The 84733-nt window shown below is 54.1% G+C and carries 55 protein-coding genes and 1 pseudogene (1 of these 56 only partly in view); 25 read left to right on the top strand and 31 right to left on the bottom strand.

Annotated elements, in window-relative coordinates:
- Window positions 1–349, top strand: a 349-nt coding sequence (locus OSO_RS51295) for an integrase core domain-containing protein (RefSeq protein WP_010582123.1), incomplete at its 5' end; no start/stop codon positions are given.
- Window positions 350–498: 149 nt separating this feature from the next.
- On the opposite strand, the gene rnk is transcribed toward OSO_RS51295, so the two are convergent.
- From rnk to OSO_RS52480, 6 genes and pseudogenes are all read right to left on the bottom strand, one after another.
- Window positions 499–915 (bottom strand): nucleoside diphosphate kinase regulator, encoded by a 417-nt coding sequence (gene rnk / locus OSO_RS0103315; RefSeq protein ID WP_010582122.1) that lies wholly within the window; start codon window positions 913–915, stop codon window positions 499–501.
- 546 nt (window positions 916–1461) lie between these two features.
- Window positions 1462–1830, bottom strand: a complete 369-nt coding sequence (locus tag OSO_RS0103310; protein ID WP_010582121.1) for a hypothetical protein — start codon at window positions 1828–1830, stop codon at window positions 1462–1464.
- A gap of 120 nt (window positions 1831–1950) precedes the next feature.
- Window positions 1951–3351, bottom strand: a complete 1401-nt coding sequence (locus OSO_RS0103300; protein ID WP_010582120.1) for a sigma-54-dependent transcriptional regulator — start codon at window positions 3349–3351, stop codon at window positions 1951–1953.
- Window positions 3344–4660, bottom strand: a complete 1317-nt coding sequence (locus OSO_RS0103295) for a two-component system sensor histidine kinase NtrB (RefSeq protein ID WP_237729251.1) — start codon at window positions 4658–4660, stop codon at window positions 3344–3346. Before OSO_RS0103295 ends, OSO_RS0103300 begins: the two co-directional genes overlap by 8 nt.
- Before the next feature lie 288 nt (window positions 4661–4948).
- Window positions 4949–5491, bottom strand: a complete 543-nt coding sequence (locus OSO_RS49635) for an IS5 family transposase (RefSeq protein ID WP_237729250.1) — start codon at window positions 5489–5491, stop codon at window positions 4949–4951.
- Between the two features lie 59 nt (window positions 5492–5550).
- Window positions 5551–5757 (bottom strand): annotated as a pseudogene (locus OSO_RS52480) (transposase); the annotation flags it as partial.
- Window positions 5758–6167: 410 nt separating this feature from the next.
- Here OSO_RS52480 and OSO_RS41960 point away from each other — a divergent pair.
- Both OSO_RS41960 and OSO_RS52475 read left to right on the top strand, forming a co-directional pair.
- On the top strand, window positions 6168–6410 hold the full coding sequence (locus OSO_RS41960; RefSeq protein ID WP_010582116.1) for a YegP family protein: 243 nt from the start codon (window positions 6168–6170) through the stop codon (window positions 6408–6410).
- A gap of 125 nt (window positions 6411–6535) precedes the next feature.
- Window positions 6536–7144 (top strand): universal stress protein, encoded by a 609-nt coding sequence (locus OSO_RS52475; RefSeq protein WP_010582115.1) that lies wholly within the window; start codon window positions 6536–6538, stop codon window positions 7142–7144.
- Window positions 7145–7428: 284 nt separating this feature from the next.
- Here OSO_RS52475 and OSO_RS41950 read toward each other — a convergent pair whose 3' ends face one another.
- The 10 genes from OSO_RS41950 to OSO_RS41940 all read right to left on the bottom strand — a co-directional run bounded on the left by OSO_RS41950 (window position 7429) and on the right by OSO_RS41940 (window position 24691).
- The gene (locus OSO_RS41950) at window positions 7429–8766 is read right to left on the bottom strand and encodes a carbohydrate porin (protein WP_010582114.1); all 1338 of its coding nucleotides are present in this window, start codon (window positions 8764–8766) and stop codon (window positions 7429–7431) included.
- Between the two features lie 313 nt (window positions 8767–9079).
- Window positions 9080–11545, bottom strand: a complete 2466-nt coding sequence (locus tag OSO_RS0103260) for a glycogen/starch/alpha-glucan phosphorylase (protein WP_010582113.1) — start codon at window positions 11543–11545, stop codon at window positions 9080–9082.
- Window positions 11546–11687: 142 nt separating this feature from the next.
- Window positions 11688–12416 (bottom strand): LOG family protein, encoded by a 729-nt coding sequence (locus OSO_RS0103255; RefSeq protein WP_010582112.1) that lies wholly within the window; start codon window positions 12414–12416, stop codon window positions 11688–11690.
- 139 nt (window positions 12417–12555) lie between these two features.
- Window positions 12556–13155: a histidine phosphatase family protein gene (locus OSO_RS0103250; RefSeq protein ID WP_010582111.1), complete on the bottom strand. Its 600-nt coding sequence runs from the start codon at window positions 13153–13155 to the stop codon at window positions 12556–12558.
- 75 nt (window positions 13156–13230) lie between these two features.
- Complete coding sequence (locus OSO_RS41945; protein ID WP_010582110.1) at window positions 13231–15696, bottom strand: phosphoketolase family protein; 2466 nt, start codon at window positions 15694–15696, stop codon at window positions 13231–13233.
- Between the two features lie 734 nt (window positions 15697–16430).
- Complete coding sequence (locus OSO_RS0103235) at window positions 16431–17555, bottom strand: ABC transporter permease (RefSeq protein WP_010582108.1); 1125 nt, start codon at window positions 17553–17555, stop codon at window positions 16431–16433.
- Window positions 17556–17557: 2 nt separating this feature from the next.
- Window positions 17558–20356 (bottom strand): ribosome-associated ATPase/putative transporter RbbA, encoded by a 2799-nt coding sequence (gene rbbA / locus OSO_RS0103230; protein ID WP_050985984.1) that lies wholly within the window; start codon window positions 20354–20356, stop codon window positions 17558–17560.
- A gap of 25 nt (window positions 20357–20381) precedes the next feature.
- Entirely contained in the window at window positions 20382–21473 is a 1092-nt protein-coding gene (locus OSO_RS0103225) for an HlyD family secretion protein (protein WP_010582106.1), read from the bottom strand.
- A 190-nt stretch (window positions 21474–21663) separates the two neighbouring features.
- On the bottom strand, window positions 21664–23589 hold the full coding sequence (locus OSO_RS52240) for a tetratricopeptide repeat protein (RefSeq protein ID WP_040591582.1): 1926 nt from the start codon (window positions 23587–23589) through the stop codon (window positions 21664–21666).
- A 151-nt stretch (window positions 23590–23740) separates the two neighbouring features.
- Window positions 23741–24691 (bottom strand): SgcJ/EcaC family oxidoreductase, encoded by a 951-nt coding sequence (locus tag OSO_RS41940; protein ID WP_010582103.1) that lies wholly within the window; start codon window positions 24689–24691, stop codon window positions 23741–23743.
- 1279 nt (window positions 24692–25970) lie between these two features.
- On the opposite strand from OSO_RS41940, the gene glgX reads away from it, so the two are divergent.
- The 4 genes from glgX (at window position 25971) to OSO_RS0103175 (ending at window position 33950) form a co-directional block, all read left to right on the top strand.
- Entirely contained in the window at window positions 25971–28034 is a 2064-nt protein-coding gene (gene glgX / locus OSO_RS0103195) for a glycogen debranching protein GlgX (RefSeq protein ID WP_010582101.1), read from the top strand.
- Between the two features lie 632 nt (window positions 28035–28666).
- Window positions 28667–29302: a sigma-70 family RNA polymerase sigma factor gene (locus OSO_RS47385; protein ID WP_157604989.1), complete on the top strand. Its 636-nt coding sequence runs from the start codon at window positions 28667–28669 to the stop codon at window positions 29300–29302.
- Window positions 29286–32627, top strand: a complete 3342-nt coding sequence (locus OSO_RS47380) for a WD40 repeat domain-containing serine/threonine-protein kinase (RefSeq protein ID WP_050985982.1) — start codon at window positions 29286–29288, stop codon at window positions 32625–32627. Before OSO_RS47385 ends, OSO_RS47380 begins: the two co-directional genes overlap by 17 nt.
- Window positions 32628–32717: 90 nt before the next feature.
- Window positions 32718–33950, top strand: a complete 1233-nt coding sequence (locus OSO_RS0103175; protein WP_010582098.1) for a DUF1559 family PulG-like putative transporter — start codon at window positions 32718–32720, stop codon at window positions 33948–33950.
- A 221-nt stretch (window positions 33951–34171) separates the two neighbouring features.
- Here OSO_RS0103175 and OSO_RS47375 read toward each other — a convergent pair whose 3' ends face one another.
- Entirely contained in the window at window positions 34172–35029 is an 858-nt protein-coding gene (locus tag OSO_RS47375; protein WP_010582097.1) for an NHL repeat-containing protein, read from the bottom strand.
- 975 nt (window positions 35030–36004) lie between these two features.
- On the opposite strand from OSO_RS47375, the gene OSO_RS0103160 reads away from it, so the two are divergent.
- The 6 genes from OSO_RS0103160 (at window position 36005) to OSO_RS0103130 (ending at window position 47737) form a co-directional block, all read left to right on the top strand.
- Window positions 36005–37630: a multiheme c-type cytochrome gene (locus OSO_RS0103160; protein ID WP_157604986.1), complete on the top strand. Its 1626-nt coding sequence runs from the start codon at window positions 36005–36007 to the stop codon at window positions 37628–37630.
- A 1328-nt stretch (window positions 37631–38958) separates the two neighbouring features.
- On the top strand, window positions 38959–40104 hold the full coding sequence (locus OSO_RS0103150; RefSeq protein WP_010582094.1) for a DUF1559 domain-containing protein: 1146 nt from the start codon (window positions 38959–38961) through the stop codon (window positions 40102–40104).
- 125 nt (window positions 40105–40229) lie between these two features.
- The gene (locus OSO_RS0103145) at window positions 40230–43166 is read left to right on the top strand and encodes an FG-GAP-like repeat-containing protein (RefSeq protein ID WP_010582093.1); all 2937 of its coding nucleotides are present in this window, start codon (window positions 40230–40232) and stop codon (window positions 43164–43166) included.
- Window positions 43167–43255: 89 nt separating this feature from the next.
- On the top strand, window positions 43256–43942 hold the full coding sequence (locus OSO_RS0103140; RefSeq protein WP_010582092.1) for a hypothetical protein: 687 nt from the start codon (window positions 43256–43258) through the stop codon (window positions 43940–43942).
- 74 nt (window positions 43943–44016) lie between these two features.
- Window positions 44017–46368: a DUF1592 domain-containing protein gene (locus OSO_RS0103135; RefSeq protein ID WP_010582091.1), complete on the top strand. Its 2352-nt coding sequence runs from the start codon at window positions 44017–44019 to the stop codon at window positions 46366–46368.
- Between the two features lie 52 nt (window positions 46369–46420).
- Complete coding sequence (locus tag OSO_RS0103130) at window positions 46421–47737, top strand: DUF1552 domain-containing protein (protein WP_029246585.1); 1317 nt, start codon at window positions 46421–46423, stop codon at window positions 47735–47737.
- A gap of 232 nt (window positions 47738–47969) precedes the next feature.
- Here the strand turns inward: OSO_RS0103130 and OSO_RS0103120 are convergent, their stop codons facing one another.
- Window positions 47970–48833, bottom strand: a complete 864-nt coding sequence (locus tag OSO_RS0103120) for a polysaccharide deacetylase family protein (protein ID WP_010582088.1) — start codon at window positions 48831–48833, stop codon at window positions 47970–47972.
- Between the two features lie 223 nt (window positions 48834–49056).
- Between OSO_RS0103120 and OSO_RS0103115 the strand changes: the two genes are divergently transcribed.
- From OSO_RS0103115 to OSO_RS0103100, 3 genes are all read left to right on the top strand, one after another.
- Window positions 49057–50277: an FG-GAP repeat domain-containing protein gene (locus OSO_RS0103115; protein ID WP_010582087.1), complete on the top strand. Its 1221-nt coding sequence runs from the start codon at window positions 49057–49059 to the stop codon at window positions 50275–50277.
- 303 nt (window positions 50278–50580) lie between these two features.
- Entirely contained in the window at window positions 50581–52035 is a 1455-nt protein-coding gene (locus OSO_RS47370) for a serine/threonine protein kinase (protein WP_010582086.1), read from the top strand.
- Window positions 52036–52055: 20 nt separating this feature from the next.
- Window positions 52056–52781: a 3-keto-disaccharide hydrolase gene (locus OSO_RS0103100; RefSeq protein WP_157604983.1), complete on the top strand. Its 726-nt coding sequence runs from the start codon at window positions 52056–52058 to the stop codon at window positions 52779–52781.
- A gap of 15 nt (window positions 52782–52796) precedes the next feature.
- Here the strand turns inward: OSO_RS0103100 and ligA are convergent, their stop codons facing one another.
- Entirely contained in the window at window positions 52797–54878 is a 2082-nt protein-coding gene (ligA, locus tag OSO_RS0103095) for an NAD-dependent DNA ligase LigA (RefSeq protein WP_010582084.1), read from the bottom strand.
- Between the two features lie 352 nt (window positions 54879–55230).
- Here ligA and OSO_RS0103080 point away from each other — a divergent pair, with 352 nt between their 5' ends.
- Complete coding sequence (locus OSO_RS0103080; RefSeq protein WP_010582082.1) at window positions 55231–57495, top strand: hypothetical protein; 2265 nt, start codon at window positions 55231–55233, stop codon at window positions 57493–57495.
- Between the two features lie 48 nt (window positions 57496–57543).
- On the opposite strand, the gene OSO_RS0103075 is transcribed toward OSO_RS0103080, so the two are convergent.
- A complete protein-coding gene (locus tag OSO_RS0103075; protein ID WP_010582081.1) occupies window positions 57544–59283 on the bottom strand; it encodes an amidohydrolase in 1740 nt (579 codons plus the stop codon).
- A 167-nt stretch (window positions 59284–59450) separates the two neighbouring features.
- On the opposite strand from OSO_RS0103075, the gene OSO_RS0103070 reads away from it, so the two are divergent.
- Window positions 59451–60836, top strand: a complete 1386-nt coding sequence (locus tag OSO_RS0103070; protein ID WP_010582080.1) for a neutral/alkaline non-lysosomal ceramidase N-terminal domain-containing protein — start codon at window positions 59451–59453, stop codon at window positions 60834–60836.
- A 63-nt stretch (window positions 60837–60899) separates the two neighbouring features.
- Complete coding sequence (locus OSO_RS0103065; RefSeq protein WP_010582079.1) at window positions 60900–61601, top strand: DUF72 domain-containing protein; 702 nt, start codon at window positions 60900–60902, stop codon at window positions 61599–61601.
- Between the two features lie 16 nt (window positions 61602–61617).
- Here OSO_RS0103065 and OSO_RS0103060 read toward each other — a convergent pair whose 3' ends face one another.
- Window positions 61618–62931, bottom strand: coding sequence for a PHP domain-containing protein (locus OSO_RS0103060; RefSeq protein ID WP_010582078.1), 1314 nt, complete (start codon window positions 62929–62931; stop codon window positions 61618–61620).
- A 506-nt stretch (window positions 62932–63437) separates the two neighbouring features.
- Here OSO_RS0103060 and ftsH point away from each other — a divergent pair.
- Complete coding sequence (gene ftsH / locus OSO_RS0103045; RefSeq protein WP_010582076.1) at window positions 63438–65456, top strand: ATP-dependent zinc metalloprotease FtsH; 2019 nt, start codon at window positions 63438–63440, stop codon at window positions 65454–65456.
- Window positions 65457–65579: 123 nt separating this feature from the next.
- Here ftsH and OSO_RS0103040 read toward each other — a convergent pair whose 3' ends face one another.
- The 10 genes from OSO_RS0103040 to OSO_RS0102985 all read right to left on the bottom strand — a co-directional run bounded on the left by OSO_RS0103040 (window position 65580) and on the right by OSO_RS0102985 (window position 77939).
- Complete coding sequence (locus OSO_RS0103040) at window positions 65580–65948, bottom strand: hypothetical protein (RefSeq protein ID WP_010582075.1); 369 nt, start codon at window positions 65946–65948, stop codon at window positions 65580–65582.
- Window positions 65949–65992: 44 nt separating this feature from the next.
- Window positions 65993–66781 carry an MBL fold metallo-hydrolase gene (locus tag OSO_RS0103035; protein WP_010582074.1) on the bottom strand — a complete coding sequence of 263 codons (789 nt, stop codon included), beginning with the start codon at window positions 66779–66781 and terminating at the stop codon, window positions 65993–65995.
- A gap of 146 nt (window positions 66782–66927) precedes the next feature.
- The gene (locus tag OSO_RS0103030; RefSeq protein ID WP_010582073.1) at window positions 66928–67539 is read right to left on the bottom strand and encodes a thioredoxin family protein; all 612 of its coding nucleotides are present in this window, start codon (window positions 67537–67539) and stop codon (window positions 66928–66930) included.
- A 127-nt stretch (window positions 67540–67666) separates the two neighbouring features.
- Window positions 67667–69367 (bottom strand): glutamine--tRNA ligase/YqeY domain fusion protein, encoded by a 1701-nt coding sequence (locus tag OSO_RS0103020; protein WP_010582072.1) that lies wholly within the window; start codon window positions 69365–69367, stop codon window positions 67667–67669.
- Window positions 69368–69489: 122 nt separating this feature from the next.
- Window positions 69490–70587, bottom strand: a complete 1098-nt coding sequence (locus OSO_RS0103015; protein WP_010582071.1) for an endonuclease/exonuclease/phosphatase family protein — start codon at window positions 70585–70587, stop codon at window positions 69490–69492.
- A gap of 256 nt (window positions 70588–70843) precedes the next feature.
- Window positions 70844–72331, bottom strand: coding sequence for an APC family permease (locus OSO_RS0103010; protein WP_010582070.1), 1488 nt, complete (start codon window positions 72329–72331; stop codon window positions 70844–70846).
- A gap of 511 nt (window positions 72332–72842) precedes the next feature.
- Complete coding sequence (locus tag OSO_RS0103000) at window positions 72843–74078, bottom strand: cytochrome-c peroxidase (RefSeq protein ID WP_010582068.1); 1236 nt, start codon at window positions 74076–74078, stop codon at window positions 72843–72845.
- Between the two features lie 175 nt (window positions 74079–74253).
- The gene (locus OSO_RS0102995) at window positions 74254–75777 is read right to left on the bottom strand and encodes a lipopolysaccharide biosynthesis protein (protein WP_083842766.1); all 1524 of its coding nucleotides are present in this window, start codon (window positions 75775–75777) and stop codon (window positions 74254–74256) included.
- 462 nt (window positions 75778–76239) lie between these two features.
- Window positions 76240–76491 (bottom strand): hypothetical protein, encoded by a 252-nt coding sequence (locus OSO_RS50575; RefSeq protein ID WP_157604980.1) that lies wholly within the window; start codon window positions 76489–76491, stop codon window positions 76240–76242.
- A 284-nt stretch (window positions 76492–76775) separates the two neighbouring features.
- Window positions 76776–77939 carry a lactate 2-monooxygenase gene (locus OSO_RS0102985; protein WP_010582065.1) on the bottom strand — a complete coding sequence of 388 codons (1164 nt, stop codon included), beginning with the start codon at window positions 77937–77939 and terminating at the stop codon, window positions 76776–76778.
- Between the two features lie 739 nt (window positions 77940–78678).
- On the opposite strand from OSO_RS0102985, the gene OSO_RS0102975 reads away from it, so the two are divergent.
- The 5 genes from OSO_RS0102975 to OSO_RS0102950 all read left to right on the top strand — a co-directional run.
- The gene (locus tag OSO_RS0102975) at window positions 78679–79821 is read left to right on the top strand and encodes a DUF5009 domain-containing protein (protein WP_010582064.1); all 1143 of its coding nucleotides are present in this window, start codon (window positions 78679–78681) and stop codon (window positions 79819–79821) included.
- A gap of 269 nt (window positions 79822–80090) precedes the next feature.
- Window positions 80091–81227 (top strand): DUF1559 domain-containing protein, encoded by a 1137-nt coding sequence (locus OSO_RS0102965; protein ID WP_010582063.1) that lies wholly within the window; start codon window positions 80091–80093, stop codon window positions 81225–81227.
- A 78-nt stretch (window positions 81228–81305) separates the two neighbouring features.
- On the top strand, window positions 81306–83903 hold the full coding sequence (locus OSO_RS47365) for a hypothetical protein (RefSeq protein ID WP_157604977.1): 2598 nt from the start codon (window positions 81306–81308) through the stop codon (window positions 83901–83903).
- 219 nt (window positions 83904–84122) lie between these two features.
- Window positions 84123–84248 (top strand): hypothetical protein, encoded by a 126-nt coding sequence (locus OSO_RS52235; RefSeq protein ID WP_261340372.1) that lies wholly within the window; start codon window positions 84123–84125, stop codon window positions 84246–84248.
- Window positions 84220–84733: the 5' portion of an AAA family ATPase gene (locus OSO_RS0102950; RefSeq protein WP_010582061.1), read on the top strand. It continues 503 nt past the right edge of the window; the window shows 514 of its 1017 coding nt (coding positions 1–514); its start codon is at window positions 84220–84222; its stop codon lies off the right edge, out of view. Before OSO_RS52235 ends, OSO_RS0102950 begins: the two co-directional genes overlap by 29 nt.

Here is an 84733-nt window from a genome sequence, read left to right as displayed (position 1 = left end):
TTGCGTTGAGGCCCTGGAGGAAGCGTTACAGCATGGCCGACCTGAGATCTTCAACACGGATCAGGGGTCTCAATTCACCAGCCAGATCTTCACCAAGCGACTGGAACAAGAATCGATCGCCATCAGCATGGACGGCAAAGGACGAGCGATTGACAACGTCATGATCGAACGTCTGTGGCGAACCGTGAAATATGAGAACATCTACCTCAAGGAATACACGACGGGAGCCGATTGTCATGAAGGATTGAAGGCGTACTTCCAGTACTATCGCCACGAGCGACCTCACCAGGGATTGGCCAACCGCACGCCCTGGCAAGCCTATCAAATCCCTCGCCCCAGGGCCCGGTGAAGACCATCTAAGAAATGGCTCCCGGTGGTCCGAAAAACGGGGTCCACTTCAATACAGCCTTCAACATCAGCTCTACGATTGTCGATCGACAGGTCTTGGAAGCGCTCGTTCCAAATTCGTTGCGTCACCGCAACGCACGAAAATGCGGGCTACACAAACACACCAGTCCGCTCAGGCTGAAACACCACTTCTTCGATTCGAAATCGAGTCAGCCCACTCGGTACCTGCCATTGAACGAGGTCGCCCTGCCGGTAGCCAAGTATGGCCGTTCCAATCGGAGCCAGGACCGAAAGTTTACCGATGGCAATATCCGCATCCCGTGGATACACGAGTGTGTACGTATTGAGTTCTTCGCTGTGAACGTCTCGAATTCGCACCGTCGAATTCATGGTCACGACGTCTGGAGGGATTTCATCAGGATTCAAAATAAGCGCTCCGTTCAACTCTTGGCGAAGTGACTGCAGATACGGTTTGTCACCGAATGCCATTGCGAGTTCGCTGAAGAAGAGGCTTTCCAAATGGTTGTGATCGGCTTTGGTAATGATGATCTGTCGTTTCGCAGACACGATGTAACTCCTAGTTGATTGGATGTCGTATAGCCGGCAGTCGTGACCATTCAATACGCTGACGCTGGCACGAAGTTCTGCAGATATCAACCTCAGCGGTTGACTACGAAAACACGATTTCGCAGTCGTTCACATCCCGAAGAGAGAGAGGGCAGGTACATTTTTCCGGTGAAATCGGAAGCGACTGTGAATCGACTAGAGCACTATTCTCTTTGTGCAGGAAAATGAGCCAGTCCCCGGGCTGTGAACCGTTACCATGATTTCTCAACGAATTCGGAAAGCCTGCTCCGTTAACAGCCTGTTGAAGCAATGGGGGACAGGCACCTTGGCGTCTACGGTGTCATGGCGGTGTTAAATCTGGCCGGAGCCAGTCCCCGTTACTTCAACAGGCTGTTAACTGATCATTCTGCGAGATATTCATGTTTCCGGTTGTTAAGTGTTTCAACATGCTTTACGGGATTGCTGAGGACTAAATCACGTACAACGCAACTAGTGGGCCAATGAATCCAAACGTGCGAATTCGAAATAAAAAAGCTGATAATCGTCCTAACCGCTTCCGTCTAACGTTCCGAGTTGGCAGCGATCGTCAACCATAGGTGACGATCGACAATCTGCGTTGACAATAGTTGGGCTGTCGTGTTCGGTATGGACGATCGAGAATTCAAGACGCTTATCGCCAATCCGCAGCGACAATCGAGTTTTCGGAAAGTATCGATGTTTATTCCCAAACTGTTTCGTTGCATGCAACGCCAGTTGGATGTCGTAATAGCTACGCGAGAGACCACAAACGAAGATGCTTCCATCGTCCATAAGATCAAATTCAAGGTTGCGAATGCGTCCGTGAGTTCCGCGGTGAATTGCTGCTCTGAATGCGTTGAGTGACGCGTTGCGTTCGCTCCATTGATCGAGAGTCATGACGTCCATCCCTGGGTTGGAAGTGATCGGTAAGAAGCACTTCGCGGCTCTTGGCAAACTGCGTGCCGTTGCTATGGCGTATCCCCTCGCGAAAGTGAGTCGCGGCTGTGTGTTATGATGTCATCGGCGAAAGTTCGCTGGATCGAGACCATGTCGACTCAGCAGTTTATGAAGACCCTGCCGCGAAAGGCCTGCTGCACGGGCAGCATGTGAAATATTGCCATCATGTTTTGTGAGTAGCGCAGAAAGATAGCTGAAATCTGCATTATCCAACGCTTCCTCACGCGAGATTTCCGCGATCGCAGAAACCAAGGGCGGCTTGGACCGTATTGATTCCTGAAGGGGCTTCGGCAGGTCTGAAAGCTGAACCGTTTCCGTCCGCGACAATGCGACTGCACGCTCGATGACGTTTCGCAATTCTCGAATGTTTCCCGGCCACTCATAGCTGCGAAAACAGTCGACTACTTCGTCGTTAAATCCCGTCACTCGGCCATTGCCGGATTGAAGTTGTTTTAAGAAATGATGAGCCAGTTGCAGCACATCATCTCCGCGGCTTCGCAATGGCGGCAGCTCAATATGGATTACACCCAGTCGGTAAAAAAGATCCTGCCGAAATCGTCCAGCACTGACTTCGTCCTGCAAATTGCGATTCGTCGCGCAGATGTAGCGCGTGTCAACTTGTCGAGGTTCGCTCTGTCCTACGGGTGTGAATGCCTGTTCCTGCACTGCGCGCAACAGCTTGGCCTGTGATGCAAGGGGGAGTTCTCCCAGTTCGTCAAAGAAGGCCGTGCCCCGATGACTTCGCGCCAACAAGCCTTCTTGATCTCTGACGGCGCCTGTGAACGAACCTTTAATATGTCCAAACAAGACGGATTCAAAAAGCGATTCGGGAACCGCCGTGCAATCGATCACCTGGAAATTGTGCTCCCTCCGGTGTCCGTGTTGATGAATTGCCTGCGCAATGACTTCTTTGCCTGTACCGCTCTCACCTGTAATTAAAACGTTGGTATCGGTTTGCGCGACTCGATCGACGACTTCCAGAAGTTCCATCATTGGTTGGCTCCGACCAATGATTGTAGAAAACTTCGACGACAGTCCATCGATATCTGCTTGAGTTGGAACGGATTCGGCTGGCGACTGCGCTGGTCGCTCCAGCACGCGTCGAACGCTGGCGAGAAGATCTTCGAACCTCACCGGTTTGAGCAAATAGTCCGCGATGCCCATGCGAACGCTTTCGATCGCTGAAGGCAACGTAGGCACACCGGTAACCACGATCAACGGGATATGCGGCCATTCGGTGCGGCCTTGTCGCAGCAATTCGAGTTGCAAATTGCCGGGCATATTCAGATCGGACAAGATCAAGTCGAACGACATGCATCGAAGTTTTGCGAGGGCGGTATCCCCGTCCGGAACGCATTCGCATTCATATCCTGCTTTGCGGAGCAATTGACCGGTTGTCCGCAAATAGAGCGGCTCGTCATCAGCGATAAGAATGCGCTTCGTTGTTCGTGAGTCATTCATTGCTGGAAATCCGGCGAGGAAGCGTCACTGTGAATTTTGTGCCTTCAGTATGAGTGCTTTCAACTGCGATTGCGCCTCCCATCGCTTCGGCCAAGCTTCTCGACACAGAAAGGCCAAGCCCCATGCCTTGGCGGGTGCCGGCCTTTGTGCTGAAGAAAGGCTCAAATATTTTCGCACGATTTTCCTGCGAAATACCTTCTCCGTGATCCGTCACTGAGATCGTGATCTGCTTATCAAATGTGGAAATGTCAATTGATACAACGCTCAACGGCCGTGATGCCTGTACTGCGTTGCGGACAATATTTAGCAGAATCTGTTTCAATTCGCCTTCCCGCAAGACGACTTCTGAGAATTCAGGACGGGCATTTCCCGCGCTGTTCGTACTGTTCACGATCACGCGCACGTTCGCCTTCGCGGCCAACGGATTCAGCAGCAAGACAACGTTCGCGACAGTTTGGTAAAGATCAAACGTCGTCGGAAGCTGTTGGCTGGGACGATACATCTGATACATCTGGTGTGTAATCGAGCTGATCCGTTCAATCTCACTATCAATCAGTTCGAGTAGCTCATGGTTTTCGTCGTCGCTGGACACATTCGATTTGAACAAGGCGAACGCGTTACGAATTCCCGCCAACGGATTGTTAATTTCATGGGCCACCCCCGCTGCCATTTGCCCCAGCGCGGCGAGCTTTTCCATCTTAAGTCGATGTTCTTCCAGCTGGGCGATCTTTGCCGTTCGTTCTTGAACCAGCTGTTCGAGATGCTGGTTGTGAAGCCGCAGTTCTTCACGCAGGAGGTGACGTTCTGTGATGTCGCGTATACTCGCTCGATATCCGAGGTACAGCAATGATTCGTCGTACATCGGCTGCCATGAGATGGCAGCCCAGTGTATTGATTCATCGCGATGAACAAGCTGAAATTCTACATCGTTGCCGCTTCCTTCTGCCTTCGCGTCGCGCAACAAATCAATCAGCTTGTGCCGGTCGCCAGAGGCGACCATCTGAAGCGGATAGTCAGCCATCTTCAGGCATTCATCGGGGCGGTAACCGGTCATCCGCTCGACCGCCGCGTTGACCCAAAGGACTTTGCCGGCTGGTGAATGCCAGCTTTCCCAATCATAAGTGTAATCAGCGATCAGCCGAAACACGTAGTTATCTATGTGATTAGCATCTTGTTGGTGTGTTTGCATTTCATTCATCATTGCGTTCATTTTCTCAATCGAGACTTTTATATCAATTGAAGCAGAATTACCAACAGACAGATTAGTATGACGATAATTTGGCCGAGCAATTGTTCTCTTGGAGTCCATCTTCCGCGACGATCATGATCGTCGCGTCGATCGCAATTATTCGAAACAAGATCATACCTCGACATGATATGTTCCTCCCAAATCGTGAAAATGGGGCCCAGTTGGATCTGACGAATCAACAACGCAATCGGCGTGCCGTGATCATTTTGAGCATTCCTAGCAAGTTTCTGCCCTTCACTCTGTTCCCGCATGGCGACGGTGTCAACCGCCGGCGACACAAGCGGGATGGCATCTAACGTTTGTTCTCACTTCTGGAGCTAATGAAGAAACGGCTCACTAGAGAGCATTTCATAACCGCCTCATTGTAATGAGCGCGCAGGCAAGATGAATCCATCCCGTAAATCGAGCCAGTGTGGTTTCGTAGCGGACGACAGTACGACGGAAATTATGGAACCAGCTATGGGTTCGCTCGACTACGAATCGTCGGCGATATCTGCGACAGGCACGCCCGTCTTGAGTGGGCGGCTTCTTACGGCTTTTACGATGCGGGCAAACCAACTCGATGCCGCGTTCGTTCAGTAATCGATTGCGAAGTGGATCACTATCCGCCGCACGGTCATAGATGAGATGTTCGGGGACTTGATGTGGAATCTGAAGCCGATCCAGCGTTGGCTCGATCAACTTCACTTCGTTGTGATTGGCACTGGTCAGATGGACGGCGAGAGGAGTTCCGTTCGAATCGACAACATCGACAATCTTGGTTCCCTTGCCACATTTCGTTTTGCCAACTCCGTCTCCCCCCTTTTGGCTCGTGCGAACCAAGCGTCCGCCGCAGCCTCCGACCAATCGATTTTGCCACGCTCCTGCAATTCGTGCAGGAGTTCGAACCAAAGTCCTTCGAAGATGCCCATTCGAGTCCATTCATCGAAGCGCCGCCAGCACGTGCTCGGGGATGGAAAGCACTTTGGTAACTTTGACCACTGGCAACCTGTAATAAGTACATACAAGATTCCCTCCAAACACGCGCGTGACGAGTGGAAAGGGCGCCCACCGCGAGGTTGCTCCTCGGGGGCGGGAATCAGGTGCGCGATGCGATCCCATTGTGCGTCAGTGAGATACGTATATCCGGCGAGATCAATCTTGCGTGTGACTGGCATGAGCGAAACTCCTTTCGCTCTGACTGGTACGCAGTTTCCTTGCCAATACGCGTTATGAAATGCTCTCTAGCCAGATTCTGGCGAGTCGAACAGCATTCATGGCTCTGAACATTCGTAGTTTCACAACGAGCAGTAACCGTTCGCAGCCTGAAGAGGCAGGGGGGCCAGGCACGTTTTCGCAATTCAATTTGAGCCCGTGGTATATCGACTAGGAGCATCCTTCCGTTTACCGCGGGAGAATGTGCCAGTCGCCGGCCTGTAAACGGTAACAAGCGAGTGACTCCACTGGTACGCGAATTGCAAATGATGCAAGTGTTCGACTGACTGAGACGCTTCGCAGCACCGAATGGTGTGGTCAAAGTGGCGATTCCCAATTCACGTGTCTCATCGTGTTCAAAGGAGAATCTGCAATGATGTTCTACGTTTATCGAGATGAAAACAGGCATTGGCGCTGGCGACTCATGACAGTGAGCAAGCAGGTGTTGGCCGAATCTCCAAAGGCATACCATCAGAAGGACGACTGCCGTGCGGCCATCCAGCTGATGAAGAACTGTGGTGTGGCGCGTGTCCATGAAATCCCGATCCAGATGTCTCTTGAGCAAGTTCTCGGATCTCATCTTGTGAAAGTTGTACCTTCAATGAACGATCTCTAGCACTGTTCGTGATTCGTGTTGTTGGAGGAGCACTTAGCACCGATGTATTGATCGCTCCATCCGTAAACTCCAGTGGCGGTGATCCAGGAGTGTGCAGGAATAGAAAGCCTTTGAGGGATAAAATTATGATTCATTTCCGAACCATCCTTCACCCGACCGATTTCTCAGAGTCAGCCATGTATGCGTTCGGGGTGGCTTGCGCCCTTGCGAGAGTTTCTGATGCCAACTTGCTGGTTGTCCACGTGGCACCCAGCCTATACCGTCCGAAACGACAGCTCCGTAGAGAAAATTACGAGGCACTATGTCGGCTCACGTGCGGTGACTCAACTGTGAAAATGCACCCGTTACTCCTTGAGGGTGATATTGCCCCGAATATCGTTAGCTCGGCGATCGAGCTCGACTGCGACCTGATCGTGATGGGAACGAGTGGGCGCACGGGCGCTAGGCGGCTGCTTCTGGGGAGTGTGGCTGTGGAAGTTAGAAAAGACGCGCCTTGTCCAGTTGTCGCCGTCCAGTTGCCGAATCGGGCGGGCTGGGAGTTGCCAGACTTTGCGGATGCACATGGCATGGCCTATCCAAGCTCGACGTCGACAAAATCACCGCTCACTCACAGGCCGAAGGATCGGTCAAGTCATTCCATCGCAACGGCACCCTTCTCTGATTGCCGCGGGGATCGGAGTTCGTGGGAATCCTTCGATGCCGTTTGGTTTCGGCGGCCCGTCAACGATGACTGATTTGACAGTCTGTCCGATGTCGGTGGAGGTATCTATTCGAAGCCCATTTGCCGTGACGTGGTGGCCGTATACTGTCTTCGTACCTTAGAGGCTTGGCAGGGCGCGAAGTTGAGGCGAATCAGATCGTCCGCAGGCGGAATTCAAGGTCAATTCTTTGGCCGCTCGATGCGGCAATGGAACGAAGCCGGTATGCCAAGAATAACCGTCTCGATGTCAAATCCGACTGCTCGACAAGTATCATGTGTGTTTTTTTTGGAAAACTGTCCGTGACAGAACGTCACTCATTAGAAGTCGATCTTGGCACGCAGACCGACCAGCACCGATGTCTCTGCCCGGTTGCGAAACGGAGCAATCACTTGAAGATCGGGCGTAATTTGGCACCACGAAGTGACTGCCACGTTGTAGTACAACTCGGCACCATACTCATCACCAAGTGACACCAAGTTCGTGGCGCGAGTTTTCAGACTGTCACTCACCCCGATGTAGAAATAGGCGATGCCGAATGTGTCCGCTTTCCGTCCTGGGATCGAACTCGTACCGCTGATTCCGGTATTGGCAAACCATCGAACTGGACTGGGGTTCTTATCGGCGATTCCAAGATTGCCGAACACTCCCCACATCCGTTGAGGATCGTCGGGTGATACATAGACCGCCTGATCAACGTTGTAAGTCAGGCACCACGATCCCTGTACTGGTGTCGACAAGAACACCACGCCGACAACCGGATCGAGGTATGCGGTCGGCGTCAGGTCCGAGTAGGTCCCACTGCTGTACGTTCCCGAAATGCCCTGGTGTCCGGGCTTCTCGAAAAGTGTCGTCGGAACAGTCCCCTGTGCGTAGGCCGTTGCCCCGTTGTTGAAGAGCGTATTGAATCCACTTACCGTTGGTGAGTTGTTGGTGTCGTACACTGCAACCTCAAACACCCGTTCCGTGTTTTTCAGGTATGCGAAACCGGCTCCGATCGTCGAGTACGGAATCGTACGGGCAAAGACAGGGTTGTAGATCATTGCGGAGTTTTGAAAGCCATTCAGAGGACCGGCTCCAGTCAGTGGTTGCTTGAAGTCGTCGAGCGTATTGATCTTTCCGGCATAGACCAGTAGTTCCTCAGACAAGACCTGAGTGAACTTCACACCCGTCAATCCAGTCACGGTTCCCGTCGAGAGTGGCACAGACAACATCAGATTCACTGGCGACAGGGCTCCAGTCAGCGAATTGCCAGACTCACCATATCGTGTCTCGCCGTGCAGCATAAAAGATGCCCCGTTCCAGAGTCCGGCCTTCTCGCCATCCAGGTTCATTAAGTAATCATTGCGTCCCCCATATTGGAACTCTTGCTCCAATCCTCCATGGGTGGCTCCCTGATAGAATTGCGTGGTGCTGAAATCCAACGTCAACCCGCGACTGGCAATCACCGCTCGTGAACCGAACCAATCTCCGCTTAGGTTCGGCCACTCAGCAGGTGATTCACCCGATGACAACAACGTGTTCGACGTGACACCCGGTCTCTGAAGCGAGCTCTCGATCGGCAGTTCTTGGGCAAACGCCATTGCGGCCACGATGCTGACAGCAACGGCAAACAGAATTTGGGCCGCGGAATGGACGAATCGCGCGCTCGTTGGCATCGAACAGTTTTCGTTGCGGGAATTAACGAACCTTCAGGCGTACCGCCTCCTAAATTAAATCGAATCGCAGATATCGATTTAATGATGCGGTATTTATGAACAAGTCGACCCGGTTGCGCGCTGCTGGCCGATCGCAACGATTATGACGATGATGCCGCTTCTACAGTGGTTCGAGATGCGCGATGATGAACGCGATAGCCGCAAGATCTCGTCCAGGCTAGCTGACGGATCGCGAGCATTGTTACTACGCAACCGGCCGAAACACAAAGCAGAAAGCATCCTTACACGCGTGGAGACGTCCTGATTGTCGTAGTCACACCACGGGACCCGGCTTCACTTGCCAGATTTCAGAGGCGTATTCAGCGATTGTTCGGTCGCTGGAAAACTTTCCGGAGCAAGCGACGTTTAGAATGGCCTTCTGGGCCCATGCATTCGGATCAGCGTACAGTTCACCGACTCGCTGCTGTGCAACTGTGTAGGAGGTCAAGTCAGCCAAGTGCATGTAATAGTCGCCCCGCTCTAGAAGCATTTCACGAATCGGCGCGAAGATTCCCGGCTCATCAGGGCTGAAGTAGTCATCGAAGATCAGATCGAGAGCCTGTCGAGTCTCGACGTCGTTCTCATAGTGCCACTTTGGGTTGTACCAGTCGCGGCTATTGAGAACCTGTTCGGTCGTGAGTCCAAAAATGAAAGCATTCTCCTCGCCCACCTCTTCGACAATTTCAATGTTAGCTCCGTCCTGAGTCCCCACAGTCAGCGCTCCGTTCATCATGAGCTTCATATTGCTCGTACCGCTGGCCTCGAAGCCAGCGGTCGAGATTTGCTCTGAAACATCGGCCGCGGGAATCAAGGATTCTGCGAGCGTGCAAGAATAGTTCGGCAGGAACTCGACCCGAAGCTTGCCGTGGACAGCTGGATCAGCGTTCACAACTCGGCCGATGCTGGTTATGAGCTTGATGATGACCTTGGCGAGATGGTACGCAGGTGCGGCTTTTCCCGCGAAAAGGATTGTTCGCGGCGGTATATCCAGTTTCGGATTCGACAACAGGCGGTTGTACCAGATGATCACCTGAATGGCATTCAAGAGTTGCCGCTTGTATTCGTGAATTCGTTTGATTTGCACATCGAAGAGCGTATCAGGATCGAGGCTGATGCCGTCTGTGGCCTTGATCCAATCTACGAAGCGAACCTTGGCCGCGCGTTTGGCCGCAAGGAACTTGTTTCGGAACCCGGTGTCCTGTCCCAGAGGGGCAATTTTATGAAGAAGAGATAAGTTCGTTTCCCAACCGTTGCCCACTGCACTGGTCAAGAGTTTCGCCAAATTGGGATTGGCAAGCAGTAGCCAACGACGTGGTGTCACACCATTCGTTTTGTTGTTGAACCGTTTGGGAAACAGTTCGGCAAAATCAGGTACCGTCTTGGCGCGGAGCAATTTCGAGTGAATTGCCGCGACGCCATTCGTACTGTGGGTACCGACAATGGCCAGACTCGCCATTCGGACCTTAGGATCCGGCCCTTCCTCGATCAAATTGACTCGGGACAACTTCGCGTCATCCCCGGGGCACTTCGACTGAACATCGCCAAGAAAGCGTCGATTGATCTCGTAAATAATTTCCAGATGTCGTGGAAGTAGGGCTTCAAATAAGTGCACCGACCACTTTTCCAAGGCTTCGGGTAGCAGCGTGTGATTCGTATATGCGAGGGTGCGAACGGTCAGATCCCACGCTTCATCCCAGCCCAGCTTGGCGTCGTCGAGTAGGATTCGCATCAACTCTGGGACCGCCATCGCCGGATGCGTGTCATTGAGTTGAATGGCGACTTTATCTGGAAGCGAGGACCATTTGTTGCCTCGTCGGCGGAATCGAGACACGATGTCGGCCAGCGAACAGCAAACAAGGAAGTACTCTTGAAGGAACCGCAGTGATCGGCCATGTGAGGTTGAATCATCGGGGTAGAGAACGCGTGTTACGGATTCTGCCAGAGTCTTGTCGGAAACTGCGCCGAAAAAGTCACCGCTACTGAATTCGCCGAAGTCAAAAACGGAGGGAGTCGTGGCCTTCCAAAGGCGCAGTGTGTTGATCGTCTTGCCCCCAAAACCAACAACGGGACGATCATAGGGGACACCAAGCAAATGTGTCGGGTGGCCTCGGCGGACAATAATTTGTCCACCTTGAACTTGAAATGACGAACCAAGTGGAACAGATGCGGTCTCATGTGGACGCGCCACTTCCCATGGGTCAGGTCGATTCAACCAAGGATCTGGCTGTTCGGACTGGTACCCGTTCGTGATTTCCTGCCGAAAGATCCCGTAGTCATAGCGAAGACCGTAACCAATTGCGGGAATTTTCATCGTTGCCAGCGATTCGATGAAGCACGCAGCCAGCCGCCCAAGCCCGCCGTTCCCGAGCCCCGCGTCGGGTTCCTGCTCGATCAATTCGGTGAGATCCACTCCCTTTGAATTTTGAAATTCTTCGACAATAGGCTCCAAAAACAGGTTCGTGATGTTGTTGGCCAGAGTTCTGCCGATGAGGAATTCCATCGAGAGATAGTAGACTTGCTTCGGATTGACTCGGTCGTAAGTTTGCGACGTCTTCAACCAGCGCTGGGCGAGCACATCGCGCACTGCCCCGGCGAACGCCTCAAACTGTTCGCGGGGGGGCGCCGCTTTGGGATCGATGACATGGTCCAAAACCAGCCGCCGCTCGAACAAAGCATCGCTCGTGCCGGTAAAAGTCACTGGTCCGCAACCGTAAAGTGCATGCAGGTCATTGTGTTGCATGATCAATTCTCGGGGTGAGTAGATGGAGCAAGTCCGACCACATAACAGCCGGTAGAAATAAGGGAGTGAAAGCACTCTTGGGCGTCAGAATGTTGTACTGCTCTTGGGCCAGAGTGCAGGTCATTCCTGCGAATTCAACAGGCTATGATCTCTGCCGTTGTTTCCACTGGACGTGGTGGTCGCGTATAGCCTGAACAATCGATGCTGCGTCGGGCAAAATCTGAGGGATCTTGAGGTCCGCTGGACTGACGAGCGGGTTATTGGGTTTCAGCATTTGGCCATTGGCCCATTCGAGCATGCCATCCCAAAAGTGCCCAGCTAGAATTAGCGGCGTATCGTGAAGATGCCGAACTTGGAGGAGCTGCCAGACCATCGTCATTTCCAGAATCGTGCCGACGCCCCCCGGGCAGATAATGAACGCGTCCGAGACGAGGACGAAATGATGCAACCGTGTGAAGAATGTCTTGTGCTCAAAAGCGTCGGTCACGAATGCATTCACGTCTTGTTCAAATGGCAACTCAACACGAATCCCAATCGACTTCTGGTGCTGACCATCCGGATCGGCGATTTTCGCTCCTTCATTTGCCGCCTGCATCAAGCCCGGACCACCTCCCGTGACGATGTCGCAACCGAGGCGAGTGAGTTCGGCGGCGACGTCTCGAACGGCTCCATAAATCCAATCGGAAGGATCAATTCGCGCAGACCCGAAGATCGTCACTCGGTAACGCTCCCTTTTCGTGGGACGTAGCCGAGTCAGGTTATCCACCGTTTCCCAAAGTCCCATAACCGATTTAGTGAGAATGTCGAGTGCGGCTGTTTCGTCCGAAAGCAGCACTTCTGCGCCGCCGGTCGATGGATGATCGATTGTCATTCCAGTTGCTCCGCTCAGGTACGTGGGCGTTCACGATAGTCATGGTGTTTTGAGTTGGGGCAGAGTCCGTCCACTTTCTTTCAGCAGACGACTGCCCTACGAAATCGCTCACCGGTTGGCACGCTGTGGGCATCAGGATTCACTCCCGCGGCTCGCTCACATAATTCCACAATCGGATGATCGGTTCATTTCGACTTTCATGCTCGAACCCGAGCACACCGATACTTGCAGGGCGGCAGAAGAAGGCACGTCCGGCCGCTGGCCATAACCCAAACCACCGGGCGGCGATCATTCGGATGATATGGCCGCTAGAAAATGCCAATACGTCGCCTGGGATACTTTGAACCTTGGCGATAAAACGGTCTGCCCGGGCAGCAACTTGTTGGGGCGATTCACCGTCTGGACAGCCGTCGCGAAATAGCTCCCACCCCGGCCGATTCTTCAAGATGTCGCTGGTGAGCATTCCTTCGTAGCGACCGTAATCCCATTCGATCAGATTGGGATCGAGTTCTGCGACCCTTCCAAATCCGGCCAACTCGCATGTCTTCGAGGCCCGTTGCAATGGGCTCGTGAAAACCTGGACAAAAACCAACCCCTGGAGCCGCACGCCCAATGCACGTGCGTTGTCCTCGCCCCGTTCATTCAATGCCAGATCGGTTCGCCCTGTGTGCTGGCGTGATTCCGTCCAAGCTGTGTCGCCGTGCCGTGCTAAATAGAGCTTGGGCAAAACGGCTTCCATCATGCGTCTCCTGAAGATGATTTCAAGTCGCCTTGCACCAAGCGAATCGTCACGCTGACCGCTCAGTGCGGTTGGCTAGACATTGTCTCCCTCGGTCGATGTGCCTCGAACTTTGGCGGGTTCCTTGGCACCCCACTTCCAACCGCTGATACTTGGCATGTCATCCCCGTGCTGAGCGATATATTCCTTGTGCTCGATCAGTTTCTCGTGGATAGCCTGCTTGAAATAGGCCGCGCGGGAGCCCAGCTGAGGCAATCGGTCAATGACATCTTCTGCAAGGTGGAATCGATCAAGATCGTTGAGTACCACCATATCGAATGGTGTCGTCGTCGTGCCTTCTTCCTTGTAGCCACGCACATGTAAGTTATTGTGATTCGTCCGCCGGTACGTCAGTCTGTGAATTAACCAAGGGTAACCGTGGAAGGCAAAAATGATTGGCTTATCCTTGGTGAATAGAGCATCAAAATCACGATCGGAAAGGCCATGTGGGTGTTCGCTTTGTGGTTGAAGCTTCATCAGATCGACAATGTTGATGACGCGAATTTTCAACTCTGGCAGGTTCTCGCGGAGAAGGTCGACGGCGGCCAACGTTTCAAGTGTCGGTACGTCGCCGCAGCATGCCATGACCACATCGGGTTCACATCCCTTGTCATTCGACGCCCATTCCCAAATCCCGAGCCCTTCAGTGCAATGCTTGATCGCTTGCTCCATTGTCAGCCATTGCGGGGCTGGCTGTTTGCCAGCGACGACAACGTTGACGTAGTTGCGACTTCGCAAGCAATGATCGGTCACCGATAACAGACAGTTTGCGTCAGGTGGAAGGTAAACGCGGACGACCTCGGCTTTCTTGTTGACGACGTGATCGATGAACCCTGGGTCCTGATGGCTTAGTCCGTTGTGATCCTGTCGCCAGACATGAGAACTGAGGAAATAGTTCAAAGATCCGATCGGCCGGCGCCACGAAATATGATTACACGTTTTCAGCCACTTGGCGTGCTGATTAAACATGGAATCGATGATGTGAATGAATGCTTCGTAACATGAGAAGAACCCGTGGCGTCCCGTCAACAGATAACCTTCGAGCCATCCCTGACACTGATGTTCGCTGAGAACTTCCATCACGCGGCCGTCAGGCGAGAGGTGATCATCTTCGGGATAGATTTCGGCCATGTAGCACCGATTCGTCACCTCCAGCACATCCTGCCAGCGATTCGAGTTGTTCTCGTCCGGGCTAAACAGCCTGAAGTTCTTATTGCCCAAGTTTAACTTCATGACGTCACGCAGGAATCTGCCCATCTCTCTCGCCGATTCTGCAACCGTGGCTCCGGGACTGGGCACTTGAACCGCATAGTCACGGAAATCCGGTATGATCAGATCCCGCATGAGGATGCCGCCATTGGCGTGTGGATTCTCGCTCATCCGGCGAGCGCCATCCGGAGCAAGTGCTTCAAGCTCGGTCTTAAACCGACCTTCATTGTCGAAGAGTTCCTCGGGCCGATAGCTCTTCATCCACTGTTCAAGAATACGAATGTGCTCCGGCTTGTCCATGTCACCCATTGGCACTTGATGACTGCGCCAATAATCTTCGCATTTCTTGCCATCGATTTCGGGCGGACAAGTCCAACCCTTTGGCGTACGGAAGACAATCATCGGCCACGCCGGGCGTTTGATGACCGCACCTTCAGCTCGAGATGCGGCCCAAATGCGTTTGATTTCCGCGACCGCGTCGTCGAGTACCCCAGCCAACTCTTGGTGAACTTTGGATGGGTCACTGCCTTCAACAAAGTAGGGTTTATAACCCATCCCTTCGAAGTATTTTTGCAGTTCGTCTTTCGGGATGCGTGCAAGGAAACAAGGATTTGCAATCTTGTATCCATTCAGATGCAGGATCGGGAGTACGCAGCCGTCGCGAGCTGGATTGAGGAACTTGTTTCCATGCCAGCCGGTCGCCAGTGGGCCCGTTTCTGCCTCACCATCGCCAACGATGCAGGCGACGATCAGGTCAGGATTGTCGAACGCGGCTCCATAGGCATGGCTCAAAGCATATCCGAGTTCGCCGCCTTCGTGAATTGACCCTGGAGTCTCTGGCGCGACGTGGCTGGGAATCCCACCCGGAAAGCTGAACTGTTTAAACAGCTTCTTCATTCCGGCCGAATCCTGGCCAATATTCGGATAAACTTCGCTGTATGTACCTTCGAGATAGGCGTGAGCGACCAGGGACGGGCCACCATGTCCGGGTCCAATGATGTAAATCATGTTCAGGTCATCTTTCTTGATGACCCGGTTCAGATGAACGTAAAGCATGTTCAAGCCCGGCGAGGTGCCCCAGTGCCCGAGCAGCCGTGGCTTGATATGTTCCCGTTTCAGTGGTTCACGCAGCAGTGGGTTATCCAGAAGGTAGATTTGTCCGACCGACAGATAGTTCGAAGCGCGCCAGTAGGCATCCATTCGGGCGAGTTCCTCGCCGGAAAGTGGACCGACCGCTGGGGCCTTGTGCTCAGTCTTCGTATTCTGTTTACCTTTGGTGCTCGTACCGGACATGTCTCGTTCCTTAATCAACGGGAAATCTTACGATGCGAAGTTCAAACGCGAATCGTATGCCAGGAATTGATCCGCTCCCGCAACTCGCGAAAGCACACCATTTAGTGCCCAAACAAGTAAAAGGCCTCGGTTGACGTGGCATTCGTTGGCCTCTTGCTGGCCAAATGATCAATTTCCTTCCATCGCTCGTTCAGAGTCCGTAACCGAGATTGATCGAGTGAGCCGTCAGTCGCACCATCCCTAGTCGTCAACGGACGACTGCGTTTGTTCTGTAACAGTCTGTTGAAGCAACGGGGACTGGCTCCGTCCTGATAAAAAAACGCCAAGACATCCTGGCGGCCAAGGTGCCTGTCCCCCTGACTTCAACAAGCTGATCGCTGAATCACGCCGATTTGTCGGTAAAAATCGAGTTAAATGATCGCGTTTGGGTCGACGCCAGAATCTTGAATGCAAGAAAACGACCGTCGAGTATCATGTGGGATTGTTCGGACGACTCCGCCTTCGTAAGAAACGTTGTCGTCGCCATGTCGTTCAGGGTGTCGTGAAAGTGATTGATCGCTTCATCCAGATGACTTCGTTCCCGACGGCGAAAACGCCGAATAGCATCACGATCGCCCTGCTGGATGACTCCACTCGACTTAATTGCGTTACGTACTGCTTATTCCAACATTGTTGAGTGCTGGATCAATTGTCGGTAAGAGCTGCCAAATTGGAAACGGCGTTCCGGCCAGTTCTTATTTTGTCACTGCAATCGATTTTCGGAAGAGAGCCAGGCTATAGATAAAGAAACCCAGTCCGATCCCGCCGACCATCAGAAATTCAAGCCATACTGCCCGAATGCCGCCACCACGATAAATAATGACCTGCGAAAAGCTGACGAAGTGTCGGGCCGGCAGAAGAAAGGTGAGGTACTGCAACCATTCCGGCATGCTCTCGACAGGTGTCGATCCACCAGAAAGCAGTTGCAACGCGACGACCACCAGAATGATCAAAAGCGCGAACTGAGCCATTGATCGCGAAATGGTTCCCAGGAAGATTCCGAGTGCCGTCGCGAAAAATAGATAGAGAACGACGCCAACGAACCACAGTGCGTACGAACCGGCGAAAGGGACTTTCAAAGTCATCTGTACCACCAGGACGAGCGAGGCCGCAGTCGCAACGAGAATCACCAGCCCGTTTGCCCAGACCTTCGCGACTGCGATCTCAAAAGAAGTCAGCGGCATGACCAGCAAGTGTTCGAGCGTGCCGTGCTCGCGTTCGCGGATGACCGCGGCGCCCGTCAGCACGATCGTCAGGAGCGTGATCTGATTGATAATTGCCACAACACTTTTGTACCACGAAGAATCTGCGTTCGGATTGAACAGCTTGCGAACGACAAGCTTGATAGAAGGCGCCGTCGTCTCATTCGTGCGTTTCAAAAAGTTTTGGATTCGATTGTTGGTGATGCTCTTCACGTAGTTGGCGCCAATGCTCGCCTGCTGCATGGCAGTTGCATCGATATTCAGCTGGATGTCCGGATTGCGCCCTGCTTTAAGGTCTGACTCGAAACGTGGTGGGACAGTGACAACGAACATAAAAAGTCCGTTGTCCATCGCATCTTGGATCTGACTGGCACTAATTGCTTGTGGTTCCTGAAAGCGCGGTGGATAAAACGCGTTGATCAATTCTTTGGACAACGCCGACCGATCCTCGTCGACGAATGCAATTGATGCGTTGTTGACTTCACTCGACGTGCCCGTCGCCTGGACATAGATTGCCAGGGAAAACGCATACCCAACGAAGATGACCATGACCACATCGCTTAAGAGACTCCGCATTTCTTTAAGCCCGAGCCACCAGATATTCAGGAGCGACGTCACAACTAGTTCTCCTGCTTTTTCAACCCGATGATACTGACCACCCAAAGGACCGGAATACAACAGCCCAGGAAAATGAGATCTTGCATCATCAGACGCGCTGCCAGCCCCTTGGTAAAAGCTCCAACGCTGGAATGCATGTAGTAGGTCGTCGGCCAAATCAAACCAACGATCCGAGCGTTTCCCTCCAGTGTTGAAACCGGCTGTAACAAGCCCGAGAACTGGATGGTTGGAACAATTGTCACGATGGCTGTGATAAACACGGCCGCAACCTGGCTGCTGGTGAAAGTCGAAATCACCATGCCGATCCCGGTCGTCGCCGTGACATAGAGCAACGTGCAAAGCGTCAGCATCGCGAAGTTCCCTTTGATCGGAACGCGAAAGAGAAAAACGGCCATGGCCGCCAGAATGAAAAAATTGAGCATGCTGATCGCGATATACGGTAGTTGTTTTCCCAGGAGATACTCCATTCTTCCGGTCGGCGTGACGTAAAAGTTGATGATCGATCCCAGCTCTTTCTCGCGCACAATGCTGACCGTCATCAGAATGGCCGGGATCAGGATGAGCAATAGGGCCGGCACACTCGGGACGATCGAGTACACGCTTTGAAATGTTGGATTGTACATATAGCGATCTTGAAAGACGGCCGTGTATTTCTCAGGACCGGTTTGCAGCCCACTGGCAGGATCTCTCAACATTCTGTTGTGAACACCTTCCGCATACTGACCGACCGTCTCACCTCGGAAGGTGTTGGCGCCGTCCACCTGTGCGAAGACCTCAGGTCCATACCCCTTACGGAAATCTCTGCCAAAGTTCGGCGGAATCTCAAGCACCATTGAGACGTCATCCGCCTGCAGTCGTGTGAGAGCCTCTTTGTCAGAACGAACGGGAGTGGTTGTCGTAAAGTAGCGGTTTGAACCGGCAAACTCTTCGAGATAAGTGCGGCTTTCATGCGATTGGTCGAGATCAAACGCGGCGTAACGAATGTGTTCGACATCGGTGGTAATTCCAAAGCCGAAAACAAGCATCATCAGCGCCGAACCGACGAAGGCGAAGGCGAGTCGAACGGGATCGCGCATGATCTGTACGGTTTCATTGCGCGTGTACGCGAAAATTCGGCCAAGGTGCAATTGCAAGCCCGAGGGCGTTGAACGGGGTGGTGGGGCCGTGGTCGGTCTCGGAGGTGACGCGCTAGATGCCGATTGATCCTTGTGTTTTCCTTGTTTCAATGCGGCATCAGCAATCGCATCTTCCATATAGCCGATAAACGCTTCCTCGAGATTTGTTGCCCTTCGCGCGTCAATTAATTTCTGAGGAGCATCGCAAGCCAGCACTTTGCCCGCATTCATGAGCGAAATTCGGTCGCAGCGCATCCCTTCGCTCATGAAATGGGTCGTGACAAAAATCGTCACCCCTTGTTTCCGCGAGAGATCAATCAACAGTTCCCAGAAGCTGTCCCGTGCCACGGGATCGACGCCGGAAGTGGGCTCATCCAGAATCAATATCTCTGGTTCGTGCAGAACTGCCACCGCCAACGAAAGGCGCTGACGTAGTCCCATCGGCAAATCGCCGGCCAGCGCATCGAGATGTGTCCCCAGACCGAATTTCTGAACGAGCTCGTTGATACGGGCTTTCGCCTTTTCTGGTGGAAGATGATACAGCCGCGCGTCCAGAACCAGATTTTGCCTGACGGTGAGCTCCCCGTAAAGCGAGAACGCTTGCGTCATGTAGCCAAGTCTTTTGCGGACTTCAATGCTGCCAGCTTCGACCGATTGCCCAAAAAGAGTCGCGGTCCCTTCCGTCGGAGGCAACAATCCGGTCAACATTTTCATGGTGGTTGACTTGCCGCAACCATTCGATCCAAGAAATCCGAATATTTCGCCGCGTTCGATCGACAGCGTGACATGATCGACGGCAGTGAAGTCGCCGAATCGGCGCGTGAGTCCCTTGGCATCAATGGCGATCTGTGACTCGCCCGCTTCCCGGGCCGGAATGACCAATTCGGTATGCCCCATCCGTTTTTCTTCCGGCAACAGTGCGATGAAGCATTTCTCCAGATCGCTCGTCCCCGTCTGTTGCATCAGCTCGGCTGGCGTTCCTGTGGCCAAGACGCGCCCCGCATCCATGGCCACGATCCAATCCCATTTTTGGGCCTCATCCATATATGCGGTCGAGATGACAACGCTCATGCTGGGGCGCCCGGCTCGGATGTCGTCGATGAGAGTCCAGAATTGCTGACGAGAGAGCGGATCAACCCCGGTGGTCGGTTCATCGAGAATCAAAAGATCAGGCTCGTGGACCAACGCCCCGCAAAGCCCGACCTTTTGCTTCATACCACCTGACAACTTGCCGGCGGGGCGATCGGCAAAAGGCCCCAGGCCCGTTGCCTCAAGGAGCTCTTTGACTTTCGCGGGACGCTCAGCGGGAGAAAGACCAAAGAGTTGAGCCATGAAATAGACATTGTCGTAAACACTGAGCTCCAAATAGAGGTTTTTCCCCAATCCTTGGGGCATATACGCAATCTGAGGACAGACCACGCGTCGATGGCGAACATCTCCGATGTCCCCATTCAGGACACTGATGTGACCCAGCTGCATTTTTTTTGACCCGGCGATCAGGGCCAAGAGTGTTGATTTGCCAACACCATCAGGACCGACAATGCCAACCATGAGTCCGCTTGGAATGTCCAGGGAGATGCCGTCGAGCGCGATCGTAGTACCATATCGGTGCGTGACCTCCTGAATGGAAATCACGGGCTTACCAATCGAGATGGCGGAAGATACGTGTGGCGCAGTAGTTGACATGAAATAGGTTTCCGCTGCGTTCTGGCTACGGTTTTACAGATGGCAACCTGTCGGTCTCATTTCCTGTCCCGGCAGACTGATTGGCAATAGGCTCTTGCGTTGAACTCGTGGACAGATCCTCTGGCTTCAGTGGAGGAGCCACGAGGTCTTGGAGCCAATTTGGCCAAACTGCATCAGCGTCGACTTTGACATAACCGATGCCGCGGACACCCGTCTTAATTCGCTCGATGTAAGCTGTGACAAGTTCGTCAGGCACCCGGATTTTGACACGGAACATCAACTTGTCCCGCTCACTCCGCGTTTCCACTTGTTTTGGTGTGAACTGTGCTTCCGGTGAAACGAAACTCACAAAGCCAGCAGCCGCTTTTCCAGGAGCATGATCCACTGTTATTCGCGCTTCGTCGCCAATCTTCAAACTGGATGCCTGACCAGCCGGAAGAAAGATTTCCATATAGACATCTTCCAAATTCACGAGTGTGAGCGCCTTGCCACCTGCAGCCAAGACCTCACCGTTTTCGGCCAATCGATAGAGGACTCGGCCTCGCACTGGCGACGTGAGTGTCGCGTCGTCAATCCTGGTTTGGATCGTTGCCACGTTGTTCTGCGCGACTTCAACCTGCTGCTGGGCGGTCCTTAAGGTGGCTTCGGCTTCTTCCAATGAAGCTTTTGTGACTTTGACCTCTTTGGTGCGACGATCAAGATCCGCCTGCGTATTGACCTTTTTCTCGAAGAGTGTGCGGGTACGTTCCAATTCGGTTTCGGCAAGTTCGAATTCACCCTGGCAGCGAATGATGGCAGATTTGCTAGCGGCCGTTCGCTCCTCCGTCGCCGCAACTGTCGCTTTAGCCTCGGCGAGTTGAGACTCGAGAGTGGAGGTGTCCATTCGCACCAGCACGTCGCCGGGCATGACAAGCTTTCCTTCGTCAACAAGGATCTCTTTCACTCTCAGTGGTTCTTTGGTGGAGACATCGACCAGCTTGGCTTCGATTCTACCGTTGCCGTATGCGATTCCCTTCGGGACCGCGTTCTGCATCGATCGCCAGCCTTGGATGCCGACGACTCCAGCCACGGTGAGAACAGCCACCAGCACAATCCAACCTAGCGATTTTTTCGACATCGAACTGCACCCCACAACAAAAGTGGCTCAGGGACGATCACGATCCCGATTAGAACTGATTGATTTTTTGTGTCACCATAAAATCATTTTTTATTTGCGCCCCTTATCGGGCGACTTGATTCGAGGCGTTGCCAAACATTCTATGCCTCTCGGCACCCCGCTGAGCGTGACCGAAATCGCGCTCCCTGATTCAACTTTTGTTGAATTGCAGCACGGGATCGTTGGCTTGGGCACCAATCATCTTGAAAAGAAACTGGGATGGGTTTGAGAGATCAATTTCCGCCAGCATCGTGCCGCCAGCATCGGGTTCGAGCGCGAGGTTGTTCTGATCGACCGCAAAGACACCTTTTACCGTCTCTTTGTCTTTGCCGCGTGTATATGTCCAGATGAAGCCACCCTCCTTCGCGAGATCGAGTTGGAACGACGCGCCCTGGCTCGATGCCTTCCACGTTCCAACCAACTTGTCGACGGTTGGGGCCCGTTCCGACGTCACGGGCGGTGGTGTGGGTGTTGGTGCGGACACGGGCACCTTCGATTGGTCCCGTGGAGTTGTCATCTCAACTAACTGTTTGAGCAGCGGGTCATTCGGTAGGCTTTCCAGTGCGAACGTGAACTGCTTCAGAGCAGCTTCCGAGTAGGTGCCCGTTAGGTAGTAGTATCCCAACAGAAAGTGAGCATCGGCCGAATTCGGGTTCGCTTTGGTGAAGTCCTCCAGCGCTCGAAGCTGCTGCGTGTAGATGTCCACACTAGGGTACAAGCTGCTCAATGTCGTCCAGTCCCAACCTGGGCCGGCAGAAAGAACGGCATAAATCGCGGCCGCCGATTCCGGATATCTCTTCAGTGAGAACAAAACAAGCCCACGAAACTCGTGAACGACAGTGTCTCGCGGCATTGACTTCAGTGTTGCCTCGAGCAGAGTAAGGGCCGTCGTCGAATCGCCCTGATAGAAAGCGGATCGAGCATCGTTAAACGCCTTCATTCCTGGGTCGACTTGCTGCGTCTGCTCTGAGAGTGGCGCTGCGGCGGCCTCTGCCGGTGCGGCTGACGTCCCGCTGTCCGCGTAACTCACAAGTGGTTGCGAGTAGTCATATCCACCACCACCGCTTCCGCCGTAATACGGATTCGAGTAGGCCGCGAGGCCGAAGCCGTAGGCGAGCCGATTAATTCCCCAACGAGTCACACCAAACGCAGCGGCGACCGGGTAGTTATCCCACATGTAGTTCCAGCCGGAACCGGGATGCCAACTGTCGTGATACCAGTCGCCGTGTTGATCATGATGTTGATCGGCGAAGTTCTGCCAGTCTTCACGATTTCCATCGCGCCAATCCTGGCGATTTCCTTGCATGTCCTCTCGGTGGTTTTGCCAGTCCTCGCGTCCCGACGACATGCGGTTACTCAAGTTACTCTGACGATCTTGGACGGACGCGGGGCGATTCGCCATTCGATCCTGCACGCCGACGCCCTGATTCGGTAGCCGTGACCCGGCGGTTCCTGTACCGAATCCCGGCAACCGAGCTGGTTGCTGGGAGATATTTGCACGATTCGCAAGCCCCTGACCGGCTCCGGCGGTCGGTCTGTTGGCAATCCCGGTCCCCGCCCCAATTCCAGCTCCAGACCCAATTCCTGGCGCTCCGGCTGGACGAGTACTCGGCAATGTCGAGGGCCGCGATCCGATTCCACCAGCGGATCCAATTCCAGGTCCGGCTCCCGGTTGGATTGGTGGACGATTTCCGATGCCGAGGTTGCTGCCTCCCGCGTTCGGCCTCGAGCCGGTTCCTGGATTGGGACGAGAACCACCAATCGTGTTCATTCCACCACCAGCGCCGCCGCCAGGACGACTATATGACGGCGAACTGCCAGTCGATGGCCGCGCACCGCCGTTCCCCCCCGCAACTCCTCCGCTCGGTCGTGCCCCGCCTCCACCCCCACCGGCGGGTCTCGCAGCACCTCCTCCTCCGCCCCCGCTAAATCCGCCTCCGCCGCCACGCCCCCCACCCCCACCGCCTCCAAATCCACCGCCTCCTCCACGGCCACCCCGGGCGAAGGCGATTTCGGTCGAAATCAATGCGACGGCGACAATCGCCATGATTGCCGTGATCAAGAGTCGTTTGTTCATCGGAAGATCTCCGGTCTATTGACGTTTCGTATTGAGGGTCGATCCGACTCGGTCGGTGCTCGATGTCAAAGTGGTGTTGCAACCTGAATTTGTTCGGCTTCCAACGTGGTTCGTTCGCGAGGAAAACCGCCAAGGACCTTGGTTGCACGCGCTACTTCGGTTGCGGCGCTTGTCGCACGACAGAGACCACAACTGGTGACAACTCTTGATCCCCCACAATCCGGTCTGCGGACCGGAACACATAGCGATCCATGCCATTCGGCTCGACGCGATTCGTTGACGATGCTGTCGAGCCATCCGCGTGCACGCTGGTCGCCTTAATGAGCCAGCCAGATTCGGTTGCGGTCCACAAGCTCTCGCCGTATCCACCTTCCGAATCAAACATCCATGCCTTGAATCGCTTCGTGAGCGGGTCCCAGCCGATCCGCTGACTGACTTTCATCACATCGCGCCCCGGTTGATGAACGGCAATTTCTTGAAGCAAAAAACTTCCGCTGTCTGACCAGCGGCATGAAGTCTTTACGATTCCTTCGCGACTCTCATCGATCCAATCACCCACAAGCCAAGCCAGAGCTTGGAGATGTTCACGGTGTGTGGGCTCCGCTGGCATATCGCGGACGACGGCCATCGACCATTTGCCATCCTTCAACGCGTGCAGCACGCTGTACCGTGCGTGTTCCGGACGCTCACCCGGCGCCGCGATCGACGTGGTCGACCCCGTTTCCAGGGCCAGTGACGTTCCAATGAAACGGATCGACTCGACCGCGACTTCAAGTTGGTTCTCCGGGCTTTCCTCGAAGATCGTTGCAAAAAGTGTCTCGATCTGGCTGCGTCCCTGGATTGTATTGTCATTCTCATCAATCACCTGGGCGTCAGGTAGATACAACTCCGCAATTCCCTTGGAATCATGTGCGTTGTAGGCCTTCACAAATGCCTCAACGACTTGACGGATTGCAGATTCCTGCGATTCCACACCTGACGTTTTCAATTCGTCCACTTTCTTGGACGTGACAGACTTCCCCGTCGGCTTGGGATCATCCGAAGCAACAGACATTGCCATGGCACTCACCAGTGCGCCCATTACGACAATCACTCGCCACATAAAGCCTCCTCTTTGTTCGATCAATACAGAGCCCCGTCGTCGCAGTATCGGGCCGACATCTCCGCATACATGCTTAGCAACTTGTTGAAGTAACGGCGACTGGCTCCGGCCAGATTGAAAACCGCCGTGACATCGTGCACGCCAAGGTGCCCGTCCTCCTTACTTCAACAGGCTGTTAGGCCTCGACCACTGGTGCCACGATCCCACTTGCAGACAGCCCCCCCATCAACGGTTCGTTGGGCATCTGGCACGCGACTCACGAAGCGGCTTCAAACCGCATTCCAGTTCACACTCTTCTGTAACGCTTTCAGGATAAGCGATCTGCACTGAGCGAAAGGCGTTCCTATTTCGGCGTACGCCACGTTGTCGGCGCTGTCGCGCAGGCGAGCATTCAAATCACAATTCGCTTGCGCGACGGTTTCAGCGAAATCACCGGCAGCCTGTACTGGCTGTGCCCGACAGGGCTGTTACAGCACAGGCATAAGATTTGCCTTTTGAACAGCCACATTCACAAAGCAACTTCGAATTATCTCAATACCATTCGGAGCCACGTCGGCGACGTGGACTAATTATTGAGCTGAAATAAACGCCAAAAAATGAATTCGCGATGAGGGGAGTCCGCTAAGGACGAACGATTCTTGGTCATTCTTGGGAGACAGGACGTGCGTCTCTTCGTTGACCGGTAATCCAAGCAATGGAACTTTGGAATTGCTGACTGGAATTCGCCGATCATCACACCAGAGTCAACCGGATAAATCAACTGCTGAGAGTAAGCACGATTTGGTTTTGCGACATTGCCAACAAGTGTCGGGTGCGCCGCTTGAGCTGTTGAAGTCTGTCACGCACCTGAAGCTCAAAGGCATTTTGGAAATTCGAGCTGGCACTCACCAAGTCAAAATCCCCTTAACCGTACGCCGACGGCTTGTCTGGCCAAAAACAAGCCAAGTGGTAAATGATCGCCGAAAATAAATGGCTTATCGATTCCCGCGCACGATGAATCCTTGAGACAGAGAGCGGCAATTCGCACCGACGCGGTCCTCTCGGAATGCCACCTGTTTGTGGCGACGCGTTCATCGTGAAATGTTACGGTGATAACAGGACGAGAATCGGCGCCAGGCGGCAGAGTGCCTCAACGAAGCGCGGATGATGCACTTGTTACAACCATGACTCCTGAAAATTCCCTGGAAGACGGGAAGATGGCATATTCAAAGGCGACGATGCATCGTCCAGTTGGCGCAATGGGTCATTCACCGAAGAAGGCGGTCGCTGAGGTGTCAAAATGAGCAATTCATTGAACGTCGGGCAAAGTACACCAATTGGTCCTACCGTGACAGAAAGTGGCGTCAACTTCAGCCTCTTTTCTCGTACCGCCACGGGTGTGGAGTTGCATTTATTCGACCGTGACAACTCAGCCAAGCCTTCCCGAGTGATACCTCTCGATCCCGTCGTGAATCGAACGTACCACTATTGGCACACGTTCGTTCCTGGCCTGCAGGCAGGTCAGATCTATGGATATCGCGTGCAGGGACCGAACGATCCCTCAAAAGGGTTGCGATTTGATCCTACGAAGTTGCTACTCGATCCTTATGGTCGTGGAATCGTCGTTCCCCAGAGCTACAGTCGAGAGACGATTGTCGCGAAGGGCGACTACACCTCCGATGCCATGAAAAGCGTTGTGGTTGATCCTGGTGCATACGACTGGGAGGGCGATGCTCCGTTGCGCCGGCCATCCTCTCGCACCATCATTTACGAGATGCACGTTCGCGGATTCACTCGACATCCCAGTTCCGGAGTTGGTGAAAAAACGCGCGGCACGTACGCGGGACTGATTGAAAGAATCCCCTACCTTCAGCAACTCGGCATCACAGCCGTCGAATTGCTACCCGTGTTCGCATTCGACGCCCAGGCCTGTCCACTTGGCCTGGTAAACTATTGGGGATATCAACCGGTTTCGTTTTTCTCTCCCCATCCGGCCTACAGCTCGCGGCAAGACGCACTCGGTCCAGTGACGGAATTCCGCGACATGGTGAAAGCCCTGCATCGGGCGGACATTGAGGTCATCCTTGATGTCGTCTTCAACCATACGGCCGAATGCGATCAATCGGGGCCCACAATCAGCTTCCGGGGAATTGACAACCCGACCTACTATCTGCTGGGTGAAGATCGATTCCATTACTCGGATTACACAGGTTGCGGCAACACGCTGAATGCCAACAATCCGATCGTCCGTCGAATGATCGTCGACAGCTTGCGATATTGGGTTCAGGAGATGCATATCGATGGCTTCCGCTTCGACCTCGCCTCGATCCTCGCGCGCGATTCGACCGGCAACGTGCTACCGAACCCCCCGGTTCTTTGGGACATCGAGTCGGATCCGGCTTTGGCTGGCACAAAGCTGATTGCAGAGGCATGGGATGCAGCCGGGCTCTATCAGGTCGGCAGCTTCGTCGGCGACACGTGGAAAGAATGGAACGGACGTTTCCGAGATGACGTTCGCGACTTCTTTCGCGGCGAACCCGGTTCGTTGCGGCGCGTCGCCGACCGGCTTGTAGGTAGCCCCGAGCTTTTTGGTCATGAAGCTCGCGACGTCGAGCAGAGTGTGAATTTCGTGAACTGTCACGACGGGTTTACCCTCAACGATTTGGTGTCTTACAACCAGAAACACAACGAGCAGAATGGTGAAGACAACCGAGATGGATCGAACGACAATAAGAGCTGGAATTGCGGTGTTGAGGGACCGAGCGACGACCCCGCTGTCGAGGAACTGCGGAACCGCCAGGTGAAGAACTTTCTGACGGTCACGATGCTCTCGCTCGGAGTGCCGATGTTCCTGATGGGAGACGAAGTCCGACGGACGCAAAACGGGAACAACAACGCCTACTGCCACGACGACGCATCGACCTGGTTTGATTGGAATCTCGTGAAGGCGCATGTCGATGTGCTCCGATTCGTCCAATTGCTCATCTCTCGCAGACTTCTTAGAGACGTGAAGCACGAGCAGCGACGAACCAGTCTCACACAGCTCATTCAAGACGCGCGAAAAACCTGGCATGGGGTGAAGCTGGGCCAGCCGGATTGGGGCGATCGTTCACAGAGCATCGTTTTCAACGCGGAACTTCAGATCGAGCACATAGAATTCATGCTGATCCTGAATGGGTATACAGAGTCGTTGGAATTCGAACTGCCGATGAAGGACGCCGACAAATCGTGGCGGCGTTGGATTGATACTGCACAGCCATCTCCGCAGGATATTACCGAATGGCAATTGGCTCCTTACGTCAGGGATCGAAGCTATCGGGCAGCACCTCGTTCGATTGTCGTGCTGTACTCAAGTCTCAGCTGACTTTCAGGCGATCACGATTCATTTCGTCCGTCTTCTTTTTCATGCTCACAAAAAACGACGGTGCTTTGGAACGGTGTGTCACACACGTCATCGCGATCCTGAGCCGACTTTGGATGGCATGGCTTGGTGCAAACGACTCCTTCGCTCCCTTTCCGACATGTGTTCTTCCGCTCCGGCTTCGGATGTTCCGGCCCCAGTGCACGGACTCCTACGCAGTGTCAGTTACTCCCCGGTCTGGTGGGCGAGTTTGGCACGTTTTGAACGTACGTAGCTTTCAAACCTGATCCTTCTACGCCGGATAAGAAGGGATGCGTGCAACATCGTCCTGGCCGCAGCCGGTCACAATCTTCGCAAGCTGTTCGAGCGGTCGTTTGACACCACGCTCTGATGGCGGCTCGCCGGTTCATATGGTGGAGAGTCTGCGTCCTGCGAGAAATTCAATCGATATTCATTTCAAACGGTTCTCGGATGAATCGACGATCCTTGGTCGATCCATTTCGAAATTTAATTGGTCAAATATTCAGGAAATTGCATGCAGTGACGTTGATCGGTACACTTCACGGTCCATTCACAAAGGTCGGGCCAATCTGGTCGAACATGCGCTCATGCCCTCTGTTTTAGGGGAGCCGTTGATGTCCTTACGTTTCGGTTCAGCTCAATTCCTCGAAGGATTTGATCAAACACTGGCGGCGGCTCGCAATGGCGAACAGTCGCAGTTGGGGGTGTTGCTGAATGTGTATCGCCGCTACCTGTTGTCCGTGGCATCGGAAAAACTTCCTCAGGAAGTGATCGCGAAGGCTGCCCCGTCCGATCTCGTGCAGGAGACATTATTTCAGGCTTGTCGTGCTTTCGAAGGGTTTCGAGGTTCGTCTGAGCGAGAATTGCGAGCCTGGTTGAATCGAATTCTCGCCCGGAAGATTATCGAGGTGCATCGCTACTATCGCGAATTTGCGAAGCGAGACATTTCACGGGAAATTCGTCTTTCCGACGCCGGGCGTGCAGGCGACGCGATGGCTAACGCGCCGGTCCATCTTGCCACTCCTGCGAGACTGGTCACGCAGAATGAAACGGCCCAGTCGTTCGACAAGGCGTTAGCGACACTATCAGCAGATCAACGACAGGCTATTCAGTTTCGTAGTATCGATCAGCTCTCATTCGAAGAGATCGGCATGCGGCTCGGAAAAACCGCCGACGCTGCGCAGAAATTGTGGGGTCGTGCCGTTCGAACCTTGAGTCGCGCGCTGAAGCCTCATGAGTCTGAAAGCTAATCGTATGGAGGAAGATCCACTAGACCGCTATGAAGAATTGATTATCGCTGAACTCAGTTCGTACCAATCCCAACTCGATTGCAAACAGGTTGGCCCCAGTCCGCCTGTTCATTCAGCAGAAATTCCAGTGGAATTGCAAAAGGATCTCGATGAATTCCGCGACTGCCTGGAATTGATTTCAATTCGAAGAAAGAGCCTGCAGGAAGGGGCTTCGGTCGATGAGTTTTCACCGCCTGATGTTGCCCCCGAGGGCGAGGCGCCAATGCACATTGGTCGCTTTGAGATTGCAGAACAGCTAGGCGTCGGTGGGTTCGGAATTGTCTTTCGCGGCGTCGACCCGGTCATGGGGCGGGAAGTGGCGATCAAGATTCCTCGCCCTGAGTTTTTGGGATCCCAAGATCTGACCGAACGGTTTGCGTCGGAAGCTGCGGCGGTCGCGCAGCTGGAGCATCCGAATATCGTTCCGGTATACGAGAGCGATTGCCTCGAGATCGTGCCTTACATTGTCATGCCATATATTCCCGGCAAGACTTTGGCCCAATGGCGAGCCATCGAAGTTGATGTTTTGCCTCGTACAGCGGCAGAGATTGTGCGTCAGCTCGCGAATGCGGTCGCTCATGCTCACGAGCGCGGCGTGCTCCATCGAGATCTGAAGCCAGGAAATGTCTTACTTGCACAACACGATGCCGCTCCTACGGGAGGCGGACTTGAGTTCGTGCCGAAGCTGACAGATTTTGGTTTGGCCAAGTGCGCCAATACGGATCGCCCCGATACGCGAACCGGTTCGATACTGGGGACGGCGAGTTACATGTCGCCCGAGCAGGTTGAGGGGCGAAGTCGCGATATCACGTCTCGGTCCGATATCTATGGGCTGGGAGTCATACTTTACGAACTATTGACGGGCGCTCCGCCGTTTCATGATGCGAATCAACTTCGAACGATTCAAAAAGTCTTGCGAGACGACCCGCCATCGCTGCGTACTTCCCGAGTGAAAGTCCCAATCGATTTGGAAGTCATCTGCTTAAAGTGTCTCGAGAAATCGCCTTCGAAACGCTATGCCTCGGCAGGCGCGTTGGCGGAAGACTTGCAATGTTTTTTGAACGGCGAACCGATTCACGCTCGCCCGCTTCCAATGCTCGCCCGAATTGGCAAGTGGAGTAAACGCAATCCGGCAACCGCAACATTGATCTCAGCCGGGATTTTATGTCTGTTTGCGATCGAAGGAATTTCTCTCAGGTACAACGGTCTGTTGAACTCACTTCATAATGTCGCCGAAGTTGAGCGCCGATCTCGACATGAAACCGCGATGATTGCCAAAAGGCGCGCGTATGTGTCGGACATGCGTAATGCGAAAGTGATTGGTGACCACAACAATATCGGCCAAATGCTTAAGCTGCTCGAACGCTATCGTTTGAAACCAGCCGAGCCTGACTTTCGCGATTTTGCCTGGTGGCATCTGTCGCGTGAGTACGAGGATTCATCGCGAGTCTTAGGGACACACGGCCGAACAGCCACTGCGGTGGCTCTGACGCACGACGGACTGCTTGCGGCTTCGGGCGGAATGGATAGCGTGATTCAGATCTGGTCGCTGCCAAAAGGCAAGCTGGTCGCAACGCTTTTGGGGCATGTCGGTGGCGCCGTTGAGTCCGTGAATTTCTCGCCCGATGGCACTCGGCTTGTTTCGGCTGGCGAGGATGGAACTGTTCGAATCTGGGATTTGGCATCGTTCAAACAGCTTTTTGTGTGCGAGGATCACAAGGCTCGCGTGTTCGATGTCATGTACTCGCCCCAAGGTGACGTCATTGCATCGAGCGGAGCCGATCAGCAGATACGTCTGTGGGATCCTGCAACCGGAGTGCAGGTCGGTGTGCTCAGCGGCCATACCAACACCGTCAACTGTTTGGCCTTTCATCCGAAGGATGGAACACTGGTCACCGGAGGGCGAGACTCAAAGATTTGTTTTTGGGATTGGAAGAATCGCTGTTTCGATCCAAGAATCGAAGGAGGAATGATTCAATTTCCCAGCCCGACGCAATACCCACGATCGTTCGTCTTCGAGCCAGAAGGAAAATCACTAGACGTCGGAGTCTCGAACGCGATGACGATTCGATTCAGCATGGAGGCCGGACAATTTGGCAAGGAAGTCCATCGACAAAGCTTAAACGGCTCGCCGAACAGTCTTGCGTGGCCGAAAAATGGTCCGCTCATTACGGCGTTGGGAAATTCCGAGATTCACATCGCGGATCGCTTCGATCCGAGCCTGCCTGGTGAATGGAAACGTGGGCATCAAGGGGCCGTCGTGTCAGTGGCCGTTTCCACCGATGGAATGTCGATGGTTTCGGCTTCGGCCGATGGCGAAGTTCGATATTGGCCTGATTTTCAGGATTACTCCCGCATCAACGTCGCGCGTGAAAAAGGGGCTGCCTGGATCGATGAGCGTCGTGTCTATGAAGTTCAGTGGCGTAATCAGTACCTTGCATCGGACTTTCAGCAACACGAAGTGGCACTGTATCGGATGCCTGAACGAAAATTGGAACGCGTATTTCCGAAATCGAACAACGACGGATTTGTGTTGTCGCCCAGTGGGAAACTTCTACTTGTTTTTCAGATGGATGGGTTACTCAGTTGTTATCGAACGGATTCCTCGCTTCCGATCTGGACCCAACAACTGCCCCCGCGTACGCAGCCGTTTTTTACGGACTTTGGTGCGATCGACAATGCGGACAATCTGGCTGCCGTCTCGTGGGGTGACGAGATGCTCATTCTTTCCATGCAAGCTCCGCAAATCTTGCGTCGTTTCAGCCATCCTGCCCGAGTTTGGCAAGTTGCTTTCACGGAGGACGAGTTCCGCCTTACGGTTCCCGTTTCCGCCTGTCACGACGGCGCCATTCGATTCTGGGATCTGGCCTACGCACGTCTGCATAACACGTTGCGTGCGAATATCGGTCCAACATATTCCGTGGCGATTTCAGCCGATCGAACCTTCCTCGCCACGGCTGGCGAGGACTATTCGGTACGGGTATGGCGCTTTAAGAATCTGGAGCCGGTCGCTGTGCTTCCCTCGAGCGAACGTCCGGGACCTTCCAGAATAGTTTTTTTGAATGGAATGAGCGGATCTGAAATTCTGGTTCGGCAAAATTTCCAGCTCAGTCTTTGGGGGATTCAAGATGATGCGGAACTGCTCGCTTTTCCTGATTGCGGTCAGTTCGGGGCATTATCCATCAGTCCAGATGGAAGACAACTTGCCGTTCCGCAGCATGGTTGGGTTCGGCTCATCGACGGAAGACGCAAGTTTCAGCTAACGAATGGGCCGATCCACTACTAAGAAGCCACAGACAATTTCAAATATTCTTCCATTAAGGCAACCTTCGATAATTGGTTCGGTACGAACTTTCTCTTTTGTGACGAGTTTTTCGTGAGATCGCCTTCGCACATTGTTCATCTGCCAATTGCTTCGCCGGTGTCTTCCAAGAAGTATCCATTGGGTTTACAGCGACGGCACGCATTCACACTGGTTGAGGCTCTGCTCGCAACTGCCATCAGTCTTGTGCTGCTGGCGGTGCTTCTCCCGGCGATTCAGTACTCGCGAGAGAGAGCGAGAACCTCGCAATGCCAGGACCATCTTCGACAACTCGGTTTCGCGATGTCGAACTATGCGCAGGCGTTTTCGGTGTTTCCCCCGGCGCAAGGAATGAGCTGCAATAACTATCCGAGTGGTGACTGCCAGATGACGATGAATTGGTGCATTTCATTATTGCCTTATCTCGACAATGCGGATACCTACAACTGTTACGATCAACTTGCGCCATTCACGGATCCATCGAATGCGAAGGCCATTGCCAGATCCATCCCAAGCTTGATTTGTCCCTCCACACCACGTTCATCGAATCTGACGTCAATGGAAATGACGTCCATGTCCATTTCGAATGTAGTGAATAGCGACCCTTATGAAGCGTCAGGCAATTTTATCCCGTATGGATTGCCCGCCAGCGCGACGGGTGGTTCCGCGGACTACGTCATTTCATCGGGAGTAAAAGCGAGTCTGATGAGATTGATGTTTTCGTCGGATAGTTCCGTAATCGCGCGTCTCACAATTGATGGGACGGTCCGGGATAGCTGGGGATTCGGCCGTCCGAGTGAATGGATGGAACTGACGAATTTAGGTTACTCTTCGGGTGGGACGACATCCATCGCGACGATCACAGACGGTACCTCTAATACGACAATGCTGTTCGAGCTCGCGGGCCGAAATACTGTGTACCACGCAGGATTCCGAAATCTACTCAATGGTCCGTCGAATGCACCGATGTTCGATCTATTGGAAATTGAGAATCAGCTTGCATTTGGCGGTGGAATGTGGGCTGATCCGGCAAACGGGGATTACTTCGTTGGCGGGCGGGTCAATCGTGACGGTTCTGGGCAGCATTGTGGCCCATATCTCGTTAATAAATCGAACATGCGTTCCAGCGCCGCTGGTGGCGGATCGTACTACTACGGATATGGTTGCGGCCCGTATGGCTTTCACCGGGGCGGTGCACAGGTGTTGATGTGCGACGGCAGCGTCCGAATGTTCAGCGAAAACATGGACGGAGTGACGCTGTGTACACTGGTTGGAGCGCAGGACGCGTTGGACCCTGGAGGATTGTAGATCGTACCCGAACGGCGAATTGATGAGTCCTTTCCTTCGGCCAAGCGATCGTCAGGCGTTTCGGAACGAATTGCAGGGTGCGTAAAGAATTTTGAGGGCACTGCGTTGTGGTTGATCATCAGAGGGCAATTCCGATTGCCCGATTGCCGCGGAATTCGCAACTGTGACCAGAGGCGTAAAGTCGATTCAGTAGAAGCAAATCCCCGTCGTGCTAGGCCGCATTATTGGCTCGGTTGATTGATCAAGAGGACGAGTTTTCCATCGGGTGTTCGCTTCAGTATCCCTTTGAGCTGTGGATCGGCGATCAATAAATCGCCGTTGTTCCAAGCAACCCCCACCGGATTCTTGAGCGGATCGCCTGCGATTTCTGCAACAGGCGAATTGTGTTCTTCGACCTTCCAGATTGTCTTGGCATATCCGTCTGCAATGAACAGTTCACCCTTTGATCCAATCGCCACATGATGCGAAAACTGGAACGGGCGGCCTTTGACCAGAATGGTTTTCTCTTTTCCGTCGGCGCTGATGCGAACGATTGAGTTCTCGCCATGGCACACCGCGATCAATCGTCCCTCTTTGTCGATCGCGAGACCACGTGTTGCTGCGAGCTCCGCCAGTTCAGACGGTTCCCCGCCCGTAGCTGCGACTTTCAGAATACGATGCGATTCCAGATCCGACACAAAAATTGTTCCATCATTCGCCACAGCCAATGCCATTGGAATGCCAACGCGGCCCTTGGTTAAGGGGCAGGGCTGGTTCGAATCATCGAAACGATAAATGTCTCGTGTCGCCGAGTCGCCTGCCAAGAGTTTTCCTTGGTGGTCGATCGCCAGACAACGGACGGCGTTCAGTGGTGTGCGAAACTTTTTTGACGCTTGGAAATAGACCGACCATCGGCCCTCGGCGAATTTCCAGATCCCGGGAAGATCGCGATCGGCGGCATAGACCGTTCCATCACCTCCAACGGCAACGGCCAAGGGGTACTTCATTTCCTCGGAGGCGATCATTGAGGACGTCAACATCAAGCTCACGACCAATAGTCGGGCTGGATATGCGAGGGTCACAACATGTGAGAACTGCATTCGGCACCACTCAAATCGTGGCCCATTAACCCATCGCACTCAGGGTTGTGAGCCTACTGTGGGGAGATGTTGAATGAATCGTACAACAGACAAACAGGCCTGTCATTGCACGGTTGGAGCCTGGCGAAACGTGCGATCCATTGGGCAATCTACGGCATTCGAAATAGCGGAAACGAGGGGACGCGTCAACGGGTGCACGGCGAAGCTCGCGTCGATGCGCTTTCGCAGTTGTGGGTTCGAGAGTTTCAACAGACGCTTGAAGGAAGAACGAAGTGTCGCCGTGGCAGTTGCGATGGAGGCTTCATCAACTCCAATCCTCATTGCTGTGGAAATAGCGGACGAAGCCGCCTATACCGAAAAGACACCAACGTAGAGCGTGCTCTATTTCCATTGCAGAGTGTCAGGGACGTGAGACAAATTGCAAATTGTGTTCAGGACAGCCTTCATCCGAGGCCGCCTTGTCTTGAACAGCTTGAAGTCCCGGTCTGATCTTCGTTAGCATCTTTTGACTTGATCGCGGACAGGATATTGCCCATCGGGGAATTGAGCGTCTCACAGCTTGTTGAAGTAAGGAGGACAGGCACCTTGGCCTTCACGATGGCATGGCGTTTTTAATCTGGCCGTAGCCAGTCCCCGTTACTTCAACAGGCTGCTAACGCAAATACCGCATGACTATCGCATTTGCACGGTGTTGCTTCGCATCGATTCATTGCGAGTCTTCTACAGATGTCAAGTCGATCTCCGTCCATAATTGCGGCAATTGTTCTTGGTGCAATCGTGTTCTTAGCGGGTGGCCTTGGGGCCTGGCATGTATGGCAGGCGGTTCGGCGCCCGGTCCAATTATTGAACACGGAACGTCAAGTTGAGCAAACGAAATTGCCCGCGACGTCGTCTTCTCCCTCGCAGAACTATGTCGGCGCCACTGCTTGCCGCGCATGTCATCAGTCAATCTGGGACCGATATCAATCTCATCCCATGGCCAACTCGTCGGCGATCGTGAGTCACGCGACGCCGCTCGAAGATTTTGATCACAATTCGTCATTTGTCGTTTCGACGCATGTCGGTGACGTCGAGTACCGTGTCGAGAAGACGCTGGAGGGTGTGTTTCACCATGAATCACTGACCGATGCCGAACTTGGCTCAATTTACGATCAGCGAGTGCGTGTTGACTATGTCATCGGATCGGGGCGGCATGGCAGATCGTATGTTTCTGAACAGGGCGACTGCCTTTTCATGTCGCCAATCACTTGGTACTCAGGCGAATCGAACTGGGGCTTGTCACCCAATTATCGCCCCGGAAACAATCCGCGATTCGAACGCCGTATCGTACTGGCCTGTCTCGTCTGTCACGCCGAACGCGTTTCCGTTGATCGTGACGCACCAAATCACTTTTCGTCTCCTGCGATTCAGGAAGGACGGATTGGATGCGAAAGCTGTCATGGTCCCGGTGCCGGGCACGTCGAATTCCATCAGCAGCGAGTTCAGACGCCACAACAGCTCACTGTGTCCGATTCGATTGTCAATCCGGCCAAGCTTGATCCCGTGCGGCGAGAAAGCGTTTGCTGGCAATGCCATTTCGCAGCAGAGGAGCGTATTCCTCGCTTCGAAAAACTAGATTCGGACTTTCGTGCAGGTGACCGATTCGATGACATTTGGGTCGCATTCGTGCGTGGATTGCGTCTGGGCGAAGATGGATCAATGCGCGTCGCAAGCCATGTTGAACAGACGCAGGTCAGCGTCTGTAGTCAGCGGAGTGGTGGTCGATTCGGTTGTCTGTCATGCCATGATCCGCATTCAGTGCCGTCCGAGACGGAGAGGGAGACATTTTATCGGGCGAAGTGCATGAACTGCCATAGCGATCGAGGTTGCACACTCAGCCTTTCAGAGCGGACTCGCCAAAATTCGGACTCGTGCATCGGATGCCACATGCCGTCGCACAAGCTCAGTCGAATTCCGCACACATCGAGCACAGATCACCGCATCCTGCGTCATCCGGAACCTGAGCTTCCACCAAAACACGATCAGCTACTGACAATATTTCGACCGGATGATCGGAAACTTCCACCCGTCGAAGAAGATCGTGCGTGGGGACTGGTTTTGGCAAAGTTCGCGTATCTTCAACAGGACGTCGAAATAGCACGTGTCGCAAAAGACAAACTCAGTGCCGTACAACCCCGCGTGCCCGGCGACAATCGCGTGCTGGAGTGGCTTGGAGTGTGTGAGGAGCTGCTGCATCGGCCAGAAGTGAGTCGCGACTACTGGCTTCAAATACTTAAAAGCGCCCCAAAGGACGAGGGGGCACTCCACCGGTTGGCGGAATTGTCGATCACACAGGGGCAACCGCTTCAGATTAAGCAGGCGCTTACAAGCTATCTCAATGTCAATCGTTGGCAGAGCAGCTATCAACTCCGATTGGCCGCAGCGAGTGGACATTTAGGACAATTGGACGAGGCCGCTCGATACGCGGTGGAAGCACTCCGAATCAATCCGACATTGGCAACCGCTCATCAGATTCTGGCTGAGGTGTATCGGCGGCAAGGAATGGCAGAGCACGCCCGGCGTCATCAGCAGGTCTCGAAACGTTTGGAGAGCGCCCCATAGGCATGCATGCAGAAGGCGAACGACCCAACCCTGCATCGATTTAGCAGCCGGTGGAAGTAACGGGGACTGGCTTCGGCCTGATCAAAAACTGCTATGACGTCGTGAACGCCAAGGTGGCTGTTCCCCTTACTTCAATAGGCTGTTAGGCCCCAATGGGGCCCAAAGCACTTAAATCGCTCGAATCAAAAAGTTGGCGAGACAAATTCACCGTTCTCTTGGTGTAACTCGTCTCGCCCAAATTTTTCTATTTCCGTTTTCCAGATTGGCCACCTCGTGGTGGCCCGTCACGCATTTTTGCTTCGTACGCTTCCCGCCTTTGCTTCGCGATTTCAGGATCGAGCTTGGGCGCCGCTGCGCCGCCGCATCCAAGGGCCGGCACCAACACCGAAGATGCGATCAATAGGACACACACAGTACATTTCATCGCGAAACACCTCCTCATGCCCGAAAGTATCAAGGATCGAGATGTGAGTCATCAGACGCGCGATAACATCACTCATAGGTTTCTTATACTACATGCCGTATGTTTATGATCGCAAGCTGAGTTCGTTGCTCCATACAAACAAAAAGACGTCAACAGTCTAGTATCTGTAATTGTCTATTACGGAACGCGAAATGCGGACCACAGAAACTGACTTTGTGTCGCTGTCGCAGTTGACGAGATTCAGAGTCCAAAACTTTCTTTGCGCGACTCATCACAACGGCCCGGGGCTCGGTGCGTATCGGCAAGAGATGCATGCACAGATATTCGCGCCCGAGTGCCCGAAAACTGCTTAAGGAAACGTTATGTTTCTGCGGGGGGCTCCCCAGTCGCCGCGTCATCATAACGGTTCGCCCGTCGTGAAGCTGCGCGATACATAAGTTGTGATCCTTCAGTGCATTAGCGAGTATTGCGAATGTTTTGATTCGTCGAGCATCCTTGAATTCCCCGACGCGAGAGTCGTTCTTTTCGAAATTCTTGCGAATTTGATGAATTTTTCTGTCGGATTCTGAATGAAGTCTCATCCTATTGACAGGTGGGGCGATCCGCGGCTGACCTCCACATCCATTCGGAATCGTTCTCACATCCATTCTATTTGCTAGGGTTGGCACGCAAGCATGAAAACGATTGCAGTTTCATGTATGCGCAATGTTTGTTTCGTTGAGTTTCTCAACTTAGTTTACGTTATCGATCTGTTGATGTGTTAGTGTTTCGGCGCATTCATTATAACATTTGGCGACTCGGATGTGACTGATGTGTGTTGCAATGTAAAGATTGTTGGCAATTCGCTTAGCAAGAATCGTGTCGTTTGTTGTGATCCGTTCTTTCTTTTGGTGGAGTACTACTCGTGATTGAAAATGTCGTGAGACGTCTGCGGCGAGCGGGGTTTACGCTCATTGAGTTGCTCGTCGTCATTGCGATTATCGCAGTTCTAATTGCGTTGCTGCTTCCGGCCGTTCAACAGGCCCGTGAGGCAGCACGCCGGACGCAGTGCAAAAATAATTTGAAGCAGTTGGGGCTCGCCCTGCATAACTATCATGATGCGAATCTGAAGTTCCCGTATTCTTCTGGAGGTACGGCCGCAGGCGCGAATAACAGCACCGACTGCAATTGGGATCGACAGAGCGGCCTAGTTCAATTGCTGCCGTACATGGATCAGGCGAATTTGTACATGCAAATCACCAGTGGTGGCACGATCAACGGTACCGGTCCGTGGCAGCCTGGCGGTCCATCGCCGTGGATCGCAGCCTATCCCCCGTATCAACAAAAGATCGCCATGTTTCGATGTCCCTCTGAAGCGGGGCAAGGTGGCTCTGGTATCAATGATGGATTCGACTTCAGTAAATTTGGTCGTACGAATTACGCGTTTTGCTTGGGTGATACTGGACAGAATGTAAATCAATGGGATGCCGGTCGGCAGGCTCGAGGGATGTTCTTTTTTCAGAGTAGCTTAGGGCTTCGTGATTGCACAGATGGTTCAAGCAATACGATCTTGATGGGCGAAATCGGCGTCTCGATTGGAGATGGCACTCGCACTGACATCGTGGGGCAAGTGGCTGATGGTGTGTATCAAGGCGACAAAGGTGTTCCCTGGGCGGTAACGAACCCTTCGGCATGCCTCGCGCAGGTTTCTGGACGAAGCTACCTTTCGACATCGAACGTTCACTCGTTGCGTGGAAATCGATGGGCCGATGGTTGCCCATCGAGCACAGGATTTCAGACGATTCTTCCTCCGAATGCCCCATCCTGCGATGAGAGCGGTTGGGATGGCGGTTCTGGAACGTATTCCGCAGGAAGTCGACATACGGGAGGCGTTCACATTCTCATGGGGGATGGGGCTGCTCGATTCATTGGCGAAAATATCAATACAGGAAACCTCAATTCGCCAGACGTGTACTCGGCCGGAACAACATCTGTTGGAGGGCAAAGTCCGTATGGTGTCTGGGGTGCATTGGGGACTCGGGCTGCTGGCGAAATTGCTGGTGAATTTTAGTGAGGGCGATCGAGTCTGAGGCTTGGAGCGTTCGGTGGCGAGAAATCTGCGAGATTCTCGCCACCGTCATTTGTTTCTCGTCCGTGGGAAGCAAATCGGAACGATCAAGGCGGCAATAAAGCAATATGAATCCTCCGGTGTACGTTCGGTATATGTTGATTAGTGTGCTCCTCGGCTTCGTCGTTGGAGTCATTGCGTCATGCTTCTGGTCTAAATCGCCTGAGTCGCTGCTGAAGGAAGCAAGGACGGCAGAATCAGTCGGCAAGTTGGAACTTGCGCTGGAGCTTGCGGATCGAGCGCTTCAACGAGATTCTCGATCGGTTGAAGGGCTGTTATTTGCAGGCTCGATCGCGAGCAAGCTGGATGATCCGGTCCTTGAACTGAAGTATTTTCGCCAACTTCCGCTGTCTGCGAGTGGTGCGGAGATCGCAGATCGGTTGAAGGACGCAGGAGAGCATGCGCTCAAGCGTGGTCGTGCCAGCGATGCGGAATTCCTATATCGGCGTGTCTTAACGCTGCTGCCAGATGATCTGATGATCCATCGGCGATTGGGTACCCTATTTCTTGGTGAGGGGCGGCGTTGGGAGGCGGCTCCTCATCTATACGAGTTGGTGAAAGGAAAGTCGTTCACGCTCGAAGAACTCGCTTATCTGGGGAGTCGTGACGAGATTTATGAAGCCGAGAAGTTGATTTCATTTTTTGAAGAATCGGCGCCCAATGACTATCTCCCGTTGATGGGGCGGGCTCGCTTAAAAATGTTTCAATTGTCGATGACGCAGGCTGAAGGAATCATCCAGCAGATTCTTCAGCAACAGGAGGATTTGATCGAAGCTCACGCGCAGCTTGGTGTAATACTGGTGACGGAAGCGCGAATGGAGGAATTGGAGCGTTGGCGGCGCCAACTTCCTCGGGCTGCTTACGAGCATCCAGAGACGTGGTGGGTATTGGGAAAACAAGCGCGTCAAAACGGCGACACGAAGGCCGCCATTCGATGCGCTTGGGAGACGCTTCGACGCGAACCAAATCATCTGGGCGCTACATATCAGCTTGGCCAACTTCTATTCTCGGAGGGGCGCAATGACGATGCTCGTGTGATGATTGAACGTGCCGCAAAGCTCGAGATCCTATCTTCCACGATTCACGAACTATTGTTCCATAGCCCGACATCCGAAAAAATGCTGCGCTGCGCGCAAGTCTGTGAAGAAATTGGACGGCACTGGGAGGCATGGGCATGGCACACAATGGTCGAGACACACCATCCTTCTGAGGCGATCCCCGCGGAAGGTGCACGCTTGCTCGCACAACTGACGCCTCAAATGCCACAGACGTTGCCAGCTCAGAATTTCTCCCTTCGATTTGATTTCTCGACCTATCCCGTGCCCAAAACAATGCTCTTCGCGACACAGAATCACTTGGGCGACGAACGAACGCCGCCCGACGTGCGATTTGAAGATGTCAGTGCCTCCGCGGGACTCGATTTTCGATATGAAAACGGTACCAAACGCGGTGTTCGAGGCTTCATGATCTATCAAAGTATCGGCGGTGGAGTTGCATCGCTCGACTTTGATGGCGACGGCGCCCCCGATCTCTTTTTTCCACAGGCCAGTCAATTGGCTCCGAAGCTTGCAGGAATCGACGCTACGGATCGACTCTATCGAAACGTGGGTGGCCAGTGCGTAGATGTCACGGAATCTGCGTTGCCGCCTGATTCAGGTTATGGATTCGGGGTTGCAGTCGGTGACTTTGATGCAGATGGTTTCCCGGACCTGTACGTCGCAAATGCCGGACGAAATCGATTGCTGCGAAACAATGGAGACGGCGTCTTTCAAGACGTGACCGAGACCTCAGGAATCCAGGGGGGCGAATGGACAACCAGTTGTCTGATGGCAGATATCAATGGCGACGGTCTGCCCGATCTCTTTGACGTGAACTATTGCGGAGGTGAACGTCCTTTCGAGCAAGTTTGCATCCACAAGACGCTCAAAGCACGTACGAGCTGCAGTCCAAACGAGTTCGCGGCCGCTGAAGATGATTTGTTGATCAACCTGGGTGATGGCCGATTTGAGAACGTCAGTCAAGCGGCAGGAATTCGCGAATTCGATGGTCGAGGGCTCGGAATTGTTGCTGCCAACTTCGACGATCAACCTGGATTGGATCTTTACATCGCGAACGACATGTCCGCAAATGTGCTGTTTCTCAATCGTACAAACGCCCCAGGTACTGTTCCAACATTTGACGAGCAAGGAGCGCTGACGGGGACGGCGTTTGATTCCGATAGACGGACTCCGGCATCTATGGGAATTGCTGTGGAGGACGTCGATGGTGATGAGTTGATTGATTTATTTGTCACAAATTCTTGTAACGAATCGAACACACTTTATCATCATCAAATCGGACATTTCTTTATCGATGCCACGCGTCAGTTTCAATTGAGGACTCCCAGCCTTTCGATGTACGGGTTCGGGACGCAATTCATGGACGCCGATCGAGATGGACGACCGGATCTCATCGTCGTCAACGGCCATGTCGATGACTATACGGAGATCGGCATTCCGTTCCGAATGCGTCATCAGTTCTTTTCCAATCGGGGCGACCGGTTTGTCGAAGTCCCCGCGAGCAAACTGGGTGCCTTCTTCGCCAAAAGCCAGTTGGGTCGAGGTTTAGCGAGGCTCGATTGGAATCGAGATGGACGAGATGATTTCGCGGTCTCTCAATTGATTGATCCCGCGGCACTCGTTTTGAATCGATCAACGAATGAAGGTCATTTTGTCTCCATTCGACTCGTTGGGCAAAAGTACCGCGATGCAATTGGTTCTGAAGTCCGAGTGACGTCAGATCATCAAACGTTCGTTAAGCAACTTATCGCTGGCGATGGCTTTGAATGCAGCAATGAGCGACGATTGCTGTTTGGGCTTGGTGAGACGAGTTCGATCGGTGAAATTCGCGTCCGTTGGCCCGGGGGGGCCGAGGAACGTTTTACGAACGCCGTCGTGGACTGCGACTTATTGCTTGTTGAAGGGACTCAAGTGGCAACGACGATTTCGAGAGAACACTCAGAATGAGCAACACACATCCCCAACAGCCTCACACCGTGAATTCGGCGAATCAAACCAACGCTCGAACTTCGTCACTAGAGTCGATAAGAAACGCAATGTCTTTGGGAGTTGTTGGCGCGATTGCCGCGATTCTTGCTGATGTTGCGATCCTGAAAATTGGGAGAGTTTTTGAGTTTTCAGAGGAACTGCTGATTGTCAAAGTCTCAGAAGGAAGGAATCAAAGTCCTGAAGTGATGCAGCGTTTTTATGAGGGACTTGCGATTCTCGATTACAAACATGCTGCACTTTGGATTGGAACGGCCGGTGCAATGAGCGGACTGTTATTCGGGCTTGCACTGGGATTGATGCGTCAATCACGGGGTTCTCTGGTGCGGGGTGCCATCGGCGGCATGGTTCTGGGCGGTGTTTTGTCTGCATGCGGGGGACTCGCCGGAAACGGCGTTGGCGAAAACATCGTCTCACGCATACGAATGGAAAAAATTGAGGTTCCTGTGCAGTACGCAATGCTCTTGCACGGAACGACGTGGTTGATTGTCGGATTGGGGATCGGACTGGGCACTGGCTTAGGGGCCCGGACAAATCGAGTTCGATTTGCGATTGGTTCCATGTTCCTGGGCGGAATTGCTGGAGCTGCAGCGGGGGCGTTCTACCCATTCCTTGCGAGCGTTGCGATGCCGTTTGCGGACCCATCGCTGACGATCCCCGAGGGAGATGCCAATCGGGTGATTTGGCTCGGATTGCCGCTGGTGTTTGTGGGCCTCACACTCGGTCGACGGGGTTGACGATTTCTGCCCGTGACTCGGTCGGTCCCTCATGCGGCGAATGGTATTCGATTTTGGGTAGGAATTCAGGCAGCATGACGATCTCTCGGCGAATTGGCTGTTTTCAAGCGACTATCGGTGCCGCCATCGTCCTGGCGATTGGTGCATTTCCACGAGATGCCGTTGGCGACGATCCGCTTTCGGGTGAGAAAATCTATCAGGCGAAATGTGCCTCATGCCATGGCGTCAATGGCCAAGGAAAAGCCGACAGTTATGCACAACCTCTCGTTGGCGACAAATCGATCGGTGAGTTGACGGAATACATCAGCAAGTCGATGCCAGAGGACAAACCGGGAACATGTGTTGGCGACGAGGCATGCCGAGTTTCCACATACATTCACGAATCGTTTTACTCTTCCACCGCACAAGAGAGGAACAAGCCTGTACGCGTGGAATTGTCTCGGCTGACTGTCCGGCAGTACCGAAATGTCATGGCGGATCTCGTGGGTGCGTTTCGCCCAGTCGCGCCGGACGGCAGTCGACGAGGCCTGGCGGCGAAATACTTCAAAACTCGCGAATTTGAAGCCAAAGATCTGGCGTTCGAACGGATCGATCCTGTGGTTGCGTTCGACTTTCTTGATAAAAGCCCCGATGGCGAAAAAATTCCTCCCCATGAATTTGCGATTCGATGGGAAGGCGGAATTGTGGCTCCTGATACGGGTGAATACGAATTTCATATTCGCACTGATCAATCATTTCGATTCTGGATCAACGATCTCAAGCGGCCGTTGATCGATGCCTACGTTCAGTCAAAGACGGAGAACGACGATCGTGCGTCGATTTTCTTAATTGGAGGGCGGACTTATCCGTTGCGTCTCGAGTTCTCGAAGGCAAAGCAAGGCGTTCAAGATGGAAAAGCCAAGGAACTGCCTCCGTCTCCGGCTTCCGTATTCCTCGAATGGACGCAGCCACACCGTGTTCGTGAAGTTGTCCCTGCACGATGTCTCTCATCGGGAGCCCCCCCAGAAGTTTGCATCGTTAACACCCCCTTTCCTCCAGACGACCGCAGCAGCGGATGGGAGAAGGCAACCTCCATCTCGAAGGAATGGGATCAGGCGACAACTGAGGCCGCGGTCGAAATCGCTGCATACATCGATAGGCATCTTGAAGAGCTATCGAGTACGAGTGCTGATGCTCCAGAGGGAACTTTGAGGCTGATGGAATTCTGCCACCAGTTTGCGACACGGGCATTTCGACGCCCACTCGATAATGAGCAGCGTCGGATTTACGTCGAACGCCAGTTTGAAAAGACAAACGATCCGAGGATTGCCGTCAATCGTGTCGTTTTACTCGTTCTGAAGTCACCGCGATTCTTGTACCGTGAGCTTGGTGCGAATCCCGAGAATGCGAACGATCCGTACGACGTGGCATCGCGGATTGCGTTTGCAGCATGGGATTCGTTACCAGATCAGGGACTTCGCGAATCAGCGGAATCCGGTCGTCTCGTCAAACGAGAAGAAATCGTCGCGCAAGCCCAGCGAATGGTTCAAGATTCCCGTACGCGGTCTAAACTCCGCGAGTTCATTTTGAGATGGCTGAGAGTCGAACGGGTTGTTGACCTGAGCAAGGACGCGGATCAGTTTCCCGATTTCGATTCGCTCATTGCGGACGATCTGCGAACGTCGCTTGAGTTATCCGTCGATGAGCTTCTGAGCAGCGAAGCAACAGATTTTCGGCAGTTGCTTCTTGCCGACGGCCTGTTCCTGAATGGTAGATTGGCAAAATTCTATGGGATTGATCTGCCGGTCGACTCCGAATTCCAGAAGGTGTCGCTCGACTCTGACGCGCGTGCGGGAGTGCTGACGCACCCCTATCTGATGTCAGGATTTGCCTATCGCGGCGCGAGTTCACCCATCCATCGAGGAGTTTTCATTGCGAGAAGTCTTCTGGGGCGAACATTGCGACCACCGCCGGAAGCTGTAACTCCGATCGCGTCCAAGTTGCAGCCAGACCTGACGACGCGAGAGCGAGTTGGACTGCAAACCCGGCAAGAGTCATGCCAGTCGTGCCATTCACTGATCAATCCCTTGGGATTCACTTTTGAACAGTTTGATGCCGTGGGGCGATTTCGAAAGGAGGAATCCGGCAAGCAGATCGTCTCGACGGGAACCTATCGAACGCGCGAGGGTGACATCGTTCACTTCAATGGAGCCCGCGAGGTTGCTGCTTTTCTGGCCGACAGCTCAGAGACGCACAGCGCCTTCGTTCAGCAATTGTTTCACTTCTCGATTAAGCAGCCGATCCAGGCTTACGGTTCGAAAACAAAAGAGACACTTCGACATGAGTTCGAACAAGAGAATTTCAGCATTCGCCGATTATTGGTCGAGATCATCGCCACGGCTGCATTGAATGAAGCGAGAAACGTTTCAGATTCCAATTCCGATTGAGTCACCAGCATCGGCGAAGTCGCAACGTCACCAATACAAAGAGGACATTCCCATGCCCCAAACGTCCCGACGCGAATTTCTTCGGAACCTTGGCGTGAGCGCGGCGACCCTGCCGTTCGTTATGAATTTGCCCAGCCTGGGATTTGCCAATCAAACCGCTCGCAAGCAGCGACTTGTGATCATGTTCAGTCCCAATGGTGTGGTTCCACCGACATTCTGGCCTGATGAAGAGGGGGCTGAGTTCATACTGAAAGAAAGCCTTTCACCGCTTGAGCCATTCAAGAATCGGCTGCTCACTCTGCACGGTGTCTGCGACAAGGTGCGTGGGGACGGCGATAGTCATATGCGGGGGATCGGGTGTTTGTTGACCGGCGTCGAATTGTTTCCCGGAAACATTCAAGGAGGTTCAGATACGCCGGCAGGCTGGTCGAGCGGGCTTTCGATCGATCAAGAGATCAAAAACCATCTACAAGCGAATGCCGCGACACAGACGCGTTTCGGGTCACTTGAATTTGGAGTGTTGGTTCCAGATCGTGCCGATACCTGGACACGAATGTCGTACGCAGGGCCTAACAAGCCAATCACTCCGATCTGCGATCCGTACCGAATGTTGTCAAAGCTTTACGGTCGCAGAAAAGATCAGGAGAATTTGAAAAGCGTGCTTGATGACCTTCAAGGCGATTTGAAAAAACTGGCGTCTCGTATCAATGCAGAAGATCGCCAATTGTTGGAGGAGCAAGCGACATTCGTTCGGGAAATGGAACGTGAGCTGAAAGCCACGTCAGGTCAGTCGGTCGAGCACAGGGTTCCAGAGCTTGAAGCGGGGGTTAAGGAAGAAGACGACAATCTGCCTCGACTTAGCAAGATGCAGATTGAATTAATGGTGAACAGTTTTGCCTCGGACTTCGCCCGCGTCGCGACGCTGCAGTACACGTTTTCAGTGAGTGATGCAAAGATGCGATTTATCGGCGTTAATGACGGGCATCATGGGCTATCTCATCACGACGACGACGACACGAAAGCGCAGGACAAACTGACTCGCATCAACAAATGGTATGCGGAACAAATGGCTTACCTGATCCAGCGACTCGCTGAGACACCGGAACCTGGCGAAGGTGGATCGTTGCTCGACAACACAACCATTGTCTGGACAAACGAATTAGGCAAAGGCAATACGCATCTGCTGGACAACATTCCCTTTGTGCTTGCCGGTAATGGCCTTGATTTTCGAATGGGGCGCGCCCTCAAGTTGGGGGAAGTGACTCACAATCGGCTGCTGATGTCACTCGCGCATGGTTTTGGACACCGAATTGAACGCTTTGGAAATCGCGATTTCTGTGATGGTGGACCGTTGACGAGTTTGACGTAGTTGATCATCGAAACTCGAATTGATCCTTGTCTTGTGACGTTGATCTCGACACGTTCAATCGCGGCGATTGCCAGAATTGGCTTCGCGAAGAATGTCATTGCGGCGGTTGATTTCCAGGTGCTAAAATCAATTCAGAAGATGGCTGGTCCGCAGACGAAGAATTCAGTGGGACAGCAGGAAGGCTGTACTTCTTAAAGGATGCTCGCAAGTCCAGTTGATCCAGCGGGTAATTCTACTTTGGGCCGTTGCGCCTTGCGACGGATTTGCGGCGGGCCTCGATCACGGTGCGATAGTCTTCAGGGACCACGGCGGGGTCGACGTACTTTTGAAGGTCTCGCAGGGCGATGACGTGAAAGCCTTCCTGCTTCAGATATTTCATGTACGCCGCGAAGTTCTGCTCGCTGCTGCTGACCCAGTCGTGAGCTGTGTCGGGTGCGCCGTGGAGCTGAAGAACCGCGATGCGACCCTCATCCGACTGTTGAACGGCTCGCACGAAGTCGGGCAGTGACCATTTGGGACGTGCGTCCCCCGCCGAGGGAACCATCAGGGGATGATCGAGGCCCGGTTCGTACGCGAATCCCTGTCCTTCGTCGTAGGGATACTCGGGAGCGCCGCCGCGCCGCGCGAACTGAATGCCGTGCGTTTTCAGAGTTTCAAATGCGGCGGGGGTCATCGAATTGCCGGGCCATGCAAACGTGACGGGGGCGGGAATGCCATGCGCCTTGCACTGCGTGGCAATGCCTTCGAGTTGTTCGGGAAGTTGTCCGACTGTTTTCTCAGAGATCCCGAGGTGGTCACGCGTGTGGTTGCCAATTTCAAAGCCGTCGTCGTGCAGTTCCTTGATCTGCTCCCACGTCATGTAGTCCTTCTTATTTTGTTTGAAATCGAATCCTTCTGTGATGAAAAAGGTCGCTCCAAAACCGTACTGCTTGAGTAGCGGCCGCACAGTGGTGTAGTGAGACAGTGACGAGTCGTCGAATGTGAGGACGACCAGTCGCGGGGGAATGGGCGTTCGCACCGCGCGTGTCACGGTCGCATCGTCCGCAACGAGGATGCTCGACAGCGTTAGCAGCATCATGAATAGCAGAGTGCGCATCGAAATAAGGCTCCTGATTGGTCAATGTTCCTCGTGATCCCCTCCCATGATTCTATCGAACGACGCGGGATTCCCGGTACTGACGTGACGTGAAGGCGATCGGGTGTCGTTGCTGCAGCCAGTGGTGACTCGGTTGACGAAAGTTTTCAGGAGCGTGACACTGGCGGACGCTGAATCTCTATGAATCCAGGCGAGTCATCCGTTTCGAATCAGGGCCGCATCTATGCTGCGTATTGGGATTTCTGTTTGTGTCTCGATCTTCGGACTCTCGGCAATCTGCCTTGCTGGCGAGGTTCCGTTTGAGCGAATTAAGCTCGACGACACGTTTCGCGCCGAGGGTGCTGCCGTCGGGGATTTTAATAAGGATGGCAAGCTGGATGTCGCCGCCGGAGACTACTGGTACGCTGCACCCGATTGGAAGATGTCACGGATTCGACAGCCTCTGACGCAGCAGGGCAAGCCAACCGACGCGTATGACGGTTCAAAGGGATACTCAAACTGCTTCGCCAGTTGGTCGCACGATATCAATCAAGACGGGTGGGATGACATCATCATCATCGGTTACCCAGGTGATCCCTGCTATTGGTACGAGAATCCTCGCAACCAACCTGGTGACTGGAAGCAGTATGAAATCTGGCACAGCGCTTGTAACGAGACCGTCCTGTTTACGGATTTGACGGGAGACGGTCGTCCGGAACTGATTCTGGGCTCACAGCCGGAACGCCAGATGGGTTACTTGACGCTGCCCTCGGTCGAAAAGTGTCACGAGAAATGGGCATTTACGCCGATCAGCGATCCCGGCGATCCCAATGAGAATGGGACGTTCAAATACTACCACGGCTTGGGGACGGGGGATCTGAATCAAGACGGACGGCTCGACGTGATCATTCCTCACGGTTGGTGGGAAGCGCCGGCCAAGCAGGAATCCAAGTCGTGGACATTCCATCCGTTGCCCCTGGCCAAAGATAATCAAGGCAAGCCGGTCGAAGCGTCGAATATTTTCGTGATGGACCTCGATCTGGATGGTGATAACGATCTGATTCTCAGTTCGGCGCATGCCTTCGGAATCTGGTGGTTTGAAAATCCTGGTGCCGGTTCCGGTGACATGTTCAAGTATCATTTGATTGACGAGTCCTTCTCGCAGACACACGCACTGGATCTGGTTGATTTCACGGGGAAGGGTAAGCCCGCGCTCGTCACTGGCAAACGTTACTTCGCGCACATGGGAAGCGATCCAGGCGAATTCCAACCCGTCGTGATGTACTGGTTTGACATTGAACGTGCCAAAGGCCAGCCGCCGAAATTCGTGAAGCATGAAATTACCGCCGGCAAAGATACGGGCGTTGGAACGCAAATGACGGTGGTTGACTTCAACAAAGACGGTCGGCTGGATCTGGTGCTCTCGAACAAAAAAGGTGTGAATCTTCTGATCCAACAGAAATGAAAGCATTTTCGGCTGGCGACGACGATCATTTCCCTTCACTCTTGTCGCCCAGTGGTTCAACATTGGTCGAGGCCATTTTTTGCTCGTTAAGCTCGTTGGGTTGGTTCACGGTGCGCGTCGGGAAAACTGCGCGATTGTGAACCGTCCCAACCTGTCGTCTCAGTCACAGCAAACAGCAAGCGGTCCCGCGACGATTCGGGGACTTTCATCGAAATCAGACTCCAATTCATTTCCATTCCGCATCACGGCTGAGGATCCGTTGGTCCTCAAGGCAAGTCGAACGTCTTTTGGTTGGATTGTCTCATGAATCCTGTGCGTATCGGCCCCTATTTGATCGATCGACGAATCGGAGCCGGTGGGATGGGGAACGTGTATCTGGCTCGGCACGAGAAAACCGATGACGTGGTTGCGGTGAAAGAACTGCCGGCGTCGCTGGCCCGCGAGACGGGCTTCGTTCATCGATTCAATCGTGAAATCGAAGCGATGCGCAAGTTGAAATCACCGAATATCGTCAAGCTGCTCGACAGCGGTTCGGACGACGAGACGTATTATTACGCGATGGAGTATATCGACGGTGAAACGATCACAGCTCGGTTGCGTCGAGAGAAGCGAATCCCCTGGCAGGAAGCGGTCGAGATTTCCCGTCAAATCTGTGTGGGTTTGAAGCACGCTCATGACGCGGGGGTGGTTCATCGAGACCTGAAGCCGTCCAATTTGATGCTGACCAAAGACGGTGTCGTCAAGATCGCCGATTTCGGGGTTGCTCAGGTCTTTGCCGCAGACCGGCTGACATCGACAGGCGGCGTCATCGGTACAGCCGAGTTTATGTCTCCAGAGCAGGTCACAGGTTCGCGTACCGACAAACGGAGTGATCTTTATTCGCTAGGCGCCGTGCTTTACACGATGCTGGTCGGGCAACCTCCCTTTTTAGGGCCGACCGCATCCGACATCATGCAAAAGCAGCGGTTCGGCCGATTCGATCCGCCAAGAAATTATGTTCCCGAGATTCCGTCGTGGCTGGACGATATCGTTTGTCAGTTGCTTGAGAAAGAGCCAGACAAACGTCCGCCAGATGCCTTCGTGACTTCGAAGCGGTTGCAGGAAGTCGTGAAGAAGATCGAGTTGCAAGAGTCGCATTTTCCCGCATCACCCAATGATTTGACGCGTGTTGACTCTAGTCGTCCACCGCAAGTTGGGGCGACATTCGTGCGGGATCTGTTCCGCTTCGAAGCGACGAGTGATTCGCAATCAGGGGTTTTCGCCAAGACGCTGAACAATACGTGGGTCCTTATCGCGTCATTGTTGTTGATTCTGGTTGCCACGATTTGGTTTGCGACCCGATCGCGAACGCTGTCGGACGCTGACGGTGATGGCGCAATGGCAAAAACAGAAATCGAACAGATTATTCAGCGTGCGCGCTGGCGATCGAAAGGGGGGGACCCCCATTCCGCGATGATGCAACTCGATGCACTCGAATCCGTCATTGCAAATGACCCCAGCCAGAAAGCGTTTCTCAAGACAATCGATCGATTGAGAAAAGGGATTCGCAATCAGGTCAATGCGCCGGATCAATTTAGTTTTGTTGAAACGGCACTCGACCGTGCCGACAAGTTGCCTGATGAAGAGCGCGACGAAGCGAGGCGAATTTATTCGGGGCTGATCACCCTTTATCAGTCGGATCGCCGGTTGGCTCCGTTTGTGGATCGCGCCCGTGAAAAACTGCGTGCGATTGATGAATCGACGAATTCAAAACCATGACGTCTTGCGAGAGTTTTTCGATGAATTCACGTTTTTTCCGTTTGGATGTGCTCGTCGCCGTAGCTCTGTTCTGCCTTGGCACGGTGGGCTGCCAGCAGGCTGTCGCGCCGCCGGCAACTCCGCCAGCCGCTGGAACGGCGGCAACGCCTCCTGCAGCGACGGTCGAGCCTGCGGTCGAAGACACACCCTTCGAGCTCGAAACGGATTTCGTGTCACTTTCACGCGATCAGTTCGAAGAGTTCGATGCGGGGCCAGAGACCTGGAAAGCGTCACCAGACGGACTGACGTGTACAGGGAAGCCGCGGGGTTACCTGTATTCGAAGTTGCCGTACGAGAACTTTACCTGGCGACTGGAATATCGTTTTCCACGTCCCGCCAATTTGAAGGACGAAGCAAAGTTTAAGGGGAATACGGGATTTCTGATCTACATTACGGGTGAGCACAAGTTGTGGCCGGATTGCCTCGAAATTCAAGGAAAGCACCTCCACGTCGCTGCCATCAAGGAAAATGGTGGCGCCGATGCCGTGACGGTCGACGACAACGAACCGGCGCGTCAAAAGGCACGCAAGCATGTGGGGCAATGGAATGCACTGGAGATCGTTTCGAAGGGGGGGGCCGTGACGGCCTCGTTGAACGGACTTCAAATCAGCAGTTCTCGCCCCGGGGCATTGACGTCGGGACTGATCGGCATCCAGTCGGAAGACCATCCATTTGAAGTTCGCCGGATGCGAATCCGTGCCGAATGAATGAGATGCCGCCACTCAGGGGAAATCTGGTGTTCCGCCGATGAGCTCGATGAACTGATCTTCCGACAGGACCGTGATTCCCAGATCCTGAGCCTTTGTCAGCTTGCTTCCCGCCTCGGTTCCTGCGACGACGTAGTCGGTTTTTTTGGAGACGCTGCTTGCCGTGCGTCCGCCGTGCTTTTGAATCAGCTCGTTGATCTCGTCACGTTTGAATCGCGTCAGCGTGCCCGTTACGACGAGCGTCTTGCCATTAAGCCGTCCAGCCGCACGTTCTTCCGCAAGTGCGGCGGCGAGCGCGGCGTCACCCATGTTCAGCCCCAACTCCTTCAGATCGCCAATGATTTTCTGGCCGATGTCGCTGGCAAAGTACGCCGCGACAGACTTTGCGATGACCGGTCCGACTTCGTCAACTTCACTCAGTTGTTCTTCGGTTTGAGTCTGCAGCATGTCCATTGTGCCGAAACGTGAGGCTAGCAATTGTGCGGTTCGGGTCCCGACGTGTCGCAAGTTGAGTGCCGTCAGCAGACGCCATAGCGGCTGTTTTTTGGACGCTTCGATTCCCGCGAGCAGATTATCGATCAGCTTCTCACCGACACGCTCGAGCTCCAACATCTCGGAACGGTGATCTTTCAGGCGATAGATATCGGCAAAGCTGCCCAACAGCTTCTCGCGAGGAGTCGAACCCGTCGACTTCTCGGCCTCGGTCAATTGTTCAATCAGCTTGATGCCAAGACCTTCAATATCCATGGCGGCACGCGAGGCGAAGAATCGCAGCCCTTCGCGGAGTTGAGCCGGGCAACTTGGATTTGGGCAACGGATGTAGACTCCTTCTTCGTCCTTCACGACAGGCGTCTGGCATTCCGGACATTCCGTCGGGAAATGGAAGGGAACTTGCGAATCGTCGCGCCGGTGAAGTTCGACCCGTACGACATGCGGAATGATCTTGCCTGCCTTTTCGACGATGAGCCAGTCGCCAATTTGCACTCCAAGACGTTCAATTTCGTCGCGATTGTGCAGGCTGGCGCGCGAGACCGTTGTACCGGCGATTTCCACGGGTGCCAGCAGGGCCACCGGGGTCAGCGTTCCCGTTTTTCCGACGCTGACCGTAATGTTTTCGACGCGTGTCTCGGCCTCATACTTTTCCCATTTGTAGGCAATCACCCATCGCGGGCTTTTGCTGGTCATCCCCAGTTGTTCGCGAATGCCCAGATCGTTGACTTTCAGCACGATCCCGTCGACTTCAAAATCCAGTTCGTGCAGACCTTCCATCAAGTGATGCGAGTGGGAAATCGCTGACGCGAAGTTGGGAACGACAGACGTTTTCGCGACCGAGGGAATTCCCATCGCCTGGATCGCTTGCAGGAATTGCCAGTGCGTCGTGTAAGTGGCGCCCTCCAGACTTCCCACGCTATGTGCGAAGAAACGCAGTCGTCGTTGATGACACTGCTTCGGGTCAAGCAGTTTGATGGCGCCCGCGGCCGCATTACGAGAATTCTTGAGAGGCTCTTCTCCCGCGGCGGTCATTTCGGCCTGGAGTGCGGCGAAGTCGCGGTTCCCGATGTAGGTTTCTCCGCGTACCTCTAGGACTTCGGGATAGTCGCCTTGAAGCCGTAGAGGTACGCCGCGCATCGTCCGGGCGTTGTGGGTGACATCGTCGCCTCGGCGTCCATCTCCCCGTGTGACAGCTCGCACGAGTTCGCCTCGTTCGTAGATCAGTGACAGTGCGACGCCATCAACTTTGTATTCGACGATCCATTCGACAGGTTCCGGTCCGATTTGCTTGACGACGCGGTTGCCAAACTCTTGAAGTTCTTCTTCGGTGTAAACATTGTCGATCGAAAGCATCGGCACGCGATGCTCGACGGTGACAAACCCATCAATCGGCGCTCCCCCCACCTTTTGAGTCGGGCTGTCGGATGATTGGAGCGCCGGATGCGCGTCTTCGAGTGCTTTCAACCTCTGGACGAGGCGATCATATTCTGTGTCGGTGATTTCCGTCATTGCCTGGCGATGATAAAGTTCATCATGGTGCCGAATTTCGGCTCGCAGGCGTTCAGCCTCATGGTGAGCAGCGACGACGTGAGCGTCTTCAGTCATTGGAAGATTTCTGGTAAATGATGGTACGAGGAAATAGTCGCTGCTCACGGGCCAGGCTCATTTTCATCGGCAGAGGGCTTCTCGGTTGCGAATACCTCCCGCAGTGTCCCGCGTTTTCTGCGATGAAAATGAGTCCGTCCGCAATCCGTGAACGGATGCAAGGAAATTTGAGCGTTTTTGTCATCAGAATCGAAGTGTCACCTTCGTTTGGTTAGATTCTTTATACAAATCGGCGCTTCCGCAAACCCCCGTTGTGGCGCCGAGTCGAAAAAAACGTGAGCGATACGTCCCGCCGCTGTGATGGCGGACCGATGAAACCATGAACCGCTGACTCCGAACGCATCGATCCCCCATGCAGTTTTTTGTCGAGCCGATATGGTCCTGGCCGCTGGTCGTCTTGATCAGTGCGGGCCTGTTCGCGCTTGTTCTGACGACATATCGGTCACAATTGGCGAGTCAGCCCGTGCGGACCGGGCGATGGCTTCTATCGCTGCGATTAACGTCGGTCGTTGTGCTGACGTTCGCCATGTTCCGGCCGGCCTTTCAAAAGTCCGATTCGGATGACACTCCTGTCCAACTTTTCATTCTGTCCGACGTCAGCCGCAGTATGAACACCGCGGATATGCCCGGTGGAGCCACACGATTTCAGGCGGTGCGTGCAGATCTGGAGAAGTATGAATCGCGATGGAAAGAACTGGGCAAGCAGGTGGAAGTTCGTCAATTTGGCTTTGCACGGGATCTTGAGCCGTATGATCCGAAGTTGACGGAAGGCACAGGAGATCAGACGGCCTTCGGCAAAGTTCTGGAAGATTTGACTCGCGAGGCACGCGATCATCGGACGCTGGGGCTGCTGCTGTTGACTGATGGAGCGTACCGCGCCGTTCCGCCGTTCGATGTGGAACCATTTGCCGCGGCCAGGAAACTGGGGGATCTGCAGATTCCCATCTACGCAATTGGTTATGGCTCGTCGATGTCGACGGCATCGCTCGATCTGTCGGTTGAGGACGTTCGGGTTGATCCGGTCGTTTTTGAGAAAAAACTGGTTCCCATTTCCTGCAAGGTTCGGGCGTTGGGGGCGAATGGCAAGAAGATTCGTGTCCGCGTGTTGGTTGAAGATCGGAATGGAAAACGTCCCAACGAATCGGGCACGCTCAAGCAGGCGCCATCGACGCAGCAAGCAAAAACGGTTCAGGAAATCGAAGTGAAGCATGACAACGAAACGATTTCGGTAGATCTTTCGTTCGTCCCGATACTTCCGGGTGAGTTGAAAATCGCCGTCCAAGTCGAAACGGACGAGAACGAATTACTGACACGTAACAACCGTCGTGAACGGATTGTGAGCGTGAAAAAAGGCGGCTTGAACGTTGCCTATTTTGATTTGGCTCGGCCAGAGCAAAGTCGAATCCGCGCCGTAAATGGTGCCGACAAGATTCAGCTCGAATTTCAAGAAGTGCGTGCTGGCAAGTTCGCGTCACAGACGAGACTTGATCCCACCTGGTTCGATCGGGGGCGATTCGATGTCTACATCATTGGAGACGTTCGCGCAGAATGGTTTGGTCCCGAGAACTTAAAGAAGCTCGAAACGCGCCTGGAAGAGGGTGCGAGTTTGATGATGATCGGCGGCCAACAGAACTTTGGCGTCGGAGGATACGCGACGTCCCCTCTGGCCAATTGGCTGCCCGTGCAGCTTGATTCTGCGGATTTCCGACCAGCAGGACAAATGAATTCGAATACGCAGATTTCGGAAGATGTCAAGATGATCCCGACCGAACTCGGGCTGCGCGAATATGTGATGCAGCTAGGCACAGGGGACAAGAACCGGTCACAGTGGATGGAGCTTCCCGATCTGCAGGGAGCGTCTCGGCTGAAGGCGAGCAATGAGTTGGTTCGTGTGTGGGCAGAAACCCGTGACAAACAGCCATTGCTGCTCACAAGTGAAGTCGGCCGGGCACGTGTGGCCGCATTTGCAGGCGACACAACGTGGCTGTGGTACTCGGATGGGAAATCAGAACTTCATCAGCGATTCTGGCGCCAACTGATCCTGTGGCTGGCGAGAAAGGAAGCTGACAAGGATCAACCAGTCTGGGTGACCGTCAATCCAAGCAATTGCTCACCTGGTGGCGTCGCCAATCTGAACTTCGGTGCACGCGCCGCGGATGGAACAACTCTTCTGGATGCGGATTTCGAAGTGCAGGTTACGTCTCCGGACGGTCACAATGAGAAAATTACACCTCGCCGTTTGAACGACGAGACCACTGCAGAATTTTCGAAGACGTCCGATGCAGGCGACTATTGGGTCAGCGTTTTGGCCCGACACAAAGGAATACTCATTCCGTACAATGCGTACAGTCGATTCATCGTTGATGCGCGGGACTTGGAACTGGACTATCCCAGTACAGACCACGAGTTTCTGAAAGAACTCTCGTCCGTCTCCGGCGGTTCCTCGGGCAAGCCCGAGGAACTTGGAAGTCTGTTTGAGCGGTTGAAGCAGACCAAGGTTGGTGCGTTGAACCGGATTCAAGTGATCCCGCTCTGGGACAACTGGTGGCTGCTTTTGGTATTCGTGGGGCTCATGACCACGGAGTGGTATGTTCGGAAAAAGCGGGGCCTGGTGTGAGCGGCGAACGAACGACCCCGCTGCAGCATCAGAAGGGCAATGTTGAAATCAGGGTTTGATTTCGCTGGCAGGCCAGACGGTGCCGCCGACAATCGTTCCCCACACTTTCACATTGCGAATTGACTCGACAGGCACCGCGAGCGGGTCGTCTTCGAGTACGGCGAAATCCGCCATCTTCCCTGCGGCAATGCTGCCAACCTTGTCCTCAACCCCCAAGGTATAAGCGGCGTCGATCGTGACCATCCGTAGCGCTTGCTGCGCCGTAACTCGCTCGCTCGGCCCCCGGACCGTTCCGGAAAGACCGAATCGATTCACGGCGACCCACATCCATTCCAGTGGTTTGGGAGGTCCAACCGGAGTATCGGAATGCATCGAGACCGGCACGCCGGCGTCGATCAAGGTTTTGAACCGAGCCGCGGTGAATGATCGATCGGCCCCGACGAAGGGCGCGTTGATCTCGGAGCGATGGTGCAGGTAGTACGGATTGATGCTGGCAACGCCTCCGAGTGTTTTGAGCTGGCGAGCCTGTTCGGGTGTCGAAATTCCAAAGTGCTCGCAGGTAAAGCGATGGTCGAATCGCGGGTGATGCTTTTGCAGTGCAGCGAGCGCATCGATCGTGGCCTGATTGCCCGCATTTCCATTGGTGTGAACGTGAATGTGCAAACCGGCGTCCCACCAAGGGCGCCATTGCTCGAACATTTCTTTTCCCGGACGGGTCATCCACAGTCCTTTTCGTCCGTCGCTGTAGCCGGGATTTTCGACTTGCATGCCCAGACCCAGGAATGAGTCGTCGCCGAAGAATTTGACGCCTCGGTAGATCAATGAGTCGGTACTGTCATTGGCCAGGGAGACGACGAATTCAACGGCCTGCTCTTTCTTCGCGTTGACGGCCGAAACGCCGTCCGCGACGGCGACGCACCGCAAGAGAGGCTGCGGGGCATTGAAAAATCGGTCGAAGAGTTGTTTTTCAAGCTCAAAGTTTGACGAGCCCAGCATCAATTCCGAAGTTGTTGTGATTCCGTTTCGGCGACTCATATCGGCCAGATACTTGATCTTGGTCAGCGCGGTGGTCGGTTCGAGAAACTTCTGCATTTGAGGCAGCAGAAAAAATGACGCGGCTGTTTTGCCCAGGAATTGTCCGTTCGGTTCACCGTCCTTGCCCGCGACCACACCGTTGATGTTAAGGGATTCTCTCGTGACCCCCGCGTTCTTCATCGCGACGCTGTTCGCATAGACGAAATGTTCGGACGCATCCCAGACAACTACAGGTTGAGTCGTTGAAATCGCATCCAGATAATCCTTGTCGGGATGGCGGCCCATCGCAATGACGTCAAAGCCCCAGGCCAAAACCATTTGCTTGGGATCCTTTTCGGCGGCGACATACTGTTTCAGCGTCGCCGTCACTTCATCGAGCGTCTTCAAGCCGGGAAAATCCGGGCCGTAGGCGCGGACCGTTGGCAAGTAGGTCAGTAGTGGCAACGTGAGCGTGATGCTTCCAATGAGCGGATGTCCGTGCGCTTCGACAAATCCGGGCAACAGTACCTTGTCTTGAAAGCGCTGATCGACGGTGTAACGTTTCTTGCCGAGATACAGCTTGACGTCGTCGAGTGATCCGACGGTCAGCACTTTTCCGTCTTGGACAGCGACTGCTGTTGCCTCGGGCCAGCCCGGATCCATGGTGTGAATTTTCCGGGCGACAAAGACACTGATCGGTCCCTGTCCGAAGGTGCGTGGTGGCACGATCATGGCACAAACCACAACGACGGCCAGCAGGTACGACGATCGCATATTCAGTCTCTCCGGGGTGAAGGGTTTCTGTGGCGCGATCGTTATCAGAACGCCACCGTCACGGCAATGGAAAAACTTATGGTATCAGACGTCTGGCATCGTTGAATGTTGCTGGTCGCTCTGCGTACAACGCTTGGACTGTGCGCCGCTTACTACAGGAGTCCAGAATGTCTGTAACGAGAACGCTGCTACGTGGGGTTGTGTCTGTCTGGTCGGTTGTGTGCGTGGCGGGGCTGTCGACAGCGGCCGAGCCTGGTTGGAAGGCCGGAACAGCGCGCGCGGTGATTACGCCCAAGAAGGCCTTGTGGATGGCCGGATATGGCAGCCGAACAGAGCCCGCGGAAGGAAAGCTGCATGACCTTTGGATTCGCGTTCTGGCTTTGGAAGACGCCGAAGGACAGCGCGGGATTGTGCTGTCGAGCGATACGCTGGGAATTCCCAAGGCGATGTACGATGAGGTCTGTCTGCAAGTCCAAGACCGCTATCAACTCGATCGGTCCCAGGTGATGCTGCATGCCTCGCACACGCACTGTGGTCCAGTCATTGGTACGGCGCTGCTCGACATCTATCCCGTAAATGAGCAGCAACTGGGCGACATCCATGACTATTTCAAATGGCTGACGGCCGAGATTGTTTCGACGATTGGCGAGGCCTTAAAAGATCTGCAGCCCGTAACGATTTCACGAGGAATCGGCTCGGCCGACTTTGCCGTCAACCGCCGCACGAACCGAGAACCGGATGTTCCCACGTTGCGTGAGCAAAACCTGTTGATGGGCCCCGTTGATCACACGGTTCCCGTTCTCGCCGTCTATGGAATGGATGACAAGTTGAAGGCAGTTGTTTTCACCTATGCGTGCCACAACACGACCTTGAGTTTTCAAAAATGGTGCGGCGACTATGCCGGGTTTGCGCAGTATGAACTGGAGTCAAAACATCCAGGGGCAACGGCCCTGTTCTGCATGGGCTGCGGCGCCGATCAGAATCCGCTTCCTCGACGTACAATTGAGCTATGTGAGCAATACGGAAAGAAGCTGGCGACAGCCGTGGAGTCGGTTCTGAGTGCCCCGCGATTCGCAGTTCGTCCCAAGCTCGAATCACGGCACGCGTTCGTCAAACTCAAGATGGACCCGTTTCCCGAAGTCAGCAAGTTGGAAAAGATGGCGGCAGAGCCGGTCAGTTACACCCAACGTTGGGCCAGCCGATTGCTGAAGCTCGCTCAGAAAGGAGTTCCGACCTCGCAGGAATACGACTACCCGATTCTGGTCTGGCGCCTCGGCGGAGATCAGCTTTGGATCACATTGGGGGGCGAAGTCGTCGTTGACTATGCCCTGCGGCTCAAAGGAGAGTTCGGCGACCAAACCTGGGTGAGCGCGTACACGAATGACGTCATGGCGTACATTCCCTCGAAGCGTGTCCTGCTGGAAGGCGGATACGAGGGCCAGAGTTCAATGATGGTCTATGGAATGCCGACGGAACGATGGGCACCAACCGTGGAAGAGCGAATCGATCAGGGAGTTGCCATTCTCGTCAAGTCGTTGCCATCACTACCGTAATCGCACCGGTTCGAAACGGTCGCGAGTGGGGTTCGATTTCTCAGTTGGGATTGGAGAGAGGCGATGCAATTCTTTGTGGGAACGAGTGGCTACAGCTACAAAGAATGGAAGGGGGCATTTTATCCCGAGAAGTTCCCACCGGCTGACATGTTGAAGTTTTATGGTCAGCATTTCGCGTCTGTCGAATTGAACAACACCTTCTATCACGCTCCCACGGCCGAAAGCTTGACCCCGTTGGCAACTCAGGTCCCGGCTGGTTTTCAGTTTGCCGTCAAGGCACCGCAGACGATTACGCATCGAAAGCGACTGCTTAACTGCGACGACGCGGTCAATGAGTTCATCAGTGCCGTCCAATCACTTGCGCGACGCCGGGGACCATTGCTGTTCCAGCTACCTCCGAATTTCAAGAAGGACATTGCCCGGCTGGAGACGCTTTTGAATGTCGTTCAAAAGCGTGTTCCCGTGACGTTTGAATTTCGGCATGAAAGCTGGCTCGACGACGAAGTGGTGGAGTGTCTCCGCAAACACTCCGCCACACTGTGTGCGGCGGATGCCGAGGATACGCCCCCAGTGCGCGTGATCAAAACGGCCGACTGGGGATATCTTCGCCTTCGCCGTGAGATGTACTCAGACGACGATCTGAAAATGTGGGCAGAGACGATTCGCGAAAACCAATGGAGCAAGGTTTACGTCTACTTCAAACACGAAGAGACCGGAACGGGCCCCAAGTTTGCGAAAAGGCTCAGTGAGTTCCTTGAAGAATGACGCTTGCACTGCGACGTCATTTCTCGGTGATATAGATGGGGTTCGACAGGACCCACGGTCGATCTTCGCCCCCGACTTTCAGCCAGAGTTCCGATCGATAGACGCCCGGTTCGCGTACGGTCAGTTCGAAATTTGATCCATCATATTCCTGGACGATTTGTCCATTGCGGATCAGACGCCAGTGTCCGGCGAGCGGAGCGCGGCCTGACAACGTCAGCCCGGCAACAATTTTGGTGTTACCGCCCATTTCGGTGCGAACGTCGGCGGATGTCGCGGCGTAGTCGAAGCCCGTCGCATCGGCGATCCAATCAAATGCGACGAATGCGCGCCCTTGATTGAGCGCCTCCCAGACCGCTGGTTGAGTGAGTTCCCTCAGCAGCAGATGCGTGCCGACGTGCCGCAGGCTTCGCTCGTAAGTGTCCAGCCGCAGCTCGAACAAGGACGTTCCCGGTTTGGTGTCTTTGGGGATTGGCTTGAGGGCCGCGAAGACGGCGGCTTCGAGTGTCAAAACTTCTTCGCCCAATCCATCCTCGACACGGACCTTGTCATCCTCCGCCATGCGGACGGTAATCCCGATATTTTGATGAGCGTCATTCGCCGACACGCCTGTATGGGGAGCGATTTCGCAGAGTTGATCCCAGCGTTTCAGGTAGTCTGCCGGATAGTCGAACAAGGCCGAAAAAGCTTCTTGAGGGTACCGCTGGAAAAGATCGGCGGATTTGAGCAACCAGAGTGGATTACGTAACGATGACATCAGTCGCTTTTCATCTTTGGAATCGGCATGCGTATTGTAGATTTCGACACCGGTCACTCCCGATAGCTGCCAGTCCATCCGTTCTTCGAGGTGCGAAACGAATGTGAGACCTTCGCGACCGCGGACAAAGTCGGACAGGTCCTGTGGCTTGGCCGAAAGCATGTCTTTGATGCTTTGTCGAGGATAGACAAGCATTCCATTCGTCTCGGCTCCGGGAATGAGCAACACTTCGTCGCGAAGTCCCTGATGTCCGTCAATAAACACGTCATAGTGTTTCGCCGGATGCTCGGTAAACATCAGAACCGATGTGCCGGCGGCTTTCGCGGCAGCGACAATGTCTTCAATCTTTCCACGACTGTCGTGAGAAAACGCCGAATGGACATGTAAGTTCGCCCGGTATTCCTGATAGGGCCCCCGGCGAGGAATATCGCGGCGTTCTGTTTTGAACGTCATGATGGATTGATGGACGGCCTCGAGACGTTCGGCCGTTAATCGATCGATGGCGTCAATGGCATGTGCCTGCGTCACCAAACAGAAAGCGAAAAGCAGGCCGAGGTTGAAATTGACGTATCGCATAATGCCCGTTCATGACACGGTGTGGACACATTCGAAGCGAATTCCGAACAGCAAGGTGGCACGCGGTCACCGGCCCAGATGTGAAATTCGCGAGGACGGATTTTTGTCGACGAAGACGTTTAAGATACCTCGCGTCGACATTTGCGGTTTCGTCCTTCCGAAGTGGCGGAAAGCAAATACACTCTGAACCCCGACGAAAACATCCGTGGACTTGTTCCCGTCACATGCCGAAGACGATTGGGACGACGTCTGATCGCTGGAAGACGGTGCTGACGGCTCGGGCCCGCCAGGAAAATCGAGTACCGGTGGGTGTGATCGTGAGCTGAGACGCATTACACGACAAGGTCAGTCGTCGATAATCAATTCCGTCAGGGAGTTACGTCGCAAGGAGTTGACCATAGCGGTGTCACGTCCTAGAGTTACTGATCGCACAGTGGCATCAATCACTGTGAATCGATTTTCGTTTTATTCGCAGGTCGCCCGTTTGCAAGGATGATCCGCCGTCTATGTCCAAGCCCGATCCCAAACGTTCCACAGATTTGCCCGATCCACCCGCTCCCAAGCGTCCCGAAAAAGGCAATTCGAGCAATTTGTTCTGGTTCCTGATGATCGTTGCGGTTGTCGGGGCCGTTGTCTTTGGATTTTCGTCAAAATGGCGCGCGAACACGCTGACATACAGCGAATTCATTCGCAAGCTTGAAGATAAGACGTTGGGCCCCAACAACGTTTTTGAACTTCGACGTGGTCCGACCAGTATCACGTATCAGGACCAGCCCAAAAGCATTAGCGGGTTGAAAACGACGCGCGCGCCAGAGCAGTACACGGTGTCGACCGTCAGTATCGGCGATACGGAAAAGGCGCGCCTCCGCGAGTTGCTCGACAAGAACGACATTGTTGATTGGGGCTTCGATGAACCGCCGTCACCTTGGCGAGACATCATTTATTTGACGGTCTTCACGGGAATTTGCCTGGGTTGCTTTTGGTTGATGTTTCGTCGGATCGGAGGTCCCGGTTCGGCGATTGCCTTCGGGCGCAGCCGCGGAAAACTATTCGCCCAGGAAGAAATCGGGATCACGTTCAATGACGTGGCGGGGATCGACGAGGCGGTTGAAGAGCTGCGTGAAATCGTTGATTTCCTGCGAAACCCTGGACGCTATCAGGCTCTCGGCGGCAGGATTCCTCGTGGCGTGTTGCTGGTAGGCCCGCCAGGGACCGGAAAAACGTTGCTCGCCAAGGCCGTTGCCGGCGAGGCTGGCGTTCCTTTCTTTGGATTGTCGGGTTCGGACTTCGTCGAACTGTTCGTCGGGGTCGGAGCCGCACGCGTGCGTGATATGTTCCAACAAGCCGGACAACGTTCGCCAGCCATCATTTTCATCGACGAACTGGATGCGATCGGCAAGGTGCGTAGTCATGGCTCGCCCGGCGGCGGTGAAGAACGCGATCAGACCTTGAATGCGTTGCTCGTCGAGATGGACGGATTTGGATCGGATCAGAGCGTCATTGTATTGGGGGCAACCAACCGTCCGGAAACATTGGACCCCGCGCTCATGCGTCCAGGTCGATTCGACCGCCATATTCTCGTTGATCGTCCCGATATCCGTGGCCGTGAAGCGATCCTTAAGGTCCATGCCGCTAAGGTCAAAATGGACGGTGAGGTCAATCTGAAGCATCTCGCCAAATTGACTGCAGGGTTTGTCGGGGCCGATCTCGCGAATCTCGTCAATGAGGCTGCATTGCTCGCAGCGAGAAAAAACAAGACCTCGGTCACGAACGACGAGTTCGAAGAGGGGTTCGATCGGGTTGTCGCCGGGTTGGAAAAGACCGCACGCGTGATGCCCGAAGAAGTCAAACAACGCGTGGCCTGGCACGAGGTGGGGCACGCGCTGGTGGCGTGTTCTTTGCCACATGTGGACCCCGTGCATAAAGTGTCGATCATTCCTCGTGGTCTCGGTGCCTTGGGATACACGTTGCAGCGGCCTGAAGAAGATCGGCAGCTGGTGACCAAGACCGAATTGCATAACCGGGTCTGTGTTTTGCTAGGTGGAATTGCCGCCGAGGAAATCGTCTATCAGGAAAACTCAACGGGTGCGTCGAATGATTTGCAGCGTGCGACGGACCTGGCGCGGCGAATGATTACCGAGTTTGGAATGAGTGCCAAACTGGGACGCGTGCATTACAGCGAATCGCGAAGCAGCCCCTTCCTGGCAGGTAGCGGTGCCGCTGCGGATTATTCGCACAGCGAAGAAACGATTCGTGAAATCGATCTCGAAATTCGACGGATCATCGACGCGGCCTACGAGACGGCCTACGACATCCTGGTGACTCGCCGTCCTGCGATGGAGCATATCACGCGAGAACTACTCGAACGAGAAGTGATCGATGCGACTCAGCTTCAGAAGATCCTGGATCAATACAAGACGGGACCGCAGCTCAAACCGGGAACATTCGTGGACAGTCCCAGCCTGCCAGCGCGTGAACCGGACGAGGGAACAAGTCTGGGTGGTGAGATCGCGCACAGCGGTTAATCGCGCTCTCCCTGAGCATCGGCCGTAGGGGCTGGCCATTCGAAACCGATGCGGCGAATTGAAATCATGGGACTGGCACCTTGCGGAGCCAGTCCCTGTCACTCTTCAGTTTGAGCCAGACTGTCAGCCGAGTCGAGCAATCATCTGCTCTCCCAGCGATAACTCCGTAGGTGGCGGCAGCGGAAAATTCAGTTCGCGCAGCATCGCTTCTGCCTTCTCAAAGGGGCAGTAGCGTTCCCAGTGCGCGACCAATTGTTGAAACGGTTCATCGCGTAACGCATCCGCGAATGTCATAAATCGTTTTGCCTGATGGGCAGGATTTGATTCGATCAACTTTCGATGACAACAAGCGGCAACGTCGGGCCAGCCGGCTCGACAGGCTTCGACACCGGCAAGCAGCAGGAAGCGGTCGCGAACGAGTGGCTGTTGTTTCTGGTCCGAGATAGCCGCCAGTTGCACATACACCTGCATACCCATTTCGTGATCTCGCATTTCATCGTCACCTGAATGAGTACCACTTAGGTTTGCAGAGCGTTTCAATAAGGGATGTGCAATCCGTCATAACTCAGTTCAACCCCTGCGGGAAGTCGAGCGTTGGTCGCGGTGTATTCCAGATGGTGCGATACGTGCGTCAAATACGTGCGTCTGGGTTTGACTCGTTCCGCGGCGGCGAGTGCTTGTGGAATGCCGAAGTGAGTCGTGTGCGGTTCATCACGAAGCGCATCAATGATGAGCACGTCCAATCCCTCAAGCAGCGGCCACGATTCGTCGGGGATTTTGCTGACGTCCGTGCAGAAGGCGACGTCACCGATGCGATAGCCAAGGACCGGCAGGCGGCCGTGGATCAAGCGGATTGGTTGAATCAGTTGCCCCAGCACTTCAAACGGCTCCAGGCCGATTCGACGCAGTTCCAGCAGCGGAATGGCGCCGTGATGCAGCTCGGCGGTCGATTCGGGAAATGCGTACGGAAACGAGGTTCGAATTTGCCGTTCGACACTTTCTTCGCAGTAGAGCGGAACAGGATGATCGATGCGGTAGCCAAAAAGGCGAAGGTCATCGATTCCAAACAAATGGTCGGCATGGCCGTGGGTATAGATCACGGCATGCGCGACATCGATTCGTTCACGAAGGAGTTGAATCCGCAGTTCCGGTGACGTGTCGATCAGAAACACGCCCTGTTCGGTCTGGACCGCAACGCCTGTCCGCGTTCGATTGTTTCGCGGGTCTGATGACTGACAGACGTCGCAGTGGCATCCAATGACCGGCACCCCATGGCTGGTCCCTGTTCCCAGCAGAATCATCTCGCGATTGGACGAAAACGGCATGAAGCGGTCATTCAGGTGACGAGGAACGGGTCAGAGGCACGTTGTGATTGTAACAGCGAACTGGGCATCGAACACGTCCGTAGAAAACAGTTGCAGAAGTCGCAGGCAAGTCAGATCGGATCGATGCCCGAAGTAAGACACCTCGCCTACTTTCGGTCACGGACGTAACGGACTCGGCAGCCGCGCGCGATGGTTTCCGTGACAGGAGCCTCGCTACCCTTCAGAGCGGCGGCGAGTGCGTCTTCGACATAGCGTTTCGTCACCTTGTCCGCATCGGTTGCGTCGTCCATGGCGCCCATATAGACGACCTTACGCTGCTTGTTGAGAACGTAGAATTCGGGAGTGAAGATCGCTCCGTAGTCTTTCGCGATCTTCTGAGATTCGTCATACAGATACGGGAACGACAGCTTCTTTTCGTTGGCTCGATCCGTCAATTTATCCAGGCGATCCGCGGCGACACGATTGACGCAGATCGCAGCGAACCCGACGTTGCTGGTCGGTCCTCCGTATTTTTTTGCCAATTCCTCAAATCGAGCTTCGTAGTCGACCGCGGTTGGACAACTCAGACACGTGAACACGACGACCACGGCGTCTTTGTCCTGAAAATCGCTCAGCGCGTGCATCTTTCCGTCGGTGCCGGGCAATTCTTGCCACGTGGGTGCCGCATCCCCGATGTTTAAGACTTCATTGTATTGACCGGCGTAAAGCGAGCTGCCGGCAAAAAGAGCGACTGCGAAGATCCGTGCCGTCAAACGCATTGAAGTTCTCCCCCGTTATCGTCTCTGGGCTTTCAGCCCTTCTGGTTTCGCAAGTGCAGACCGCGAAAAAGCAAGACCAACCCGCCCTGGTCGGCAATGTGTCTGGCGGTGGGATCGAGCGATTCGATCAACCACCTTGCTTCTTTTGAAGCTTGGCCCAATCGTCTTTCAAAGTAACTGTGCGGTTAAACACAAGTTTGTCGGGTGTTGAGAGTTTGTCCACACAGAAATATCCCAATCGTTCAAACTGACAACGATCACCCGGTTTTGCGTTTGCCAGCGACCGCTCGAGCTTCGCCGCCGGAACGACGACCAGAGACTTGGGATTCAAATACTTTTTCCAGTCCTCGTTTTCAGGGATGTCGGCCACATTCGCAATCTCGAACAAATGATCGTAGAGACGAACTTCGGCTTCGACAGCATGCGGGGCCGAGACCCAGTGGATCGTGGATTTGACCTTTCGTCCATCCGGGGCGTTGCCGCCTCGCGTCAACGGGTCGTACGTGCATCGCAGTTCCAGAATCTCGCCGGTCACCGGGTCTTTCACGACGCTTTGACATGTGATGAGATATCCCCAACGCAATCGCACTTCTCGGCCAGGCGCCAGGCGGAAGAACTGTTTCGGCGGCGCTTCCATGAAGTCGTCGCGCTCGATGTAGAGCTCTCGCGAAAACGGGACCAGTCGCGTTCCTGCCGATGGATCTTCGGGATTGTTGACGGCTTCCAGCTCTTCCACTTGTCCTTCGGGATAGTTCTCGAGAACGACCTTGATCGGATTGATGACCGCCATGACGCGATTGGATCGTTTGTTGAGGTCCGCGCGGACGGCATTTTCCAGAACCACGATCTCGGTCAGGCTGTTGAACTTGGTGACGCCGATCTCTTCGCAGAACGCCCGCATGGCTTCGGGTGTATATCCACGTCGTCGGATCCCGGCCAGCGTCGGCATGCGGGGATCATCCCAACCTGACACCGAGCCTGTTTCCACGAGTTCGAGCAGCTTCCGTTTGCTCATCATCATGTGTGTCAGGTTCAGTCGGGCAAACTCAATCTGTTGCGGATGATACAGGTCGAGCACATCGATCAGCCAATCATACAGCGGTCGATGATTCTCGAATTCGAGCGTACAAATTGAGTGGGTCACTCGTTCGATGGAATCACTGTAGCCGTGTGTGAAGTCGTAAAGCGGATAGATGCACCATTTGTTTCCGGTTCGATGATGCTCGGCATGGCGGATACGGTACAATAGCGGATCACGCATATTCATGTTTGTGTGAGCCAGGTCAATCTTGGCACGCAACACATGGGTCCCATCAGGGAACTCACCGGCCCGCATTCGTCGGAATAGATCTTGGTTCTCGGCGATGGGGCGATCGCGATAGGGCCCCGGCGTTCCGGGCTGCGTCAAGGTTCCCCTCATTTGGCGGATTTCTTCGGTCGAGCAACTGTCGACGTACGCCAATCCCTTTTCGATCAGCCGCTCTGCGTATTGATAGATCGTTTCGAAATAGTCCGATGCGTAAAACAGATTGTCCCATTGGAACCCCAGCCAACGAACGTCTTCCTGAATAGAATCGACGTATTCGACGTCCTCTTTGGTTGGATTCGTATCGTCAAACCGCAGGTTGCATTGACCGCCGTATTTGAGCGCCAATCCGAAGTTCAAGCAGATCGATTTCGCATGACCGATATGCAGATATCCATTCGGCTCGGGGGGAAATCGAGTGTGAACGCGCCGGTCAAACTTTCCCGAGACATTGTCCGCATCGATGATTTCGCGGATGAAATTTGTCGGCGGTGTGGCGGAGGGACTCTCTTCCGTGGACATGACGAAGAATCTCTTCTGCATGAAGTCACACGAGCGAGGACAGGTTTCCTCAATCGGCGGTGCCTTCGGGTGATGGAACAACGATTGCAACGATGACTTTTAGCCGGATTGGCTTCCCGTCGTCAATCGGCGATCCCGCGGTTCGCGGCACGATTTTTGGCCGAAAGCAGCGCATGAGCCACGATCAGCCGATGGTCCGATCCGTCAGACTCACCAATCTGGCAACTCTGAAATGTCCAATCGTTGGAGCACAGAATATGATCGATCCGCGCCCAAGGCTGATTGTCCGGCCAGAATCGATTGCCCTTGCAGGGTGAGGTGTATCCATAGCCAAACCCGGCGATGTCGAACCCGCTTTGCAAGTCTCCCCAGTGTTTCTGGAACAGACTGCTGGAGGCCGGCGTGTTGAAGTCTCCGCAGACGATGAGCGGCCGTTCGCCGCGAGATTCCTGGACGGCTTGCCGAATCGCGATCGATTCCAGGTACCGTTCTCCTTCGAAATCTTCGAGCTCTTTCGTGCCGTCGCCATTGATCAGCGTCTTTCGATTGAGCTCTTTCAGTCCAAAACGAGCGGTCATCTGATGAATGTTCGCGAGCACAATCGGACCAGCGGGTGTTTCGATCTCCACCAGCATTCCGGCTGTTCGACCGCCAAACTGCTCGACTTCGCAATCTCGAATCAATTTGATCGGAAAGCGTGATCCCACCCAATAGTGGCCGTGTTGAAGCGTAGACCAGTCGCGAAAATACGCATCCAGTCTTGGATCGCCACGAAACGCCTCTTGCAGCGCAACGATGTCTGGATTGAACGTCGCAATCTCTTCGAGGACTTTTTCGAATTTGGGTTCGAACGATTGTACGTTGCAGCTCAGGATTGTCAGCGAGGTCGCATTCTCTGATTTTGGCGGGCCATTCATCCAAAGTTCCAAGGGAACAGAAAGGCCCATGATCGGGACCAACACCACCGCGGCCGAAACGAGGTTGATTCCGATGGATTCTCGATGCCAGCACACCGATGCAACGAGCAGCACGACTGCGGGAACCAGATATGGGGCGCGGGGGGCATAGGTCAGAACGGTTCCGACCCACCACGTTTCCGAGACCCCGTAGATGAGATAGCTGATCGCACACAGCGCAATCAGATTCAAACACGAGAGACCGAGCACCCACTTCGCAGCTTTTGTCAGTCGTTTCGGAGCGGTTGGTGGCGCAGAGGACATTTGTACGCTCGAGTCCTCGCGAGCGCGTCATTCGGACGAACTTGGCAAGGGAATTGTTGTGATCTGGATCGAAGAGCCGGATTGAGTTTAGCGACCGCCAGGTCGCAATTCAAAACGGTCCCTGAATCAGCGGGGATTCTCGGCAATTTCGAGCAGAACCGATTCGAAGGATTCTCCAAGACGAGCCTTAATCACTGAGGAACGACTGTCGTTTCGTTCGGAGATGCACGATCAGATCAGTGCGGGGCATCGGAGATCAGGTGGGTTCGGTCGTGGCTTCCGTTTTTGTCCGCCTCGTCACGATGGCGTAGTAGACCGCGCCCGCGGCGATCAGAACCAAAACCCAGACCAGTTGCTGCCACTGTTCGACAAGCGTTCCGACCAGTGCGATCACGTAACTTGAAATCAATAAGGCAGGAGTCCACGGATATCCCCAGGTCCGGTAGGGACGATCGGCGTCGGGGCGGCGAGATCGCAGAATGTAGACCGCGCCGACTGTCAGGCTGTAGAAAATCAATCCGGCGCAGATCACGGCGTCGGTGATAAGATCGAAGACCTTTTTGGGCTCAGGACTGATGATGTAGAAGACGATGATGAGAAACGTCGTCCAGACTCCTTGGACGAGAATCGAATTGGAGGGGGTCAATCGCAGTGGGTGGACCCGCTGGATGAAGTCGGGAACGAGACCATCGCGGGATGCAGCAACATAGATTCGCGGACCGCAGATCAAATTGGAATTCGCCGCGCCGAACGTCGAACAGCACACACCCAATGCCGCAAACTTGCTGCCCCATTCTCCAAACATGACACGAAACACGTCTGATGCCAATCGGGTACTCTTGGCGACTTCCGGCATCGGCAGCACCAGGTGATAACTGATGTTTGCTCCGACATAGACCAGGCAGACGATTCCAATTCCGATTGCGAGTGCGCGGGGAATATTCGATTGAGGTTCGCGGATGTCTTCGGCGACGGGCGCAATATTAATCCAGCCATCAAACGGCCAGAACACGGCAATGAGTGCCAGACCCAGGGCGGTGAAAAGCGATTTGGGGATCAGAGGAACCGCGGAATCGGCAACAGGTGATTCCCCCGATACGGCAAGCGGTGTGTCGACCGGATTCGGCACCCAAAGCGGATGCAGGTTATCGACATTCATTTTGCCCATCAGGAATGGCAGGGTGATGAGCAGCCCGAGAAATCCGACTTTTGTGACTGTGGCAATGTTTTGGATCACCGCGCCCCAACGAGTGCTGAACATGTTGACGGCGGACAGACCGATGATAATCGAGACGGCGATAATTGATTGTCCCAGATGACCAAGGGGGGCCTCGCCATTCCCAGGTGGTCTTAGGAACTCGTCCAGATAGATGACCGTGGCACAGGCCAATGCACCGACCGACCCGGTTCGGACAACCCAGAACTCAGTCCATCCCCACAAGAAAGCGGGAAGTCGTCCGTACGCTTCTCGCAGGTACAGATACGGGCCACCGGCCTGAGGAAACATGGCCGCCAGTTCGGCGAGAGCCAGAGAACCGCACAACGTGATCAGGCCGACAAAAATCCAGACGAGAATAATTGGCAGGAATCCCCATGACATCAGAGCCTGGTCGACATTTCCGACCTTCAGAAAAATTCCCGACCCGATAATTGATCCAACAACCAGAGCGGTTGCGTCAAATAAGCCAAGGACACGAGGCAGTGTTTTCGGGCCGATTTCCGCGACAGGTTCCGCATTCGTCATGAGCATCTTGCTTCTGATAAGGGGGACTTCGGAATCAGTTCGATGAATCGTCCGTTCTGGGCGTCCTGCTCAGCACGGTTGCGATGATTCGAGGCTAACTATCGCAATCTCGATTTGAGTTTTCTGAGTTTGCCTGGAACGAGCGGTTCGAGGCAAACTGCCGATGACGTGTGTCTTGGGAATGGACAACAGGCATCGTTGGGAAGAATCGCGAAGGATGCGACGACATCCACCTCGTGGCAACATCGTCTCTGGCCGCCTGGCTTTGCGGTTCGTTCAACTTGTGTCCATTCCTTCGTGCCATGACAGGATCCTGTCCCGGGAAATGCCGATCCATGGGATCGTTGGCGCGAGCGATCCGTCGGGTGAGTATTCCGTCCGTTCAGTTCCAACGCAACTCCAGCCGCAAAAACCTCGAAAGTTGTCGAAGTGGCATGCTCCAACGAAAAACCCCTCGTTCTGATCACAGAACGAGGGGCGTGTCTGGGAACGGCGCGTCAATGACGCGATGCTACTTGGGCAACCGATCCGAGCGGACCGGGGTCAGATCGCCATGAAGTGCCAACATGTAAGCGACCAAATCTTCCTTTTCGGTCGTGGTGAGGTTGAGCTTCTTCATCTTGTCGCTCAGATAGGAATTCGCTTCGCCCCCCTTGTCGTACCATTCGACGACTTCCTCAAGCGTCTTCAGGCTTCCGTCGTGCATGTAGGGGCCGGTGGAGGCGACATTGCGAACTGTCGGCGTCTTGAATGCCCCCTTGTCTTTTTCCACTTTCGTCACGTCGTACCGACCCAGGTCTGGCATCTTGGCGCTCATCCCAACGCCAAGGTTGTGGAACTTTTCGTCTGTAAAGTTGGCACCGGCATGGCAGGCGGTACAGTTCGCCTTGCCGAAGAAAAGCTCTCGACCACGGGCTGCTGACGCGGAAACAGGGTGTGCGTCACTGGCTCGTTTCACCTTCCAATACAGGGCATATGAATCGGGATCGTCCTTTTTGAAGGCGGCCAGATCTTTCAAGTCATCTTTGAAGGCCTTTTTGAAGTTCAGCAGGGGCTCAAGATAGTCGGCTGGTGAAGGACCCGTGACGAGCACTCGCTCGAACGATGCGATCGCGGCACCGACTGTCTTGATGTTAATTCCCTTGCCGGGGAAGATCTTGTCGAATTGAAGTTTATATCCTTCGATCTTGCCTAGGTCGGTGACACACGCGTCGTGTGTGTGCCCCATTTCGATAGGATTGGCGATCGGCCCCACCGCCTGATCTTCTAAGCTTCCGGCGCGTCCGTCCCAGAACTGCAGCGTGCTGAGGATTCGATTGTAGGCGACAGGCGAATTGCGTCCGCCGATCTGTCCGCCAATCCCCTCGCCAAATCGGGTGTTGCGGCCATAAGCATCTTCCGGATGGTGGCAGTTCGCACAGGCGATTGTATTGTCGGCCGACAACCGCGTATCGAAGAATAATTGCCGCCCCAGTTCGATCTTCGCCTTGGTCAGCGGATTGTCCTTGGGAATCGAAATATTGTTGGCCCCCAGAGACAGTCCCATCGGCAGGATCACGTCCAGCTCTTTGAAATTGTCCTTGTTATCGAGCCACTTCCTGATCTGCTCCGTGGTCAACGGACCCTCACCAGGAATCCCTGCCGTCAATTCGGGGGTTCCCAGTTCGACTGTTAGCCGACCCGCGTCTTCCGCTTGGGCCGCCGTGACCAATACGCCAAAAACCAGCAACCACGCCGCGTGTTTCATCTCTGAATATCCCTTCAATTGTCCGACCCAGAACCCAACGGTTCACTAGCCCATGAACGATTCGAGCACCTGAAGTTGTTTGCAACAAAGAGTATTGACGCGAGGGCAGAAAAAGTCCAAGCCAATCGGGCGCAATTGCGATCCTCGAGCGATGTTCACGCTCTGCCACTGTTGCTCAGAGTCGCGGGTTTTCCAGCGTTGAGCCGAACTTCAACCAGAACGGGCGTTCGGTTAGCCATTTGGCACCGCCAAGGACCGCGCCACCGGCGATCGCAATCAGGATCAAGGCGCGCCAGTCGTCGTGACTCCAGCTTTGTCGCGACACAATGATGGCGTACGCCCAAAGTGCCAAAAGAGGCAGCGCCGCGGGCCACAATCCTTCTTTGAATAGCCTCGTCCAAGAGATCCCTAAATGCCGGACCGCGTACGGTAACAGCACTCCTAGTTCGATCACCGTTACAGGGATGGCCGTTCCCCAGGCGACACCTTCAACTCCATAAGAATGGCACAAGACGATGCTGATTCCAAAATTGAGAATCGCCTCAAGCACATAGATGCAGGCCGGAATACGTACGATCCCAAGGCCAAACAAAAAGGCACGACAGATATTGCAGGGAAGTGCGATCAAGTGGGCGCCGAGCAAAATCATTAAAACGCGATGAGCGAGTAGATGATCTTGCGGGCTTAATTTCGGACCGACCCAGATATTGAGCACGTCACGTCCGAAATACCATGCGCCGATGAACAGTCCGGTGATGAGCAGAACCACAACCCCAAGGGCTCTCAGAAAGAATCTCAGCCGTTTCGGTCGGTCGGCTTCCGAATGCAGCGATCCGGCGGTCGGCAAGCAAATATGTGCGATCTTGTCGATGGGTTGTCGGCAAAACTGCGCCAGCCTGAGGCCGAAGTAGTAGGGCACGATCGCTTCTTTGTCGAGCATAATGCCGATGACGATCGTGTCTGTCGCATTGATGACCTGCGACGCAATCGTGTTCACAAATGACATGGTGCTGAATGACCAGCACTCGTTCAGCGTCTCGCGGCGAACATGCTTCCAGCGGACTTCCAGATTGGGTAACAGGTGATAGGCGAATAAGACATAGCAGAGATTCTCCCCAACGGTCACCACGAAAAAGATCGCGGCGATCAGGACGATCCCCCATTCCTCTCGCAGGAAGACCAAGAACAAAATCAGACGGACGATGTCGAAGGCGAATCCAACCCCTCGTTCCAGATCGAATCGACGCAATCCGTGAAGGACGCCTCCGAACGATGTTCCCGACATCGAAATCGCAACATTTAAGCCCAGGATCAGGCAGGTGATCCGGACCTGCAGCAGCATGTCGCCTTCCCACCCGCCCCACCACTGAGCGGTTGCGGCCAGCACGGATGCGGCCGCAAAGGCGATACAGCCCAGTCCACGAAAGATATAGGTGACCAGCGAAACGACTTCGTTCATTCGCTGCTGATCATTATCCGCGTGGTACTTGGAGACATAGCGGCTGATAGTTTCGCCAAAGCCACAGTACAGCAGGTTGGCATAGGCCGCGATGGAATTGATGAACAGCCAATTGCCGTAGGTTGAGACTCCAAGAACATCCAGGGTATAGCGAGTCAAGAAAAAGCCGATGACCATGTTGGAAGCATGCACGCCCCAACTGGCGATCACATTTCGCTTAACTGAACTACCCGTCGTCATCAAACCATCTGTCGTAAGAGTCCACTTCAGTCGAGCAACAACGTACCAATCCACCTGACACGTTAACGGGACCTGCGGTTGAGGTCTGGTCCGGTTGACGAGGCGGCGGCAAGATTCAGCGTTGTCCCTGGCCGAATACGTCGTCAGAATCTGCAGTCGATTCTAGCGCGCGAATTACGATGTTTTAGTGACAGTTCAGTCGTTTTCAATCGCAATCCTCAACGATTGAGGGCGAATGCCGGATTATTCCGACGCCGAAGATTCACGTCGTTTCCACGTCCAGGGCGACCTGAAGAGGATGTCAGATATCAGGCCGCAAAGACTGGTCGATCAAGGGAATCGCTACAATTGTCACAGGCATGATCTCGCGCCCACTCGATACGTTCGACGGACGTGAAACGCCGCAGCAGTCGTGGCGCGCTGTAGCGAGAAGGAAGGGCCGCGGAGTTTTTCTAGCGAACGCTAGGCATGCTTTGGCAGGGCGACCGCATAGAGCATCGAGACAGAACCAATTGAAAGCAATGTGAATGCCGCCCACTCGGGAGGGTCAATGATCGGACGTTGCTCTTTGTCGACCACTTGTCGTGCCAGCATGCCACGGATTCCAGGATCCTTTTCCGTCGGCTGATGGAGCACGACCTTATCGATCGCGAGAAACGCCAGTCCCCACATGCTGACAAACAGACCCGCGGCAAAGCACGACGCACGCAGCATCGTTCGATCCCTTTTCTCGGAAAGTGGAGTGACACAACCTCGGACGCGCGAATGACGAACGCGAAACCGACAAGCTCTTCGTCTTGATCGAGCGTCTCCCTCGGCGAACTTCATCTCGTCGCGATTAGATCCATTAGACGGCGGCATGTTCCGTCGGAACGAACGAATCGGCAGATTCTGCCGATTGCGGCGCAACGCACGGCTCTTCGTGAAATTCAGGGGGGGATAGCTCAGCAGGTACTTGCCCCCTGAATTCAAGAGGTTTTCAGATCCAATACTTGCATTCAGTCGACGCGCATGAGTGCCGACGGCTTTAGGTCTGAAATCGTGGGATATCCGTCAATCGCCATCAGCAGATCGGCTTCTGCGAGCAAACAGCGAATGACATGCACGACGCCATTGGTTCCGTCGAGTGCCAGCCCCCAAGAGTAGGGGCGGCCGATTCCAACAGCCGTAGCCCCCAGGGCGAGCGCCGTCACGATATCCGTACCCGATCGAATTCCGGAATCAAACAGGACCGGCGTTCTTCCCGCCGCCTGCACGACGCCGGGAAGCAGATCCAGGCATCCGATCCCGCCATTCGCCTGTCGGCCTCCGTGTGTTGAACAGTAAATCCCGTCCACCCCGCCATCAATAGCACGCCGCGCATCATCGGGATGGCAGATCCCCTTCAGCAGAAGGGGAAGCTTGGTCAATGATCGCAACCAGGGCAAATCATTCCAGGTGATCGATGCACCAAAGATTTCGGTCCATCGCTTCACGGCCGCAGGCGGATCTTGTTCGATCGGTTTGGACAACCGCGAGCGAAAGACCGGATCAGAAAAATAGTTCGCGAGACAATGACCTCGCAATTGCGGAAAATTCGCTTGATTCAGATCGCGAGGACGCCAACCCGCGACCCAGGTATCGAGCGTCACCACGATGGCTTTGAAACCTGCCGCCTCGGCCCTGTGAACAAGGCTGGCCGCGATCTCGCGATCGTTCGGAGTATAGAGCTGAAAAAAGCCGGGGGTCTCGCCGAGTTCTGGGGCGACCGCTTCCATCGGATCGGACGAGAGTGTTGAGGCGATCATGGGCACGCCCGTTTTGGCCGCGGCTCGTGCGACGGCCAGGTCGCCGTGCCCGTCCTGCGTACAAATTCCCAGAACACCGATCGGTGCCATGAAGATCGGGCTGGGGAGTTTCATGCCAAATAGTTCGATCGAGAGATCGCGCTTCGAACAATCCACCATCATTCGCGGAATCAGTCCCCAGCGATGGAACGCAGTCACATTTGAGTTTTGAGTCCGTTCGTTCCCGCATCCTCCTTGGACGTATGAGACGATCGCGTCAGGCCAGGCCGCCATGGCTTTTTTTTCAAGCGACGCCATATCAACCGGCAATTTCGGGACGACGCCTCGAAGTCCGTCGAAGTAGATCTCGTTCTCAAAATCTCCAAACATGCGCATGCGAATCTCCACCAGACGTGACCGGGATGTCGTGCAGCGTGGCTTTCAGCGAGGGGAACAACGGATGTGTGATCTGAAGCGATCACCATATTCAACCCGGCGACAACTTGCACGTATTGCACGCAACCTGAACGGTCGACGGCGTTGTGACTTGACTGGGCCAATTCTGCCATCGAGCGAACAAAGTAGGCGATGTCAGGGCACGCAATTTCGTCGCTTTTCAGGGAACGCCCTCTTTTTGTGCTGGCGAAAGAGGGGATGGCAGCGATGCCTCTTCTGAATTTGCCTACCGGCAGGGCGGCGAGTTACGTGTCTGGGTGCGTGAAAATAATTCACATTATTGCGGTTGTTCAGTTTTGTTTGTTGCTTGGTATTTGTGCGTCAATTTGAGTTGCGTCGAATTATTGAAATGATACACTGATCCGATTTGAGATGCTTGTCACGTCGAGTTGCATCGAAAGCCCCATCATAAGGCTAAGACGTTGTGACACAATTCTGCTAAATCTCTAAGCTGGAAGCGCGGTACCTGTTCAATGGTCTAATTGGAAACAAGCTCAGGTTTATCAGCAAAATGGACGTTTCACTGCGGATATCGCTCGCTGTACGCCACGCGTTTTAATGGTGAAGTTATGTTCGTTCCGACTGTGAAAGTCTGCGGCCGTCCGCGATCGACAGTGTATAGATTTGGTGCGCAACGGGTTCCAGGTGATATTCTCGCGACAGAATAGGCGAATCCTCCATGCCCGAAGTCATCGCCCTCAAATGCATCACGGGGTCTGAGTGTACCGCGATCGGGCGGATGCCACAGGATCGCGGCCGAGTGGCATCCCTCGACACATTGCGTGGTTTTGCCATCGCCATTCTGCTGATCGCGACGCCCTTAGTCTCTGCGCTGAAAGAGGTTCCTCAATCGGCGACTCGGGACATGTTGGTGTGGCAGCTTTCTCACGTGAAAGGAGAAGGAATCAGCCTCTTTGATGTCGGTTGGCCCGCTTTTCTGATCATCGCAGGGGTTTCGCTGAACTTCTCATTGGCGCGCCGATTGGAACGCGGGGAAACGAGATTCGCTGCCTGGCTGGATCTTGTTCGCAAATCATTGCTGTGTGCGCTGTTTGCGTTTTTCGTGCACGGCGGATTCTCGATCCCTTGGGCAAAAGTGTACTTTGCGGATGTCTTATTCATCTATGCGGCTGTCATTTTTGTTGCGGGAACGGCGCAGCTCGTATTGGGATTTCGTGGAGTGCTGACGCTGCTCCTTCTGCTGATGGTCGGCATTTCCGTTGCCACCGTTTGGGGCACCTACGCTTCATTCGAAACGATTCAGCAGAAGCCGGGCTCAAGCCTGGACGATGTCATTCAAAAGGCTTTGGGATCGAAACTCGCGATGAAGTATGTTTGGTACTTTCCCAGACAGTTGATGAGTTGCCTCGCAGGTCTTCTTCTCGCCAAAGTTTATCAAAGTGATCTTCCTCCTCAACGCCGGGTCTGGTGGTTAGTTGGGATTGGAATCACCGCAGTCGGTGCCGCCTATCTGATGGAGGGATGGATTCAGATCAGCAAGCGATACTGGACCACCTCTTACACGCTCTGTACGTTCGGGATCACGTGCCTTTTCTTGGCGGCATTCGGTCAGGTCATTGAGGCCTGGGGGGGGCGTGCGTTTACGATGCCATGGATCGTTTTCGGTAAGAACTCGCTCGCGGCCTATGCCGCTCACGAACTGGTTCCATTCGACAAGTATGCACAGAGAGTCTTGGGCTATGCCTTCGAGTCGGTGCTCGGCCCATACAATGAAGTGCTATTGGCAATCGTCCAATTCATGCTGTGCTGGTTGGTGTTTTATGCATTGTATCGTCGCAATATCGTGATTCGACTAGGTTAAAGACGCGTGATGGCGACGTTCGGCAAGCGTCGCGTTGACACGTGGGTCGCATGAATATGACGTTGCCAATGAATGAATCCGCGTTCTGAGTTTCGTGCCATGCTCGCGCTGGTTCGCTCGAGATCGAGAAGTGGTTTGGTTTCGTGGAAACTGTGACGTCTCGGCGAGCTTGATTGATCGTCAAACCTCCACGTTCCGTGACGATCACAGCAGCGCGTCAGGGCATTGACACTTGCAGAAAATGGCCTAAACCTGAGAGGACCTTTACCATGAACAGAACTTCGGTATCAGTTCGCCCCGGATTTACGATCGTGGAACTGCTGGTTGCGATCTCGATCATCGCATTATTGCTCGCGTTGATTCTGCCGGCAGTCCAGTCTTCGCGGGCCGCGGCAAGAAAGGTTTCATGCCTCAACAATCTGCGCCAAATCGGCTTGGCGTTTCACAACTACCATGACCAGTTCAAGAGCTTTCCGCCGGCCGTCGTTTGGGGAGGTCCTCCGGGAGAGCCCATTGGGCAGGGAAGAAGGCCGGTTGGAATTTACGACCGTGTGGCACTTGGTCTGACGACGCCGACCGACCCTGACCGAGTACACGCCAACTGGGCGGTCATGCTTCTTCCGTCGTTCGGTGAAGGTGGACTCTGGAATTCCTTCAATCCCGCATTGCCGATTAGTGCCCCTCAGAATGCAACTCTTCGTGCCACGTCGATTGCCGCATTGAAGTGTGGCGAAGATTCCTTCAACCAGGCACCCTTCGTTCGAGACCAGTTGGCAGGTGGGTCCACGAATCGCTATTCTCGCGGAAATTATGCGATGAATATCGGCCCCGGACGTGGCTGCATCTTCGAGCTTCAATCGGATTGTCAGGACGGATTTCATGTCGATAATCCAGATCTGATGAATAAAAACACATCGCTCTGGGGGAGTGGTGCGGGCGGTGTGAATCGTTCGATCGGATTTCAGGACATTCTGATCGGTGCGTCGAATTTTGTCATGATCGATGAGGTACGAGCTGGAGTATCTCCTCTGGATCCCCGGGGCTCGTGGGCGCTTGGCCTCGTCGGAGCAAGTTTGACAGCACGACATGGCATCACACTTCGGACAGAAGACGGAGCGGGGCCAAACAATCAAGATGCAAGCTCAGATGACATCACCGGATGTCGCGCAATGACGGATCAGATCGGCGCGGATCAGCTTCAAAAGCTGCGCATGCCATGTCTTTACGGAAGGCCTTCCGACATCGAATCTAACGCGCAGGCGACTTCCCGGAGTATGCATCCGGGAGGGGTGCATGTTCTGACGGCCGACGGTTCTTCGCATTTCATCTCTGATAGCATCAATCCAGATGTTTGGTATTTCATGCACGCGCGTGATTCGACGAACCAGGTTGACATGCCATTTTGACGTGACTTGTGATTGATCGGCGGATTTCAAACCACGGCCGGAATAGGAATCAATCACATCGAGTGGAGTTTTCTGACTGTGAATACGCCTGGATCTCGCACTCGGAGTTATTGGATCGTGGCTGTTGGGGGATTGATGATCGTCAATTTCCTGTATTTGTTTCTTGCGACGGAAGGAAGACGGCTTCTCGATCGTGCAAAGCAATCGACAAAGTATGGCCTGGAACGCGGATTTATCAACAAAAGTTTCATCGATGATGACGGCATCGTTCATCGCTATATTGCGTTCGTACCGTATGCGATGACGCCTCATGATCAATTGCCGCTGATGCTGTATTTAAATGGCCACGGCAAGAATGGTAGCGATGGAATCGCACCGCTCATTGACGGAATTGCACCCGCAATTTGGGAACGAACACACAGTTTTCCATTTGTCGTGGTGTGGCCTCAATGTCCTGAAAACAGCAGTTGGGTCTCGGATCAACGTTTGGTGAAAGTGGCACTTGGAATTTTGGATCAAACTGCGGCCGAGTACCACACCGACCCCGATCGAGTGTATTTGTCAGGATTGTCATCCGGGGGAGCTGGGGTCTGGTCGATTGCGGCTGAATTTCCACACCTGTTTGCGGCCATCGTTCCAATTTCTGCGGGAACGGATCAGCGGACGGTTGAGAAGATTGCGGCAGCGCGCTTACCGGTGTGGATGTTTTCTGTTGCGGAAGATGCCGGCGTCTTTGCGAATGCCTGCAGTAATTTCCAGTCGTTGCTCTCCGCGGGGCTGAGTGCTCGTCACTCGGAATTGCGCGGTCAGAAAGACGGAAGGATGGATCTTCACGATGCGTGGAGTTTCGCCTACCGGAATTGTGCGCTCTATCGTTGGTTGTTGATTCAAAATCGAGCGAAGCGCGTTGAGGGATCGGGACCCTTTGAACTCGTTCGTGCCAGCGAATACCCCTCTCAAGTGGCGTCCATTATCTCGTCCGATCAAGCTCACTTGCGACCGGATGAGGCGGCCTCCGTGTCCAAAAAGGACATTGGTCCTGTCGCACCGACATATTCAGCAATTCCTTCGAGCGGACTGACCGAATTTCATTTCGAGTTTCGTTCATCGCCAGAAGCAGAACGCTTTTCGATGGGCTTTTTCCCACCATCGGACGAAAATTCCGTATCCGGTTCAACCGTCAATGTCTCACTCGATGGTATTAGCGCGGGGGGCGTCTATTCATGGCCGAATAACCGTTGCGTTTGCGCGTCCTCACCGGAAGCAGAGCACGCGCTTGTCGCGGGGCGGTGGAACGATCTGCGATTGCAGTTTACTTCGGGGCGGATCTCAGTCGAGTTAAATGGTTGGTCACTGCTGGATGGGGAAAGGTGGGTTGCGCCGAACACCGACGCGTGCGTTGGATTCGTCGTGGAGGGGAAATTAGGCGCTTGTGTCGAGATTCGAAACCTTCGCGTGCGGTATTCTGAGCAAGCAACGCTTACTCACGTGGATTCGACCGACACGGATGAGTCTCATTCTGCTCAATTTCAGGATGAAGATACGCTGGCATCGACGTCCGTCGAGGTGACGCAGATTGCCCGCGCGTGGAAACGCCGCGAAGAATTGTTCCCACACGTTCAAATGCAGTGGACGCAGCCCGCCACGGATTCGACGATCGCATCGGCGTTTCGAGCAACGGTAAAGCTCTCGGATTGGTATCCAAGTACAGAGAAAAGCCGTCTCGTGATCACTCCTTCTGGATTTGGTTGTTCAACCCCTTGGCTGAATTCGCGAATCGACTTCTCGCGTGCGACAGGCTTTTCTGGAACACCGATCCACAACGATTTTCTCGCGGCTCTCAATTCGCGGTTTTCACGTTCCATCTCCCCTGATTTGGGGCGAATGCGCCTCGATATCGTGAGCGACGCCGAAAGGCGCTGCGATGAGATTCTCGATGGGAATGATCGTGGGCGATTCGGCATCATCTTTGATCGACCGAATCCGTGGTGCGATCGAGTTGGCGACTTGGGCGATCTCTTTTGGCGCGGACCAATACTGGCATTTCGGCCATTTTCGCCCTATGGGATTGATTGCGATTTTGATCGTTGCGAGGTCTTGCCCAAAAGGGCCTGGGTGGATGGTGTGCCATGTTTGATCCTCGAAGAGAGGACCGAAAGTCATAATAGTTCCTTCATGCGTCGGTTTTGGGTCGATCCGCAGCGTGAGTTTCTGATTCTGAAAACGACGACAACCAAGAACCGTTTGCTTCGGGAGCAAGTCGACATTAAGTACGCAGTGACCGAGGCGAAAGAATGGCTTCCAAGTTCATGGACCGCTGTATCGAGGCCGCAGCCCGCGAATTCGAATACGTATCGCTATTTCTCTGACAATGACCAGCTTTTCGAAGTGGCGTCGGCGACAGTGGTTGATTGCAAATTGAACGAAACGTCAGGCCCAATACAGGTTACAGATTTCCGAAAAAATGCGATTGTGTTTGATCAAAAGGATCGTGAATGGTTCCAGCAAGTTGCCCCTGCGCGGCGACGTAAACTTACCCCCGGCGAAGTCGAGGCAATTACGTTCGGTGAGAGGCTGACAACTTCTGGTACTTGGTTTGATCCGCGGATTGGTGCTGGAATCGCGGCCTTATGTGCCGGTTGGGGCCTTGCCAGATATCTTCGTCCTCGGAGGTAGACGATGCAGATGCGGCAGCTCGAGGAATCTGTGCCGCGGACGATGCGTCCCTCCCTTTCCGCATTTCGGCTCTCTCGCCTTGGTCTGATCCACGCAACAGTAATTCCAGTTGCCTGAATTCGGCCTCGGAAACGCGGCGGGGTGTTCGCCGCTTTTCAACGGACAATCCGTTCCGTACAGTGACGATGCTGTCTGAACGGAATTCGACGAGGCTCGTCGATGAGCTGGCGCAATGCCAGTGACCTGTGTGCAATCGGTGATCCGCGGTTCATTCAGGCATTCGACTGTGTGTGTGGTGAAATGAAGGGATATCAACTTGGCGGAAAAGAAGCCGGATTTCGATGAGTTCCTGGAAAAATTTCGGAAACATCGCGAACTGATGGCCGAGGAACTGCATAAGGTGATCGTCGGGCAAGACGCGGTCATCGAGCAGATTCTGGCAGCCATTTTCACGGGCGGACACTGCCTGCTCGTGGGGGTGCCTGGCCTGGCGAAAACCCTGACGGTTTCCACAATTGCCCAAATCCTAGATGTTCATTTCAAACGCATCCAGTTTACGCCCGACCTGATGCCATCGGATATCACCGGTACCAACGTGCTGGATGAGAACGATGCCGGTCGCCGTGAGTTCCGTTTTGTTGAAGGTCCGGTATTTACGAATATTCTCCTGGCGGACGAAATCAATCGAACGCCTCCGAAAACACAAGCCGCATTGCTGCAGGCGATGCAAGAGAAAGAGGTGACTGTGGGGCAGACGACCTATCAGTTGCCTGAACCATTCTTCGTCATCGCCACGCAAAATCCGATTGAACAGGAAGGGACATATCCGT

The organism is Schlesneria paludicola DSM 18645 (assembly GCF_000255655.1).
In the GTDB taxonomy this organism is placed as follows: Bacteria; Planctomycetota; Planctomycetia; order Planctomycetales; family Planctomycetaceae; genus Schlesneria; species Schlesneria paludicola.
The sequence above is the reverse complement of the archived record's forward strand: the minus strand, read 5'-3'. Positions and strand labels throughout refer to the sequence as shown.

Excerpts from the sequence above, each read along its gene's own strand:
- OSO_RS0103310 (WP_010582121.1), bottom strand. The coding sequence starts at position 1,830 with ATGACTCTCGATCAATGGAGCGAACGCAACGCGTCACTCAACGCATTC.
- OSO_RS0103300 (WP_010582120.1), bottom strand. The coding sequence starts at position 3,351 with ATGAATGACTCACGAACAACGAAGCGCATTCTTATCGCTGATGACGAG.
- OSO_RS0103295 (WP_237729251.1), bottom strand. The coding sequence starts at position 4,660 with ATGGACTCCAAGAGAACAATTGCTCGGCCAAATTATCGTCATACTAAT.
- OSO_RS41960 (WP_010582116.1), top strand. The coding sequence starts at position 6,168 with ATGATGTTCTACGTTTATCGAGATGAAAACAGGCATTGGCGCTGGCGA.
- OSO_RS52475 (WP_010582115.1), top strand. The coding sequence starts at position 6,536 with ATGATTCATTTCCGAACCATCCTTCACCCGACCGATTTCTCAGAGTCA.
- OSO_RS41950 (WP_010582114.1), bottom strand. The coding sequence starts at position 8,766 with ATGCCAACGAGCGCGCGATTCGTCCATTCCGCGGCCCAAATTCTGTTT.
- OSO_RS0103260 (WP_010582113.1), bottom strand. The coding sequence starts at position 11,545 with ATGCAACACAATGACCTGCATGCACTTTACGGTTGCGGACCAGTGACT.
- OSO_RS0103255 (WP_010582112.1), bottom strand. The coding sequence starts at position 12,416 with ATGACAATCGATCATCCATCGACCGGCGGCGCAGAAGTGCTGCTTTCG.
- OSO_RS0103250 (WP_010582111.1), bottom strand. The coding sequence starts at position 13,155 with ATGGAAGCCGTTTTGCCCAAGCTCTATTTAGCACGGCACGGCGACACA.
- OSO_RS41945 (WP_010582110.1), bottom strand. The coding sequence starts at position 15,696 with ATGTCCGGTACGAGCACCAAAGGTAAACAGAATACGAAGACTGAGCAC.
- rbbA (WP_050985984.1), bottom strand. The coding sequence starts at position 20,356 with ATGTCAACTACTGCGCCACACGTATCTTCCGCCATCTCGATTGGTAAG.
- OSO_RS0103225 (WP_010582106.1), bottom strand. The coding sequence starts at position 21,473 with ATGTCGAAAAAATCGCTAGGTTGGATTGTGCTGGTGGCTGTTCTCACC.
- OSO_RS52240 (WP_040591582.1), bottom strand. The coding sequence starts at position 23,589 with ATGAACAAACGACTCTTGATCACGGCAATCATGGCGATTGTCGCCGTC.
- OSO_RS41940 (WP_010582103.1), bottom strand. The coding sequence starts at position 24,691 with ATGTGGCGAGTGATTGTCGTAATGGGCGCACTGGTGAGTGCCATGGCA.
- glgX (WP_010582101.1), top strand. The coding sequence starts at position 25,971 with ATGAGCAATTCATTGAACGTCGGGCAAAGTACACCAATTGGTCCTACC.
- OSO_RS47385 (WP_157604989.1), top strand. The coding sequence starts at position 28,667 with ATGTCCTTACGTTTCGGTTCAGCTCAATTCCTCGAAGGATTTGATCAA.
- OSO_RS47380 (WP_050985982.1), top strand. The coding sequence starts at position 29,286 with ATGAGTCTGAAAGCTAATCGTATGGAGGAAGATCCACTAGACCGCTAT.
- OSO_RS47375 (WP_010582097.1), bottom strand. The coding sequence starts at position 35,029 with ATGCAGTTCTCACATGTTGTGACCCTCGCATATCCAGCCCGACTATTG.
- OSO_RS0103160 (WP_157604986.1), top strand. The coding sequence starts at position 36,005 with ATGGCCAACTCGTCGGCGATCGTGAGTCACGCGACGCCGCTCGAAGAT.
- OSO_RS0103145 (WP_010582093.1), top strand. The coding sequence starts at position 40,230 with ATGAATCCTCCGGTGTACGTTCGGTATATGTTGATTAGTGTGCTCCTC.
- OSO_RS0103140 (WP_010582092.1), top strand. The coding sequence starts at position 43,256 with ATGTCTTTGGGAGTTGTTGGCGCGATTGCCGCGATTCTTGCTGATGTT.
- OSO_RS0103135 (WP_010582091.1), top strand. The coding sequence starts at position 44,017 with ATGACGATCTCTCGGCGAATTGGCTGTTTTCAAGCGACTATCGGTGCC.
- OSO_RS0103130 (WP_029246585.1), top strand. The coding sequence starts at position 46,421 with ATGCCCCAAACGTCCCGACGCGAATTTCTTCGGAACCTTGGCGTGAGC.
- OSO_RS0103120 (WP_010582088.1), bottom strand. The coding sequence starts at position 48,833 with ATGCGCACTCTGCTATTCATGATGCTGCTAACGCTGTCGAGCATCCTC.
- OSO_RS0103115 (WP_010582087.1), top strand. The coding sequence starts at position 49,057 with ATGCTGCGTATTGGGATTTCTGTTTGTGTCTCGATCTTCGGACTCTCG.
- OSO_RS47370 (WP_010582086.1), top strand. The coding sequence starts at position 50,581 with ATGAATCCTGTGCGTATCGGCCCCTATTTGATCGATCGACGAATCGGA.
- OSO_RS0103100 (WP_157604983.1), top strand. The coding sequence starts at position 52,056 with ATGAATTCACGTTTTTTCCGTTTGGATGTGCTCGTCGCCGTAGCTCTG.
- ligA (WP_010582084.1), bottom strand. The coding sequence starts at position 54,878 with ATGACTGAAGACGCTCACGTCGTCGCTGCTCACCATGAGGCTGAACGC.
- OSO_RS0103080 (WP_010582082.1), top strand. The coding sequence starts at position 55,231 with ATGCAGTTTTTTGTCGAGCCGATATGGTCCTGGCCGCTGGTCGTCTTG.
- OSO_RS0103075 (WP_010582081.1), bottom strand. The coding sequence starts at position 59,283 with ATGCGATCGTCGTACCTGCTGGCCGTCGTTGTGGTTTGTGCCATGATC.
- OSO_RS0103070 (WP_010582080.1), top strand. The coding sequence starts at position 59,451 with ATGTCTGTAACGAGAACGCTGCTACGTGGGGTTGTGTCTGTCTGGTCG.
- OSO_RS0103065 (WP_010582079.1), top strand. The coding sequence starts at position 60,900 with ATGCAATTCTTTGTGGGAACGAGTGGCTACAGCTACAAAGAATGGAAG.
- OSO_RS0103060 (WP_010582078.1), bottom strand. The coding sequence starts at position 62,931 with ATGCGATACGTCAATTTCAACCTCGGCCTGCTTTTCGCTTTCTGTTTG.
- ftsH (WP_010582076.1), top strand. The coding sequence starts at position 63,438 with ATGTCCAAGCCCGATCCCAAACGTTCCACAGATTTGCCCGATCCACCC.
- OSO_RS0103040 (WP_010582075.1), bottom strand. The coding sequence starts at position 65,948 with ATGCGAGATCACGAAATGGGTATGCAGGTGTATGTGCAACTGGCGGCT.
- OSO_RS0103035 (WP_010582074.1), bottom strand. The coding sequence starts at position 66,781 with ATGCCGTTTTCGTCCAATCGCGAGATGATTCTGCTGGGAACAGGGACC.
- OSO_RS0103030 (WP_010582073.1), bottom strand. The coding sequence starts at position 67,539 with ATGCGTTTGACGGCACGGATCTTCGCAGTCGCTCTTTTTGCCGGCAGC.
- OSO_RS0103020 (WP_010582072.1), bottom strand. The coding sequence starts at position 69,367 with ATGTCCACGGAAGAGAGTCCCTCCGCCACACCGCCGACAAATTTCATC.
- OSO_RS0103015 (WP_010582071.1), bottom strand. The coding sequence starts at position 70,587 with ATGTCCTCTGCGCCACCAACCGCTCCGAAACGACTGACAAAAGCTGCG.
- OSO_RS0103010 (WP_010582070.1), bottom strand. The coding sequence starts at position 72,331 with ATGACGAATGCGGAACCTGTCGCGGAAATCGGCCCGAAAACACTGCCT.
- OSO_RS0103000 (WP_010582068.1), bottom strand. The coding sequence starts at position 74,078 with ATGAAACACGCGGCGTGGTTGCTGGTTTTTGGCGTATTGGTCACGGCG.
- OSO_RS0102995 (WP_083842766.1), bottom strand. The coding sequence starts at position 75,777 with ATGACGACGGGTAGTTCAGTTAAGCGAAATGTGATCGCCAGTTGGGGC.
- OSO_RS50575 (WP_157604980.1), bottom strand. The coding sequence starts at position 76,491 with ATGCTGCGTGCGTCGTGCTTTGCCGCGGGTCTGTTTGTCAGCATGTGG.
- OSO_RS0102985 (WP_010582065.1), bottom strand. The coding sequence starts at position 77,939 with ATGCGCATGTTTGGAGATTTTGAGAACGAGATCTACTTCGACGGACTT.
- OSO_RS0102975 (WP_010582064.1), top strand. The coding sequence starts at position 78,679 with ATGCCCGAAGTCATCGCCCTCAAATGCATCACGGGGTCTGAGTGTACC.
- OSO_RS0102965 (WP_010582063.1), top strand. The coding sequence starts at position 80,091 with ATGAACAGAACTTCGGTATCAGTTCGCCCCGGATTTACGATCGTGGAA.
- OSO_RS52235 (WP_261340372.1), top strand. The coding sequence starts at position 84,123 with ATGAGCTGGCGCAATGCCAGTGACCTGTGTGCAATCGGTGATCCGCGG.